This is a genomic window from Methylobacterium sp. GXF4 (genome assembly GCF_000272495.1).
Taxonomy (GTDB): domain Bacteria; phylum Pseudomonadota; class Alphaproteobacteria; order Rhizobiales; family Beijerinckiaceae; genus Methylobacterium; species Methylobacterium brachiatum.
The window spans coordinates 1-110,011 of record NZ_AKFK01000085.1; the positions used below are offsets into that span (position 1 = coordinate 1).

At 70.8% G+C, this 110,011-nt stretch carries 115 protein-coding genes and 1 pseudogene (1 of these 116 cut by a window edge); 66 read left to right on the forward strand and 50 right to left on the reverse strand.

What is annotated here, in order from left to right; all coding sequences use genetic code 11:
* The 5 genes and pseudogenes from WYO_RS23620 to glcF form a co-directional block, all read left to right on the forward strand.
* Positions 1-379: pseudogene (locus WYO_RS23620) on the forward strand (methyl-accepting chemotaxis protein); the annotation flags it as partial.
* A 372-nt stretch (positions 380-751) separates the two neighbouring features.
* Positions 752-2,848 carry a HAMP domain-containing methyl-accepting chemotaxis protein gene (locus tag WYO_RS23625; protein ID WP_007567322.1) on the forward strand — a complete coding sequence of 699 codons (2,097 nt, stop codon included), beginning with the start codon at positions 752-754 and terminating at the stop codon, positions 2,846-2,848.
* A gap of 133 nt (positions 2,849-2,981) precedes the next feature.
* Positions 2,982-4,427 carry a polysaccharide biosynthesis C-terminal domain-containing protein gene (locus WYO_RS23630; RefSeq protein WP_007567324.1) on the forward strand — a complete coding sequence of 482 codons (1,446 nt, stop codon included), beginning with the start codon at positions 2,982-2,984 and terminating at the stop codon, positions 4,425-4,427.
* Between the two features lie 121 nt (positions 4,428-4,548).
* On the forward strand, positions 4,549-5,736 hold the full coding sequence (locus tag WYO_RS23635) for an FAD-binding protein (protein WP_007567326.1): 1,188 nt from the start codon (positions 4,549-4,551) through the stop codon (positions 5,734-5,736).
* Between the two features lie 48 nt (positions 5,737-5,784).
* The gene (glcF, locus tag WYO_RS23640) at positions 5,785-7,113 is read left to right on the forward strand and encodes a glycolate oxidase subunit GlcF (protein ID WP_007567328.1); all 1,329 of its coding nucleotides are present in this window, start codon (positions 5,785-5,787) and stop codon (positions 7,111-7,113) included.
* 15 nt (positions 7,114-7,128) lie between these two features.
* On the opposite strand, the gene WYO_RS23645 is transcribed toward glcF, so the two are convergent.
* Positions 7,129-7,614 carry a DUF2380 domain-containing protein gene (locus tag WYO_RS23645; protein WP_244424283.1) on the reverse strand — a complete coding sequence of 162 codons (486 nt, stop codon included), beginning with the start codon at positions 7,612-7,614 and terminating at the stop codon, positions 7,129-7,131.
* Between the two features lie 194 nt (positions 7,615-7,808).
* Between WYO_RS23645 and WYO_RS23650 the strand changes: the two genes are divergently transcribed.
* The 3 genes from WYO_RS23650 to WYO_RS23660 all read left to right on the forward strand — a co-directional run bounded on the left by WYO_RS23650 (position 7,809) and on the right by WYO_RS23660 (position 13,835).
* A complete protein-coding gene (locus tag WYO_RS23650) occupies positions 7,809-8,771 on the forward strand; it encodes an AraC family transcriptional regulator (RefSeq protein WP_244424285.1) in 963 nt (320 codons plus the stop codon).
* 527 nt (positions 8,772-9,298) lie between these two features.
* Positions 9,299-12,442, forward strand: a complete 3,144-nt coding sequence (locus tag WYO_RS23655) for a ribonuclease E/G (RefSeq protein WP_007567335.1) — start codon at positions 9,299-9,301, stop codon at positions 12,440-12,442.
* Between the two features lie 154 nt (positions 12,443-12,596).
* Positions 12,597-13,835 carry a methyl-accepting chemotaxis protein gene (locus WYO_RS23660; RefSeq protein ID WP_007567336.1) on the forward strand — a complete coding sequence of 413 codons (1,239 nt, stop codon included), beginning with the start codon at positions 12,597-12,599 and terminating at the stop codon, positions 13,833-13,835.
* A gap of 3 nt (positions 13,836-13,838) precedes the next feature.
* On the opposite strand, the gene uraD is transcribed toward WYO_RS23660, so the two are convergent.
* The 7 genes from uraD to WYO_RS23690 form a co-directional block, all read right to left on the reverse strand.
* Entirely contained in the window at positions 13,839-14,348 is a 510-nt protein-coding gene (gene uraD / locus WYO_RS23665; RefSeq protein WP_007567338.1) for a 2-oxo-4-hydroxy-4-carboxy-5-ureidoimidazoline decarboxylase, read from the reverse strand.
* 4 nt (positions 14,349-14,352) lie between these two features.
* The gene (gene uraH / locus WYO_RS23670) at positions 14,353-14,706 is read right to left on the reverse strand and encodes a hydroxyisourate hydrolase (protein WP_007567340.1); all 354 of its coding nucleotides are present in this window, start codon (positions 14,704-14,706) and stop codon (positions 14,353-14,355) included.
* Positions 14,707-14,733: 27 nt separating this feature from the next.
* Positions 14,734-15,252 carry a hydroxyisourate hydrolase gene (gene uraH, locus WYO_RS23675; RefSeq protein WP_007567342.1) on the reverse strand — a complete coding sequence of 173 codons (519 nt, stop codon included), beginning with the start codon at positions 15,250-15,252 and terminating at the stop codon, positions 14,734-14,736.
* A gap of 169 nt (positions 15,253-15,421) precedes the next feature.
* Positions 15,422-15,718 carry a DUF2934 domain-containing protein gene (locus tag WYO_RS32480; RefSeq protein ID WP_007567345.1) on the reverse strand — a complete coding sequence of 99 codons (297 nt, stop codon included), beginning with the start codon at positions 15,716-15,718 and terminating at the stop codon, positions 15,422-15,424.
* The gene (locus WYO_RS30110; protein WP_007567347.1) at positions 15,718-15,888 is read right to left on the reverse strand and encodes a DUF3606 domain-containing protein; all 171 of its coding nucleotides are present in this window, start codon (positions 15,886-15,888) and stop codon (positions 15,718-15,720) included. The genes WYO_RS32480 and WYO_RS30110 overlap by 1 nt, the downstream gene beginning before the upstream one ends.
* A 230-nt stretch (positions 15,889-16,118) precedes the next feature.
* Positions 16,119-16,481: a membrane protein insertion efficiency factor YidD gene (gene yidD, locus WYO_RS23685; RefSeq protein ID WP_007567349.1), complete on the reverse strand. Its 363-nt coding sequence runs from the start codon at positions 16,479-16,481 to the stop codon at positions 16,119-16,121.
* 6 nt (positions 16,482-16,487) lie between these two features.
* On the reverse strand, positions 16,488-16,934 hold the full coding sequence (locus WYO_RS23690; protein ID WP_007567351.1) for an iron-sulfur cluster assembly scaffold protein: 447 nt from the start codon (positions 16,932-16,934) through the stop codon (positions 16,488-16,490).
* 250 nt (positions 16,935-17,184) lie between these two features.
* Between WYO_RS23690 and folE the strand changes: the two genes are divergently transcribed.
* The 4 genes from folE to WYO_RS23710 all read left to right on the forward strand — a co-directional run bounded on the left by folE (position 17,185) and on the right by WYO_RS23710 (position 21,245).
* Positions 17,185-18,021 carry a GTP cyclohydrolase I FolE gene (gene folE / locus WYO_RS23695; RefSeq protein ID WP_039903946.1) on the forward strand — a complete coding sequence of 279 codons (837 nt, stop codon included), beginning with the start codon at positions 17,185-17,187 and terminating at the stop codon, positions 18,019-18,021.
* A 106-nt stretch (positions 18,022-18,127) separates the two neighbouring features.
* Positions 18,128-18,550, forward strand: coding sequence for a phosphoribosyl-AMP cyclohydrolase (hisI, locus tag WYO_RS23700; protein ID WP_007567355.1), 423 nt, complete (start codon positions 18,128-18,130; stop codon positions 18,548-18,550).
* Complete coding sequence (locus WYO_RS23705) at positions 18,547-19,530, forward strand: patatin-like phospholipase family protein (RefSeq protein WP_007567357.1); 984 nt, start codon at positions 18,547-18,549, stop codon at positions 19,528-19,530. Before hisI ends, WYO_RS23705 begins: the two co-directional genes overlap by 4 nt.
* Positions 19,531-19,673: 143 nt before the next feature.
* Complete coding sequence (locus WYO_RS23710) at positions 19,674-21,245, forward strand: alkaline phosphatase D family protein (protein ID WP_007567359.1); 1,572 nt, start codon at positions 19,674-19,676, stop codon at positions 21,243-21,245.
* A 48-nt stretch (positions 21,246-21,293) separates the two neighbouring features.
* Here the strand turns inward: WYO_RS23710 and WYO_RS23715 are convergent, their stop codons facing one another.
* Complete coding sequence (locus tag WYO_RS23715; RefSeq protein WP_007567361.1) at positions 21,294-21,725, reverse strand: CBS domain-containing protein; 432 nt, start codon at positions 21,723-21,725, stop codon at positions 21,294-21,296.
* A gap of 129 nt (positions 21,726-21,854) precedes the next feature.
* Positions 21,855-22,676, reverse strand: coding sequence for a rhomboid family intramembrane serine protease (locus tag WYO_RS23720; RefSeq protein WP_007567363.1), 822 nt, complete (start codon positions 22,674-22,676; stop codon positions 21,855-21,857).
* A 302-nt stretch (positions 22,677-22,978) separates the two neighbouring features.
* Here WYO_RS23720 and WYO_RS23725 point away from each other — a divergent pair, with 302 nt between their 5' ends.
* Both WYO_RS23725 and WYO_RS23730 read left to right on the forward strand, forming a co-directional pair.
* Entirely contained in the window at positions 22,979-23,587 is a 609-nt protein-coding gene (locus tag WYO_RS23725; protein WP_007567364.1) for a PAS domain-containing protein, read from the forward strand.
* 230 nt (positions 23,588-23,817) lie between these two features.
* On the forward strand, positions 23,818-24,456 hold the full coding sequence (locus WYO_RS23730) for a PilZ domain-containing protein (RefSeq protein WP_007567366.1): 639 nt from the start codon (positions 23,818-23,820) through the stop codon (positions 24,454-24,456).
* A gap of 17 nt (positions 24,457-24,473) precedes the next feature.
* Here WYO_RS23730 and WYO_RS23735 read toward each other — a convergent pair whose 3' ends face one another.
* From WYO_RS23735 to WYO_RS23745, 3 genes are all read right to left on the reverse strand, one after another.
* Positions 24,474-25,055 carry an SCO family protein gene (locus WYO_RS23735; RefSeq protein ID WP_007567368.1) on the reverse strand — a complete coding sequence of 194 codons (582 nt, stop codon included), beginning with the start codon at positions 25,053-25,055 and terminating at the stop codon, positions 24,474-24,476.
* Positions 25,056-25,153: 98 nt separating this feature from the next.
* Positions 25,154-25,657 carry a PRC-barrel domain-containing protein gene (locus WYO_RS23740; RefSeq protein WP_007567370.1) on the reverse strand — a complete coding sequence of 168 codons (504 nt, stop codon included), beginning with the start codon at positions 25,655-25,657 and terminating at the stop codon, positions 25,154-25,156.
* 82 nt (positions 25,658-25,739) lie between these two features.
* A complete protein-coding gene (locus tag WYO_RS23745) occupies positions 25,740-26,717 on the reverse strand; it encodes a LysR family transcriptional regulator (RefSeq protein WP_007567372.1) in 978 nt (325 codons plus the stop codon).
* A gap of 184 nt (positions 26,718-26,901) precedes the next feature.
* On the opposite strand from WYO_RS23745, the gene WYO_RS23750 reads away from it, so the two are divergent.
* The 7 genes from WYO_RS23750 (at position 26,902) to WYO_RS23780 (ending at position 31,243) form a co-directional block, all read left to right on the forward strand.
* Positions 26,902-27,528, forward strand: coding sequence for a LysE family transporter (locus tag WYO_RS23750; protein ID WP_007567374.1), 627 nt, complete (start codon positions 26,902-26,904; stop codon positions 27,526-27,528).
* Positions 27,529-27,588: 60 nt separating this feature from the next.
* Complete coding sequence (locus tag WYO_RS23755; RefSeq protein ID WP_007567377.1) at positions 27,589-28,068, forward strand: tRNA (cytidine(34)-2'-O)-methyltransferase; 480 nt, start codon at positions 27,589-27,591, stop codon at positions 28,066-28,068.
* Positions 28,069-28,120: 52 nt separating this feature from the next.
* Positions 28,121-29,554 (forward strand): protein adenylyltransferase SelO, encoded by a 1,434-nt coding sequence (locus tag WYO_RS23760; protein ID WP_007567378.1) that lies wholly within the window; start codon positions 28,121-28,123, stop codon positions 29,552-29,554.
* Between the two features lie 317 nt (positions 29,555-29,871).
* Positions 29,872-30,099 (forward strand): hypothetical protein, encoded by a 228-nt coding sequence (locus WYO_RS23765; protein ID WP_007567380.1) that lies wholly within the window; start codon positions 29,872-29,874, stop codon positions 30,097-30,099.
* An 8-nt stretch (positions 30,100-30,107) separates the two neighbouring features.
* Positions 30,108-30,464 carry a hypothetical protein gene (locus tag WYO_RS23770; RefSeq protein ID WP_007567381.1) on the forward strand — a complete coding sequence of 119 codons (357 nt, stop codon included), beginning with the start codon at positions 30,108-30,110 and terminating at the stop codon, positions 30,462-30,464.
* Between the two features lie 147 nt (positions 30,465-30,611).
* Complete coding sequence (locus WYO_RS23775) at positions 30,612-30,893, forward strand: BrnT family toxin (protein WP_007567383.1); 282 nt, start codon at positions 30,612-30,614, stop codon at positions 30,891-30,893.
* Between the two features lie 8 nt (positions 30,894-30,901).
* Positions 30,902-31,243 carry a helix-turn-helix domain-containing protein gene (locus WYO_RS23780; RefSeq protein ID WP_007567385.1) on the forward strand — a complete coding sequence of 114 codons (342 nt, stop codon included), beginning with the start codon at positions 30,902-30,904 and terminating at the stop codon, positions 31,241-31,243.
* Positions 31,244-31,285: 42 nt separating this feature from the next.
* Here the strand turns inward: WYO_RS23780 and WYO_RS23785 are convergent, their stop codons facing one another.
* The 5 genes from WYO_RS23785 to WYO_RS23805 form a co-directional block, all read right to left on the reverse strand.
* Positions 31,286-31,711, reverse strand: coding sequence for a GNAT family N-acetyltransferase (locus tag WYO_RS23785; protein WP_007567388.1), 426 nt, complete (start codon positions 31,709-31,711; stop codon positions 31,286-31,288).
* A gap of 154 nt (positions 31,712-31,865) precedes the next feature.
* Positions 31,866-33,020, reverse strand: a complete 1,155-nt coding sequence (locus WYO_RS23790; protein WP_007567390.1) for a GNAT family N-acetyltransferase — start codon at positions 33,018-33,020, stop codon at positions 31,866-31,868.
* Between the two features lie 10 nt (positions 33,021-33,030).
* Positions 33,031-34,446 carry a polysaccharide biosynthesis C-terminal domain-containing protein gene (locus WYO_RS23795; protein WP_007567392.1) on the reverse strand — a complete coding sequence of 472 codons (1,416 nt, stop codon included), beginning with the start codon at positions 34,444-34,446 and terminating at the stop codon, positions 33,031-33,033.
* Between the two features lie 152 nt (positions 34,447-34,598).
* Complete coding sequence (gpmI, locus tag WYO_RS23800; protein ID WP_039903951.1) at positions 34,599-36,098, reverse strand: 2,3-bisphosphoglycerate-independent phosphoglycerate mutase; 1,500 nt, start codon at positions 36,096-36,098, stop codon at positions 34,599-34,601.
* A 217-nt stretch (positions 36,099-36,315) separates the two neighbouring features.
* Positions 36,316-37,395 carry a glycosyltransferase family 2 protein gene (locus WYO_RS23805; protein WP_007567396.1) on the reverse strand — a complete coding sequence of 360 codons (1,080 nt, stop codon included), beginning with the start codon at positions 37,393-37,395 and terminating at the stop codon, positions 36,316-36,318.
* A 354-nt stretch (positions 37,396-37,749) separates the two neighbouring features.
* Between WYO_RS23805 and WYO_RS23810 the strand changes: the two genes are divergently transcribed.
* The 3 genes from WYO_RS23810 to WYO_RS23820 are packed head-to-tail and all read left to right on the forward strand — an operon-like array spanning position 37,750 to position 41,561.
* The gene (locus WYO_RS23810; protein ID WP_007567397.1) at positions 37,750-38,646 is read left to right on the forward strand and encodes an ABC transporter permease; all 897 of its coding nucleotides are present in this window, start codon (positions 37,750-37,752) and stop codon (positions 38,644-38,646) included.
* The gene (locus WYO_RS23815) at positions 38,646-39,878 is read left to right on the forward strand and encodes an ABC transporter ATP-binding protein (protein WP_007567399.1); all 1,233 of its coding nucleotides are present in this window, start codon (positions 38,646-38,648) and stop codon (positions 39,876-39,878) included. Before WYO_RS23810 ends, WYO_RS23815 begins: the two co-directional genes overlap by 1 nt.
* 15 nt (positions 39,879-39,893) lie before the next feature.
* Entirely contained in the window at positions 39,894-41,561 is a 1,668-nt protein-coding gene (locus tag WYO_RS23820) for a glycosyltransferase (protein WP_007567401.1), read from the forward strand.
* 160 nt (positions 41,562-41,721) lie between these two features.
* On the opposite strand, the gene WYO_RS23825 is transcribed toward WYO_RS23820, so the two are convergent.
* From WYO_RS23825 to WYO_RS23855, 7 genes are read right to left on the reverse strand one after another with little or no spacing between them, the layout of a single operon-like run.
* Positions 41,722-42,693, reverse strand: coding sequence for a glycosyltransferase family A protein (locus tag WYO_RS23825; RefSeq protein WP_007567403.1), 972 nt, complete (start codon positions 42,691-42,693; stop codon positions 41,722-41,724).
* Positions 42,690-43,490 (reverse strand): polysaccharide deacetylase family protein, encoded by an 801-nt coding sequence (locus WYO_RS23830; protein WP_007567405.1) that lies wholly within the window; start codon positions 43,488-43,490, stop codon positions 42,690-42,692. The genes WYO_RS23825 and WYO_RS23830 overlap by 4 nt, the downstream gene beginning before the upstream one ends.
* Positions 43,487-44,623 (reverse strand): DegT/DnrJ/EryC1/StrS family aminotransferase, encoded by a 1,137-nt coding sequence (locus WYO_RS23835; protein WP_007567407.1) that lies wholly within the window; start codon positions 44,621-44,623, stop codon positions 43,487-43,489. The genes WYO_RS23830 and WYO_RS23835 overlap by 4 nt, the downstream gene beginning before the upstream one ends.
* Complete coding sequence (locus tag WYO_RS23840) at positions 44,620-45,651, reverse strand: SDR family NAD(P)-dependent oxidoreductase (RefSeq protein ID WP_007567409.1); 1,032 nt, start codon at positions 45,649-45,651, stop codon at positions 44,620-44,622. Before WYO_RS23840 ends, WYO_RS23835 begins: the two co-directional genes overlap by 4 nt.
* Complete coding sequence (locus tag WYO_RS23845) at positions 45,635-46,750, reverse strand: DegT/DnrJ/EryC1/StrS family aminotransferase (protein WP_007567410.1); 1,116 nt, start codon at positions 46,748-46,750, stop codon at positions 45,635-45,637. Before WYO_RS23845 ends, WYO_RS23840 begins: the two co-directional genes overlap by 17 nt.
* A complete protein-coding gene (locus WYO_RS23850; protein WP_007567413.1) occupies positions 46,747-47,775 on the reverse strand; it encodes a Gfo/Idh/MocA family oxidoreductase in 1,029 nt (342 codons plus the stop codon). Before WYO_RS23850 ends, WYO_RS23845 begins: the two co-directional genes overlap by 4 nt.
* Positions 47,776-47,789: 14 nt before the next feature.
* Complete coding sequence (locus WYO_RS23855; RefSeq protein WP_007567415.1) at positions 47,790-48,311, reverse strand: acyltransferase; 522 nt, start codon at positions 48,309-48,311, stop codon at positions 47,790-47,792.
* Positions 48,312-48,575: 264 nt separating this feature from the next.
* Between WYO_RS23855 and WYO_RS23860 the strand changes: the two genes are divergently transcribed.
* The 4 genes from WYO_RS23860 (at position 48,576) to WYO_RS23875 (ending at position 55,624) form a co-directional block, all read left to right on the forward strand.
* Positions 48,576-49,916, forward strand: a complete 1,341-nt coding sequence (locus tag WYO_RS23860; RefSeq protein WP_007567417.1) for a polysaccharide biosynthesis/export family protein — start codon at positions 48,576-48,578, stop codon at positions 49,914-49,916.
* A gap of 52 nt (positions 49,917-49,968) precedes the next feature.
* A complete protein-coding gene (locus tag WYO_RS23865; RefSeq protein WP_007567418.1) occupies positions 49,969-52,371 on the forward strand; it encodes a polysaccharide biosynthesis tyrosine autokinase in 2,403 nt (800 codons plus the stop codon).
* A gap of 283 nt (positions 52,372-52,654) precedes the next feature.
* A complete protein-coding gene (locus WYO_RS29115) occupies positions 52,655-53,818 on the forward strand; it encodes a hypothetical protein (protein WP_007567420.1) in 1,164 nt (387 codons plus the stop codon).
* 978 nt (positions 53,819-54,796) lie between these two features.
* Positions 54,797-55,624, forward strand: a complete 828-nt coding sequence (locus WYO_RS23875) for a response regulator transcription factor (protein ID WP_007567422.1) — start codon at positions 54,797-54,799, stop codon at positions 55,622-55,624.
* A gap of 109 nt (positions 55,625-55,733) precedes the next feature.
* Here WYO_RS23875 and WYO_RS23880 read toward each other — a convergent pair whose 3' ends face one another.
* Positions 55,734-57,098, reverse strand: coding sequence for a UDP-glucose/GDP-mannose dehydrogenase family protein (locus WYO_RS23880; protein WP_007567424.1), 1,365 nt, complete (start codon positions 57,096-57,098; stop codon positions 55,734-55,736).
* A gap of 345 nt (positions 57,099-57,443) precedes the next feature.
* Here WYO_RS23880 and WYO_RS23885 point away from each other — a divergent pair, with 345 nt between their 5' ends.
* Both WYO_RS23885 and WYO_RS23890 read left to right on the forward strand, forming a co-directional pair.
* Positions 57,444-57,665 (forward strand): hypothetical protein, encoded by a 222-nt coding sequence (locus WYO_RS23885; RefSeq protein ID WP_007567426.1) that lies wholly within the window; start codon positions 57,444-57,446, stop codon positions 57,663-57,665.
* 70 nt (positions 57,666-57,735) lie between these two features.
* Positions 57,736-57,960 carry a hypothetical protein gene (locus WYO_RS23890; RefSeq protein ID WP_007567428.1) on the forward strand — a complete coding sequence of 75 codons (225 nt, stop codon included), beginning with the start codon at positions 57,736-57,738 and terminating at the stop codon, positions 57,958-57,960.
* A 193-nt stretch (positions 57,961-58,153) separates the two neighbouring features.
* Here the strand turns inward: WYO_RS23890 and WYO_RS23895 are convergent, their stop codons facing one another.
* Positions 58,154-59,815 carry a HAMP domain-containing methyl-accepting chemotaxis protein gene (locus tag WYO_RS23895; RefSeq protein ID WP_244424287.1) on the reverse strand — a complete coding sequence of 554 codons (1,662 nt, stop codon included), beginning with the start codon at positions 59,813-59,815 and terminating at the stop codon, positions 58,154-58,156.
* A gap of 629 nt (positions 59,816-60,444) precedes the next feature.
* On the opposite strand from WYO_RS23895, the gene WYO_RS23900 reads away from it, so the two are divergent.
* Together WYO_RS23900 and WYO_RS23905 are read left to right on the forward strand one after the other, a co-directional pair.
* On the forward strand, positions 60,445-60,720 hold the full coding sequence (locus tag WYO_RS23900) for a hypothetical protein (protein WP_007567432.1): 276 nt from the start codon (positions 60,445-60,447) through the stop codon (positions 60,718-60,720).
* 161 nt (positions 60,721-60,881) lie between these two features.
* Complete coding sequence (locus WYO_RS23905) at positions 60,882-61,190, forward strand: hypothetical protein (RefSeq protein WP_007567434.1); 309 nt, start codon at positions 60,882-60,884, stop codon at positions 61,188-61,190.
* A 21-nt stretch (positions 61,191-61,211) separates the two neighbouring features.
* Here the strand turns inward: WYO_RS23905 and WYO_RS23910 are convergent, their stop codons facing one another.
* Positions 61,212-62,237: a glycosyltransferase family 2 protein gene (locus WYO_RS23910; RefSeq protein WP_007567437.1), complete on the reverse strand. Its 1,026-nt coding sequence runs from the start codon at positions 62,235-62,237 to the stop codon at positions 61,212-61,214.
* A 199-nt stretch (positions 62,238-62,436) separates the two neighbouring features.
* Between WYO_RS23910 and WYO_RS23915 the strand changes: the two genes are divergently transcribed.
* Positions 62,437-63,273 carry a family 16 glycosylhydrolase gene (locus WYO_RS23915; RefSeq protein ID WP_007567439.1) on the forward strand — a complete coding sequence of 279 codons (837 nt, stop codon included), beginning with the start codon at positions 62,437-62,439 and terminating at the stop codon, positions 63,271-63,273.
* A gap of 280 nt (positions 63,274-63,553) precedes the next feature.
* Here the strand turns inward: WYO_RS23915 and WYO_RS23920 are convergent, their stop codons facing one another.
* Positions 63,554-64,291, reverse strand: coding sequence for a sugar transferase (locus tag WYO_RS23920; RefSeq protein WP_007567441.1), 738 nt, complete (start codon positions 64,289-64,291; stop codon positions 63,554-63,556).
* Positions 64,292-64,493: 202 nt separating this feature from the next.
* Between WYO_RS23920 and WYO_RS31735 the strand changes: the two genes are divergently transcribed.
* Both WYO_RS31735 and WYO_RS23925 read left to right on the forward strand, forming a co-directional pair.
* Complete coding sequence (locus WYO_RS31735) at positions 64,494-64,646, forward strand: hypothetical protein (protein ID WP_007567443.1); 153 nt, start codon at positions 64,494-64,496, stop codon at positions 64,644-64,646.
* Positions 64,647-65,098: 452 nt separating this feature from the next.
* A complete protein-coding gene (locus tag WYO_RS23925; protein WP_039904037.1) occupies positions 65,099-66,157 on the forward strand; it encodes an acyltransferase in 1,059 nt (352 codons plus the stop codon).
* An 11-nt stretch (positions 66,158-66,168) separates the two neighbouring features.
* Here WYO_RS23925 and WYO_RS23930 read toward each other — a convergent pair whose 3' ends face one another.
* Positions 66,169-67,416 (reverse strand): acyltransferase, encoded by a 1,248-nt coding sequence (locus WYO_RS23930; RefSeq protein ID WP_007567448.1) that lies wholly within the window; start codon positions 67,414-67,416, stop codon positions 66,169-66,171.
* Between the two features lie 753 nt (positions 67,417-68,169).
* Here WYO_RS23930 and WYO_RS23935 point away from each other — a divergent pair.
* A complete protein-coding gene (locus WYO_RS23935) occupies positions 68,170-68,871 on the forward strand; it encodes a hypothetical protein (protein WP_007567449.1) in 702 nt (233 codons plus the stop codon).
* A gap of 32 nt (positions 68,872-68,903) precedes the next feature.
* On the opposite strand, the gene WYO_RS23940 is transcribed toward WYO_RS23935, so the two are convergent.
* Positions 68,904-69,125, reverse strand: a complete 222-nt coding sequence (locus WYO_RS23940; RefSeq protein ID WP_007567451.1) for a hypothetical protein — start codon at positions 69,123-69,125, stop codon at positions 68,904-68,906.
* Positions 69,126-69,512: 387 nt separating this feature from the next.
* Here WYO_RS23940 and WYO_RS23945 point away from each other — a divergent pair, with 387 nt between their 5' ends.
* Both WYO_RS23945 and WYO_RS23950 read left to right on the forward strand, forming a co-directional pair.
* Positions 69,513-70,544 carry a glycosyltransferase family 2 protein gene (locus tag WYO_RS23945; protein WP_007567452.1) on the forward strand — a complete coding sequence of 344 codons (1,032 nt, stop codon included), beginning with the start codon at positions 69,513-69,515 and terminating at the stop codon, positions 70,542-70,544.
* Positions 70,545-70,549: 5 nt separating this feature from the next.
* On the forward strand, positions 70,550-71,482 hold the full coding sequence (locus WYO_RS23950) for a glycosyltransferase (protein ID WP_007567453.1): 933 nt from the start codon (positions 70,550-70,552) through the stop codon (positions 71,480-71,482).
* Positions 71,483-71,552: 70 nt separating this feature from the next.
* Here WYO_RS23950 and WYO_RS23955 read toward each other — a convergent pair whose 3' ends face one another.
* From WYO_RS23955 to WYO_RS31745, 10 genes are all read right to left on the reverse strand, one after another.
* Positions 71,553-72,323, reverse strand: coding sequence for a potassium channel family protein (locus tag WYO_RS23955; protein ID WP_007567454.1), 771 nt, complete (start codon positions 72,321-72,323; stop codon positions 71,553-71,555).
* 47 nt (positions 72,324-72,370) lie between these two features.
* The gene (locus WYO_RS31740) at positions 72,371-72,526 is read right to left on the reverse strand and encodes a hypothetical protein (protein ID WP_007567456.1); all 156 of its coding nucleotides are present in this window, start codon (positions 72,524-72,526) and stop codon (positions 72,371-72,373) included.
* Between the two features lie 78 nt (positions 72,527-72,604).
* Entirely contained in the window at positions 72,605-73,783 is a 1,179-nt protein-coding gene (gene nhaA / locus WYO_RS23960) for a Na+/H+ antiporter NhaA (protein ID WP_007567458.1), read from the reverse strand.
* Positions 73,784-74,035: 252 nt separating this feature from the next.
* The gene (locus WYO_RS23965; protein WP_039903967.1) at positions 74,036-74,701 is read right to left on the reverse strand and encodes a class I SAM-dependent methyltransferase; all 666 of its coding nucleotides are present in this window, start codon (positions 74,699-74,701) and stop codon (positions 74,036-74,038) included.
* A 151-nt stretch (positions 74,702-74,852) separates the two neighbouring features.
* Entirely contained in the window at positions 74,853-77,000 is a 2,148-nt protein-coding gene (locus tag WYO_RS23970) for a TonB-dependent hemoglobin/transferrin/lactoferrin family receptor (protein ID WP_007567461.1), read from the reverse strand.
* A gap of 180 nt (positions 77,001-77,180) precedes the next feature.
* Positions 77,181-78,005, reverse strand: coding sequence for a heme ABC transporter ATP-binding protein (locus WYO_RS23975; RefSeq protein ID WP_007567462.1), 825 nt, complete (start codon positions 78,003-78,005; stop codon positions 77,181-77,183).
* Positions 77,998-78,996: an iron ABC transporter permease gene (locus WYO_RS23980; protein WP_230366524.1), complete on the reverse strand. Its 999-nt coding sequence runs from the start codon at positions 78,994-78,996 to the stop codon at positions 77,998-78,000. The genes WYO_RS23975 and WYO_RS23980 overlap by 8 nt, the downstream gene beginning before the upstream one ends.
* A 234-nt stretch (positions 78,997-79,230) precedes the next feature.
* The gene (locus WYO_RS23985; RefSeq protein WP_007567465.1) at positions 79,231-80,112 is read right to left on the reverse strand and encodes an ABC transporter substrate-binding protein; all 882 of its coding nucleotides are present in this window, start codon (positions 80,110-80,112) and stop codon (positions 79,231-79,233) included.
* Positions 80,109-80,321: a hemin uptake protein HemP gene (locus WYO_RS23990; protein ID WP_007567467.1), complete on the reverse strand. Its 213-nt coding sequence runs from the start codon at positions 80,319-80,321 to the stop codon at positions 80,109-80,111. Before WYO_RS23990 ends, WYO_RS23985 begins: the two co-directional genes overlap by 4 nt.
* Before the next feature lie 276 nt (positions 80,322-80,597).
* Entirely contained in the window at positions 80,598-80,756 is a 159-nt protein-coding gene (locus WYO_RS31745; protein ID WP_007567468.1) for a hypothetical protein, read from the reverse strand.
* 433 nt (positions 80,757-81,189) lie between these two features.
* Here WYO_RS31745 and WYO_RS24000 point away from each other — a divergent pair, with 433 nt between their 5' ends.
* Complete coding sequence (locus WYO_RS24000; RefSeq protein ID WP_007567469.1) at positions 81,190-83,373, forward strand: TonB-dependent siderophore receptor; 2,184 nt, start codon at positions 81,190-81,192, stop codon at positions 83,371-83,373.
* A 17-nt stretch (positions 83,374-83,390) separates the two neighbouring features.
* Here WYO_RS24000 and WYO_RS24005 read toward each other — a convergent pair whose 3' ends face one another.
* Complete coding sequence (locus tag WYO_RS24005) at positions 83,391-84,371, reverse strand: PAS domain-containing protein (protein WP_052311444.1); 981 nt, start codon at positions 84,369-84,371, stop codon at positions 83,391-83,393.
* A 685-nt stretch (positions 84,372-85,056) separates the two neighbouring features.
* On the opposite strand from WYO_RS24005, the gene WYO_RS24010 reads away from it, so the two are divergent.
* From WYO_RS24010 to WYO_RS24110, 21 genes are all read left to right on the forward strand, one after another.
* Positions 85,057-86,988: a methyl-accepting chemotaxis protein gene (locus tag WYO_RS24010; protein WP_007567472.1), complete on the forward strand. Its 1,932-nt coding sequence runs from the start codon at positions 85,057-85,059 to the stop codon at positions 86,986-86,988.
* A 31-nt stretch (positions 86,989-87,019) separates the two neighbouring features.
* Positions 87,020-88,618: a chemotaxis protein CheW gene (locus WYO_RS24015; protein WP_007567474.1), complete on the forward strand. Its 1,599-nt coding sequence runs from the start codon at positions 87,020-87,022 to the stop codon at positions 88,616-88,618.
* Positions 88,619-88,670: 52 nt separating this feature from the next.
* Positions 88,671-89,777, forward strand: coding sequence for a chemotaxis-specific protein-glutamate methyltransferase CheB (gene cheB, locus WYO_RS24020; protein ID WP_007567478.1), 1,107 nt, complete (start codon positions 88,671-88,673; stop codon positions 89,775-89,777).
* Entirely contained in the window at positions 89,767-90,384 is a 618-nt protein-coding gene (locus WYO_RS24025; RefSeq protein WP_007567480.1) for a HEAT repeat domain-containing protein, read from the forward strand. Before cheB ends, WYO_RS24025 begins: the two co-directional genes overlap by 11 nt.
* The gene (locus WYO_RS24030) at positions 90,384-91,253 is read left to right on the forward strand and encodes a protein-glutamate O-methyltransferase CheR (protein ID WP_007567481.1); all 870 of its coding nucleotides are present in this window, start codon (positions 90,384-90,386) and stop codon (positions 91,251-91,253) included. Before WYO_RS24025 ends, WYO_RS24030 begins: the two co-directional genes overlap by 1 nt.
* Before the next feature lie 13 nt (positions 91,254-91,266).
* Positions 91,267-91,644, forward strand: a complete 378-nt coding sequence (locus WYO_RS24035) for a response regulator (RefSeq protein WP_007567482.1) — start codon at positions 91,267-91,269, stop codon at positions 91,642-91,644.
* Entirely contained in the window at positions 91,641-94,274 is a 2,634-nt protein-coding gene (locus WYO_RS24040) for a chemotaxis protein CheA (protein ID WP_007567483.1), read from the forward strand. The genes WYO_RS24035 and WYO_RS24040 overlap by 4 nt, the downstream gene beginning before the upstream one ends.
* Entirely contained in the window at positions 94,274-94,564 is a 291-nt protein-coding gene (locus tag WYO_RS31970; RefSeq protein WP_007567485.1) for a hypothetical protein, read from the forward strand. The genes WYO_RS24040 and WYO_RS31970 overlap by 1 nt, the downstream gene beginning before the upstream one ends.
* A complete protein-coding gene (locus tag WYO_RS24050) occupies positions 94,561-95,355 on the forward strand; it encodes a ParA family protein (protein WP_007567487.1) in 795 nt (264 codons plus the stop codon). Before WYO_RS31970 ends, WYO_RS24050 begins: the two co-directional genes overlap by 4 nt.
* A 9-nt stretch (positions 95,356-95,364) precedes the next feature.
* Positions 95,365-95,739 carry a response regulator gene (locus WYO_RS24055; RefSeq protein ID WP_007567488.1) on the forward strand — a complete coding sequence of 125 codons (375 nt, stop codon included), beginning with the start codon at positions 95,365-95,367 and terminating at the stop codon, positions 95,737-95,739.
* Between the two features lie 2 nt (positions 95,740-95,741).
* A complete protein-coding gene (locus WYO_RS24060) occupies positions 95,742-97,013 on the forward strand; it encodes a methyl-accepting chemotaxis protein (RefSeq protein WP_007567489.1) in 1,272 nt (423 codons plus the stop codon).
* A gap of 95 nt (positions 97,014-97,108) precedes the next feature.
* Positions 97,109-97,492 carry a response regulator gene (locus tag WYO_RS24065; protein ID WP_007567491.1) on the forward strand — a complete coding sequence of 128 codons (384 nt, stop codon included), beginning with the start codon at positions 97,109-97,111 and terminating at the stop codon, positions 97,490-97,492.
* A gap of 8 nt (positions 97,493-97,500) precedes the next feature.
* The gene (locus WYO_RS24070; RefSeq protein ID WP_007567493.1) at positions 97,501-98,352 is read left to right on the forward strand and encodes an STAS domain-containing protein; all 852 of its coding nucleotides are present in this window, start codon (positions 97,501-97,503) and stop codon (positions 98,350-98,352) included.
* Complete coding sequence (locus WYO_RS24075; protein WP_007567495.1) at positions 98,352-98,741, forward strand: STAS domain-containing protein; 390 nt, start codon at positions 98,352-98,354, stop codon at positions 98,739-98,741. The genes WYO_RS24070 and WYO_RS24075 overlap by 1 nt, the downstream gene beginning before the upstream one ends.
* Complete coding sequence (locus WYO_RS24080) at positions 98,719-99,171, forward strand: ATP-binding protein (protein ID WP_007567497.1); 453 nt, start codon at positions 98,719-98,721, stop codon at positions 99,169-99,171. The genes WYO_RS24075 and WYO_RS24080 overlap by 23 nt, the downstream gene beginning before the upstream one ends.
* Positions 99,168-99,641: an anti-sigma regulatory factor gene (locus WYO_RS24085; RefSeq protein WP_007567499.1), complete on the forward strand. Its 474-nt coding sequence runs from the start codon at positions 99,168-99,170 to the stop codon at positions 99,639-99,641. The genes WYO_RS24080 and WYO_RS24085 overlap by 4 nt, the downstream gene beginning before the upstream one ends.
* Positions 99,638-100,231, forward strand: a complete 594-nt coding sequence (locus WYO_RS29120; protein ID WP_007567500.1) for a SpoIIE family protein phosphatase — start codon at positions 99,638-99,640, stop codon at positions 100,229-100,231. Before WYO_RS24085 ends, WYO_RS29120 begins: the two co-directional genes overlap by 4 nt.
* A 6-nt stretch (positions 100,232-100,237) precedes the next feature.
* Positions 100,238-101,245 carry an ATP-binding protein gene (locus WYO_RS24095; protein WP_007567502.1) on the forward strand — a complete coding sequence of 336 codons (1,008 nt, stop codon included), beginning with the start codon at positions 100,238-100,240 and terminating at the stop codon, positions 101,243-101,245.
* Positions 101,246-101,404: 159 nt separating this feature from the next.
* Positions 101,405-101,626, forward strand: a complete 222-nt coding sequence (locus WYO_RS24100) for a hypothetical protein (protein ID WP_039904054.1) — start codon at positions 101,405-101,407, stop codon at positions 101,624-101,626.
* Between the two features lie 103 nt (positions 101,627-101,729).
* Positions 101,730-101,951: a hypothetical protein gene (locus WYO_RS24105; protein WP_007567504.1), complete on the forward strand. Its 222-nt coding sequence runs from the start codon at positions 101,730-101,732 to the stop codon at positions 101,949-101,951.
* Between the two features lie 114 nt (positions 101,952-102,065).
* Positions 102,066-102,515 (forward strand): hypothetical protein, encoded by a 450-nt coding sequence (locus WYO_RS24110; protein WP_007567506.1) that lies wholly within the window; start codon positions 102,066-102,068, stop codon positions 102,513-102,515.
* 10 nt (positions 102,516-102,525) lie between these two features.
* Here the strand turns inward: WYO_RS24110 and WYO_RS24115 are convergent, their stop codons facing one another.
* The 6 genes from WYO_RS24115 to WYO_RS30115 form a co-directional block, all read right to left on the reverse strand.
* Positions 102,526-103,935: a TAXI family TRAP transporter solute-binding subunit gene (locus tag WYO_RS24115; RefSeq protein WP_007567507.1), complete on the reverse strand. Its 1,410-nt coding sequence runs from the start codon at positions 103,933-103,935 to the stop codon at positions 102,526-102,528.
* 134 nt (positions 103,936-104,069) lie between these two features.
* Positions 104,070-104,453 (reverse strand): CsbD family protein, encoded by a 384-nt coding sequence (locus WYO_RS24120; protein ID WP_007567510.1) that lies wholly within the window; start codon positions 104,451-104,453, stop codon positions 104,070-104,072.
* A 64-nt stretch (positions 104,454-104,517) separates the two neighbouring features.
* Positions 104,518-104,721, reverse strand: a complete 204-nt coding sequence (locus WYO_RS24125; protein ID WP_007567512.1) for a CsbD family protein — start codon at positions 104,719-104,721, stop codon at positions 104,518-104,520.
* 84 nt (positions 104,722-104,805) lie between these two features.
* Complete coding sequence (locus WYO_RS24130; protein WP_007567516.1) at positions 104,806-105,729, reverse strand: hypothetical protein; 924 nt, start codon at positions 105,727-105,729, stop codon at positions 104,806-104,808.
* A 46-nt stretch (positions 105,730-105,775) separates the two neighbouring features.
* Entirely contained in the window at positions 105,776-106,123 is a 348-nt protein-coding gene (locus WYO_RS24135) for a CsbD family protein (protein ID WP_007567528.1), read from the reverse strand.
* A 68-nt stretch (positions 106,124-106,191) separates the two neighbouring features.
* Positions 106,192-106,356 carry a CsbD family protein gene (locus WYO_RS30115; RefSeq protein WP_244424289.1) on the reverse strand — a complete coding sequence of 55 codons (165 nt, stop codon included), beginning with the start codon at positions 106,354-106,356 and terminating at the stop codon, positions 106,192-106,194.
* Between the two features lie 582 nt (positions 106,357-106,938).
* Here WYO_RS30115 and WYO_RS24140 point away from each other — a divergent pair.
* From WYO_RS24140 to WYO_RS24165, 6 genes are all read left to right on the forward strand, one after another.
* Entirely contained in the window at positions 106,939-107,121 is a 183-nt protein-coding gene (locus WYO_RS24140) for a hypothetical protein (RefSeq protein ID WP_007567537.1), read from the forward strand.
* A gap of 209 nt (positions 107,122-107,330) precedes the next feature.
* Positions 107,331-107,624 carry a lipase chaperone gene (locus WYO_RS24145; RefSeq protein WP_007567539.1) on the forward strand — a complete coding sequence of 98 codons (294 nt, stop codon included), beginning with the start codon at positions 107,331-107,333 and terminating at the stop codon, positions 107,622-107,624.
* The gene (locus WYO_RS24150) at positions 107,621-107,851 is read left to right on the forward strand and encodes a hypothetical protein (RefSeq protein WP_007567542.1); all 231 of its coding nucleotides are present in this window, start codon (positions 107,621-107,623) and stop codon (positions 107,849-107,851) included. The genes WYO_RS24145 and WYO_RS24150 overlap by 4 nt, the downstream gene beginning before the upstream one ends.
* Before the next feature lie 154 nt (positions 107,852-108,005).
* Positions 108,006-108,968 carry a transaldolase gene (gene tal, locus WYO_RS24155; protein ID WP_007567543.1) on the forward strand — a complete coding sequence of 321 codons (963 nt, stop codon included), beginning with the start codon at positions 108,006-108,008 and terminating at the stop codon, positions 108,966-108,968.
* Between the two features lie 121 nt (positions 108,969-109,089).
* Complete coding sequence (locus WYO_RS24160) at positions 109,090-109,338, forward strand: hypothetical protein (RefSeq protein ID WP_007567544.1); 249 nt, start codon at positions 109,090-109,092, stop codon at positions 109,336-109,338.
* Positions 109,339-109,477: 139 nt separating this feature from the next.
* Positions 109,478-109,714, forward strand: coding sequence for a hypothetical protein (locus tag WYO_RS24165; RefSeq protein WP_007567545.1), 237 nt, complete (start codon positions 109,478-109,480; stop codon positions 109,712-109,714).
* A gap of 125 nt (positions 109,715-109,839) precedes the next feature.
* Here WYO_RS24165 and WYO_RS31750 read toward each other — a convergent pair whose 3' ends face one another.
* Both WYO_RS31750 and WYO_RS24170 read right to left on the reverse strand, forming a co-directional pair.
* A complete protein-coding gene (locus tag WYO_RS31750; protein WP_007567546.1) occupies positions 109,840-109,980 on the reverse strand; it encodes a hypothetical protein in 141 nt (46 codons plus the stop codon).
* On the reverse strand, positions 109,980-110,011 hold the 3' portion of the coding sequence (locus WYO_RS24170; protein ID WP_007567547.1) for a hypothetical protein. Its footprint extends 202 nt past the window's final position; 32 of the gene's 234 nt are visible here — the last part of the coding sequence; its start codon lies beyond the right edge, outside the window — the gene reads right to left on this strand; the stop codon is at positions 109,980-109,982. The genes WYO_RS31750 and WYO_RS24170 overlap by 1 nt, the downstream gene beginning before the upstream one ends.

Sequence of the window (110,011 nt, forward strand, 5' to 3'; positions counted from 1 at the left end):
GGCGCTGGCCGAGCAGACCGCCAGGGCCACCGAGGAGATTTCCGGCCAGATCGCCGGGATCCAGGCCTCCACCGGCGGCGCCGTGACGGCGATCGGAGCGATCACGGCGCGCATCCGGGAGATCAGCACCGTGGCGACCTCGATCGCGGCGGCGGTGGAGGAGCAAGGCGCGGCGACCCAGGAGATCGTGCGCAATGTCGGCCAGGCGGCGGCGGGCACCGGCGAGGTGACCAGCAACATCGCGGGCGTCGCGGGCGCGGCGGACGAGACCGGCCGGGCGGCCGGTCAGGTGTTGAGTGCGGCCACCGAGCTGTCGCGCCAGTCCGAGCATCTCAATGCCGAGGTCGCCCGCTTCCTCGACACGGTCCGGGCCGCCTGAGCAGCGGTGACCGAGCGAACGCTGCGCCGGGTCGTCCGATGTCGGCGCAGCGGCAGCGACGGGCCGCCTCCTACACGCCGGTCGCGATTGGTCGAGGCGATCGCAGATGAACTGCGCGGATCAGGAAACCGCACGGCTCCCTCTTCGTCTTAAAGTTTTTTTATGCGCCGTCTCATCAATTCAGGCGCCAATCTCCAGTCGAATCCGACCGGACCTAGATTTAAATGATTCCATTCTGCGGACAATATCCTGATCTTCACAAATAAATCGGATTCATGACGAACTCTCATCGAAAGCTTGACCGATAAGATCTTCGCCATATCTGGTAAGGATCATCATTTCTTAAACAGACATTTCAACTGGAGATTGTCGATGCGGTGGTTGGGGCGATTTTCCATCCGAACACTGATGTGCCTCGTGATCGGTGTCATGGCGCTGATGACGTTGGGCTACGCTGTGCGCACGCTCATCGATGCGCGGGAGCAGGCCGCGCAATCGCGGGAAGCCGCGACGCTGGCGCATGCGAGCCGGGCCCTTCTCAAGACGATCCTGCCGCTGCGTCTCGAGCGCGGTTCGACGCTCGCGCTGGGCGGTCAGGAGCCTGCGGCTGCCGATACGCTGTCGACGATCGCGAACAGCCGGAAGGAGATGATCGCGAACTTTCAGCAGAGCCAGCGTCTCCTGAGCGGCCTGGATGTTCCGGCGGTCGCCGTGACGCTCGATCGGCTGAACGCCGCGCAGGACGCCATGAACGCCCTGCGCCCCGGCATCGACGCGGCCCTGCGCCTGCCGAAGGCGCAACGCGACCCGACGCTCCAACCCGCCGTGATGACCGCCTTCCAAACGCTGGCCGATGCGTTGACCGCCACGGCTGACGCGGTGGATGGAGCCATGCCCCATTCCGACGCGCTCCTGCAGCGGTATCTGATCCTCAAGCGCTCGGCGTGGGCGACGCGCGTGGCCAGCGGCAACGTCGCGCTGCGGGTGCAGGCATCCCTGGTTGCCGGGACAGCCTGGTCCCTCGCCGAGACGGTGTCCGCAGCGGAAGAGCGCGCCACGTTGCAGAACGCCTGGTCGCGCACGGCCGAGGCCGCGACCAAGGTCTCGGACAGGGTCCGGGCCGCCTTCCAGAAGGCCAACGCCGACAATTTCGAAGGCGAGTCCAAGGCCATCGCGATCGCGGTGTTCGACGCGCTCAGCCAGCACAAGCCGCTGCGCTACACGTTCGAGGACCTGCGGCAGCGCAATACCGTCAATCAATGGTCCATCGTCGGTCTCGTCGACGCCGCGCTCGACGAGATGGTCGCGCGCGCCGAGACCCTGGCCGATGAGGCCCGTAGCATCCTGATCCGCAACGCGGCCGCGCTGCTGGCCGCGATCCTGTTCGTCGCCCTCGGCCTCCTGGCCCTGTTCGGCGGCGTGCTGCGCCCGCTCCACACCATGACGGCGACGATGCGGGCCCTGGCGGATGGCGATGCGTCCGTGGAGATACCGGCACGCGGATACCGGAACGAGGTCGGCGCGATGGCGTCGGCCGTCCAGGTGTTCAAGGACAACCTGATCCGCTCCCGCGCGCTGGAGGCGGAGACCGCCCGGGTCCGTGCGGAGGCCGAGGAGCGGCGCAAGGCCGGCCTGCACCAGCTGGCGGAAAGCTTCCAGCAGGCGGTGGGCGGCATCATCAGCCTCGTATCGGCCTCGGCGACGCAGCTGCAGGCCGCCGCCCAGACCATGACGGCCACCGCGACCCAGACCGCCAGCCAGTCCACCACGGTGGCGGCCGCGGCCGAGCAGGCGACATCCAACGTCAACACCGTGGCGGCGGCGGCCGAAGAGCTGGGCTCGTCGGTCCAGGAGATCGGGCGGCAGGTCGACGGATCGGCCAAGCTCGCCCAGGTCGCCGTCGACGAGGCCGGCCAGACGGGCATGCTGGTTCAGGAGCTGAGCAGCGCCGTCGGCCGGATCGGCGATGTCGTCGGGCTGATCTCGAACATCGCCGGGCAGACCAACCTGCTGGCGCTCAACGCCACGATCGAGGCGGCCCGGGCCGGAGAGGCGGGGCGCGGCTTTGCCGTGGTCGCTTCCGAGGTGAAGGCGCTCGCCGAGCAGACCGCCAAGGCGACCGAGGAGATCGCCGGGCAGATCGCCCGGATCCAGACCTCGACCGGCGATGCCGTGACGGCCATCGGGTCGATCAGCACGCGCATCCGGGAGATCAACAACGTGGCGACCACGATCGCCGCGGCGGTGGAGGAGCAAGGCGCGGCGACCCAGGAGATCGTGCGCAATGTCGGGCAGGCGGCGACCGGGACCGGCGAGGTCACCCGCAACATCGCGGGCGTCGCGGGTGCCGCGGACGAGACCGGCAACGCGGCGAGCCAGGTGTTGAGCGCGGCGACCGAGCTGTCGCGCCAATCCGAACACCTCAATGCCGAGGTCGCCCGCTTCCTCGACACGGTCCGGGCCGCGTGACGGACCCGCGCCGGGTCACCGGATCGTGCGATCCGGGGCCCGCCCTGTTCCCGCCCTGTTAGGAGAGTCTTACAGCCCCGACCCTACATCGCTGAGGCCGCCCCGAGACCTCGCCGCGCATGAGACGCCGTCCATGGCCGTGATCGCCGCCTTCGTGATCAATGCGGGGCTCAACTTCGTCCTCGGACTGCTGATCGCCCAGCTCCTCGGGCCAGCCGATTTCGGCCGGTTCGCTTTGGCGACCACCGGGGCGGTCGTGCTGAACACGGTGCTGTTCGAGTGGCTGCGGCTCTCGGCGACGCGGTTCTATTCGGGGCGCGTGCGCGTGGACGAGCCCTGGATCCGGCACGGGCTCGACCGGGCCTATCTGCGCATTGGCCTGCTGCTGCTCGGCGCCGCCGCCCTGTGCGGGGCGTTCGGCTTCGGCGGCGACGGGGCGGGCGGGCGCGAGGCGGTCCTGTGCGGCACGGGGCTGGCCGCGCTCGGCATCGGGGTGTTCGACTACCACGCGGCTCTGGCCCGCGCCCGGTTCGACGGCAAGCTGTATCTCGGCCTCGTGGCGGTGAAGAACGTCCTGGCCTTCATCCTGATGGCCGCGGCCGCCTGGTGGCTGCCGCAGCCGGCCTGGGTGCTGGCGGCAGCCGGCCTCAGTCAGCTCGCCGCCGTGATCCTGCTGCGGCATCCGCTGCGCGACCCCGCCATGCCGTTCGAGCGGCCGCGGCTCACCGCGACCTGGGGCATCTTCGCCCGCTACGGCCTGCCGCTGATCGCCGCCAACACCGCCTATCAGTGCCTCGCCTTCGTGAACCGGGGCGCGATCGCCGGCCATGCGGGCTTCGCCGAGGCCGGCTATTTCGCGCTCGCCGCCGACGTCACCTCGCGCTCGCTGATGACGCTGGGCACCGCCCTCGACCTGCTGCTGTTCCAGTTCGCCGTCCAGGCCGAGGAGCAGCACGGCCGCGCGGCGGCCGAGGCGCAGGTCGCCGAGAATGCCGGCACGGTGTTCGCCCTGCTGGCGCCCTGCGCGGTCGGGTTCTGGGCGGTGCTGCCGGCGCTCCAGGGGCTGGTGGTGCCCGACGCCTATCGCGGCCCGTTCGAGCGCTACAGCGTCGCGCTGATGCCCGGCCTGTTCTGCCTGGCGATGATGTTCTACGCCCTCAACCCGGTCTTCCAGATCCGCCGCCGGACCTTGCCCGTGATCGCCGCCGCCCTGGTCGGGCTCGCGGTCAACGGCGCCGGCCTGCTGCTGCTGCCCGCGCTGATGGGCGGGATGGGCGTCGCCCTGGCCCAGACGCTGGGGCTCGCCGCCGCCGCGCTCTGGCTCGGCTGGCGGGCGCTCACCGGCTCCGAGCGGATCGTGCTGCCCTGGGGCCAGATCGGCGCGGCGGCCCTCGCCTGCGGAGCGATGGGGCTGGCGCTCGCGCCGTTCCGGCACCTGCCGCCCGCCGCCGCGCTCGCGGTTCTGGTCCCGGCCGGGGCGGCGCTCTACGGGGCGCTGGTCTGGATCTTCGACATTGCCGGCCTGCGCCGTCAGGTCGTCGCGCGCCTGCGCCCGAACCGGACGATCGCCGCGGGATAGGCCGGCGCGTCTTCATCTTCCACGCTTCGCCAAGCCCGCGACGCCACCTCCGCTTGAATCCGCCGCGCGTTCCGGCGAAACCGGGTCTGGAACAAGTCCAAAAAGAACCGGGGCGGAGACGATGGGCGGCTACGAGCCCGGCACCGAGGCGGAGGCGGAAGACATCGTGCGCGCGGCTGCCGGGCGCGGCGAGCGCCTGCGGCTGGCCGGCGGCGGCACCGCCGCGGGGCTCGGCCGGCCCGCGCAGGACAGCGCGACGCTCTCCGCGCAAAAGCTCACCGGCGTGACGCTCTACGAGCCGGCCGAGATGGTGGTGGCCGCCCGGGCCGGCACGCCGCTCGCCGAGGTCGAGGCGCTGCTCGCCTCCCGGGGCCAGATGCTGCCGTTCGAGCCGATGGACTGGCGCGGCCTCTACGGCACGACCGGCGAGCCGACGCTCGGCGCCGTGGCGGCGACCAACAATGCCGGCCCCCGCCGGATCAATGCCGGCGCGGCCCGGGACAGCCTGATCGGCGTGCGCTTCGTCAACGGGCGCGGCGAGGCGATCAAGTCGGGCGGCCGGGTGATGAAGAACGTCACCGGGCTCGACCTGGTGAAGCTCATGGCCGGGGCGCACGGCACCCTCGGCCTGCTCACCGAGGTCACCTTCAAGGTGCTGCCGGCCTGCGAGCGCGTCGCCACCCTGGTGTTTGCCGGCCTCGACGATGCCCGCGCGGTCGCGGCCCTGGCAGCGGCGTTGGGCTCGCCGTTCGAGCTCACCGGCGCGGCGCATCTGCCCGCCGGCATCGGCGCCCCCGAGGCCCGGACGCTGATGCGCCTCGAAGGGTTTTCCGAGTCGATCGATTACCGGACCGGGGAATTGCGCCGCCTGCTCAAGCGCTTCGGAACGCCCGAGCTGGTTGAGGGCGAGGCCGGCACCGCCCTGTGGCGGGCGGTGCGCGACGCCAGCCCCCTGGCCGAGCCCCGCGACGCGGCCCTGTGGCGGATCTCGACGGCCCCCACCCACGGGCCGGCCCTGGTGGCGGCGATCGCGGCCAGGCGCGAGGCCCGCTGGTTCTACGATTGGGGCGGCGGCCTGATCTGGCTCGCCACCGGATCGGCCGGCGATGCCGGCGCGGCCCTCGTGCGCGCCGCTCTGCGCGACCAGGGCGGCCACGCGACGCTGGTGCGCGCCCCCGATTCCGTGCGGGCTTCCGTGCCGGTGTTCCAGCCCCTGGCGGACCCGCTGATGCGGATCACCGCCGGGATCAAGACGGCGCACGATCCCGCCGGGGTGCTGAACCCCGGCCGGATGTACGCGGGCGTTTGAGACGGGTCCCCTCCCCGCCAGACCGGGGAGCGCAGGCAGGAAGGCATCGTGCAGACCAACTTCAACCTCGCCCAGCTCGCCGATCCCGCCATGGCGGCGTCGGAGAAGATCCTGCGGACCTGCGTGCATTGCGGCTTCTGCACCGCGACCTGCCCGACCTACCTCCTGCTGGGCGACGAGCTCGATTCCCCGCGCGGGCGGATCTACCTGATCAAGGACATGCTGGAGGGCGGCAAGCCGGCCTCGCAGGAGGTGGTCAAGCACATCGACCGCTGCCTCTCCTGCCTGTCCTGCATGACCACCTGCCCGTCGGGGGTGCATTACATGCACCTCGTCGATCACGCCCGGGCCCATATCGAGACGACCTTCGCGCGCCCTGCGGGCGACCGGTTCCTGCGCGCGCTGCTGGCGCAGGTCCTGCCCTATCCGAACCGGTTCCGGCTGGCCCTGATCGCCGCCAAGCTCGGCGCGCCGTTCCGCGGGATCGTGGCGCGGCTGCCCCGGGTGGGAAACCGGCTGGCCGCGATGCTCGACCTCGCCCCGGCCCGGCTGCCCGGCAGCGAGCCGACCAACCGGGCCGGCCGCTTCGCGCCGGAAGGCGGAGCGGCGACCAGGCGCGTCGCCCTGCTGCGCGGCTGCGCCCAGAGCGTCCTGCGGCCGGACTTCAACGCCGCGGCGATCCGGCTGCTCAACCGGCACGGGATCGAGGTGGTCCATGCCGAGGAGGGCTGCTGCGGGGCGCTGACCCACCACATGGGCAAGGAGGCCTCCTCCCACGCGCTGGCCAAGCAGGCCATCGACGCCTGGGACGCGGAGATCGCCAAAGGCCTCGACGCGATCCTGGTCACCGCCTCGGGCTGCGGCACGACCATCAAGGATTACGGCTTCATGTTCCGCGAGGACCCGGCCTATGCCGAGAAGGCGCAGCGGGTCTCGAGCCTCGCCAAGGACGTGACCGAGTACGTGGCGCAGCTCGAGCTGGCGGCGACCGTGGAGAGCGACCTTGTGGTGGCCTACCACTCGGCCTGCTCGATGCAGCACGGCCAGGGCATCCGCACCGAGCCGAAGACCCTGCTCAAGCGCGCCGGCTTCACCGTGAAGGACGTGCCGGAGGGCCATATCTGCTGCGGCTCGGCCGGGACCTACAACATCCTGCAGCCCGAGCTCGCGGCGAAGCTGCGCGCCCGCAAGGTCGCCAATATCGAGCGCATCCGCCCCGACGTGATCGCCACCGGCAATATTGGCTGCGCCACGCAGATCGGGAAGGGCACCGGCATCCCGATCGTGCACACGGTGGAGCTGCTGGACTGGGCCACCGGCGGCCCGAAGCCCGCCGCCCTCGATGGCGTCGCGCCGCGGCTGGAGGCGGCGGAGTGAGGATGGCTCGGCGTGTCACCGAGCCTGCGACGGGGGATCCGACCGGATCTGCGCGACGAGAAATTCCGTCGCCCGCCGCCAAGCCTCGTCGTTGTCGCCCCGGAAATTCAGTTCACGCGTGAACAGGACCCGCCCGGACCGAGCATCGACGATCCGCGCCCACATCTGCATGATCAGCGTGCTGCTCTTGTGCACGACGCCGACGAAGGCGAGGCTCGCCCCGGCAGCACGCACGAAGCCGAGAAGGCAATCCGGCGTCTCACTCGGGCAGGCCGCACGCAGATCGTCCGGCTTAACGCGAAGCGTCCGGTACAAGTCCGGCGTCCCGAGCGCCGAGGCGAGATCGGACCCCAAAGAGGCGAGGCGCTCCGTATGTGCAGCGCGTTGGTCGGTGGGCTCGGCGGAGGTGTCGAGGAGCTTGATGGGCAACACAGCCAACACCGGCTCGGCTGCCTGGGCGAGCCTCGCAGAGGTGAGGACGCTCCCAAGCAGGATCACCACGGATATCCGCCGCCCGATATATCTCCCGCCCGGCACGCGAAGGTCCATGACACTTACCTCGAATGGGTCGCCTCAGGCGTTCCCAGGATGATAAGCGCGGCGAACCGCACGTTCTTGCCATTTCGCGCCAGCGACGCGGGCGTCGCAACGCGATGAGCGGAGTCGGTTTCACGCGGGCGCGATCGATAGGGCCGGTGATCCAGGCTGTGGAGGCGAGTGGTGGTTCGGTTGCGCGGGTATTCCGCTGGGCGGCATTGCCCGCGAGTCTAATCGACGAGCCAGATCGGCCCGTGCTGTTGCGCGATCAGTTTCGGCTTCTCACCTGCGCCGCTCGGGAGATCGGCGACGATGCGCTTCCGGCGCGGCTCTCGGTCGATAGCGGCCTCCAGGGGCTCGGGCCGCTCGGCCTCCGCGTCGCAGCAGCCCCGACACTCCGCCATGCGATCGAACGCGCCCACGCGCTGACGCCGAAACTCCTTCAGACTGCGACTTGGACGGGGCTCACCGTGCGGGGCCGGTTGGCTCAATACGGCTACGCCGTGACCGAACTGATCGGGATCGGGCGGCAGGAGAATGAAATTCTCGCCCTCGGTTATCTTCTCGGTGTGGTGCGCCATTTCATGGGGCCAAGCTGGCAGCCAACCCGGGCGATCGTGACCGGCGGGGCATTACCCGGGCGGCTTGCGATCGAGGCTGTGCTCGGCTGCCCCATCACGTTGGGACCTCATGCCGGCCTGATCTTCCCAGTCGACCTTCTGGATGCGATCAATCCAGGTCCGCTCTCGGACCTCGAGCCGGACGAAGCCGCCCCGATTCCGAATCCCGTCGATTGGGCCGCCTGCCTGACCGAGTTGCTCCGCGCCGGTGAACCCTCCGGCCCGCCGAAGCTAGATCGGCTCTGCGACAGGCTCGGGCTGACGCGCCGAACGCTACAACGGCGCCTTGAAGCCCAGGGGACATCCTTCGCGAAGATCCGAGGACAGGTCCTGATCACCCGCGCCGAGGCGCTGCTCAGAACGCCCGGTCTGCCGATCGGCGAGATTGCATACCAACTGGGTTATTCGGACCCGGCGCATTTCGGCAGGCTTCAGGCCGGTCGCCCCGGGCAGCGGCGCGGACCTTGCCGTGACGATACCGTGACATCGTCCCGCGCTTGACCCTTGCCAAATCCCTGCGGCCGTCTGTAATGATACTGACCCTTCTCCGGTCCCGCCGGCCGTCGTAACGGTTTGCGGACGCGGCCGAATTCCTTTGCGGAGACGGACGCGGCGTCGCGGTGGGCCTTTTCGGCTCGCCTTGCGGCGGCGGGTGTCTTTCCCGATCGGACAGGTGTCGCACGACGCGGTGGAGATCCTCCGCCGCATCCAGGAATTCACGGCCGGTCTCACCCGGCCGAGATTGTTTCGCGAGGTCGGAACCAGGATGGACGGACGCACGGCTCAGCATGGCGCTGCGCGTGCCCCGGAGGCGCAGGACATGCGTCGTACCGGCCCGTTCCCCCTACCGGCCAAGTTCAACCCCAGGCGCCCAGGGCGCCGAACGGCGGTTGACGGCAATTTCCCCTCGAACCCAGCCGCCTCGGTGACGAGGCCGGCTCCATGCCAGGCCACAAGCAGGTCGGGCGAGGCGCCGCCGGGACCACGGGCACGGAGAACGACGTCGGCCGCCATGCCGAGAGTCCGACATGGCCAACAAAATGCTGATCGACGCGATGCACCCGGAGGAGACCCGGGTCGTCACGGTCCACGGGTCTAGGGTCGAAGAGTTCGACTTCGAAGCCGCCAACCGGCGCCAGCTGCGCGGCAACATCTATCTCGCCAAGGTCACCCGGGTGGAGCCGTCGCTGCAGGCGGCCTTCGTGGAGTATGGCGGCAACCGCCACGGCTTCCTCGCCTTCAACGAGATCCACCCCGACTATTACCAGATCCCGCTGGCCGACCGGCAGGCGCTGCTCGAGGACGAGGCCCGCGACGCCGAGGAGCACCGCGAGCGCGAGGAGCGCCGCCGCCGGTCGCCCCGCCGCTCCCGCGGTCGCCGCGCCGAGGCCCGCTCCCGCACCGACGAGACGGTGAGCGCCGAGGACGTGTCCGAGGGCTCGCTTGGTTCCGAGGCTGCCCAGGTCCTGGAATCCCAGCAGGATTCGGACTTCCCGCAGGCCGCCGAGGCCTCGGAGGCCCAGGCGCCTGACGCCGAGACCGCGCAGACCGAGGGTCACGCCGAAGGGCACGTGGCCCCGGATGCCCAGGCCGGGCAGCCCGACACCCTCGCCGAGAACCCGGAAGCCGTGCAGGAGGCCGTCGCCTCCGAGCAAGCCGCCGGGGACATTCCCGCGCAGGCCGTCGAGGCCGTGCCGGCGACCGAGGCCGAGACTGAGACCGAGGCCCGGCCCGAGCAGCCGGCGGCCGACCGCGACGAGGCGGTCGAGCCCGAGGCCGTGGTCGCCGTGGCCGAGGCCCTGACCGTCGCCGACGCGCCGGCCGAGACGATCGCCGAGGACGCCGCTGAGGCGTCCTCCGTGCGGAGCGGGTCCGTGACCGGAGAGGCCGACGACGAGGCCGATCTGGAAGACGAGGACGAGGACGAGTCCGACTCGGACGAAGAAGACTCGGACGAAGACGATTCGGACGACGAGGACGAGGACGAGTCCGACGAGGAATCGGATGAGGATTCCGACGACCCCGACGCCGAGCCCCGGATCGCCCAGGTCGGCGGCAACGGCGACGCGCTGGCCGAGATCCCCGAGCGGCCCCGCCATTATCGCCGCCACTACAAGATCCAGGAGGTGATCAAGCGCCGCCAGATCATCCTGGTGCAGGTGGTCAAGGAAGAGCGCGGCACGAAGGGCGCGGCGCTCACCACCTACCTGTCGCTCGCCGGCCGCTACTCGGTGCTGATGCCCAATACCGGCCGCGGCGGCGGCATCTCCCGGAAGATCACCTCGGCGGCCGACCGCAAGCGCCTCAAGGAGGTCGTGGCCGATCTGGAGGTGCCGGAGGGGATGGGCGTGATCCTGCGCACCGCCGGCGCCTCGCGCTCCAAGCCCGAGATCGCCCGTGACTTCGAGTACCTGATGCGGCTGTGGGAATCGGTCCGCGAGCTGACCCTGACCTCGATGGCCCCGGCCCTGGTCTACGAGGAGGGCTCGCTGATCAAGCGGGCGATCCGCGACCTGTACAACAAGGACCTGGACGAGGTTCTGGTCTCCGGCGAGGAGGCCTATGCCGAGGCCAAGGACTTCATGCGGATGCTGATGCCCGGCCAGTCCAAGGTCGTGAAGCCCTACCGCGACCCGACGCCGATCTTCGCCCGCTACGGCGTCGAGCAGCAGCTCGACGCGATGTTCTCGACCCACGTCTCGCTGAAATCCGGCGGCTACCTGGTGATCAACCCGACCGAGGCGCTGGTCTCGATCGACGTGAACTCCGGCCGCTCGACCCGGGAGCACGACATCGAGGATACCGCGCTGCGGACGAACCTGGAGGCGGCCGAGGAGGTCGCCCGCCAGCTGCGCCTGCGCGACCTCGCGGGCCTGATCGTCATCGACTTCATCGACATGGAGGAGAAGCGCAACAACCGCGCGGTCGAGAAGAAGCTCAACGAGTGCCTGAAGAACGACCGCGCCCGCATCCAGGTCGGCCGGATCTCGCCCTTCGGCCTGATGGAGATGAGCCGCCAGCGCATCCGCACCGGCGTGCTCGAATCCTCCTCGATCCCCTGCGTGCATTGCGGCGGCTCGGGCTACGTGCGGGCCACCGCCTCGGTGGCGCTGCACATCCTGCGCTCCATCGAGGAGGCGCTGCTCAAGTCGGCCTCCCACAACCTGATCCTGCGCACCCGCACCGAGGTGGCTTTGTACATCCTCAACCAGAAGCGCGGGCACCTGCGCGAGCTGGAGCTGCGCTTCGGCGTGACGATCACCATCGCGGCCGACGAGCGGCTGGCGGTGACCACCGCGTTCCAGCTCGACCGCGGCGAGCCGGCCCAGCGGGCCGAGGGCCCGGTGACGGGCGTGCGTGCGCAGGCGATCTCGCCCGCCATGGAATTCGATGACGAGGAAGAGGTCGAGGAGACCGACGAGGCCGAGGCGGATGCCGAGGGCGAGTCCGAGGAGGGCCGGTCCGAGGAGCGCGCCGACGGGTCGCGCGACGAGGGCGCCCGCGAGGACGGGACCCGCGATGAGGGCGACGGCCGTCGCCGCCGTCGTCGGCGCCGCCGGCGCGGTGGCCGCCAGGACGGCCGGTCCGAGGAGGGCCAGGCCGAGGGCGAGCGTCAGGACGAGGACGATCAGGACGAGGAGCGCGGCACCGAGGAAGCGCCCGAATCCGCCGAGGCCCCGATCGCGGCCGTGGCGTCCGAGGGCGCGGAGCCCGACGAGACCGTCGCCGGTCCGGACGAGAATGCCCGGACCGAGGAGGACGGCGCGCGCCGCCGTCGTCGCGGCCGCCGGGGCGGTCGCGGCCGCGCCGAGGGCCGGACCCGCGAGGGTGGCGACGCCGAGGGTTCGGCCGAGACGGAGTCCGATGCGGTTGCCCTGTCGGCCGAGGAGCCGGTGAGCGCCGAGGCCGTGGCCGAGGCGGTCGAGGCCGCCCCGTCCCCCGTCCACGATGAGGTCGCCGTCGACCTGCCGGTCGCGCCGACGCCGGCGCAGGAGGCCGCCGCGCAGCCGACGGAGCCGCAGGCCGCGGAAACGCAGCCCGAGCCGGCACCGACGGAGGCCGCCCCGCCGCGCGAGCCCGTCGCCGTGGTGCTGACGCAGCCCAGCGATCCGGACCGCCCCAAGCGTGCCGGCTGGTGGTCCCGGACCAAGGCCGCCCTCACCGGCGAATAAGGCCCCACGGCGCCCCCGGACATCACGGTCCGGGGGCGCCGACCGGCGAGCGGACGCCTGCGTCCAATTCCAATAAGGGATGGTTATCCTTCATCTTCGGTTGAAGGTTTCGTGCGAATATGGCTCCCGAATCGACCTTCGCAGGAGCCCTCGCATGTTGAGTTTGCGCCGCAAGCGCCCGGTCCAGGATCTGGCTGGGACCGCGGCGACGGCCGACGCCCAGGCGGCCTCGCCCGTCGCGCCCTCCGGGGATGCGCTCCTGCCGAAGGCCCCCGAGCCCGATCGCGAATTGATGTCGCTCCTGGCGCGCCTGTCGGCGGCGGCCTCCGATGCCGGCACCTCGATCGGCTGGATGACGCATGACGCCTCCGGCACCGCCGAGCAGGCCCGGCTGATCGCCGCCGCCAGCGAGGAGCTCGCCGCCAGCACCAGCGAGATCGCGGCCCGCTCCTCCTCGGCCGCCGAGACCGCCGAGACCGCCCGCGCCGGCATCGCCACCTGCGTCGACGACCTGCAGCGCGCCAGCGACGGCATGCGCGGGATCGAGCAGGGTACCGAGGAGATCGGCAGCCGGCTCGACAGTTTCTCGGCTGCCGCCCTGCGGATCGAGGAGATGGCCGGGACCATCGCGGCGATCTCGGCCCAGACCAATCTGCTGGCGCTCAACGCCACGATCGAGGCGGCCCGGGCCGGCGAAGCGGGCCGCGGCTTCGCCGTCGTTGCGGCAGAGGTGAAGATGCTCTCCGCACAGACCGCGAAGGCGACGGACGAGATCCGCGCCCGGCTCGGCGGATTGCGCGAAGAGATGGCGGCGATGCAGGCCGCGGTGACGCGCAGCCGCGGCGCCGTCGAGACCGGCGCCGCCGCGATGGTGCGGGCCAATGTCCGGGTCGAGGCGGAGAGCGGCGCCGTCGCCACCGTGGCGGCCCAGATGCGCGAGGCCTCCGAGATCATGGGCCAGCAGATCCAGGCGACCGGCGAGATCGCCCGGAGCGTCGGCCGGATCGCCGAGGGCACCGACAAGGGCCGCCGGGAGATCGGCGATGCGCTGGGCCAGCTCGACCGGATCGAGGATCTCGGCCGCACCCTGCTCGACCGGCAGGCCGGCGACGACGCGGCGATGCGGCTCGCGCGCATCCCGGCCGATTGCGCCGCCTGGCGCCGGGCCATGGCGGCGACCCTCGTGGGGATGCGCTCGGTCGATACGCCCCCGGTCGGCATCCCGGCCGATCCGAGCCGCCCGGCCGCCGTGGAATCGGCCCTGACCCGGGCCCGCGACCTCGCCGCGTCCCTGGCCCGGCACATCCGCGCCCAGGCCTGGGACGAGGCGACCACGGCCTTCACCAGCTTCGAGGCGGCCCTGGTCGAGGCCAAGGCGGCGGCCGGAGCCTGAGGCTCAGTCCGCGACCAGCCCGTCCAGGCGCATGCGGGTGATCAGGGCGACCTCCTCCAGGGCGGTCGCTTCCTCGTCGGCCGGGTCCCGGGCGAGCCGCACCTCGAAGGCGGCCAGGATCTCGGCCCGGCTGCGCCCGCGCACCGCGATGATGAACGGGACGCCGAACCGCGCCCGGTAGGCCGCATTCAGGCGGTCGAAGGCCGCAGCCTCCTCCGGCGTGATGCGGTCGAGGCCGGCGCTGCCCTGCTCGCGCGTCGATTCCGCCGTCAGGCTGCGGGCCCGGGCCTCCGGGCCGGCGAGCTCCGGGTGGTTGTTGAGGAAGGCGCGGCGCCGCTCCGCCGGGGCGGCGCGCACCGCCTGCATCATCGCGTCGTGCAGGGCGCCGACGCTGGCGAAGGGCCGGTGCGGCCAGGCGGCCTCCGCCACCCAGGGCGCGTGCTCGAACACGCCGCCGAGCAGCGCCACGAAAGCCTCCGCCTCCATCCGGTTGATCGCGGCGAGATCCGGCATGGCCTCAGCTGCCGCGATAGGTGGTGAAGCTCGCGGGCGCGCACAGCATCGGCACGTGGTAGTGCTGCCGGGCGTCGAAGATCGCGAAGCGCACCACCGGGTCGTCGATGAAGATGTCGGCCTCGGCTGTGCCCGGGCGCTGCCGGAAATAGTCGCCGACGTGGAAGACCAGCTCGTACTGGCCGGTCCGGGCCTCGTCGGCGGGCAGGATCGGCGCATCGGTGCGCCCGTCCGCGTTGGTCACCGCGCTGCGCACCAGCCGCCACCTCTCACCGTCCAGCACCGAGAGCTCGATGCGCACCCCGGCAGCCGGGCGGCCGCGATCGGTGTCGAGGACATGGGTCGAGATGCCGGCCATGGATGCGCAGTCCCGGTAGGGTTGGGCTCAGCTGCCGCGGTAGTAGGAATAGCCCCAGGGCGTGAACAGCACCGGCAGGTGGTAGCGCTGGCGCGGATCGCGGATCTGGAAGCGGATCGGCACGCGGTCGAGGAAGTTGGGGCTCGGGAGCGCCACGCCGAGGGCGGCGAAATATGCCCCGACATGCAGCAGAACTTCGTAGCGGCCGGGCTTCAGCGCGTCGTCGACCAGAAGCGGTTCGGCCGGGCGACCATTGGCCGTCGTGGTGACCGTCTTGATCGGCCGGTACAGGTCGCCCTCGCGGATCGACAGGTCGCAGACCAGGCCGGCCCCCGGGGTGCCGTGGGCGTTGTCGATCGCGTGCAGGGTCAGCCGGGGCCCGAGCCCGGCCTGCGAGGTCGGGGCCGCGGCGAGCGGCCCGGGATGGGTGCCCGACGCGGGAGCAGCTCCGCTGGGCTGCGCCTGGGACGGCGTCCCGGCCACAGCCACGGCGCCGCCGAGGCCGAGCCCGCCAAGGCTCCGGCGGGTCAGGGCGATACGGTCCACGCCGGTCCCCCGCTCGTCCGAACCGAACGCCCCTCGCCCCGGGATGCGGCGCGTTTCGGCCGCACAGGGTGACAGAACCGGTGTGAAACGGATCGCGACCGCATTCCGCCTGCCCCTCGCGCCATCGACACGCCCGGTCTCGCAAAGGCCGAGCCAGCCGTCGAGGGCCTCAGGGTGTCTCGGGGTCGGTCGGCGGGGGCGACGGTGCGGCATCGGCCTTCTTGCGGTCGCGCTCCTTGCGCAATTCCCGCTCGGCCAGAAGCCAGAACTCGATCTCGAACCCCTCCGGCCGGTGATTGCGCTCCCACAACTCGTAGGCGCGCTCCCGGATCTGCTCGAACGGGATCGCGTCCGGCGCGCCCCTGTCCTCGGACCGGTTCGGGGGCGGGCGCGGCCCGCTCTCCGGAGCGCTGGGCTCCGGAGCGGACCGTATGTCGGGACCGGTTTCCGGCGCCTCGTCTTTCATCAGGAGGCCGGCCTGTCGAGATAGGCGGCAACGCTGGTGATGCGGCTTCCCACCATGGTCACGGCCTTGCGCAGCCGCTCCTCGCTGACACCGAAGCGCTGCGCCCACTCCTCGCGCATCACCCGGTCGTAGATGTCGATATGCGTCTTGCCTCTGAACTCGGTGGACATGGTTCGCACGCTCTGGATTGCTGGTCAGCCGCGGCCGGGCCGGGCTGTCTCAAGGGACAACCGGAGAGGGCGGGATCGGTTGCCAGGCATCGTTCGATCGGACGGCGCCTTCGGATCGCGGAGGCGGCGGCGGGCAAGCCCTCGGTCGTCGGCCGCCTGAACCGGCCTCGATCCGGATGCAAGCGCCCGTCTGAGACGTCGTATTTTTGGACGATCGGTCTTCCGGTTCGTCACCCGGCGCTGCCCCCAACCGGGCGGCGCTCGGCCGGCGCTTCCTCCGCGCGGACCGACTCGCACAGGAAGGGCGATGGCGGGGCCTCGACGCCGCGCCAGCGGGCATAGGCCCAGGGGCGATACCAGGCGGCCCCATCCGGAAGGCGGTCGGGCACGAGATCGATGCCGTGCGTGCCGAACGGACCGCAGCGGCAGATCCGCGAGAAGCCCATCCAGGCCCCCGGCCAGACCCCGTGCCGGGCGATCGCCTGGTCGGTATATTCGGAGCAGCTCGGCCAGTGCCGGCACTGGCGGCCGATCAGGCCCGACAGGGTGAGCTGGTAGGTGCGAATCGCCCAATGCGCGGCGCGGCGGACCATCGGGCCCTACGCGGCCGCCTGACGCTTGATGGCGATCTGGTCGAGGGCGTCGACCACCGCGTCGAAGGTCAGCAGGGTCGAGGCGTGCCGCGCCTTGAAATCCCGCACCGGCTCCAGGACCGCGAGATCCGCCCAGGCGCCCCCGGGGGCCGGGCCGTTCTCCTTCAGCATCGCCCGCATGGATTCGCGGACATTGCGCAACTCCTCCGCGCTGGCGCCGACCACGTGGCGGCCCATCAGCGACGAGGAGGCCTGGCCCAGGGCGCAGGCCCGGACCTCCTGGGCGAAATCGGCCACGCGGCCGTCCTCGCCCAGGACGAGGTCGACCGTCACCGTCGAGCCGCACAGGCGGGAATGCGCGGTGGCGCTGGCGTCGGGCCGTTCCAGGCGTCCCAGCCGCGGGATATCGGCGGCCAGTTCGAGGATACGGCGGTTATAGATGTCGTCGAGCATCGGGGCCTCGGCCGGGTGCGTCATCCGATCGGGCTTTTGCCCATCGGGATTCTGCCGCGCGACGCGTGCATTGCGTGTTGCCGCGCGAACAATGATATAGGCCGCATGCGGTCGCTTCGCGAGGAGGCGGCTCGTCGACCAGGGTCGCGCCCACGGCCAAGGTAGTTCCCACGGCTCAAGTCCAACCGGGGCGCCGGCTCGAAGCTGTTTCGAGCCCGGGATCTCCCTCTCAGCCCGACGCGATCCGACGATGTATGCCAAGCCTGATAGCACCACGATGAAGTCCCGTGTGGCGCGGGCCGGAGATGCCATGGATGCCGCGCTTAAATCACTGTCCTACCGGGGTGAGGGAAACGGTCTGGACCGTGGCGGCCTCGATGGGCGAGATCTGGGACAGAGTCTGACGGGTATGCGCAACGACAACCGCCCGGTCGATGACGGCCGCCCCGCTCCGGTCGAGATCGCGCCCGAGCCCGCCTCCGCCACCCGCGTGCCCGAGGGCATCGAGACCGGCCGACCGAGCCGCGCCGAGGCCGAGGCCGCCGTGCGCACGCTCCTGCGCTGGGCCGGCGACGACCCGAACCGCGAGGGCCTGCGCGACACGCCGGCCCGGGTCGCCAAGGCTTTCGGGCAGCTGTTCGGCGGCTACGAGATGGACGCCGAGGCCCTGCTGGCCCGGGTCTTCGAGGAGGTCGAGGGCTATTCGGACATCGTGCTGGTGCGCGACATCCCGTTCTACTCTCATTGCGAGCACCACATGGTGCCGTTCATGGGGCTCGCCCATATCGCCTATTACCCGACCCGCGGCGTCGTCGGGCTCTCGAAGCTCGCCCGCGTGGTCGACACCTTCGCGCGCCGCCTCCAGACGCAGGAGACGATGACCGCCCAGATCGCCGACGTGATCGAGAGCATCCTCAAGCCCCGCGGCGTCGCCGTGATGGTCGAGGCCGAGCATCTCTGCATGGCGATGCGCGGCGTGCAGAAGGCCGGCGTCTCGACCATCACCAGCCAGTTCCGCGGCGTGTTCAAGGACGACGCCAGCGAGCAGGTGCGCTTTCTCACGCTGGTGCGCGGCGGGACCAAGTAACCGCGGGCCGGATCGCCCGATCGGGCGGCCACCGTCACGCGGTCTTCATCGATCAGCCTACACGCAATAGCCTCGACGCAGCTTTACCGGACTCGCTTCTGCCGCCATGACCGCAAGCGACATCGCTTTCGATCCCCCCGGCACCCGGGCCGAGGTCGAGGAAGGCACGACCTTCACCCCGCGCTTCGACCGGGACGGCCTGGTCACCTGCATCGCGGTCGACGCCCATGACGGGCGGGTGCTGATGCTCGCCTACATGAACGCCGAATCGCTGGCCCGGACCATCGCCACCGGCGAGGCCTGGTACTGGTCGCGGTCCCGGCAGGAGCTCTGGCACAAGGGCGCGACCAGCGGGCAGATCCAGCGCGTCGTCGAGATGCGGGTCGATTGCGACCAGGACGCGCTGCTGATCCGCGTCGAGGTCGGCGGCGATGGCGGCTGCTGCCATACCGGCCGCCGCGCCTGCTTCTATCGCCGGGTCGTCCGCGGGCCGGATGGCGCCGTCGCCCTGGAGGCGGCCGGGACATGAGCTCGTCCCTTGCCTTGCAGTGGCAAGAGTGTCCGGCCGTCCCCCATTTCCTTCCCGGCACCGTCGAGCCGATCCGCCCCCCGCCCAGCGCCGGCCCCCGCATCGGGCTGGCGCTGGGCGGCGGCTCGGCCCGGGGCTGGGCCCATATCGGGGTGATCCGCGCCCTCGAGGAAGGGGGCATCCATCCCACCGTGGTGGCGGGCTGCTCGATCGGCGCCGTGGTCGGCGCCTGCTACGCCGCCGGCCGCCTCGACCGCCTGGAATCCTTCGCCCGGGAGCTGACACGGCGCCGGGTGGTCCGGCTGATCGACCCGCGCTTTCCCGGTTCCGGGCTGATCGCCGGCAACCGCCTGCGTCAGCGGCTGTTCGCCGATCTCGGCACGCGCCGAATCGAGACCCTGCCGATCCGCTTCGGCTGCGTCGCCACCGAGTTCGGCAGCGGCCTGGAAGTGAGCCTGACCGAGGGCCCGACGGTCGAGGCGGTGCGCGCCTCCTACGCGATCCCCGGCCTGTTCCCGCCCGTGACCCATGAGGGGCGGGTGCTGATGGACGGGACGCTGGTCAACCCGGTGCCGGTGGCGCTCGCCCGCACGCTCGGGGCCGACCTCGTGATCTGCGTGAACCTCAACGGCGATACCGGCGGCCCGGTGGTGCACGAGGTGCCGACCCCGGCTCCGCGGCGCAGCTTCCTGCAGCTGATCCGCGCGCGCCTGCCCGGCTTCGAGCCCCAGGAGCCGGAGATCCCTGTGCCGGGCATCGCCCGGGTGGTGCTCGGCGCCTTCAACATCACCCAGGACCGGATCTCCCGGGCGCGGCTGGAGCGCGACCCGCCGGACGTGGCGATCGGGCCGGATGTCGCCGGTTTCGGCCTGTTCGACTTCCATAAGGCCGACGAGGGGATCGCGATCGGCTACCGGGCGGCCCGGGCGGCCCTGCCCCGGATCCGTGCCGTCGTGAACGGCGCGGCCGCGCGGGCCTAGCGACCCATCCGGCTAAGCAATTGCCGGCCCTCGGAAAAAGACGGTGCCCGATCCATCGCACGGTCGGCCGGTTTCGCGCCAGGATCGTCACGCGGTTGTCGCAGCCGGTTGCGATGGGCCCTCATCGACCTAGAGGGCTTCCAATGTATTCGAGCCGCCGCCAGATCCTTCTCTCCGGGGGGGCCAGCCTCGTCGGGATGGCGACCGGCCTGGCCCGTCCCGGCCTGAGCCGGGCCGCCGACCGGCCGCTCCTCAGCCACGGCCTCCAATCCGGCGATGTCGGCACCGATTCCGCCGTGGTCTGGGCCCGCTCCGACCGGCCGGCCCGGGCGATCATCGAGTGGGCGACCACCGAGAGCTTCTCCGAGATCCGCGGCGGGGTCTTCGCCGACGCGCTGCCCGAGAGCGACGGCACCGTGAAGGTGGCGCTGACCGGGCTGCCGCCGGGTCAGGACGTGTTCTACCGGGTCCGGCTCCAGGACGTCGCCGCGCCGACCATCGTCGGCCCCGCGCAGGTCGGCCGGTTCCGCACAGCGCCGGCGGACAAGCGCTCGGTCTCGTTCTGCTGGTCGGGCGACACGGTCGGCCAGGGCTGGGGCATCGACGAGGCCCGGGGCGGCATGACGATCTACTCGGCGATCCTGAAGAACCGGCCGGACTTCTTCATCCATTCCGGCGACACGATCTACGCCGACGGGCCGATCCAGTCCGAGGTGAAGCTCCCGGACGGTAGCCTCTGGCGCAACCGCGTCACCGAGGAGGTGTCGAAGCCCGCCGAGTCGCTCGCCGAGTTCCGCGGGCGCCACAAGTACAACCTCACCGACCGGAACGTGCTGGCGATGAACGCCGCGGTGCCGATCCTGGCCCAGTGGGACGACCACGAGGTCACCAACAACTGGTGGCCGGGCGAGCCGCTCACCCGGGCCGAGCACCTGAAGAAGAAATACGCCGACCCGAACGTGCTCGCGCTGCAGCTGCGCGCGGCCCGGGCGTTCCACGAATACATGCCGATGCGCTTCGAGCCGGCCGAGCCCGGTCGGGTCTACCGCAAGATCGCCTACGGCCCCCTGGTCGACGTGTTCATGCTCGACATGCGCTCCTACCGGGGCCCGAACGGCGAGAACCTGCAGAAGGAATACGGTCCCGACGCGTATTTCCTCGGGCCGCAGCAGATCGCCTGGCTGAAGCGGGCGCTCACCGAGTCGCGCGCCACCTGGAAGGTGATCGCCGCCGACATGCCGCTCGGCCTCGTGGTGACCTACGACGTCGACCGCGATTTCGGCTCGGAGGCGGTGGCGCAGGGCGACGGACCGCCGCTCGGGCGCGAGCTGGAGATCGCGGACCTGCTGCGCTTCATCAAGCAGTCCAAGATCCGCAACACGGTGTGGCTGACCGCGGACGTGCACTACACGGCCGCGCATTACTACGACCCCAACAAGGCGCAGTTCCAGGATTTCGACCCGTTCTGGGAGTTCGTCTCCGGGCCGCTCCATGCCGGCACCTTCGGGCCCAACGCGCTGGACAACACGTTCGGCCCGCAGCTGCGCTACGTGAAGGCCCCCGAGAAGGGCCAGGTGAACCTGTCGCCGGCCGCCGGCTATCAGTTCTTCGGCCATGTCGCGGTGGACGGCACCACCGAGCAGATGACCGTCACCCTCAAGGACGCGGCCGACACCGATCTCTGGCACGTCACCCTTGACCCCGCGAAGGCCTGAGGGACGCCGCGCGCCGGCCGGACCTCCGCCTCCAGCCGGCGAATCCCCCTAGGCCGTGGTGATGTAGTCGCGCAGGGCCTGGTGCTCCGCCTCGACGGTGGCGATGCGGCGCGCGACCACGTCGCCGATCGAGATCAGGCCGGCGAGACGGCCGTTCTCGCAGACCGGGACGTGGCGGAAGCGCCCCTCGGTCATGAGGCCCATCACCTCCTCGATCGTGGTGCTCTTGCCGCAGGTGGTGACGTCGGCGGTCATGTGGTCCGAGACCGGCGCGTCGAAGGTCGCGCCCCCGTGGCGCGCGAGCGCCCGCATGATGTCGCGCTCGGAGATGATGCCGGCCACCGACCCATCGGCATGCGCGACCACGAGGGCACCGATCCGCTTCTCGGCCAGGATCTGGATCACCTCCTCGAGGGTCTTGTCGGGGCTCACGGTGACGACGGAGCTGCCCTTCTCGGCGAGGATGCGTGCGACGGTCATGGCTCTCTCCCTGTGACGCGGTGCGTGCGCCGTCAGCCGCGGCGCCTTCGTTACGCTGTCGTCCGGGTTGGCCCCGGCTCGTTCACATTATGGCGAGTGTGTGACCGAACCGCCGCGTTGGCAAGGTGCTCAGATCCGGGCGGTTTCGCGCCGGTCCAGAAACGGGAACAGCAGAAAGCCCGCGATGAAGCCGCCGAGATGCGCGTCCCACGCGATGGCGGCGTTCTCGCCCACCAGCGGCACGCTCACGAGCCCGAACAGCAGGTTGGTCACGAGCCAGATCGCCAGGAAGGCCACCGCGGTCCGGTTGCGCAGGAGTTCGGGGATCGTCTCGGCCGGCCGGTGCGGCGGCAATTGCCAGGGCTGCCCGGTATAGCCCGACGCGGGGGGCTGGAACACGAAACGGGCGGCTGCCGCCATCAGGGCCGAGATCCCCGCCGAGGCGCCCACCAGCGGTCCCGCGCTCAAGGGATCGACCATCACGTGCAGCAGGCCGCCGGCCACCGTGCCGGCCAGCGCGATCAGGCCATAGCGCCAGGCGCCGCAGCGCCGGGCCACGGGCGACCCGAAGGCGGCGAGCCACACGCTGTTGAAGATCACATGCATCCAGGAGCCGTGCAGCAGGGCGTAGGTGCCCAGGGTCCAGGGCTGCAGCGCGTGCTCGGAGGTGATGTAGCGGGCGAACGCCTCGCGGGCGGCCTCCATGTCGGGGTCGCCGGCGCCGGCCGCCGCCTGGATCACGTCGGCGGCCTTCCCGGGATCGAACCATACCGTCCAGCGGGCGGGCACCAGGGCGAGGTCGAGGACGACCCGGATGTCGAGGGTGTCCGGCAGCACGAACTCGCGCAAGGCCTGGATCGCCATCAGCAATCCGATCGAGAGCGTCACCACCCCCGGCATGTTGAACACGGGCACGCGGCTCTGGCGCGGGAATTCGGGGGAGGCATCCATCCCGGCACCATGTCGGGGCTCTAGGGGGTCGGGCAAGTCCCGGCGACGTATTGAAGCCTTTTCAGGTGACGTTTAGCGGCCATGGCGCTGTCGAAGTGACCGGGCATCGCCGGGCCACGGCACCGGCTGAGCCATCCCGGGCACCGGGTCCCACACCGAGCGAGATCCCAAAAAAATCCCGCGTCGGCCGGCACGGCGTATGCGCCGGGAGCCTCAGATCGCCCCGGATCGCCGGCCCGTCCCACGCGGATGTGCCAGGTTGATCCGGGGACGGACACCAGGCGTATCGATTCGGGACTCCGATGAAACATCCCACGAGCCGCATGCTCCATGCCTATTGGGAGCGCCTGCGCGGCGAGCGCGCCGCGCCCGAGCGCTCCGAGATCGAGCCGGGCGAGATCCGGCATCTCTTGGCCGACAGCCTGATCCTGGAACTCGACATGGCCACGCGCTCGGCCACGGTCCGGCTCGCCGGCACGCGGGTCTGCGCCCTCTACGGCCGCGAGCTGAAGGGCGAGACCTTCGCCAGCCTGTGGGGGTCGGAGGCGCCCGATCCCTGGCGCATCGTCGACATCGTCGACATCGTCGCCAGCGACACACTGGGCGTGGTGGCGGGCCTGCGCGGCCTGAACACGGCCGGCGAGGCGGTGGATCTCGAGCTGCTGCTGCTGCCGCTGCGCCATCGCGGGCGCATGCAGGTCCGGGCGCTCGGGACCCTGAGCCTCGACAGCACGCCCCATTGGATCGGCCTGCGCCCCCTGGTGGAGGCGGAGACCACCTCCCTGCGCATCCTGCCCGGCCGCAGGATGGAGGCCGCTCCGCCGGCGCGATCGGCCCTTCGGGGGCCGGCCGGCTTTCCCGGTCCGGTGCGCCGGGGCCATCTTCTCGTGCATGCCGGCGGGCGGGCCTGACACCGCGAGCCGAAACCTGAATTCAGGACATCCGGCACGGGTTTTTACGAACGGATATCGCAGGCGATCGGCATAAAAATCGACGTTAACAGGTCAGCCCTGATCCAATGGTCGCGCACGACAGAAAAATCCGTCCCGCGGCGGATATTGCCGAAGCAGGAAAAAGGCTTTCGTAACAGTCCGGGTCTAGCCTGCGATGACGATTATCGCGGCGAGGAGCCCATCCCGGTATGATCGCGGTCGAGGCCACCGCTGGAACGGAAGCGGGCCGCGGGGTCAGCCGTGGGCGCGACGCCGCCGACCAACGCCGCCACCAGCGCGTGCGGGTCGCCGTGCTCGGCCGCTACATGCTGGCCGACCGCCGGGAATATCCGTGCCAGACCGAGGACATGTCGCCGGGCGGCGTCCGGCTGACCTGCGCGGTGGTGGGCGAGATCGGCGAGCGCGTGGTGCTCTACCTGGAGCATATCGGCCGGATCGAGGGCGTCATCGCGCGTCACAGCGCGGGCGGCTTCGCCGTCCAGCTCAACGCGACGCCGCGCAAGCGGGACAAGATCGCCTCGCAGCTGACCTGGCTCGCCAACCGGGAGATCCTGGGCCTGCCCGAGGGCCGCTCCCACGAGCGTCTCGTGCCGACCCATACGGCGGTGACCCTGCGGGTCGAGAGTGGGCGGGAGATCCAGGCCCGGCTGATCGACATCTCGATGTCGGGCGTGGCCATCGCCAGCTCGGCGACGCTGCCCCTCGGGGCGGCCGTGACGGTGGGCAGCACCCCCGGGCGGCTGGTCCGCTACTTCGAGGGCGGCTTCGGCGTGCAGTTCCTGCTGCCGCTCTCCCCCGACCGCTTCCATGCCGGGATGACGCTGTAGGGTCTCCCCCGGGCGTCTCAGATCTTCTTCGCGAGCTGAGCCGCGGTCTCCTCGGCCGGGCGCGAGAGGTCGAGCGCGCCGAGGAAGCGGTTCTGCGCGTCCATCACGTAGACGATCGCGGTGTGCTCCATCGTGTAATCGCCGTCCTTGCCGGGCACCTTGCGGGCATAGGCGCGATACGCCTTCTCGGTGGCGACCACCTGCTCGGGGCTGCCGGTGAGCCCGGTGATGCGCGGATCGAAGCTCGACAGGTAGGTCTTCAGGCTCGCCGGGTCGTCGCGCTCCGGGTCGACGGTGACGAAGGCGACGCGCATGCGCTCGGCCTTCGGCCCGAGGGCGGCGAGCACGTCCGAGACCTGCTGCAGCGTCGTCGGGCACACGTCCGGGCAATGGGTGAAGCCGAAGAACACGAGGTGCGGCGCGCCGGTGAAATCCCGCTCGGTGACGGTGCGGCCGTTCTGATCGACCAGCGTGAACGGGCCGCCGACACCGGGAACGCCCACCGGCGCCCGGTCCGGCATGAAGGCGAACACCGCCGCCCCGGTCAGGCCGACGAGGCCGAGGCAGAAGGCGAGGAGCGGGATCAGGGCGCGGCGCATCTCTTCGGACTCCGACCTCCGTGCTGCGGCTGGCACAGCACGGAACGGCGCGCGAAGGCAAGCCGGCTCGCCTGGGACCTGATGTCAGGGCTTGAACGTCAGGGCTTGGCGGCGGGCTCTCCGGCGGGCGGGGCGGCCGCGGCGCCCTTCGGCGGCTCCTTGCCGAGATAGATGTATTCCGGCGCGGCCTTCAGCTGATCCTTGGTCGTGTCGATGCGGGCCTGGAGCGTCTTGTCGTCGGTCCGGTCGAGCTTCATCACCGACGGGTCGACGGCCACGTACTTCGAGCCGATCCCCAGGAAGCCGCCGACGCCGATGATCCAGGCCTTCACGCTGCCCTTCTGGTCCAGGACGAAGTCGGCGATCTGCCCGATCGTGTCGTTGGCCGCGTTGGTGACGTTGGCCCCGATCAGCTTGCTGGCGACCATGTCGTCGGGGGTCTGGGCCACGAAGGTCGGGCGCAGGTTGTCGGCCATGGTGGCCGGCTGACCGGGGACCGGCGTCGCCGGCGCGCCGGCATTCGGGGTCGGGTTGGCATTCTGCGCCGCGGCGGTTGCGAGGCCGGCCAGCAGAAGGGCCGAGGCGAGGAACGGAGTGCGCATCGGGTCAGGACTTTCGGACAGGGATCGCAAACGAAGGTGGCGCCGCCTTAAGCCTTTGGCGCAGCGTAAGTTCCGCCGATTTTCATCCCGTCGCGCCGATTGCGTGCCCCTTTGCCGGCTGCGCGTCCGCGACCTGGGACTCGGCGTTCGGCGGCATCACCGTCGCGAGCGTCGCGTTCATGCGTGCCGAGAGCCACGCCACGAAGCGGCTCGCCCGCTCGTCCCGGTCGATCGGATGGGCCGAGAGGGCGACGTATTGCGTGCCGTCCGGCCGGAACCCGCAGGGGCCGCACAGGCGCCCGGCCGCCAGATCGCGCCCGACCATGTGGATCGAGGCCAGGGCGACGCCCTGCCCGGCCAGAGCCGCCTCGATCGCCAGGTAGAAATGCTCGTAGGTCATATCCGCGGTGCAGGCGATCGCCGGACGGTTCAGGCGCGTCCAGGCCGCCCAGGCATCGGGCCGGCTGCGGGTATGGAGGGCCGGCAGGTGGAACCGGCCCGGATCCGCCTCGAATCTCGACAGGGCCTCCGGGCTGCAGACCGGTCCCATCGCCTCGTCGCAGATCACCCGGGCATGCAGCGTGCCGTCGATCGCGAAGTCGTTCCGGCGGATGGCGAGATCGACATGGTCCCGCCGGAAATCGATGCGTCCCCCGGCCGCCAGCACCCGCACCTCGATCCCGGTATCCTGCAGAAACGCGCCGAGGCTCGGGATCAGGAATTTCAGGCACAGGGTCGGCTCGCAGGACACGATCAGCGGTTGCCGGGGCTCCCCGGCGCGGAAGTCGGCGAGCGCATCCTCCAGGTCGCCGAAGATGCCCCGCAGCCGGGCGGCCAGCGCGCGTCCCCGCTCCGTCAGGAACACGCCCCGGTTTCTGCGGACGAACAGCGCCGCGCCGAGATCCGCCTCGAGGTTCTTGATCTGCTTGCTGACGGCGCCGTGGGTGACGTGAAGCTCCTCCGCGGCCCGGGTCAGGCTCCCGTGGCGGGCGGCCGATTCGAACACCCGCAATGCGCCGAGTTGCGGCAGGCGCGAGCGCATGGGGTCCGGGGCATCCATGCGGTGAGTTTTCCTCACGCTTCCCGGTGAGAGCAACTCGATTTTTTCACTCCGGCGCCCGTGCTTCCATGAGCCGACCGCAGCGACCGCAAGACATGCGATCCCGGTCCGGCAACAGCGAGACCCCAGCCATCCGCGTCGGCGACGATGCGCGGCCGGGCCCGCGATCCTTGAGGAGTTCGCGATGGAGCAGGCCGCTCTGATCGTCCCCGTCGTCTGGCTGGCCGTGCTGAGCCCCGGCGCCGATTTCGCCATGGTGTCGCGCAACAGCTGCCTCTACGGCCGCCAGGCGGGCCTCGCGGTCAGCACCGGGATCGCGATCGCGTGCTGGTTTCACGTCGCCTACGCGATCCTCGGGATCGCGTTGATCGAGCGCACGCTCCCCAACGCCTTCGGCATCGTCAGGATCCTGGGCGCCGCCTATCTGATCTACATGGGCGTCTCGATGGTCCTGCGCCGCCGGGCGGCCGAGCCGGATGCCGCCGGGCCTCCCGCCACCTTCAGCGCGCGCGGCGTCGTCACCGGCCTGCTGACCAACGGGCTCAATCCGAAGACCTCCGTCTTCGTGATCAGCATCTACAGCCAGGCGCTGGGCCCGGACGCGCCGTTGCGGCAGCAGATCGCCTGGGGCCTGTTCATCTCGCTGTCCCACCTGGCGTGGTTCGCCCTGGTCTCGTCGTACCTCTCGAAGCCGGGCGTCCGCGCCTTCGTCCTGCGCCGCCAGATCCTGTTCAACCGGGCGATCGGCGTCGTCCTCACGCTGTTCGGGACGATGCTTCTGTACGTCAACCAGCCGGGCGGCATGCTGTAGCCCGGGCCGGGAGCGCGCCGCTTTGACGGCGGGGCGCCGGCCGATCACAAGCCTGGCCCCATGCTGCGCCTCGTCCTCTACCAACCCGACATCCCCCAGAACACCGGCACCATGCTGCGGATGGCCGCCTGCCTCGGGCTGGCGGTCGAGATCGTCGAGCCCGCGGGCTTCGACGTCTCGGACCGGCACCTGCGCCGCGCGGGCCTCGATTACCTCGACCACGTGGCGATCACCCGGCACCGCTCGTTCTCGGCCTTCGAGGCCTGGCGGGCCGAGGCCCGCCTGCGGCTGGTGCTCGCCACCACGGCGGGCGCCCGGCCCCACACGGATTTCACGTTCCGCCCGGACGATTGCGTCATGGTCGGGCGTGAATCGGCCGGCGTGCCCGACGCCGTCCACGCGGCCGCCGATGCGCGGGTGGTGGTGCCGATCCGGACGGGCCTGCGCTCGCTCAACGTCGCGGTCGCGGCCGCGATGATCGCCGGCGAAGCCCTGCGGCAGACCGGCGGGTTCGAACCGGATCGCGCCCCGTCGGCTTGATAGGGGCGGGCCGCCGGAAGCACCCGCGCCGCCAGCCCGGGAGACGCGCCGCATGACCGAACCCGCCCCCTACAGGCCCTCCCGGCGCCACGCCGATCTGGGCCCGGCCTTCTACGATCCCGTGACGGCCGCGCGCTTCCCCGCGACGATCCTGCGCTACCGCAACCAGGCCTGGGCCGCGCGCGTCGGCCTCGCCGGCCTCTCGGAGGCGGACTGGATCGGCCATTTCGGCCGGTTCGAGCCGCTGTCCGGCAGCTTGGAGACGCCGCTGGCGCTGCGCTACCACGGCCACCAGTTCCGCTCGTACAATCCCGAACTCGGCGACGGTCGCGGCTTCCTGTTCGCGCAGGTGCACGACCTCAAGGACGGGCGGCTGCTCGATCTCGGCACCAAGGGCAGCGGCACGACGCCGTGGTCGCGCGGCGCCGACGGACGGCTCACCCTCAAGGGCGGCGTGCGCGAGGTTCTGGCCTCGGCTCTGCTGGAAGCGCAGGGCGTCGACACGTCCAAGAGCTTCAGCCTGATCGAGACCGGCGAGGATCTCGTGCGCGGCGACGAGCCTTCGCCGGCCCGCTCCAGCGTGCTGGTGCGGCTCTCCCACGGGCATATCCGGATCGGCACCTTCCAGCGCTTCCGGGCGCTCGGCGAGCCCGACAACATCGCCCGGCTGCTCGACCACACGATCGCGACCCACCGGCCCGAGCTCTGGCGCGACAGCCTGGAGGATCGGGGTGTCGCCTTCCTGGAGGACGTGGTCGCCCGGGTCGCCCGGCTCGGCGCGCAATGGGCGGCGGCGGGCTTCGTCCACGGGGTGCTCAACACCGACAACATCAACGTCACCGGCGAGAGCTTCGATTACGGCCCCTGGCGGTTCCTGCCGCATTATGACCCGGACTTCACCGCCGCCTATTTCGACGAGACCGGCCTCTACAGCTTCGGCCGCCAGCCGGAGGCGCTGTTCTGGAACCTCGCCCGGCTGGCCGACTGCCTCCTGACGCTGGCCCCGCAGGCGCGGCTCGAGGGCGCCCTCTCAGGTTTCGGTCCCGCCCTGCAGGAGGCCTTCGCGAAGGCCCTGTTCGGCCGGCTGGGCTTGGCGGAGGCGTCGCGGCCCGAGACCGACCGGTTGGTCTCGGCGGTCTGGCGGTTCCTGGCCGAGACCCGCGCGCCGTTCGAGCGGTTCTTCTTCGACTGGTACGGCGGCCCGGCGAGCGCCGGGCGTGCGGAGGCCGGCCCGAGCGCCGGCCATTACCGGTCGGAGGCCTTCGCGCCGGTGCGGGCGGCGCTCGACGCGCTGGCCCCGGCCCCGGGCGCGCGGCTCGACCATCCCTATTTCGCGGGCGCGCCCTGCACGATGCTGATCGAGGAGGTCGAGGCGCTCTGGGCGCCGATCGTGGAGGCCGACGATTGGTCGCTGTTCGCCGCCAAGCTCGCCGCGGTGGCGCAGATGGCCGAGGCCTGCGGCACGTCGCCCGCGGCAGCGGCCTGAGCCTCCTCGTCCGCCAGCCGTCGGCGCTCCTCGGCGTAGCCCCCCGCGATGGCCATATCGACGAGGCGGCGGGTCAGCCGGAAGGCCAGCCAGAACAGGACGAGGCAGACGGCAGTCGCGGCGGCAGCCTTGAGCGGGTCCACGGGACTCCTCGAACAATCTCCCCTATGTCGGGGGCGCCCCTCTTAGAGCCGCCCTGGACCGCGTTGCAATTGGACTTGGCTCCAAGGTCGTCTCCGACAGGGGCCCCAGCCCCGCGCCAACGCCGAACCGGGGCCGGTCCGGCGGCGGGCGTTCTCGAATTCAGGCAGGTGCCGTTGCGCGAGACCTTCCACATCGAAGTCCTCGGTCCCGAGGCGGACGAGGTCCAGACGCGGATCTCCGTGCGCGTCGGCAGCCTGGAGACCGCCCAGGAGCGGGCCCTGCGCCTGTTCGCCCGGGCCCGGGTCCCCCAGCGCTCCGGCGAGCCGGCCCAGGCCGTGCGGGTGATCGACGGCGCCGGCCGCGAGGTGTTCTTTCGCAGCCGCTTCGACTCGGCCGATTGAACCGGCCGATGCGCGCCGCCCTGATCCTGCCCGGGCTCGTCCTGCTCACCGGCGTGCTGTTCCTGCGCAGCTACACCCTGGCGCCGGCCCCCGACCGGCGCGGCGGCACGACGCTGCAGCTGACCTGGCCGAACCGCCCGGTCTTCGGCAGCCCGCGGGCCGATTGCCTCGGAACGCCCGCGGACGAGCCGGTCGTCCCCTGCCTGATCGCCTCGGTCAATCGGGCTCGGGGCGAGGGCATAGGGCTGATCCAGCTGCCGTTCTGCGCGACCTGCTACGCCCTGTCCGAGCGGATCGCCCGCCTCGGTCGCGACGAGGCGGCAGTGCAGGCCCGACTCACGCAGATCGCGCGCTTCGGCTGGTGAGGCGGGCCCGGGCTGTCAGAAGCAGGCGACGCATCCGCCCCGACCACAGTCCGGACGCGCCGCGTTCAACGGCGGGCGCGGGGCTCGCCCCGAGAGACGGGTGCGTGATCGCATTGCAGCAGCTACGCCCAAGGCGTACATTGGCGCATGGATTTCGACTGGTCGGATGCGAAGGAAGCGGAGGTCCGCGCCGAGCGCGGCCACGGCTTCCGCGTTCCGAGCCGGATCTTCGCAGGCCGAACCGTCGAGTGGGAGGATGACCGCGACGATTACGGTGAGATCCGCATGGTCGCAGTCGGCCGGGTTGAACGCCGATACTGGACGGTCGTCTACACGGACCGGGAGGACGCAACGGGACCCTACCGCTGGATCATCACCGCTTGGCCGTCCGAGAAATGGGAACAGCAACGATGGCACGCAGGAGCCTAGAGGACCTCATGGCCGGCGAGGCGGATCTCGATGTCGAGAAGCTCGCGGCCACCACCGACGAAGATATTCGCGGCTACAAGGCCCAGGACGGATTCGCCGATATGCCGTCCGGGCCGGCGCGTCCCGTCCTCGCGCCGGCCGAGGTGCGCACGCGGCTGGGCCTGACGCAGGAGGCATTCGCCCGCGCCCTGCAGATCCCGGTAGCGACCCTGCGGAACTGGGAGCAGAACAGGAAGCTACCCGACCCCGCGGCCCGCTCGTTGCTGAACGCAGTAGCCCGGGAACCGGAAGCTGTTTTGCGCGCTCTCGGCTCGCCGGTCGCGGCACCGGCGAAGAGGCTGTCCCGATAGCATTGCGGCAGCGAGGCGAAGCAGGCCGCCGGGATCGCGCGTCTACGCGGGCAAGATTTTCGTCATCCAGATATAGGAATGGCCCGGCGGCAAATCGTCCATCCGACCAATCTCGACATACCCAAATCTCTTATAAAATTCCGGCGCCTGAAACGTCATCGTGCCGAGTCGGAACTTGATACATCCGCGTTTGCGGGCTTCCTGTTCGGCCTCGGTCAATAGCCGGGTTCCAATGCCTCGGCCGCGATGTTCTTCCCTCACCCACAGCATCGCGATCGCGAACCAATCCCACTGGATAAAGCCTTGGAGCCCGCCCAGCACAGTTCCTTGATCGTCGCGACAGATGAACCACAACGGTTTCGTCGGATCGGGACCGTTGTGCAACGCATTGAACGCATTCAGCCCATCTTCGACGATCTTGGCCGCCGCGTCGGCTTCTGTGCTGATCGTGATGGTGCTTGCAGTCATTGTAAGCGTCCGAGGTGAAAAATTCGAACACCGACGCGCGGAGCGTTGCTCTCACCGATAGGATCGGAAGGGTTTCGGGCCGAGATTTGCCGCTTCAGGCGAGCGAGAAGACAGCCCTTATTCCTCACACGATGACCCGGGGCTGCGAAACGACTCACGCAGATCGCGCGCTTCGGCTGGTGAGGCGGGCCCGGGCGACGCGCTCGCGGGCGCGCTCCAGGGTTCGGGCCAGGGGGAACAGCGGGTCGCGCCCGGCCTCGACCAGGAGGTGGGCGATCGGGCGCCGCTCCGTCCAGAAGGTCGAGCCGAGGGCGAAGTCCGGCGGGGCGCAGGAGTCGATCCGTTCGATGTCCTCCCCGGCCAGGACCGCCTCGGTCAGGCGGTGGACGAGCTGCACCCCGGGGGCGGCCTCCGGGTCGGCCTCATCGTGGGCGATCTTAAGCACCCAGGCCTCGGCGCCGGTGAGCGGCAGGATCGCGGAAGCGAGGATCCGGTCGTCCCGGCGCAGCCGGGCGACGCGCACGCGCCCCTCGGCCCCGAGATCGGCCAGGGCGGCGCGCAGGAACGCGACCTCGTCGGGCCGCTGCCCCAGGCCAGTGCCGGCCCGGCCCTTCCAGCCCGCCGCCTCCAGGGCGACGTGGTCGTCCAGGGCGCGGTCGAGCGCCGCGGGGGCATCCAGGATCTCGAGCGCGACGGGACCCGCGGCCTCCAGGCGCTGCCGGGCGAGGCGCAGCTTGCGCCGGCGCTTGCCGGAGAGGTGGTCGAGATACGTCGCCCGCGCCGGCATCGACCGGCCGGTCACGTCGAGCAGACCGCGTTCATGCGGCCAGTAGGCCGCCTGCCGCGTCCCGCGCGCAGCCAGCAGGTCGACGAGCGGACCATCCGCGGGCGCGTTCGGCAGGAACAACCGCGGCGGCAGGCCGAGCGTCCGCGGCGCGGCGAGCAATCCCGCGAGCGCGGCCTCCGGGTCGGCGCCGTCGAGGAGCGGGGCGCCGAAGGGGCCGTAGCCGTGGGTCCAGCCCATCAGCACCGGAAGCGGTACGCCCCAGCGGCGCCACGACACCCGGAACGGCCAGGCGGCCAGGAACCGCACGCCCGGCGCCTCGGGCGGACGGTCGGCGACGACCAGCAGACGGATACCGGCGCCGAAGGATTTTCGGGCCGCCAGCGCGTAGCCGGCCTCGTAGAACGGGTTGCGGATATGGGCCTCCGCGCCGAGCGCCCGCCAGGCCGGGATCCAGGCGGCGGCGGGATCGAGGGGCCGAACCGCGGCGACGAGGCCGCCGGGAAGCGTCGCGGTGTCCGGCATGGCGCGCCCGTCAGGCCGCGAGCCGGTGGCGGATCGCACCGGCAAAACCGAGCACGTCGAAGTGCCAGGCGGTCGCCCCCGCCCCGACGACCAGCAGGACCAGCCGCAGGGCCTGACCCGGCGGCATCAGCCCCCCCGGGACCAGGCCGATCCCGGCGATGACCGCGCCGCAGACCAGGGCGGCGCCCGCAATCCCCGCCATGTCGGCGAGCGGCAGCGGCATCGGGGTGCCGGCCCGGTAGGCGCCGAGCACCAGCACCAGGCAGGCCGCCGCCTGCCCGCCCGCGAAGGCGAGCGCCGCCCCGGAAGCGCCGAATCTCGGGATCAGCAGCAGGGACAGGATTGCCACCACCGCCAGGGTGGCGAAGGCCGCCGCCGCCTCGAGCCGGCTGGTGCGGGTAAAGTAGATCACCTGCCCGAAATAATAGGCCCGGAACATCATCAGGATGCTGGCCAGGATCAGGACCGGGGCGAGCGCCCGCGCCTCCGCCCGGTAATCCGGCCCGAGCAGCACCGCGACCACGAGGTCGTCGAAGCACAGGAAGAACACCGCCCCGAAGGCGGCGATCAGGGTCATGGCCCGGGCGGCGTCGCTCAGAACCCCGGAGGCGGCCGCGATGCCGCCCACCCGCGCCTCGCGCTTGGCGATGGAGATCAGCGACAGGGCGATCGCCTCACCGAACACGATGAAGCTCTGCTTCAGGAAGTCGGCCAGCGCCCCGTAGGCGCCGAGCCCCGCGGGCCCCACCGTCTTGGCGATGATCAGCCGGTCGAGGCTCTGGGCGAGGGCCGCCGTCCCGAACGAGAGGACCAGCGGCCAGCCATAGGCGAACAGGCGCAGCGCCTCGGCCCGGCTGCCGCGGCCGGGCATCATCGGGGCGATGGTGATCGCGGCCGGCAGCGCCGCCAGGGCGTTGGCGGCGGCCACGGCAAAAGCGAGGTGCAGCGGATCGGTGGACAGGTGAAGCGCCAGGCTGCCCAAGCCGAGGATCAGCACGGCCCGGCTCATCACCGAGGCCGCCACCGCCCCAGCCTTGAGGCGCGTGCGGGCGATCTCGGTGGAGCCCTCGAACAGGGTCGTGCCGAAGGCGAGCGCCAGGATCGCCGCCGCCATAGGGGCGGGGACGAGCCCGAGCCCGGCCGCGAACGCGCTGCCGAGGCCGGCGAGCAGCAGCGTGCCGCCCAGGATCCGCACCACGGTGCCGACCTGCGCCGGCTCGCGGGCCTCGTCGTAGAGGGCGAAGAACGCGAATTTCGGCCACTGGCAGGTCGCCCCGTAGAGCACCAGCGCCCAGGACAGGACGTACAGGTAGGTGCCGTAATTCTCCACCGGCGCGAGCCGGGTGAACACCGCCACGGAGGCCATGTTCAGGGCGGCGGCGAAGCCGCGCGAGCCGACATAGATCAGGCTGTGCCGGGCAATCATGTCCTACGCATCACGCGCCATAAGGGTCGCCGGTCCGGCGATACCCCTTATGGCGCGCAAGCGTTAGAGCATCGTTCCGGATACCTGAACGATACTTTAAGACGACGTTGCTTCGAACCCGCACGCCGGCAAGCGCTGCCTCGACGACTTACTCAGCGCCGGATCAGCGACCGCCCGGTCATCTCGGCGGGCTGGTCGAGGCCCATCAGGTCGAGGAGGGTCGGCGCGACATCGGCCAGGCGGCCGTCGGAGAGCGCCACGCCGTCGACGCCGACGAGCGTCACCGGCACCGGGTTGAGCGTGTGGGCGGTGTGCGGCTCGCCGGTCTCGGGATCGCGCATCATCTCGCAATTGCCGTGGTCGGCGGTGACGAGCAGGGCCCCACCGCTCGCCGTAATGGCGTCGACCACGCGGCCGAGGCAGGTATCGACCGTCTCCACCGCCTTCACGGCCGCGGCGAGGCTGCCGGTATGGCCGACCATGTCGGGATTGGCGAAGTTCAGGAGGATCATGTCGTAGCGGCCGGAGCCGATCGCCTCCACGGCCCGGTCGGTCAGCTCCGCGGCCGACATCTCCGGCTGCAGGTCGTAGGTCGCGACCTTCGGCGACGGAATCAGGATCGCGTCCTGGCCCTCGAACGGCGCCTCGCGGCCGCCGTTCATGAAGTAGGTGACGTGGGGGTATTTCTCGGTCTCGGCCATGCGCAGCTGGGTGCGCCCGGCCCGGGAGACGGTCTCGCCGAGGCCGTTCGGCAGGTCGAGGGGGCCGAACAGGGTGTCGGCGAAGGCGTCGATCTCGACGCTGTACTGGACGATCCCGAGGGCGGCGGCGAACCGGACCGTCCGCGTGCGCGCGAAACCCGTGAAGGCCGGATCGAGCAGGGCTTCGAGGATCTGCCGGGTCCGGTCGGCGCGGAAGTTGAAGCTCAGCACACCGTCGCCGTCGTTCATGCCGGCATAATCGCCGATGATGGCGGGCCGCAGGAACTCGTCCGACAGGTCGACAACGTAGGAAGCGGCGATCGCCTCCATGGCGCTCGCAAACCGGGCGCCGCGCGCCGCGGTCATCGCGTCGTAGGCGATCGAGACCCGCTCCCAGCGCCGGTCGCGGTCCATCGCGTAGTAGCGGCCGCACAGGGTGGCGATGCGCGCGCCCTCGGGGAGCGCGGCCTCCACGGTCTCGAAGCAGGCGGCGGCGGAACGGGGCGGCATGTCGCGCCCGTCCGTGAAGGCGTGGAGGCGGACCGGCACGCCGGCCTCGACCAGAACCCGGGCCAGCGCCACCGCGTGGTCCTGGTGGGCGTGGACGCCCCCGGGCGAGAGCAGGCCGACGAGATGGCAGGTGCCGCCGCTCGCCCGCAGCCGGTCGATGAACCGGACCAGCGCCGGGTTAGTGGCGAGCGAGCCGTCCGCGACGGCGGCGTCGATCCGCGGCAGGTCCTGCATGACCACCCGGCCGGCGCCGATATTCAGGTGCCCGACCTCGGAATTGCCCATCTGCCCCTCGGGCAAGCCGACATCGGCGCCGTAGGTCATCAGGCGCGCCCGGGGACGCTCGCGCATCAGGGCGTCGAAGACGGGGGTGCGCGCCTGGAGCACGGCGTTGTCGGCGACCGTATCCCGGAGTCCCCAGCCATCGAGGATCACGAGCATCACGGGGCGCGGGGTCCTGTCGGGCACGGTCACAACACTCCAAAGCCGTCACGGCACGATGCGGGGTCCGGGACTCACGGGGTCCGGAAACGTTGCGCGTGTCGATAATCGGCTTGACCGTGCGAGACTACAGCCCTGGATAGAAATCCGCGACGGATGCGGAACGGCGTCCGGCTTCTGACACCGGATTCGCGGGGTCTGCGCGCGGGAAACCCCGTCAATTGACGCTCGCCGGGTCCGATCCGGGCGGGACGCCGAGCAGGGGCGGCTTCCGGCGTAGCGCAGTCCGCAGCAGCGTCCGGCGATAGCCCCGATGCGACAGGAACCCGGCGGCCCAGGCCAGGTGCATCGCGATCGCCGCCGGGCCACTCATGACCAGCATCGGCTCCCGCGCCTTGAGCGCCAGCGCGAGGCCGCTCAGCCCGCAGCCGCCCGCGTAGACCGCGAGCAGGATCAGCAGCGCCGGCGCGACCGTGACGAGGGCCAGGGCGGCGACGCCGTAGAGCAGGACCAGTGGCGGCAGCATCTGGCGCAGCCGCGGCAGGCTGGCATGCTTCTCCAGGGTCCGGGCGCAGCCGCGACCGTACAGGAAGTATTGCCGCGTCAGGCTGAACAGGGTCGCGCGGGGGAAATAGGTCACGGCGAGATCGGCCGCGAGATAGATCCTGCCGCCGGCGGCGCATAACCGGCGGTCGAGCTCGGCATCCTCGTTGTGGGAGAAGCTCTCGTCGTAGCCGCCGACCCGCAGGAACTCGCGCCGGTCGAAGATGGCGTGGTGGCCGTGGGAGACGTAGCCCGAGATCCCGCCCAGGCGGTGCGCCGAGCCGCCATTGCCGAGCCGGCTGTTCTGCGCCGCCGCGATGGCCCGCTGCAGGGGCGTCACCCCGATCGTCCGCAGCGGCACGACCACCGAGACCGCCTCGCGCAGGCGGATCGTCCGCACCAGGTCCCGCACCCAGTGCTCGGGATAGGCGGCGTGGCAATCGGCGCGCACGAGGTAGGTGGAGCGGGAATCCGCGAGCCGCGCCGCCAGGTTGAGGCCCGAGGCCTGGATGCGCCGGGCGTTGTGGATCAGCTGGATCCGCGGGTCTGCGGCGCTCAGCGCCCGGACGATCGCGCAGGTCTCGTCGCTGCTGCCGCCATCCATCACCAGCAACTCGCAGGGGAGCGTGCCGGATTCCGGCATCACCGAGCGGATCGCCTCGGCGATGTGGCGGGCCTCGTTCAAGGCCGGCATGGCGATCGTCACGAGCGGGATGCCGGCGCCGTCCGAACCATCGTCCGAAGCATCGTTCATGGCGGTTCTCCTGAGACCAGGGCCCGATCTTTCGCCGGACCCGCGGTGGCCCCGTTCCGGAGGCAGCGCCCAACCTCGGCCAAGACGGCTCGCACGCCCGACGCGATGGCCCGGGCCGGCCGAGCCGGTCTCGACAGAGGCGACGTCCCACGCCCGGGGTCTTTTCTGTCGTCATAAGCAGCCAATACGGTGGTTAACCACAACCACCTCTTCAGTCGGCAGCCTCGATACGACGAAAGGTGTAATTCGTCCCGGCCGACCGCGATGATAGCTCGGCTCAGTGGGATCGCCGCCCCGGCAGCCGAGCGCCGCGCGGATCCCGCAAGCACCGATCGTCGTGCGGGATCGCCTGGAATGATGGACTCTTTGGACGCGCTCGCGCTCGATGCGCCGAAACACGGGCTTGCCGGGCCGACATCGGAACCGGCCGCGATGCCGGTCACCGAGATCCGTCCGGATCATAAGCTCGTCGCCTTCGATGCCGCGAGCGTCTGGCAGTATCGCGGGTTGCTCTGGGTCCTGATCCTGCGCGACCTGAAGGTGCTCTATCGCCAGACCGCCCTGGGCGCCTGCTGGGCCATCGCCCAGCCGCTGTTCACGGTGGCGATCTTCACCGTCATCTTCGGCCACTTCGCCAAGATCCCCACCGACGGGGCGCCCTACGCGCTGTTTGCCGGAAGCGCCATCATCCTGTGGACCTACTTCGCCGAGTCGGTGCGCCGGAGCGCCACCGGCCTCGTCACCGAGGCCGAGCTCATCCGCAAGATCTACTTCCCGCGCCTGGTGATCCCGCTCGCCACCGTGGTGTCGCCGATGGTCGATTTCGCCATCGCCCTGGTGGTGCTGCTGGCGCTGATGCTCTGGTACGGGGTGGTGCCGGGCTGGCACATCGTCTTCGCGATCCCGACGCTCGCGGTCACGGCGATGCTGGCCCTCGGGGTGAGCCTCTGGCTCGGGCCGGTCAATGTCCGCTTCCGGGACGTCAAGCACACGCTGCCGTTCCTCATCCAGATCTGGATGTACGCCTCGCCCATCGTCTACGCGGCGAGCATCGTCCCGGACTCGGTGCGCTGGGTCTACGCGCTGAACCCCATGGTCGGGCTGATCGAGGCGTTCCGGTTCGCGATCCTCGGCGGAACCGCCCCAGACCTGTTCGCGCTCGCCGTCTCGGTCACGGCCGCATCCGTGCTGCTCTTCACCGGACTGATCTTCTTTCAGCGCATGGAGCGCTCCTTCGCGGATATAATCTGATGTCGATGGCGATCAGCGTACAGGATATCGGCAAGCAATACTGGCGCGCCCCGCGGGCCACGCACGAGAACTCCCTGCGCGAGGCGCTCATCGCGGGCGCGCGGGGCTTGGTGACGCGCCGGTCCGCGGCGCGCCCGTCCAGGGAGGGCTTCTGGGCCCTCAAGGATGTCAGCTTCGGCATCAAGCACGGCGAGAATGTCGGCATCATCGGGATGAACGGGGCCGGCAAGAGCACCCTGCTCAAGCTGATCTCGCGGATCGCCGCGCCGACCACCGGCAGCATCAAGCTGGTCGGCCGGGTCGGGGCCCTGCTCGAAGTCGGCACCGGCTTCCACCGGGAGCTCACCGGCCGCGAGAACATCTTCCTCTACGGCTCGATCCTGGGGATGCACCGCCAGGAGATCGCCGAGAAGTTCGACGCGATCGTTGAGTTCTCGGAGATCGGCGACTTCATCGACATGCCGGTGAAGCGCTATTCCAGCGGCATGTATGTCCGGCTGGCCTTCTCGGTCGCCGCGCATCTCGAGCCCGACATCCTGCTCCTCGACGAGGTCCTGGCGGTCGGCGACTACACCTTCCAGAAGAAGTGCATCGACTTCGCCCGGCGCCTGCAGACCAAGGGCTCGACGATCCTGCTCGTCTCACACAACATGTTCAGCGTGAAGACCATGTGCGAGCGGGTCATCTACATCAAGAACGGCCGCGTCGCCTTCGACGGCCCCACCGACGAGGGCCTGCACCACTACGAGCGGGACAGCTACCTGGCCGACGCGCCGTGGTTCAAGCCGGAGGGGGGCCACCATCCGGTGGAGATCCGGGAGGTAACGGTCGCCGACGAATCCGGGGCGCCGAAGACGCTGTTCCGGCACGGCGAGCGGATGCGGATCACGGCGCGCTACACCGCCTCGGAGCCGATCGCCGACCCGCATGTCCTGTTCTCGGTCACCCGGTCGGACGAGTTGCTCTGCTGCAATTTCAGCACGATGACCGACCGCGCCAAGCTGCCGACCCTGTCTGGGGACGGCACGATCGAGCTGCTGACGCCGCCGCTGACCTTGAACGCCGACACCTATACGGTCTCGGTGGTGGTCCGGCAGCGGGGTTTCGAGCGCCTGCTCGCCGCGCGGATCGGGGCCCGCTTCCACATCGAGCACCCGGTCTTCGCCCCCGACGTGTTCGGCGTCTTCCACATGCCCGGCACCTGGACGGCGGATCCCGCCCCGCATCGCTGAAGCCCGGAGAGCACGATGGCCACGATTGCGTCAGGGCACCACCAGGACGGGGCACGCGGCGCCGACGACGAGACCGCCCGGCGGGCCGGGCGGATCCGGTCGAACTTCTCGGCCTTCGATGCGCGGGTGCGGGAAGCGGAGCGTCGCGCGGCGTCCGGCGACCTGGAAGGAGCCGCCGTCGAGGCCGCCATCGCGGCGACGCTGGCGGCCCATCGCCATTGCGGGGTGTTCGCGAGCCCGCGCCTGGAGCGCGTGACCGCGCAGATCGGCCGGCGGCTGGAGCCGCCGGCCGACCGCGGGCCGGCCCCGGAGCCGGCGCCGTTCCGCCGCGTCCTCCACGTCTGCACGCAGCTCGCCCCGGTGGGCGGCCTGACCAAGATGCTGGCCCTCTGGATCGGCGCCGATGCCAACCGGACCAACGGGCTCGCCCTGACCCAGCACCGCGGGCCGGTCGATGCCCGCATCACCGAGGCCGTGCAGGCGAGCGGCGGCACGATCCACCACCTGAACCACCGCCAGGGCGGCAAGCTCGCCTGGGCGCGGGAGCTGCGCCGGGTCGCGCGGGACTACGACGTCGTCGTCCTCCACATCCATTGCGAGGATGTGGTCCCGCTGATCGCGTTCGCGGATCCGGCGAAGCATCCGCCGGTGCTGCTGCTCAACCATGCCGATCACCTGTTCTGGATCGGGGCGCGGATCAGCCACGCGGTGATCAACCTGCGCGAGGCCGCCCGCCGGCTGGCGCATACGCGGCGCGGCGTCGACCCGGCCCGGAGCCTCCTGCTCCCGACCCTGATCACGCTGCCCGAACGTCAGCGCAGCCGCGCCGCCGCCAAGCGTGCCCTCGGCATCCCGGAGGAGGACATCCTCTTGGTCTCGGTGGCGCGCGGCGCGAAGTACCGCAACGTCGGGCCGGTCACCTACGCGGATCGCCATGTCGCCCTGCTGGCCGCGCACCCGAATGCCCGCCTGATCGTGGTCGGCGCCGGCGCGCGGGCCGACTGGGCTCCGGCGCAGGCGGCGACGGGCGGGCGCATCACCGCCTATGCGGAGCAGGCGGATCCGCGGGTGTTCTTCGAGGCGGCGGACATCTACGTCGATTCCTACCCGTTCGTCTCCTCGACCTCGATGCTCGAGGCCGCAGCCTACGGGCTGCCGCTGGTGACGCGCTTCGAGGCGCCCGAGGCGGCCGAGATCGTGGCGATCAACCATCCGGGGCTCGACGCCACGGCCCGGGTCGCCCGCGACCAAGCTGAGTACGAGGCCCACCTGACCGCGCTGATCACCGACGCGGAGGCCCGCCGGGCTGCGGGATCCGGGATCAGCGCCGCCATCGCGCGCCTCTACGCGCCGGCGAGCTGGCTCGCCGGGCTCGACGCGGTCTATGCCGAGGCCCAGGCGCTGCCACGGCTCGCGCCGGAGTCCGGGCCGGTAACGGCCGAGATGCCTCACCTCGGCGAGCCGGACCTGCGCCACCAGGACATGTTCGGCTCGGATTTCCCGGTCTCGGGCATGACCAAGAACTACATCGGCATGCTGCCCCTTCGGCAGCGCGTCGCCTCCTGGGCGGCCCTGCGCCGGGCCGGCGATCTGTCCGGGCCCTGGGAGCGGGTGCGCCTGCTGCTGCCGGAATGGCTGGTTCGCAACGTCAAGGACCGGCCGGGGCTGCTGCGGGCCGGTTGATCGGGCGGGACCATCGCATCCCGCAAGCCGAGACCCGAGAAGCCCTACGGTTTCTCGGGTCTCTGCGTCTGTTTGGTATTCAGGCTTCGGCATGCCCGCGGGTCTCGAGCCGCCTGCGACGGCTTCGCCCGCGAGGCGGAGCGCGACAGGCGAGCCCCCCTCAGCGCGTTCCCGGCTCGGCGGCCGCGGCGAGCGGCCGGCCGGCCTGAACGACGGCCAGCAGGGCTTCGCGCAGATGCGTCGGCCGGACCGCGTCCTTGATCGCCCGGTGCGGCATCAGCCGGAAGGCGGAGAAAAGCGCGCCCGCGGCGGCGCGCCGATCGCCGCGGGCCGCATGGGCCTGGGCGCCATCCAGGAAGGCATCGTAATAGCCCTGCACGGTCGCGAAGTAGAGGCGCAGGGCCGCGAGGCGCGAGACGCCGAGCGCCGGCGCGTGCCGGCGGAAGACCAGCCGGGTGAAGTGGATCCGGCGGGCGATCAGGCTGTCGAAGGTCCCGGGCGGCCGCTGCCGGAAATGCACGCAGGGCACGGCGACGAAGCCGGCCCGGTGCCGGCGGACCGCACGGATCTGCCAATCCCAATCCTGATCGCCGAGCAGCGCCTCGTCGAACAGGCCGACGCTGTCGACCAGGCTCCGGCGCACCACCGTCGCGCCCACCTGCGGGAAGTAGCCGCTCAGCATCCGGCGCAGCAGCGCCCCGCCGTCCGCCGGGAGGTCCGCCGGCCAGGGACCGTAGACCGGCTGCAGATCCTGGGAGGTGGTGACGACCTGCCCGAAGACGATCCCGAGATCCGGCTCCGCTTCGAGCCGGCGGAGATGGGGGCGGATATGGCCCGGCTGCCAGACGTCGTCGTCGTCGAGGAACGCCACGTAGGGCGCGCTGGCCCGCAGCAGGGCGGCGTTGCGGGCGGCCCCCGCGCCGGGCCGCGCGACGGCGACGTGGAGCGCGCCGAATTCCGCCGCGGCCTCGGCGCCCGGCCCCGGCCGGCCGTTGTCGCCCACGATGATCTCGAAGGCGAGATCGGGCCCCTCCAGGGCGCGGATGCTCGCCAGGGCCTCGCGCAGCAGGGAAGCCCGATTGCAGGTGGGCACCACCACGGAGACCGTGAGGCGGGGCGCGGGCCGGATCATGTCCACTCCTCCCAGGCATCGTAGGCCCCCTTCAGGAGGGCGCCGAAGACCAGATCGTTGTCGAAATGCGTGACGAAGCTGCGCCCGACGGTCCCGAGCGGCCGCGTCTCCACGGCCTGCGCGTAGACGATCCGGTAGCCGGCCTGCTGGGCGGCGCGGGCGGCGTCGGGCGTCCAGTTCGCCGATTGCCCCAGCGGGATCGCGAAGCTCTCCGGCCGGAGGCCCAGGCGGGCCGCGATCGCCCGGCGCGAGCCTTCCAGCTCCTCGGCCGCCCGCTCGGGGCTGATCCGCCCGAAATCCGGATGCGTGACGGAATGGCTGCCGATCTCGGCGCCCGCCGAGGCCAGCGCCTCGACCTCGCGCCAGCTCAGGACCCCGCCCGGTCCGGTCCCGGGCCGGTCGAGCCAGCCCGAGACGACGAACAGCGTCCAGGGGATCGCGTGGTCGCGCAGGATCGGCTCCGCCGCCTCGAGCACGCTGCGCCAGCCGTCGTCGAAGGTGATCGCGAGATCCCAGGCCTCACCGTTGCCCTCCGCGATGGTGACGGCCGGCACGAAGCGGTAGCCGAGGCGCAGGGCCAGCTCGATCTGGTGCCGGAAGCGCCCGGGGGTGACGTCGTTGACCCCGCATTCGGGCTGTCCGACCGAGTGGTAGCAGAGGATGCGCCCGCCCGGCCTCTCGCGGCGCGTCCCGGCGACCGCCAGGGTCGCGCGCTCGCAGGCCATCCGGGCGGCCGCGACCCGTGGACGGGTGAGCCCCACGGTGCGGGCGAGGCTCTTGACCGGCCCGGGGATCATCGCAGGGCGGCGCGCAGGCCGGAAACGACCTGATCCTGCAGCGCGTCGTCCATGCCGGCATAGAGCGGCAGGAGGATCGCGTGGTCGCGCGCCCGCTCCGATTCCGGCAGGGCGAAGCGCCGGAGCGCCTCGGCGTAGGGCGGCTCCAGATGGGCGCACATGATGCCCCGGCGGGTGGCGATGCCCTGGTCGAGCATGGCCTGCATCACGGCACCCTGGTCGGCCGCCTCCGGCAGGCGGACGCAGAAGCTCTGCCAGTTGCTGCGCGAGCCCATCGGCTCGGGGGGCGGCGTCACTTCGGGCAGGTCGGCGAGCCGCGCCCGGTAGCCGTCGGCGAGAGCGCGCCGCCGGGCGATCAGGCCGGGCAGCCGGGTCAGCTGCGCGCGGCCGATGGCGGCCTGCACGTCGGTCATCCGGTAATTGTAGCCGGCGACGGTGTACTCCTCGGCGACCACCCGGGCGCTGCCGTGGCGGGCCACGTCGGACACGCTCATCCCGTGCTGGCGCCACAGCCTGAACTTGCGGTCCCATTCGGGATTGGCCGTGGTGATCATGCCGCCGTCGCCGGTGGTCAGGACCTTGCGCGGGTGGAACGAGAAGCAGGCGACGTCGCCGGCGGGCCCGCCGACCGGCCGCCAGACATCGCCCTGAAGCCGCTCGGAGCCGATCGCGCAGGCCGCGTCCTCGATCACCGGGATCCCGGAGCGGCGCCCGATCGCCACGATGGCTTCGAGGTCGCAGGGCATGCCCATCTGGTGGACGCAGACGATCGCCTTCGTCCGCTCGGTGAGGGCCGCGGCGGCGGCCTCCGGGGCCATGTTGAAGGTCGCCGGGTCGATATCGACGAAGATCGGCGTCGCCCCGCACTGGGCGATGGCGTTGGCGGTGGCGATGAAGCTGTGGCTCACCGTCACCACCTCGTCGCCGGGCCCCACCCCGGCGGCCAGCAGCGCGAGATGCAGCGCCGTGGTGCAGTTCGAGACCGCGCAGGCATGGGGGGCGCCGACGATGGCGGCGAACTCCGCCTCGAAGGCCGCGACCTGCGGCCCCTGGGTCAGCCAGCCGGAGCGGACCACGGCGGCGGCGGCCTCCGCCTCCGGCTCGCCGACATCGGGTTTCGCGATCGGGATCATGCCAGCGCCCGCCTCAGGTGATCCGAGCCGGCCTCGTCGCTCCACCAGGCCACCAGGTCGGCGAGGCCATCGGCCGCCCCGATCTCGGCCTCGAAGCCGATCAGCTCCCGGGCGAGGCTGGTGTCGCACAGGCGCCGGGGCACCGGGTTCACGGCGCGCTCGGCCTCGTGGACGAGCGGGGTGCCGTCCCGGCCCATGATCCGGGTGAGATGGCCGGCGAGATCGACGAGCGAGGTCTCCACGCCGGTGCCGACATTGAGCACCACGTCGGTGGCCGGGGCGGTCGCCGACAGGATGTTGGCCCGGGCGATGTCGCGGACATGGACGAGGTCCATGGTCTGCAACCCGTCGCCGAACACGATCGGGGACTGGCCCTCGGCCAGGCGCTGCATCCAGCGCACCATCACCTCGGTGTAGCGGCCGGTCAGGTCCATGCGCGGCCCGTAGGCGTTGAAGTAGCGCAGGGCGACGTAGTCCAGCCCGTACATGTCGTTGAACGCGCGCAGCAGGCCCTCGCCGAACGACTTGGCGGCCCCGTACAGGGTGCGGTTGTCGTAAGGGTGGTGCTTCTCGGTGGTCGGGAAGCTCTCGGCCATGCCGTAGACCGAGGCCGAGGAGGCCATCACCACCTTGGCGACGCCGGCCTCGACGCAGCGCTCGAGCAGGTCGAAGGTCGCGGTCGCCATCACCTCGAAGGCCTGGCGCGGCTCGGCGGCGCATTGCGTGATCCGCAGGGCCGCCTGGTGGAACACCACGTCGGTGCCCTTGACCAGGGTGTCCATCAGGGCCCGGTCGCGGATGTCGCCCTGGACCAGCCGGACTCGGCCCGAGCCGAGGGCGTCCTTCAGGTTCTCGGGGCGCCCGCGGACCATGTTGTCGATGGCCACGATCTCGTCGCAGCCGGCCTCGACCAGCAGGTCGATGATGTGGGAGCCGATAAAGCCGGATCCGCCGGTGACGAGGATCCGGGTCCCGCGCAGGTCGCCGCCGAAGCGGCTTCCCTTGGTAACCTCACGCAGCTTGGGCATCGGCGACCTCGCAGTAGCTCGCGACGGCCCGGCAGACGGTGTCGATCTGGCTGGTCGTCAGTTCCGGGAACATCGGCAGGGACAGGGTCCGGGCGGCCAGCCGCTCGGTGACCGGGAGGCGGCCGGTCCCGTCGTCGAGATGGCGGTAGGCGGGCTGCCTGTGGACCGGGACGGGGTAGTGGATGCCGGTGGCGACCCCGGCCTCGGCCAGGTGCTGGCGCAGGCCCTCGCGGTCGGGGGTGCTGACCGCGTAGACGTGGAAGGCGTGGTCGCGTCCGGCCGGACCGGGCAGGTCGAGCCCGAGGCCCGCGAGCCGTTCGCCGTAGGCGGCCGCCACCGCCTGCCGGGCCCGGGTCCAGCCCTCCAGATAGGGGAGCTTGGTGCCGAGGACCGCCCCCTGGACGCCGTCCATGCGCAGGTTGAAGCCGTGCCGGACGTGGTTGTACTTGCCCTGCTGGCCCCAGTCGCGCAGGCACCGCGCGGCTTCCGCGAGGTCGTCCCGGTCGGTGACGATGGCACCGCCCTCGCCGTAGGCGCCGAGATTCTTGCCGGGATAGAAGCTGAAGCAGCCGATATCCCCGATGGAGCCGGCCTTCCTGCCGCCCCGCTCGGCGAGATGCGCCTGGGCGGCGTCCTCCACCAGGGCGAGGCCGTGGCGCCGGGCGATGGCGCCGAGCGCGTCGAGATCCGCCAGCCGCCCGTGCAGGTGCACCGGCAGGATCGCCTTGGTGCGGGGCGTGATCGCCGCCTCGACCAGGGCCGGATCCATGGTCCAGTTCACCGGGTCGATGTCGACGAGCACGGGGGTCGCGCCGGCGTAGAGCACGGCCGCGACGGTGGCCACGAAGGTCGCCGAGACCGTGATCACCTCGTCGCCCGGGCCGATATCGAGGGCGAGCAGCGCGAGATGGAGCGCCGCGGTGCCGCTGCTGACGGCCACGGCGTGCCTGGCGCCGCAGGCCTTGGCGAAGGCCGCCTCGAAGGCGGTGACCGCCGGTCCGAGGACGAAGTCGCCGCTGCGCAGGACGTCGAGCACGGCGGTCTCGACGGCACCGCCGACGGCCGCGTATTGCGCCTTGAGGTCGAGAAACGGGATCACGAGGCCCTCGCAAGTGGCATGAGGTCGATCGGGTGGCCGTTCTGGCGCAGGGAGCGCATCGCGGCCTCGAGCAGTTCGACCACGCGCAAGCCGCTATGGCCGTCGGTCTTCGGCGCCTTGCCGGTGGCGATGCAGTCGACGAAATGCTCGATCTCGACGACCAGCGCCTCGCGGAAGGACAGGTGCGGCGACCACATGTCCCCGGTGCGGTACGAGACCATCAGCTCGGTGATGTCCCCGGAGCCGTCGCCGACGGTGACGCCGCGATCGTAGACCTTGACCTTCTCGATCGGGTCCAAGTCGTTGTAGACGATCATCTTCTTGCTGCCGCCGATCAGCGTCTGACGGACCTTCACGGGGGCCAGCCAATTGACGTTGATCTGCGCGACGACGCCGCGCGGGTAGAAGATCGTCAGGTGGGCCATGTTCTCGGGGCGGCCGCTGAAATGGCCGGTGCCGCTCGCCGAGATCGCCACCGGGGCGAGGTCCAGCACGTGGTCGAGGATCGCGAGATCATGGACCGCGAGGTCCCAGATCACGTTCACGTCGCGCTGGAACAGGCCGAGATTCACCCGGGTCGAGTCGTAGTAGAACACTTCGCCCAGGGCGCCGTCGGTGATCAGCTCGTTGATCTTCTCGACCGCGCCCGTGTAGACGAAGGTGTGATCGACCATGAGGGTCAGGTTGCGCTTGGCCGCCTCCTCGATCAGCAGCCGCGCCTCGAAGGCCGAGGACGTGATCGGCTTCTCGATGAAGACGTGCTTGCCGGCCCGGAGCGCGTTGATGGCGATCTCGAAATGCGAGCTCACCGGGGTCGCCACCATGACGGCGTCGATCTGCGGATCCGCGATCAGGTCGCGCCAATCCTGGTGGAGCTGGGCGGCGGGATAGCGCTTGCCCGCCCGAGCCAAGGCCGCGGCCGACTGGTCGGCGATGGCGGCGAGCCGGCACTGCTCCGTCTCCGACGTGCAGCGGGCGAGATTCGGCCCCCAATAGCCGTAGCCGACGATTCCGATGGCGATCATGTGCGTGGGTCCCCTCAAGCGATCTGCAGAGACTTGGCCGCCGAGGGCCGGCGGGAGCGGGCGCGCTTCTGGCGCGTGTCGCCGATGACCCGGGCGGGGCATCCGGCCACGATGGCGTAGGGCGGGACGTCGCGGGTCACGACGGCACCGGCGCCGACCAGGGCGCCCTCCCCGATGGTGATGCCGGCCACGATGGTGGCGTTGGAGCCGATCGCGGCGCGGTCGCCGACCAGGGTCTCGACGAGCTCCCAGTCGCCGTCGCGCTTCAGGGTGCCGTCCGGGTTGGTCGCCTCGGGGTAGCGCTCGTTGGTGAAGACCACGCCGTGGCCGACGAACACCTCCGCGCCGATGGAGACGCCTTCGCAGATGAAGCTGTGCGAGGAGATCTTGCAGCGCGGGCCGATGGTGCTGCCCCGCTGGATCTCGACGAACGGGCCGATGCGCGACCCGGTCTTTATTTTGCACCCGTAAATATTAACGAGGTCCGGGTAGAAGATACCCACATCCTGCCCAATATCGGCATCGGTTATCGGCATCCAAGCGGCTCCTTCTGCCGAACTTCTGTGCGGCAAAACTGCGCGGAGCCGTGGACGATCCGGAACCCAGGCTTTCGATACTGGTCCTCCCCCGAAAGGTGCACCGTCTCGGCCCGGGGCGGCGGGGCCCCGGGAGGCCTACCTCGAAAGGCGCAGGCGCCGGCGCCGGGCGGCGCGGCCGGCCTCCTTTTGGACGAGTCCCGGGGAACGGGGCCGCCGCGCATCATGCCGGCCGAGCTGCGAGCGAGCAGGAAGGCACGACGCGTGAAGACCTGGTCCCCGTCCGATCTCTGCGAAGAAAAGGCCCCCCGGGGCGGTGCTTCGCTGCGCAGAGCCTTCGCGGCGAGCGCGGCGCTGCTGCTGGCCTTCGCCGGATCGCCGGCACGCGCCGAATACCGGATCTCGGCCGGCGACACCCTGGAGGTGACGGCGCTCAGCATTCCCGGATTCAAGCAGGAGGCGACGGTCGGGATCGACGGCACCGTGATGGTGCCGCTGCTCGGCGAGGTGCCGGCGGTCGGGCTGACCGTGTCCGAGCTGCGCAAGGCGTTGCAGAAGGCCCTGCCGGCCAAGGCGGTGCGGCAGCGCAATGCCGACGGGCGCGAATCGATCGCCGTGATCGAGCCCGACGAGATCGGGGTGCGGATCGCGAAGTATCAGCCGGTCTACCTGAGCGGCGACGTGACCAAGCAGGGCGAGCACCCGTTCCATCCGGGCATGACCGTCCGGCAGGCGGTGGCGCTGGCGGGGGGCTACAACCTCCTGCGCTTCCGGATGGAGAACCCGGTCGTCGAGAGCGCCAACCTGCGCGCCGAGTACGACGCGGTCTGGGCGAGCATCGCCCGGGAGAGCGCCAATGTCTGGCGGCTCAAGGCGATCATCGCGGGGGCGCGCCCCGACAAGGCGGCGGCCGGTGCGGAGGCGCCCCTCAACGTGCCGCCGTCGCGGGCGAGCGTCGCGCAGAAGCTCGCCGAGCAGCAGCTGCGCGTGCAGATGTCCGACGTCTCCAAGGAGAAGGAGCACCTGCAGCGCGCGCTGACCCGCTCCCAGAACCAGCTGACCAGCCTGACCGAGCAGCAGGCCAAGGAGAAGGAGGGCGTCACCGCCGACGCCGACGAGTACGACGCGGTGCGCGCCCTGTTCCAGCGCGGCGCCGTGGTCACGACCCGCCTGACCGACGCCCGCCGGGCGGTGCTGCTGTCCTCGACCCGGGCCCTGCAGACCACGGTCCAGGTGGCGCAGCTGGAGCGGGACAAGGGCGAGCTGACCCGCAGGCTCGAGCGGGTCGACGACCAGCAAGCCATGGAGGCCATGGAGAAGCTGCAGGTCTCGGAAGACAACCTGGCGGCGCTGCGCTCGCGCCTCAACAGCATCAACGACAAGCTGGTCTATACCGGCGCCCTGCGGACCCAGCTCCTGTCCGGCAGCCGGGCGCGGGCTTCGATCGCCGTGTTCCATCCCGGCAAGGCCGGCTCCGGCAGGAGCGGCCCGAACCTGACCGACGCGGCCGAGGACACCGAGCTGCAGCCGGGCGACGTCGTGGAGGTCGTGCTCAAGCCGGATCCCGCCCTGCGCGGGATCGGCGACGGCACCGGCCAGAACTGACCCCCGAACCGACCTCGCCAGAACCGTGCGCCCGCCGCGTGAGGGAAGAGCCATGAACAAGCACTCGACCGCCGCGTCCTTCCTGCAGGCCGAGTCCCTCGGCCCGGCGCGGCCGTGGCGGGAGGCGCCGCGGGGGTCCGATCCCGAGGGCCAAGTCGCGATCCTGACGATCGTGCGGCGGAACTGGCGGTCGATCCTGACGCTGAGCGGCATCGGGCTGATCGCGGCGATCGTCTACGTCGCCACCGCCCCGTCGATCTACACCGCCAAGGCGCGGGTCTACATCGAGAGCCGGTCGAGCCCGGTCACGGCCCGCGACACGCCCGGCGCCGCGACCCCCCTGGAGATCCCCGAGGTCGAGAGCCAGGTCGAGTATATCCGCTCGGAGAAGATCGCCCTGGCCGCCGTGCGCCGACTCGGCCTGCCGCCGTCTCAGGACCTGGCGGTGCCGCCGCATCCGCTCGTGGCGAAGCTCCGCGAGGGGCTGGGCGCGGTCAAGCTGTTCGTCGGCCACCTCATCGGCCTCCATCCCGCCGCCAAGCCGGTCAGCCCGGCGAGCCCCGAGGAGCGCCAGGCCGGCACCGTCCGCGAGAACCTGGAAGCCTCGCGCATCGGCGCGGCCTACGTCATTGAGGTCGGCTACAGCCTCGACAATCCCGCCGACGCCGCCGCCGTGGCGAACGCGGTGGCGGACGCCTACGTGGCCACGCAGCTCGAGAACCGGTCGCAGATCTGGAAGGTGGCCGGCGAGTGGATCCTGCCCCGGCTGAAGGAGCTGCAGCAGCGCGCCAGCCAGGCCTCCCGGGAGGCCCAGACCTACAAGGCCGAGCACGCGATCATCGATCTCGGCAAGCGCGGCCTCGTGGGCGAGCAGCAGCTCGAGGAGCTGAACACCGCGGTCGCCTCCGCGCGGTCCAAGACCGTGGACGCCCGCGCCACCCGCGACCAGATCCACATGCTGCTGGCCTCCGACATCGCCGATCCCGGCATCACGGAGGCCTTCAAGGACACGGTGATCATCCAGCTGCGCAAGCAGTATGTCGACTTGGTGCAGCGCGCCGACGACCTGAAGCGCCGCCTCGGTCCCGACCACGACGCGGTGACGGCGATCCAGAAGGACGTGCTGGCGGCCAAGCAATCCCTGCGGGCCGAGCTGGAGCGCCTCGCCGCCTCCCTGGACCGGGATTACGAGGTCGCCAAAGCTCGCGAGGACAGCATGTCGGCGTCCTTCGACGCGCTGATCTCGAAGACGCTGGTGACCAGCGAGGCCCGGGTGAAGGCCAAGGAGCTCGACCGGGCGGCCGAGACCTACGACCAGATCTACACGAACATGCTCAGCCGCTACATCGACGCGGTCAACCAGCAATCCTACCCGCAGCCCTCCGCGCACGTGATCACCCCGGCGAGCGTGCCGGAGCGCCCGAGCGCGCCGCGCGGCGGCCTGATCGTGATGCTCGGCCTGCTGGTCGGGGCCGGGCTCGGCGTCAGCGGCGCCTTCGCGCGGCACTGGTTCGACCGGACGATCCGGTCGCCCGGGCAGCTCACCGGCCAGGGCCTGCCCTGCCTCGCCGCCCTCCCCGAGCTGCGCCGCGAGCCCGGCTACCGGGCCGCCCTGGCGCTGGCGCAGGCCCATGCCAGCGAGGCCCTGCGGCCGGCGAGCGTCGAGGCGTTCAAGGCGAGCGCCGTGCGGTTCATGCCGCAATCGGTCTTCGTCGAGCGCCTCCACAGCCTGAAGTCGCACCTGCTCGGCAACGACCGCCGCGGGCCGGTCTTCGCCATCGGGGTGACCTCGGTGGAGGCCGGAACCGGCAAGACCGCCTTCGCGAGCAATTTCGCCCAGCTGCTGGCGCGGTCGCGCTCGGCCGCCGCCAGCCGGATCCTGCTGATCGACGCCGACGTGCGGCAGGCGACCCTGTCGCGGCTCAACCAGGCGGCCGACCAGCGCGGGCTGCTCGACGTGCTCGCCGGCCGGTGCGGCACCGAGGAGGCGGTCCGCCTCCAGCTCGGCGATGTCCGCCTGCTCGCCTGCGGCAGCCTCCTGCCGGGCGACCCGCATTTCAGCGACCTGATGACCCCGGAGGCCATCGCCGGCCTGGTCCGGGACGAGCGCACCCATCTCGACCGCATCATCGTGGACCTGCCGCCGGCGGACGAGCTCCCGACCTTGCGGCCGCTCCTCGACATGCTCGACGGGGTGATCCTGGTGGCCGAGGCCGGCAAGACCGACATCGACGACGTGGTCGCCGCCGTCCACGACCTCGAATCCGCCGGCTGCACGGTGCTGGGCGTGGTGCTCAACAAGACCAACGCCACCCCGGCGGTCCGGCGCGGCACGATCGTGAACAGCCTGGTCCGCCGGACCGCCGCGCTCAAGCCCGCCGCCCCGAGCCGGCTCGCCCGCTCCTGGCGCCGCCGCCCGGCCGCCGACGTCACCGACTCGGGAGCCTCCGCGTGACGGCGCATGTCGGGTCGGATCACCCGGGCGGACGGAAGACCCCGGCCGCCCGCACGCGATCCCCTCATCCCGACCGGTCTCACATATCGGGCCGGGCAATACGCGCGCCGGACGAGGCACGGGTCCCCTCTCCCGTGCGGGAGAGGGTTGGGGTGAGGGACCAGGTTTCTCCGGAGAGGGCGCACCCGCCGCATCGCCGTTCGAAGGGCAGCGGGCCGACACTCTCATACCCTCTCACGGCCAGGGGCCTTGTCGGGATGGCCGGTGTTGGGTGCGCCACGCCATGACACGGACCCATCCTGAAGCGGCGGCGCCCGGCCGGGTCGCGTTCTTCGGCCATGACCGGATCGAGCCGACCATCCGGAAACGGGTCGGGGCCATCCGGGATACCGGCTGGTCGGTGGTCGAATACATGTTCGTGCGCGCCCGGGCCGGCCTCCCCGATCCCGCGGCCTCCGCCGACGTGGTCCCCCTCGGGCAGACCGTGGACCGGCATTACGGCAAGCGGCTGCCGCTGCTCGCCCTGGGGATCGCCCGGGCGCTCACGCGCTGGCGCGACCTGCGCGCGGCCGACGTGGTCTATGTCCGCAACCTCGACATGGCGCTGGTGGCCTGGGCCTCGGCGCGGCTCGCGGGCAGCCGCGCGCCGCTGGTCTACGAGGTGCTCGACATCCAGCGGCTGATGGTGCGCCCGGACCGGGTCGGGCGGATCGCCCGGGCGGTCGAGCGCTGGATCCTGGGCCGCAGCGCGCTGCTCGTCGTCAGTTCGCCGGACTTCGTGACCCGCTACTTCGCGCCGGTCCAGGGCTTTGCCGGTCCCTGGCACCTGCTCGAGAACAAGGTGATGGCCCATCGCCTCGCCGCGGTGGCGCACCGGCTGGAGCGCCGCCGGGTCGCGGGGCCGCCCTGGGTGATCGGCTGGTTCGGGACGCTACGCTGCCGCCGGAGCCTGACCATCCTGGCGGCGGTGGCGCGGGCGCTGGGCAATTCGGTGCGGATCGTCATCGCGGGCCGGCTCTCGGAGGAGGATATCGACCCGCAGGATTTCGCCGCGACGCTGGCCCGGCATCCGAACATGACGTTCCGCGGCCCCTACGCCAATCCGGGCGAGCTGCCCGACATCTACGGCGGCGTCCATTTCAGCTGGGCGGTCGATTACCTGGATGACGGCCTGAATTCCGACTGGCTGCTGCCGAACCGGCTCTACGAGGGCGGGTTGTGCGGGGCGCTGACGCTCGCCCGCGCCGACACCGCCACCGGCCGCTACGCCGAGACCGAGGCGCTCGGCTGGGCGTTCCCGGAGCCCCTGGAAGCGTCGGTGATCGCGTTCCTGCGCAACCTCGACGCGGAGACCTACGCGCGCATGCAGGCCGGCCTCCTCGCCTGCGAGACCACCCGGTTCGTCGACACCCACGGCATGCGGGATCTGCTGGCGCGGGTCGCCTGACCGGCCGTCGCGACGCGGGGGAGCCCAGCCTCTTCCTGGGCTCGGAAAGTCCCATGTCGCGTCGGGCAGATCGCGAACGGCCCCCTTCCTGTGCGGGTGGGCGGATTCACCCATCGTCGACGGCGTAAGGCGCGGGTCCCCTCTCCCGTGCGGGAGAGGGACAGGGTGAGGGAAGTGCGCATTCCGGAAAGACCTGGCCCCTCACCCCAACCCTCTCCCGCACGGGAGAGGGGGCCTGCCGCGTCTTTCACAGAGCGACATGTAAACTGCATAGCCCACACGGCGACCTGCACCTCCCGCGGCCCTGCGCGGTTCCCGGAGGCCGGACAGGCGAGGTGCGCGCTGGACTCCGGCCCCGATTCGCCGCCGATTCGCAACCGAGGGCCCGGGAAGGCTCCGACGCGTGGATTTCCACCCTCGTGCAGTACCCGGACTACCGATACGCCACGAAATCTGATCTTTAGGTGGCAATGCGCCGATACCGTCCTGTATCGGAATATTCCGACACGGATATGCAAAACAGCTCCGCTAAAACCGATTCCGGCGACTGAATTCGCGCCACGAAACGGCACGGCACTCCAGCGAAAACACCGGGGCCGCCGCAGCGACAATATCGGCTTAAAAAGCCTTCGCTCGATTACAGAGATACGAGTCGTCGGCGCCAGTGGACAGTGAGGTGCGCCGAAAGACTTGAGAAATGGACAGCAAGATCTGGCGGCGGCGCCGCGTCCGATTGGACGATCCCCTACGTACGTAGTTTGTGACTGTTTTGAGTTGCGTAGAAATTTAATCAAACGAGCGCAGATAGGGTATTTACAGCCGATTTTACGAAAGTTAGCATTATATCCGCGGTCATCGAGAGCCACTTATAGGGCACCCAATAGACCGCTATCCGCCAGTGTCACGCCGATGGCGATTTCATTGGGTTCCCACGCCCTCGTCTGACAATGGGCTTCCTGCGAAAGGAGGTAACTTCTTATGGCCAGTCTTGGTACTCGAGACGAGCGCGTCATCGTCGAGCGAAACACTCTCCAGAGCCGTGGCGGCTTCCCGGGGGTGCAGGGCGGTGACGGTCCGGCCGTCATCGAGCAGCGGGAGCCGATCCTGGTCCGCGCGAACCGCATCGTGATCATCGATCGGCGGCAGCTCGTCGGTCGATGCCTGGCCGCCTCCCTGCGGGAGGCCGACAAGGACACCGTGTTCGAGGTCTTCCCGGACATCGAATCCTGGAAGCGCCAGACGCCGTTCGCGGCCGCCCACGTGGTCGTGCTGTGCCGGCCGGATGGCAACCTCTCGGAGACCGAGTGGGCCGAGATCAGCCGGGAGCTGGCGCTGTTCCAGGGCGAGGCGGGCGCGCCGCCGGTGGCGGTCATCTCGGACGGGGAGAACCTCGACCAGATCGTGCGGACGATCAAGCTCGGGGTGAAGGGCTACATCCCGACCACGACCTCGGTCGACATCGCCCTGCAGGCGCTCCAGCTCGTCCAGGCCGGCGGCGTCTACATCCCGGCGGAATGCCTGTTCCCGCTGCTCGCCAGCATCAAGGTCGAGGCGCCGGTCGAGACCGGCGAGGACGAGATCTTCTCCCCGCGCCAGCTCTGCGTCGCCCGGGCGTTGCGCAAGGGCACGCCGAACAAGATCATCGCCTACGAGCTGAACATGTGCGAGAGCACGGTGAAGGTCCACGTCCGCAACATCATGAAGAAGTTGAAGGCGAAGAACCGCACCGAGGTCGCCTACCTGACCAACAAGTACTTCCTGCGCGAGGATTCGAGCCTCGCCACCGTGAAGGCCCCGGCGGCCTGATCCGCCCCGACCCGGACCCGACACCACAGAGCCGTGCCCGATCCCCGCGATCGGGCACGGCTCTGTGGCGTTGGCGGACCGCCCCGATCCGGCGACCGGGGCGGCCGGCTCAGCCGGCGGCGACGAGGGGCCAGCCCTGCGCGGCGGGGGCGGTCCGGGGCTCGGCGGGCTCCGCGGGGCGGCCGACGCTGGTATAGGCGAAGCCGTGCAGCCGGGCGTCCTCGGGCCGGTAGACGTTGCGCAGATCCACCAGGATCGGCGCCCGCATCGTGGCGCGCAGCCGCGCCAGGTCGAGCGCCCGGAACGCGTTCCACTCGGTGACGATCACCAGCGCGTCCGCCCCCTCCGCGCAGGCATAGGGATTCGGCGCGAAATCGACCCCCGGCAGGAGCGGCCGGGCCTGGTCCATCCCCTCGGGATCGTAGGCGCGGACCGTGGCGCCGGCATCCTGCAGGCCGGCGACGATCGCGAGGGCGGGCGCGTCGCGCATGTCGTCGGTGTTCGGCTTGAAGGTCAGCCCCAGCACCGCCACCGTCTTGCCCCGCACCCCGCCGCAGGCCCGGATCACCTTGCGGGCCATGCCGCGCTTCCTCTGGTCGTTGACCGCCACGACGGTCTCGACCAGCCGCAGCGGCACCCCGGCATCCTGGGCGGTCTTGACCAGAGCCAGCGTGTCTTTGGGAAAGCACGAGCCGCCGTAGCCGGGACCCGCGTGCAGGAACTTGCCGCCGATCCGGTTGTCGAGCCCCATGCCGCGGGCGACCTGCTGGACGTCGGCGCCGACCTGCTCGCACAGATCCGCCATCTCGTTGATGAAGGTGATCTTGGCGGCGAGGAACGCGTTGGCGGCGTATTTCGTCAGCTCGGCGGTGCGTCGCGAGGTGACCAGGATCGGCGCCTGGTTGAGGTAGAGCGGCCGGTAGACCTCGCGCATTACCGCCTCGGCCCGGGGATCCTCGGTGCCGACCACGATGCGGTCGGGGCGCTTGAAGTCGGAGATCGCCGCGCCCTCGCGCAGGAATTCGGGGTTCGACACCACGGCAAATTCGGCGTCCGGCCGGATCTCGCGGATGATCCGCTCGACCTCGTCGCCGGTGCCCACCGGCACCGTCGATTTGGTCACGATCACGGTGAAGCGGGTCAGCGCCCGGGCGATGCTGCGGGCCGCCTGATAGACGAAGGACAGGTCGGCGAAGCCGTCGCCGCGCCGCGAGGGGGTGCCCACCGCGATGAACACCGCATCCGCATCGGCAACCGCCGCCTCCAGGTCGGCGACGAAGGACAGGCGGCCCTGTCGGACGTTCTTGGCTACCAGGGCGTCGAGTTCGGGCTCGTAGATCGGGATCGCCCCGGCCTTCAGCGCCTCGATCCGGTCGCGGTTGCTGTCGACGCACACGACCCTGTGGCCGAAATCGGCCAGGCACGCCCCGGAGACCAGCCCGACATAGCCCGACCCGACCATCGTGATGTTCATGCTTGCCTCGCCCCATCGCGAATGCCCGGAGATGGCTCGGTCTACGGCGAGGCCGCGGCGGCGGCACCTCAGGCGTTAGGCGTAGGGGCGGTCGGCGGGACGGGGTAGGCCGCCGGCGCGGTCCGGCCGGGCGGCCCGGGCGCGCCGAGGACCGCTGGCGGCCCGGCGGGATACCTCGCTTGGCTTAGGGCGGGCGGATCCCGCCCGGTCCGAGACGCTCGCGCGCGACCGGCCAGCCTAAAAGCTAAGTCTTTTTCGCCCCTTTTAGGGCTGGATACGGGAGGGTTTAGGCGACCAGGATCGTCGGGCCGAACTCTCTCGGGACTTTGGCCAGGGAGAGTCCATTTGGCCGCACGCTTCTACTTCGAGCTAGCCAACGCCGAGATCACGTTCCACGACACGACCGGCGTCGAGGCCGCCGACCTCGCCGAAGCCCTGCTCGAGGCGCGCAGCGTGATCGCCGAGATGGCCGACGAGATCGCCGAGGCGCCCGCGGGTCTTCCCTGGACGCTGCTCGTGCGCGACGAGGCCGGATGGCTCGTCGGCCGCCTGCCGGTCCGGAAATGACCGGCCGGGCGTTTACAGGTTGTTAACCCTTCGTCCGGAGGATCGGGAAAGCCTTCGATCACGGGCAGCCATGGCCAGACCGATTTCCTCGCCCTCCCGGGATCTGCGCGCCGCCGCGCTGGCGGATGCAACCGCCACCGACATGGCCGGCGCCGCCCAGGCCCTGGCCGCCGGCGATCCCGAGACCGCCGAGGCCTTGCGCGCGATGGCCCGGCACAACCGGATCCTGGCGCTCAAGCTCCGGGCGCTGCAGGGCACGACGCCGGACCGGATCGGCCTGGCACGGATCGCCTGAATCCGCGCCGTCGCGAGGCTCGGGCGAGCCTCGCGACGGCGCGCCGCCACGCGCAGCGGATTTCCGCCGCGGGCTGCGGCGGGCGGACCGTGATTCCCTCGCCTCGCAGGGAAGGCACGGACTCACAGCGTGCCGGGAGCGGTGCGGGCGTCCTCACACGAGCGGACCGGCGGATCCGCCCATCCCACCCCGGTCACGCCGCCCGCATGGTCGCCAGGAAGCGATCGACCTCGGCCGAGAGGCGCTCGGACTGATGGGACAGGCCGGTGGCCGCCGAGAGGACGTTGCCGGCCGCCGCGCCGGTCTGCTCGGACACGTCCGCGACCCCGACGATGTTGCCGGTCACCTCCTTCGTCCCGGCGGTCGCCTGGGCGATGTTGCGCACGATCTCCTGCGTCGCCGCGCCCTGCTGCTCCACGGCGGCCGCGATCGAGCTCGCCACGCCGTCGATCTCGCGGATCCGCTGGGTGATCGTGCCGATCGCGCCGACCGCCTCGCCGGTCACCCCCTGGATCCGGCCGATCTGCTGGCTGATCTCCTCGGTGGCCTTGGCGGTCTGGCCGGCCAGTTCCTTGACCTCGGCGGCCACCACGGCGAAGCCGCGGCCGGCCTCGCCGGCGCGGGCGGCCTCGATCGTCGCGTTGAGCGCCAGCAGGTTGGTCTGGGCCGCGATGGCCGAGATCATCTGCATGACGTCGCCGATCCGGCTGGCCGCGGCGCTCAGCTCGGCCACCAGGGCGGCGGTCTGGTCCGCCTCGCTCACCGCCTTCTGGGCCAGGTCGGTCGAGCCCTGCACCTGGCGGCCGATCTCCTGGATGGAGCTGCCGAGCTGCTCGGTGGCGGCCGCCACCGTGGTGACGTTGACCGCGGCCTCCTCGGCCGCCGTCGCCACCGCGCCGGACCGGCTGCCGGCCTCCTGGGCGATGTCCTTCATCACCCGGGCGGTGGCCTGCAGCTCGGTCGCCGAGGACGCGACCTGCTCGACGATGCCGGCGACCGCCTGCTCGAAGCTCTGGGCCAGGTCCAGCCGGGCGCGTCGGCGCCCGGCGGAGGCGGCGATGTCGGCGGCCCGCTTGCGCTCGGCCTCCTCGGCGGCGCTGCGGGCGACGCTCACCTTGATGCCCTCGACCGCGCGCCCGACCGCGCCGATCTCGTCGCCGCGCTGCGCCTCCGCGATGGTGGCGTCGATCTCGCCCTTCGCCATCCGCTGCAGGACGGCGACGAGGCTGTCCAGCGGACGGGTCACCCCGAACACGATGATGAAGGCCGAGAGGCCCAGGGCGATGAGCAGGCCCGCCGCGGCCGAACCGATCAGCACCACCCGGGCCTGCCGGGCCCCGGCCTCGGTGGCGTTCTTGCCGTCGGCGAGCCGGGCGTCGACTCGCCCCTCGTAGACCCGGGCCGTGTCGTCAAACCGCTTCGCGATCGGCTTGCTGGCGACCATGGTCAGCTGGGTCGCCGCGGCCCGATCGTCCTTCAGCGCGAGGGCGTTGGATTTGTCGAGGACGTCGTAATACTCGCGCGCGATCGTCCCGATCTCCACCAGCAGATCCCGGACTTCCTTCTTCAGGGACCCCGCGGCGAGCGTCTGGATGTTGTCGGCAGTGCGTTTCACCGCGTCCCGATAGGTCTTCTCGAACTCCGGAAGCTCGCTGGCCGGCTGACCGATGATGAGGTTGCGGTTCATCAGGCCCGCCGTCTGAAAGTCCTGGCGCACCTCGGCGAACGCCTCCAGCCGCGCGACATAATAATCCACCAGAACGTGATTACGCTCTGTAATGTCGCCCAGCATACTGAGGGTATAATAAATCGTTCCGACGCTGACGAGGGCCATGATCAGGAGAGGGACGGACATCTTGTACGCAATTTTGCATCGATCCAAGATCCGCATCTGGATAAAAGCTCCAACTTTATGGTCAGCCCGCTATAAAATCCCCTGACGAACTTAATCAAGTGGCTTGACACAAAGATTTGTTCCGAATCAATATGTCGTTGACGCTGGAAACTGAATCGGATCCCGGGATTTTATTTGTCTCCGCCATGCCACTTGCGGATGAATTACTCGGCGAAAACCGGGATTTATAGACGAATCGCAGCAACCATGACGACCGTCCGGAACGACAATGCCTGCCCTGCCGACCGGCCGATCGCTGGGGGTAACGCGCGCACCGACGCGGCGCCGCGTGCATCGCGTTCGGCGGCGGGCAGGTCGGCGACGGGGCGTCGACGCGGCGTATCGCCCGAATGTCCCGATCCGTCGGGCCGCAGCGCCGCGACGCGTCGCGGCGCGCCCATGCGCAGCCATCGCAACCGAAGCAATATCCACCCCGGCGATGGGCGCCAAACTCCCGGAAACTCAATAAAAAACGCATCAACTTGTGCTTTTTATTGATTGTTCGCGACCGGACAGACTGGTAGATTTACAACATAAAGCTTGACAGGGAATTCCCCGCCGTGCCCCCTACAGAAAGCGACGCCAGCGACATGAGTGCCAGCCTGGCACTCGATATGGTCGGCCGCGCCTATCTCGCTTTGGCGCTCCTCTACGAGACGGCGCATCCGGGCGAGTTCGACGGAGTCCAGCAAAAGATCCGGGCGTTCGTCGAGGACAATTTCCGCATCATCCAAGAGACCAGCGGCCGCGGAACGCTGGCTGCCGGCACGGTCGAGGGCGCGGCTCATCTTGTGAACAACGTCCTCTCCGAGGTCGAGAACAAGATCGCCACCATGATCCGGCCGAGCCGATACATGCAGGGCTAGAGCGCGCACCGCCGAACACCCGGGTGTTGCAGTTGAGCCATGAGCCCGAGATAAATCTCTCGCCGCGCTTCGGCCCCGACAATTGTCTGGATAACGCGTGTCGACAGTGTTGATAAGGCATGTTAGGCCCCGATAAGGGCGGAAACTAGCTTATCGACACGATGAAGAGCAGCGATGATTGCGACCGGGGCGCACGCAGTGCGGATGTTGCACTCGAGGTTTTGGCGCGCGCCTATCATGCTCTGGCAGTCGTCTATGAACTCTCGAGCCCCGGGGCCTACTTGGCTCTTCATGGGCAGATGATGCCGTATCTGCTGGACAGCTTCCGGGATGCGCAGGCCCCGCAGGCCGACGATCCCCAGATCGCCGAATTGTTCAGCGCCGCGCTGGAGCGGGTGCGCTGCGCGCTCGACGACGTCCGATGCGACGTCTCCGCGGTCCGGATGCGGGACGGCGAGCGCGATCACTGACGAATCCGGCCGGCGGCGCGCTCAGCGGGCCGGCCGCAGGAGCACCCCCGGCCCGAGCAGCAGGCGCGGCGCCCCCTCCCCGTCCGGCACGCGACTCGGGACGAGCCGGGCGAGCTTGGCGTTCAGGGTCTCGGACAGGATGTGCCGCCAGGCCCGGGGGGCGTGGAGCAATTCGCGCAACGCCGCCGCGTAGCCGTGCGAGCGCCGGCGGTCGAGGACGCGCCGGTGCTGCCATTTCCGCAGCGTGGCGTCGCGATGGGCCCGCAGCGCCCTGCGGGACGCCGGGACCAGGCCCGCCCGGGACAGCATCGCCTCGTCGAACGCGACGATCGCCGCGAGGTCGTCGGTCCGATGCTGGGCGCTCAGGGAATCCGCGCGCTCGATCGCCACGTAGCCGCAGGGCGCCGTCACGGCGAACACCGCACCCGCCGCCAGGGCCTCGACGTAGAGGGCGTAATCCTCGCCGAGCCGCAGCCGCTCGTCGTAGCGTAGGCCGTGGCGCTGCAGGAACGAGCGGCGCATGATCGGCTTCAGGAAGCCGAGCTCCCGCCGGTGCTCCCGGGGGCGCCCGATATTGCCGGCCACGAAGGTCTCGAGCGACAGGCGCTGTGGCTGGCCGGGCCCGGTGACGAGGCCCGCGACCGCGCTGGCGGCGTTCCCCCGGACCAGGACGATGTCGTCGGCGATCAGGTCCCAGCTGCGGGGGGCGGACAGCAGCCGGCCGAGGCGCCCGTCCAGGAAGTAATCGTCGGCGTCGAGGATGCAGACCAGGCGCGCCGTCGCGACCGCCAGCGCCGCGTTGCGGGCGGCCGCCGGGCCGGCATTGCGGGTCAGCCGCAGCAGCTTCAGCCGGCCCGAGCCGTCGCCGGCGGCCTCGGCGGCCGCGCTGGTCCGATCCGCGGAGGCGTCGTCGACGACGATGACCTCGGCGACCTCGGGCTGGCGCAAGGCCGAGGCGACCGCGTGCGCGATCGTGGCCTCGGCGTTGCGCGCCGCGATGATGACGCAGACATCCGCTCCGTCGCTCTGGGCCTGGACGCTTCGCACCGCACGACTCCGAACCTCTCCCGGCCGGCGGGGCCGGACGGCGATCCCGCAGGCTAGGCGGCGCGCCGGGGGGACGCGAGATCGTCCAAAAGGAGGGTTCCGGAGCCGCCGCCGCTCGTCCGAAAGATCGCGGCCGCCGCGGCCGGTTGCCCCGATACTCCCGCCGGATGTCCCGAACGCCCCCGGCGAGGATACGCGCATGACGAGACCGCCCCGCCCGATCCGCCGCGCCTGCCTGGCGACGGCCCTGCTGCTGCCGACGCTCCCGGTCTTAGCCGGAGACGAGCCTGCCCAGCCCGCCGGCTCTGCGCCGGCCTTCCGGGGCGGAAACTCCTTCGTCGAGACCTTCACCAGCCTCGGCGACCGGCGCTGGTACGTGTCCGACGGCTGGGTCAACGGCGACCACCAGCGCTGCACCTGGTCGCGACAGCGCGTCCAGATCCCGGCCACCGGCGCGCTGACGCTGACCCTGTCCGACAGCCCCTACAAGGACCGCGCCTTCAGCTGCGCCGAGATCCAGACCAAGGAGCGCTACGGCTACGGCACCTACGAGGTCCGGATGCGGGCGGGCGCGGCCTCGGGCCTGGTCTCGGCGTTCTTCACCTATAACGGCGCGGAGGACGGCGACCGCCGGACCAACGACGAGATCGACTTCGAATTCCTGGGCAAGGACACCACGGGCGTCCAGCTCAACTACTTCACCGGCGGCACCGGCCAGCACGAGACCATCGAGGCCCTCGGCTTCGACGCGTCGACCACCATGGCCGACTACGCCCTGGAATGGCTGCCCGACCGCCTCCGCTGGTCGGTCAACGGGCGGCTGCTGCGCGAGGTCCGGGCCGCGCCCGACCGGCCGATCCCGTCGCATCCCGGCAAGATCATGCTCAGCATCTGGATGGGCCAGGGCGACGACTTCGTCTCCTGGCTCGGGCCGGCGAGCTATCCGGGCCGGCCGATCACCGCCACCTTCGAGCGCGTCGCCTTCACGAAGCTCGGCGATCCCTGCGGCTTCAAGGGCTCGATCGTCTGCCGGTAGGGCGGCCGGGAGGCTGGATCCGCGGGCGGGCGCTCACCGGGGCGCCCGCCCGTCGCGCGTCGGGACCCACGGGGCGTGGTGCCGCAGGCCGCCCGATCGGGGAACGCTAACGAAGTCTTAACCATATCCCCGGCAGGCTGAGGCCCGCGGTCACTACGGGGCCCTGTCGATGTCCGGATACAGCCTTCTCGTCGCGCTCTATGCCGTCGGTTTCGTGGAGTTCTGGCGCCTGTGCGTCCTGGCGCCCGCGGCCCACGACGAAGCCTGACGGGCCCGGCGTTCAGCGGCTGCCGCGCTGGCGCAGGACCGCCGGCACGGTGCGCAGCATGATTGCGAGATCCCGGCGCAGGCTCCAGCGGCCGGCATAATCCAGGTCCAGCGCCACGCGCTCGGCATAGGTCGTGTCCGAGCGCCCCGAGACCTGCCACAGGCCGGTCAGCCCCGGCGGGACCGAGAAGCAGGTCGCGAACGCCGTTCCGTAGCGGGCAACCTCAGCCTGCACGATCGGGCGCGGCCCGACCAGGCTCATTTCCCCGCGCAGGACGTTCCAGAGCTGGGGCAGCTCGTCGAGCGAGCTCTTGCGCAGGACCTGGCCGAGGGCCGTCACCCGGGGATCCCGGGTCAGCTTGTGCGTCGCCGCCCACTCGGCCCTTGCGTCCGGATGCGCCGCGAGATGCGCGGCCAGGACCGCGTCGCCGTCCGGAACCATCGACCGGAACTTCAGGCAGCCGAACGGACGCCCGTGCCGGCCGAGCCGGACGTGCCGGAAGATCGGCGCGTGGCCGTCGCTCGCCCAGATCAGCAGGGCGATGAACAGCAGGAGCGGCAGCAGCAGACACAGGGCTGTCAGCGCGACCGCGGTATCGAGCCCCCGCTTCGTCGCCCAGCCGAGCCGCGGCCCGATTCGCGCCGGGGAGGTGGCCGGCAATGTCTTGACCAACGCTTCGTTGATCGTCTCGACCATATGGTGCGGCGACGATGGGGGGATGGAGGTGGGGGTCCCAACCGGACGCAGCATGGCGGCGGCTCCTCACTCGGTGCGAAAGGTGGATGAGGCAGTGCTAGACAGGATCGACGCCCGGGTGCCCGTGCAGCCGGACAGGATACCGTCGGGACGGGGGAAATATTTGGCGCGCGAATGTCGTGATACGTTGGCACAGTTGCAAACATGCGGGATAAAGCGCCGCCGAGACCGCCGAATCACCAGTGGGGATAAGTAATTGCTGGTCCTACTGGTCTTCGCCGCTCTGATCGGGGGCGCGATCGGCTTCGCGGTGGGCCTGCTCCAGGGCTGGCTCGTCGCAGCGCTGGCGGCCCAGGCCGGGGCCGCGATCGCCGTGGGCCTGGTCGTCCTGCTCGGAATGCGCCGGTGAGTGCCGCGGGCGGGCCGGGCCCGGCATCCGAGGATCGGGCAGCGACGCTCCGCGGCGGCCTGCGGCCGGGAGCGCCGCAAGATATCGCGTCGTCTGCCGACCGGCGTATGTGAGCGATGACCGATCACATCAGTGTTCCACCCGGAATCGGACGGGTCATCGCGATCATACCCCAGTTCGATATTGTTAAACAACCCTAAACACGACGGACCCAACTCCGAATACAGCAATGCGGCAGATGTTCGGGCCGCCGCGCCTACGCCGATCGAGGTAGGCCGCCCGCGCGCCCGACCGGCCTACACAGCGGGACCGCATCGCACGAGGCGTGCATGGTCCCGTTCGAGCAGCGTCGCGACAGGTGGTCACCGGCTTTCGGGAGACGACGGGGCGGTGTCCGAGATCGCCCGCATCGCCCCAGGTCCGGCGCCCGGGCCGATGCGGGAGAGCCCCGCATCCTCGGGTTCGACGGCCTGCGGGCTTTGGCCTTCCTGATGGTCTTCGTCAGCCACAAGGCGCCGAGCCCGCGAACCGAGGCGCTGGGCAGCGCCGGGGTCTGGCTGTTCTTCGTGCTGAGCGGATTCCTGATCGTCCGCATCCTCGCGGCGGCCCGCGCGCGCATCGAGGCCGGCACGGCGACGCCGCTCGACAGCCTGCGGGTGTTCTACCGGAACCGCTTCGCCCGCATCGTGCCGGTCTATTACGCGTTCCTGTTCGTGCTCTACGCGACCCCGTTGGGCGGCCCGCTGGATCTCGGCGATGCGGGGTTCAAGCGCGCAACCTGGCTGTATCTGACGAATCTCTACATCGAGCGGCATGGCTGGGGGACGGAACTGGGGCACCTCTGGAGCCTGGCGGTCGAGCAGCAATTCTACCTGCTGTTCGCCCCCGCCGCCCTGTTCCTGCCGCGGCGCCATCTCGGGGCGCTGTGCGGCGCGCTGATCGGCGCCAGCGTGCTGATGCATGTCGTCCTGTGGTCGGCCGGGGCCTGGCTCGTGAGCTTCGACGTCGACACCCTGGCCAATCTCGGGCTGATCGCGCTCGGGGGGCTGGCCGGGCTGCGGAGGGGGCCCCTGCCGGGCTGGCTCCGGCGCGACGCCGCGCTGATCGCCGTGCTGGCCCCGTTCCTGGCCCTGCCGCTCCTGGCCGGGGAGACCGGGCTTTGGCTGGTCGTCGGGCGTCTGAGCGGGGGGCTCGCGGCGCTGCTGCTGCTGCAGATCGTCCAGTGCCCGGAGAGCCGTACCGTCGCCATCCTCGACAGCCCCTGGCTGCGCCGCATCGGCGTGATCAGCTACGCCGCCTACCTGTTCCACGTGCCCCTGCATGCGGAGCCGGTGCTGGCGGCGCTCGGGCTGCCCTTCGCCGGGCCGCACGCGGTCACCCTGGCCCTCGACCTGGCGCTGACCCTGCTCCTGGCGGAAGCCTCGTGGCGGCTCCTCGAATCTCCAGCCCGCCGGCTCCTGCGGGCACCGCGGCGGGCGGCGCGGGAGCCGGCGCTGGTCAATCCGCTGTAGCCGTCAGGGATTCACAAGGTCTTCGACCTTTTGCGGGTGCCGAGCAGAGCCTCCGGTCGGGCAAAGCCCGGATCCATCGGGGCTCCGCCCCGATACCCCACCAAGGGGCGCGCCCTTTGGAAACCCAGTCCCTTCCCTGAGATGACGGCGTGGAGGGCTGCGACGGTCCGGCCGAGCCGCCTCCGCGCACCCAGGATCGGGCGTTCGAGCCCGTGCCACGAGGCGGCGGCGGCGAGGAGCGTCGGGCCGAGGGCCAGCAGGACCAGGATAGTCACCGATTCGATCCGCGGGGCCAGGGAATACACCGCGTTGAGGATCGGGCAGTGATACAGATACAGGCCGTATGAGTAATCGACCTTGTAGGGTCCGATCCGTCCGCCGAAATCCGTGACGCCGATCGCGACGGCGATATAGGCCAGGCAGAGCCCCGACAGGGCGGTCTCGACGAGCGGCCACCGGTCCGGGCCGAGCCCGTGGACGAGGGCGATCCCCGCCAGCGCCGCCGCGAACAGCCGCCCGTCCAGGGGCACGGCATCGCGCCAGACATAGAGCAGGGCTCCGCCCAGAAAGGCGGCAAACAGGATCGCGCCCCGGCCGAGGAAGACGAGGCGGAACAGCCCGTTCTGCGCGAACAGGGGCAGCAGCCCGAGCCCCTCCAGCAGGGCGGGCGTGACCGCGACGGCGACGGCCAGCGCCAGGAGCAGCCGGGGCCGCTGCAGGAGCCCGAGGATGATCAGGCCCGCCATGAGGCCATAGCAGGCGATCTCGTAGGCGAGGGTCCAGAGGGCGGCATTGACGATGCCGGGCTGCCCGTTCTGGGTGAAGACCCCGGGGAGCTGCGCGCGGAACAGGCCGATGCTGTTGGCGCCGTACTGCCACACTGCCGGCTGCGCGAAATAGGCCGCCGGGCCGTAGCTGGAGAACAGCGGCCCGATGACGAGGGCGGTGACCAGGGTGACGGCGGTCAGCGCGGGCAGGATCCGCAGGGCCCGGTTGACCAGGAACGGCCCGACAGGGAGCCGGGACGCGCTTCCGGCCACCAGGAAGCCGCTGACGCCGAAGAACAGCGGCACGAGGCTGCCGGTCAAGGGCGTGAGCGTATCGGTCCAGAGCCGGCTGCCCAGTGTAGCGCCGGCGTGGAACACCATGACCAGCAGCGCGAGCACGAGGCGCAGCGTGTCGAAGCCGCCGCCATAGCCGCCGCCGGCCGCGAGCGCGCCGCCGATCGTCCGCCCACGGCGGGCCACCTGATGACGCATGATCGGGCCTCGCACGGACACGCACCGGAACGGGGCGCCTGCGAGCCATGCCACCGCTTCGCCCGCGGCGAGAGACGATTGCGGCCGCGCAAAAGGAGGGATGCGGCAGGCGATCCTGCGCCCCGGGGGCCGGCGCTATCCCCCTTGGCGGGAGCGGGGCTCCTCCGAACGGCGTAGCGAGCCGGAGGATCGGCCGCGCTTAGGCTCCGATCGGGGCAACCACCGATAGCGCGAGACGCCGGACCGCGCGCCTGAATAGAAAATACATTCCGGACGTGTTCGCATGACGTATGGCGACGCCCAGCAACACCCAAGATCCTGCGGACACAGCGACAGACAAATCAAAGTCTCATCTCAAGAGACATCTTTTCCTTGACTTGCCGAAGCTTCTCGGCCTCCATAGGCGACAGCGAGGCACGGAGCCGCAAGCCGACCCGTCCTGGATCATGATGGTCCTGAACGCGACTGTGACGCGGGATCCCCCTCCCCGACGGCATCCCGACGTGTCGCGCCCCGTCGCAGCTGCGATGCCGGCAGCGCTGCGTTCGACCGCCGGCGGGATCGTGAGATCCGTCGATCTCGGACCTCGTCGGTCGAGATCGCAAGATCGCGCGGACTTCGAGACTTGCACGTCCCCGGCTGCGCTGCGCGCGGCGATGGACCTGGGAAGTCTTCCAACGGCCGCCGGCATGTCTTTCACGACGCGATAGGCGCGGCTGGCGTGCCGAAGCGCACTGATTCGGAGGCGGAGCGATGAACCCCGTAGGGTCTGTGACGTCCAATCCATCCACCGCGCTGACGCTGATGCAGGTCGACACGTCCCTGAAGCCCCGTTCCGGCCAGGAGGATGCGGAGACCGATCCGACCACGCTGGCAGCCACGACAGCCCTTCAGGTGCTCGATCCGCGCTCCGCTCTGACCCTGTCGACTCAGGCCAGCGATGCGATCCTGTCGGTGCTGCACAAGATTCCGCATCATAAGAGCGTCGGTGGGCCCGCAGGGATCGATGAGAGCCCGATGCTGTCGGACGAAGTTTTCGCACAGACGCTGCAGAACACGCCCACCGCCGACGTCGAGAAGATGTTGGGCTTGGGAGCGTCTCGCTGGGTCTGGCGTCCGGAAGCTCATTTCATGGGCGAGGCTTTTGCCAAGGCTTTGGCAGCGGCCCTTCCGAACGATTACGACAAAATGGATTCCATGAGGCGAGCCATTTTCGATGACCGGTCGGCGCAAATCACGCTCGCTTCCGACGTTCCGGAGGCCAAGCTCGTCGCCGGATACTACGATATGTACGACAGCAAAAACAAATTTATTGGCACAACGAGAAAAACGTCTTGCGATCAAAACTATTTGGACAAGTATAGGACAGACAACCCCGGGATGCTGATCGCCCCGGTCTATTTCGGCAACGACGCCGTCCTCGTCATGTGGCCGAGCTCGTCCAGTCGCACCTGACCTCCTGGTGAAGCTGCGGCGATGACCATCACCTAACGCCTGATCGGCAACCGCGCCACCACGGCGCCGGTCGCGTCCCGCACCACGAGCGTCCAGGCGGTGCCGGGATCGTCGGCGCAGACCGCGTCGGCCATCTCCCGGATGACGCTGCGCGCCTCGGCCAGCGCCTCGGCCAGGTCGGCGGCCTCCACGCCGTCGCGGTCGCGGATCGTCTCCCGGCCGCTCTCGACATCGAAATAGAACCGGATGGGCACCGAGATCCCCCGTGATTGATGCCCTCGGAGGGCCGTCCGTTCCTGGCTGCGCGGCCCGGCTGCGCCCGACTGCAATCATCTGGAGACATAAAGTTTAACAAATATCAAAGCTGATTTCTCTGCATGCGTGGCAATAATGTCTGATTTTTGCTGGAATAGCACAATATAGGTATCGATCATTGCCCATTTGAACGGGGCAGCGCGGTGAAAGGCGGTAATGTACAGGTCCGGGTGACGGCGCGAGACCCGGGGCCGGCCATCCTCCGCAGTGAGAGGATACGGCCGCCGCCCTACGCCCTTTGAGCGTCGTGCGCCGGGCCCGCTTCGCGGCATGCTCGGCCCGAACCGCCCGGGACGGGCTTTCCGGGGGCCGCGGGCAGGACAGCGATGGCAAATCAGATCGTGGCCGATGCGCGGATGGCCCCCGTGGACGTCTCGTTCCTCATGGCCGCCCACAACGCCGCCCCCTGGATCGAGGCGGCGATCCGCGCGGCCCTCGACCAGACCGGCGTCACGATCGAGATCCTGGTGGTGGACGACGGCTCGGTGGACGGGACCGCCTCCGTGCTGGCGCGGCTGGCGGCGGACGAGCCGCGCATCCGTCGGATCCCCCTCGACGGGGTGCGGGCCGGCGCGCCGCTCGGGCCGTCCGCCGCCCGGAACGCCGCCCTCGGGGCCGCCCGGGGCCGCTGGCTGGCGATCCTCGACGCGGACGACCTGATCGTCCCGGACCGGACCCGGACCCTGCTGGATCTCGCCGCCGCCACCGATGCCGACGTGATCGCCGATAACCCGATCCCGTTCGCCGGCGGCTTCGACCCGGGCGGCGCCGGCATGCTGGAGCGCGGCCGGGAGCCCTACCTGTTCACGGTCGCGCTCGCGCAATACCTGTCCTGCAACCGGATGCTCACCCCCGGGGTGAAGCTCGGCTATCTCAAGCCGATGCTGCGGGCCGACCTCGTGCGCCGGCACGGCCTGCGCTACGCGGATGAGGTCCGGATCGGCGAGGATTTCCTGTTCTGCGTGGCGGCCCTCGCGGCGGGCGCCCGCTTCGTCGTCAGTTCCTATGCCGGCTACGGCTATCGGCGGGGGCCGGCCTCGCTGTCCCACCGGCTGCGGCTCGCCGACATCCAGCGCCTCGACGCCGCCTTCGCGGCCTGGACCGTGCAGGGCGCGCGCTCCGCCGCGATCCGGCAGGCCGCCCGCGCCTATCGCGACAGCCTGGCCACCGCGCAGATCATCGCCCGGGTGATCGAGGCCGCGCAAGGCGGCCGGTGGCTCCGCGGCGCCGGGCTGGCACTCGCCCGCCCCCGGGCCTGGCGGTTCCTCACCGGTTCGCTGATGGCGGCGGCCGGCAAGCGCCTCGGCAGACGCCTGCGTCCGACGTTGGCGGGCGCGCTTCCGGTCGGACAAGGGTGAGCCCCATGCGCCTGTGCCTCTGCATCTGCACCTGCGAGCGCCCGGCGGGCCTCGCGCAGCTCCTCACGGCGATCGACCGGCAGCGGCTCGGCGGCCGCGCCGATGCCGCGCTGCGGATCCTCGTGGTCGATAACGGCCGCAGCGACGCCGCCATCCCGGTGGTGGAGGCCTACCGGGCCGAGGGCCGCTTCCCGATCACCTATGCGCGGGAGCCGGTCCGGGGCCTGGCGGCGGTGCGCAACCGCAGCCTCGATGCGGCGGCCACGCTCGGCGCCGACTGGATCGCCCTGATCGACGACGACGAGGTCCCGGATCCGGACTGGCTGCGCAGCCTGCTCGACACCGCCCGGCGGACCGGGGTCGCGGCCTGTGTCGGCCCGGTGGTGCCGCTGTTCGAGCGGGTCCCCCCGGCCTGGGCGGTGGCCGGCGGCTTCTTCGCCAAGACCCTGCCGGTCCGCGACGGGCTGGTAACGGATGGCTACACGGCCAACGCCCTCCTCGACCTGCGAGTGGTGCGGGCGCTCGGCCTGTCCTTCGACATGCGCTTCAACACGATGGGCGGCGAGGACACGTTCTTCTTCCGCACCCTGCTGCTGGCCGGGCACCGGATCGCCTGGGCGCCCGACGCGATCGTGTACGACAGCATCCCGGCGCACCGGATGCGGGTCCGCTGGCTGCTGGCGCGCTGGTACCGCAGCGGCAGCGTCGAGGCCTATCTCGGCCGCCTCCGGCCGGAGACGGTGAGCGGACGGCTCACCAACGCCGCCCGGGGCCTGGCCCGCCTCGGCGGCGGCCTGGCGCGCCTCGCGATCGCCGGGCTGTCGCTCCGGCCCGCCACCCTGATCGGCGGCTTCTACACCCTGTGCCGGGGCGCCGGGCTGCTCGCCGCGGTGCTCGGCCTGAGCTACCGAGAATACCACCCGTCCCGGCATCGGTAGGCGCGGGTCTCCGAAGAGCCCGGCCCTTGGCGGAGCCCGAAGTGCGCCGGGGCGCGCGCCTCCTCCGTCGTCAGTCGCCGCCCTCGTCGGGAATGTTCAGGAGGTTGCCGCAGGCCTTGCAGTGCACGGCGTCCGGCTCGTGGCGCATCAGCCCGCAGGCGTCGCAGGGAAACCGCACCTTGTAGGGGCGGAACACCACCTGGGCGAGGCGGAAGAACAGCGTCACGCCGCAGATCATCACGAAGACCGAGAGCAGGCGGCCCATCGGGCCCGGCAGGGTGATGTCGCCGTAGCCCGTCGTCGTCAGCGATGTCACCGTGAAGTACAGGGCGTCGACCGGCGTCTGGATCGCCGGATTGCTGCCGTGCTGCGTGGCGTAGACGATGCCCGTCATCGTGAACACGAACACCACGAGGTTGGTGGCGGCCAGGATCGCGTCCTCGTTGCGACGAAACACGGCGCTGTCCTGGCGCAGCCGCTCGAGCAGGTGGTAGGTGCGCAGCAGGCGCAGCGTCCGCAGGATGCGCAGGAAGCCGACGCCCTCGACGATCACCGGCGCCAGGAACGAGGCGACGGCCACGACATCCGCCCAGGTGCTCAGGTGCCGGAACTCCCGCAGCGGGGCACGGCTGATGCCGAGGCGGGCGGCGAAATCGAGCAGGACGCAGACGCCCAGCGCCACGTCGCAGGCGATGATCCAAGCGGTCAGCGGCAGGAACGAGGTGACGATCACGAACGCGACCGTCGCCACGTCGAAGACGAGCAGCCCGTAGCGGAAGCGATGGGCCCGCCGCGTGTCCCCTTCGTACAATTCGCGAAGCGTCGTGGCCGCTCTCGTCATCGCTCGTCGGCTTGGGAGAAGGAAGGTCAGGCGTTCCGCATCGGCCCTTACCAGGCAACGGGACCTTCGGCATCGCCCATCAGCCAGGCCAGCAGCAGGAGGATCAGCATGCCGAGGAGCAGCACGCCCGAGAGGGCCATCACGAGATCGGACAGGCGGCCCTCGATGGTGCCGGGACGACGCCTCGGGAATTGACGGCGCATCGTGTTTCACCTGGTTCAGGGGACGGAGACGGATCGGGCCTTCGGCGGCCCGGTCACGCCGCGGCAGCCGGTCTCGGCTCAGCGCTCGGCGCGGAGAGGCGGCGCGAGGCGGAGCACCAGCGCTCCGGCGGCCATGCAGGCGAGCGACCCGAGCAGCACGCCGATCTTGGTCTCGGCCTCCAGCTCCGGCTGCTGCGCGAAGGCGAGCAGGCCGATGAACAGGCTCATCGTGAAGCCGACCCCGCAGAGCAGGGCGATCCCGTAGACCTGCGTCCAGCTCGCATGGCCCGGGCGCTGCGCCCAGCCGAGCCGGACGGTCGCGAGCACGAAGCCGAACACGCCGAGCTGCTTGCCGACGAACAGGCCCAGCGCCACGCCCAGCGTCACCGGGTCGAGCAGCATCGCCGGCCTGACATTGGCGAAGGAGACCCCGGCATTGGCGAACCCGAATACCGGCAGGATCAGGAACGCCGTCCACGGGCTGATGGCGTGTTCGAGGCGGTGCAGCGGCGAGGTCGGATCATCCGGCTTGCCGGCGCTCAGCCGAAGCGGCACCGTCAGGGCGAGCAGGACGCCCGCGATGGTCGCGTGGATCCCCGACAGGAGCACGAACACCCAAAGCACCGCGCCGAGGGTGAGGTACGGCCACAGGCGGCCGATGCCGGCCTTGTTCAGCCCGTAGAGCGCAGCCAGGGTCAGGGCCGCGCCGCCGAGCATCGGCAGCGACAGGTCGGCGGTGTAGAACAGAGCGATGATGAGCACCGCGCCGAGGTCGTCGATGATCGCCAGCGCGGTGAGGAAGACCTTGAGCGACACCGGCACGCGCGAGCCGAGCAGGGCCAGCACGCCGAGCGCAAAGGCGATGTCGGTGGCCGCCGGGATGGCCCAGCCCCGCAGGGTCTCGGGCGAATGCCAGTTGACGGCGGCATAGACGAGCGCCGGGACGACCATGCCGCCGAGCGCGGCCACACCCGGCAGGATGCGATCCGGCCAGGTCCGCAGGCGCCCATCCAGCAGCTCGCGCTTGATCTCCAGGCCGACGAGCAGGAAGAACACGGCCATCAGGCCGTCGTTGACCCAGTGCAGGACCGAGAGCGGGCCGATATGGGCCTTGAGCACGGCGAAGTAGGTGTCGGCCAGAGGCGCGTTGGCAACGACGAGCGCCAGCGCGGCGCTCGCCATGAGCACGAGCCCGCCCCCCGCTCCGCTCGTGAGCAGGTTGCGCAGAGACGACAGCGGACGAAGGCGTGACGGCATGCGCACAGGTCTTCCACCGCTGGCGGCCCGACCAACGCAGAAACCTGCCGATCCGACCTCCGGATCGTACACCCGAGGCGGCCTATCGCATCGATGCGTGATTCCGGCAAGCGATGGCGGCGCGTCCCGCACCGGAGCGCGAAGGCCCGTGAACGACCCAACTCAGCCGCCGGAAGCGCTGTCGCGCGTTCCCCGGAAGCAGACGTTCGTCAATCGTCCGACAAGTTCAGTTCCGGGGGGCGGACGTAAGCGTTAGGCTGAGCAGACCCAGCCTCGGAACGTAAACCCCGCATAGAATAGGTTGACCCCGGTAAAACCGGCCTCACGTAGCAAGGCTTCGTCCTCCTCGGGCGAAAGGATCGGCAAGTGGTCCGCAATCCCGGTCTTGGCACTCTCGGCCTGCACGCGGTCGATACCGGAGGCGGTTGCGAAGGCTGCGTAGCGCGAGAGCCAGAGATCGCGCTCATCCTGCGGGATGCTAAAGTGTGCGACGATGAAGGGCGCACCGGGCCTTAAACGACGCCGGACCTCCTGGAGGGTGCGGGCGCGCTCAGCACGCTCGATGAAGTGGAGTGTCAAAATACAGACCGCTCCATCGAACGGTCCTTCTGGGGCGTTGTCGATCAGCCCTTCGTGCAAGCGAGTTCGATCCGCGAGGTTGCCGAGGGTCCGGCGCGCGAGTTCGAGCATCGCGGCGGACGGATCGACACCATCGAACGACCATTCGGGTTGGCTCTCCGTGAACACTTTGAGTTCGAGGCCACCGCCTGCGCCGAGGACGAGAACTTTGGCGTTAGCAGGCACACGCTCTGCTAAAAGCAGCATCGCCATGCGCTGCATGTCGGCGTAACCGGGCACCATGCGCGGAGGGTTATCGGCGTAGCGCGCTACGGCATCAGGGTCCGAGAATGCGTCCATACCCGATGGTATCACATCGAGATCGGGCGAGCCTCCGATAAGGTCGTGATCGGGCACGGAGGCGATGTCTGCTTCCGTCGATCACTGCCCGAAAGCAGACCGGCAGCCCCCCCAAGCGGACGGCACCGGGCCTCCGATGCCCCCTCCCCCGCTACCGCGTCGCGAACTTGAGGCTGAGCGCCGCCTTGGCGACGAGGCCGGGGCTGGCGAGCGCGTCGAGATACTGCCGGTAGCGCTTGTCGAAGACGTTCTGGACGACGAACTCCGCCTTGACCCGGTCGTCGAGGTCGTAGGACGCGAAGAGATCCACCAGCCCGTAGGCCTTCGTGGCCCGGTCCTTCGCGCCCTTGGGCAGGTCGGTGCGCGCATCCACGAGGTTCAGCCGCGTGCCGAGTTCCAGGCGGTCGCCGAGAAGGCGGAAGCCCAGGGTCGTGCTGATCCGGTCCGGCGGCACCGAGAGCAGACTCTCGCGGGTGGTCCGGTCGCGCCCGTCGGTGTGGGTGGCGGCGAGGGTCACGAAGCCGCCGCCCCAATCGTAGGTGCCTTCCAGCTCGACGCCGGACAGGTCGGCCCGGGCCAGATTGCGGTACTGGTACGAGCGGACCGGGATCACGCAGGGGAAGCGCCCGGGCCGGGCCGCGCAGATCGCGGCCGGGATGCCGGGGATCGCCGGCGCGTAATAGGTCGGCCCGACGCCCCGCATGTCGATGAAGTTGTCGACCGCGTTGTCGAACACCGCGAGCTTGCCCCGCACCGCGTCCCCGGGGACCAGCACGGCATCGGTGCGCAGGTTGATGCCGCCCTCGACGGTGTGGGCCACCTCGGGCCGCAGCGCCGGGTTCGGCAGGATGCTGAAGGCCGGGAACGGGTGGATGCCCTGCACCAGGGTCTCGGTGATCGAGGGCGCCCGGTAGCCCTCGGCATAGGTGCCGTAGACCTCGAAGCCGGCGACCGGCGAGATCCCGAGGGTGATCTTCGGCGAGATCCGGTCGCCGCCGGCATGGTAGGCGCCGCCATCCAGGGCATAGGTGTCGTAGCGCAGCGCGCCGATCACCCGCAGCCAGGGGGCGTAGCGCATCTCGTCCTGCACGAAGGCCCCGGCCAGCTCGCGCCGCCCCGAGGGCGTGAGGGCCGCGCCGAACCCGCCGGCCCGGTCGCTGGTCCGGACGCGGTTCTCGACGAGGTCGCCGCCGAAGGTCACGGCGTGGAACAGCGGACCGGTCTCGAAGCGGGCGGTGTCGTGGGCGTCGAAGCCGGCGGTGTCGATCGTGTAGGTCAGCCGGTCGCCCGCCTTCGTGCCGAGGCGGCCGTAGGTGCCCCGGGGCGAATCCGCCAGGAAGACCAGGGCGTTGCGCGTCGTCGTGGTGTAGCCGTTGAGGCTGAGGTCCACGAGCGGCACGTCCGGCCGGGCGAAGCGGTAGCCGAGGCTGTAGGTGTCGGCCTGCACCGCGTTCGCGAAGCGCGCCCCCGTGCCGCTGCTGCCGGCATTGGCGAAATCGAAGCGCTGGAGCAGAGCCGTGCCGCGGATCTCGTGGCCGTCCGCCGGCCGCACCGAGAGCTTGGCCAGCCCGGAGGTCAGCTCGTTGCCGGTGTCGCGCACCAGGGTGCCGAGGCCGTCGCGATAGGGATCGGTGGTCCGGTAGGTGAACTGGCCGAACAGGTCGGCGGCGCTGCCGATCCGGGCGCCCAGTGCCGAGGTGTTCAGGAATTTCTGGCCGTTGGTCCCGAAACCCTGCTTCTGCACGAAGCCGGCCGTCTTGTCGGGGGCGAGGATGTCGTCGATCGCGCGGGTCCGAAAGGCGACGACGCCGCCGATCGCGCCCGAGCCGTAGATCGTCGCGGTCGGGCCCCGGGTGATGTCGACGCCCCCGACCAGCTCGGGATCGAGGTAGAACACGCCGTTGGCGGAATGGCCCGAGGTCTGGAAATCCTGGCGGGCGCCGTCGATCAGCACGTTGACCCGGCCGAAATCCTGCAGGCCGCGGATGTTGATCGCCTGGGCCGGGTTGGTCTGGCTCTCCTGTGTGGTCACGCCGGGCACGTCGCGCAGGATGGTGGAGAGCCGGCTCGGCTGCAGCCGCTGGATCTGCGCCTGGGTGACCACGCTGGTCCCGGACAGCGCGTCGATTGCGGCGCCGGCGGTCCTGGTGGCGGTCACCGACACGGTGTCGAGGGCGATCTCGGATTCGGGCTGCGGGCGCCCGGCCGGCGGCGCGGCGGCCTGCTGCGCCTGGGCGGCGGTGAGGCTGAGAAATGAGACGCCGAGCGCGAAGAGCGCACGGCGGGAAGCATAGGACATGACGCGATCCGCGAAAGCACAGTCGAACGGGAGCGCTGGCTGGCGGATGGCTGGCTTGCGGCCTGCCTCTTGTGCGGATGCGACCGATCAACGCAACCATCTTAACGACGGCTTGCTTTTCAATGCTTCGAAGCTGCCCCTGCGTCAGCTCACAACACTTCCAGACCGCGCGATCGCAGCTCAGCTTTGTTGCGCGCTGGCAACAGTCCGGTGCGGCAGGATGAACGGCTGATCCGGGCCGGGGATGTGTCCGACCGGCCAGCGCACCCCGAACACCCGGGCGATCAGGTCGTCCCGCAGCACGTCCGCGGGCCGCCCGCTGGCGACCAGCCGGCCACCTTCGAGGACCAGCAGCGTGTCGGCATAGGCGGCCGCGAGGTTGAGATCGTGCAGGATCGCCACCACGGCGACGCCGGAGGCCGCCAGCGCCGCGGCGGCGTCGAGGAGTGCACCCTGGTGGCGCAGGTCCAGGCTCGCGGTCGGCTCGTCGAGGAACAGCACCTGCCGGTCGGACACCGTGCGGCCGGCCTCCATCTGGCAGAGCACCCGGGCGAACTGCACCCGGGCCTGCTCGCCGCCCGACAGGGTCGGGTAGGCCCGGGCCGCGAGATGGGCGATGTCGGCCCGGTCGAGGGCGCGGACCAGGATCGCGTCGCGGTCGTGGGGCTTGAGACCCCGGCCGATTCCGTCGAGCCCGATCCGGGCCACGTCGGCGGCGGCGAACGGGAAGGCGAGGCGCGCGGCCTGCGGCAGCACCGCCCGCATCGCGGCGAGCCGCCAGGCCGGGATCGCACCCACCGCTTCGCCCCCGTAGGCGACCTGCCCGCGGGTGGGGCGCAGCTCGCCGCAGAGCAGGCGCAGCAGGGTCGACTTGCCGGCGCCGTTCGGGCCGACGATCACCTGCAGGGAGCCAGCGGCCACGTCGAGGGACACGTCGCGCACGAGGTCGCGCCCGGCCACATTGACGGTGAGGTCGCGGGCGGAGAGCAGGGCCGGCTCAGGCATCGGCGGCGACCCGCGCCCGGCCGAGCAGCAACCACAGGAAGACCGGCGCGCCGACCAGCGCGGTGACGATCCCGATCGGCAGCTCGGCCGGCGCCGCGACCAGTCGGGCGACGACGTCGGCGAGCACCAGGAACGCGCCGCCGAGCAGCGCCGAGGCCGGCAGCAGCAGGCGATGCTCCGGGCCGATCGCCAAGCGCAGGGCGTGGGGCACCACCAGGCCAACGAAGCCGATCACCCCGGCACCGGCCACGCTCGCCCCCACGGCGACGGCGACCAGGAAGATGCAGGCGCGCTTCAGCCGCTCCACCGGGATCCCGAGATGGAACGCCTCCGCCTCTCCGAGCACCAGGGCGTTGAGGCCGCGCCCGAGGAACGGCACCGCGACCAGAACCGGGAGGATCAATGGCGCCGAGGCCGCGACCTTGCCCCAGGTGGCGCCGCTGAGGCTGCCCAGCGACCAGAAGGTGAGATCGCGCAATTGCCGGTCGTCGCTCGCATAGGTCAGCAGGCCGGTGAGCGCGCCGCTCAGCGCCCCCAGGGCGATGCCGGCGAGCAGCATCGTCGCCACCGCGGTCCGGCCGGAGCGCGTCGCCAGAGCGTAGAGGATCAGGGTCGCGCTCAAGCCCCCCAGGAAGGCGCCGGCCGGCAGGGCGAGATAGGGCAGCGGCCCGGGCAGGCCGGCATAGGCGAGCAGCCGGTCGCCCAGCACGATGATGCAGGCGGCGGCAAAGCCCGCCCCCGACGAGACCCCGACGAGCGCCGGGTCGGCGAGCGGATTGCGGAACAGCCCCTGCATCAGCGCCCCCGAGACCGCGAGCCCGGCGCCGATCATCAGCCCCAGCAGGGTGCGGGGCAGCCGGATGTTGAGCACCACCAGGGCGTCGCGCGCCAGCGCCGGATCGGCGCCGCCACCGGTCAGAACCGCCAGGACCCGCTCCGGCGGGATGCGGATCGCCCCGAGGCTGACCGAGAGCAGCGCGACGGCAAGCATCAGCAGGGTGAGCCCCGCCAGCACCCACGGGAGCGCGGCGCGGGGGTTCCGCAGACCCCGGGAATCTCCCGATCGCCCCCTCATCCTGAGGTGCTTTCGCGCAGCGGAAGCCTCGAAGGAGCCCTCCAGATGTCACCGCGATCGCTGGAGGGCTCCTCCGAGGCCCAACGATCTTGGATCGCCGGGCACCTCAGGACAGAATCGAGATGGGGACAACCGTCGTCAAAGAAAAGCTCACTCACCCGGCAGGCCCGGATAGACCGCACGCATCAGCTCGATCGCGGCCTGCGGGGTGCGCGGCCCGAAGCCCAGGAGGTAGAGGCCGTCCATGGCGATCAGGCGACTTTGCGCGCCGGCCGGGGTCCGGCCCAGGGCGGTGTCGGGGGCGAAGATCGTGTCGGGCCTGGGCGGCTCCGGGCCGTTCTGCATCATCACCACCGCGTCGGGAGCGGCGGCCACGATGGCCTCGTCGGTCATCGGCTTGAACCCGGAAACGCCGGCGGCCGCGTTGGTGATGCCGGCGAGCGCCAGCATGCCGTCCGCGGTGGAGCCGGCGCCGCCCACCACCGTGCGCCCGCCCTGCAGGGACAGGACCACGATCGCCCGGGCCGGCCTCTCGATCCGGGCGCGGCGGGCCGCGACCTCGGCGAAGCGGGCGCGCACCTCGGCGGCGAGGGAATCGGCCTCCGTCTCGAGGCCGGCGAGGCGCCCGATCACGGCGATCTTGTCGAGGACGCCCTCCGGGCTCGGCGGCTCGGCGACGGTCTCGACCCGCAGGCCGGCCTCGCGCAGTTGCGCCAGCACGGCGGGTGGGCCGGCGCCGTCGGCGGCGATCACCAGATCGGGCCCGCAGGCGAGCAGGCCCTCGGCCGAGAGCGCCCGCAGGTAGCCGACATTCGGCTTCTCGCGCAGGGCCTCGGGCGGATAGAGGCTGGTGGTGTCCACCGCCACGATCCGCGGGCCGGCGCCGATCCGGTACAGGATCTCGGTGACGGCGCCCCCAAGGGCGGCGATCCGGGCGGCCTTCGCCGCGGCGGCGGCTCCGCGGGGGGCGAGCGCCACGGCGGCGGCGGCGGCCAGGAGGGAACGGCGCGACCAGGCGGGGGCGATCGTCATTTGGTCAGGATCAGCTTGTCGTTGGCGGTGATGCGGAGCCGGTACCGCTGGCCGGCATGCCGGATGACGATCTCGCGGCGCCCCCGCAGGAGGCTCGCCGACACGATCTCCTCGTCCCGCTCCGAAGCCAAGGCGCGGAGCGCCAGATGCGGATCCCCGCGACCGTCGGCGCGCGCAACCCGGTTCTCATCCCCGTCCAGACCGGACATCTTCAGGAAGCCTCAGATTCGTTCTTTGTAACACTTCGAAATACAAAGACACGTGGCAGAGGCCGAACCATAGGGGCGATCTGCGGCAAATACCAGAGCCGACCCCGTCGGGATAACCTTGCGCAGATCCAGTCTAGTCAGATTGATCTTCGCTGCGCTCCGTCGTCGCCGGGGCGGGGGAAGACTGCACCGCAGGGCATGACGGGCGACGCTGGTCGGTCGATCCGCCGGTCCCGGCCGCGAAAACCGGTCCGGTGTGCCGGGTCCGCGGCGGCCTCAGCCGAACAGGGGCAGGCCCGCGCCGATGATGACGAGCCCGAGCACGATCAGGCTGCCGCCCGCGCTCTCCAGGGTCGCCTGCTGCACCGACCGCTTCGGGGCGATGCCCGCCAGGGTCGCGCCGGTGACGAGGCAGAGGACGCTCAGGATGGTCATGACAGGCGCCTCCAGCGGCCGGACTTCGGACACGCGCAACGGTTTCGGTCCGGATAAGGATGCAGCGCCGGCCTTAACGAACGGTCCACGCGGATTTTGCGGTGCGGGACCGATGGCCCGGTCGTGCCGGCCTCGGGGCATCGGCTTTCGAGCGTAGGCGAAGATACCCGCCCGCGCGCTGCGCGTTTACACGCCATCGGCGCCGCCGATCTCGGCCGCCACCAAGCACAAGTCGGATTTTTTTCAACAAACCGATACTACAGATTGATGTTCTGGATTGGATTAATTCCAAACTTTTGGGAATCATTTGCAAAAGTTGTTTTCAATTCCTAGGATGACGGGACCGTTCTTCCAAACAATCGGACCCATGACTTTGACCGCTCGGACCATCCGCTGCCCGCCCCGCCGGGACCGGGCATCTTGGATGCACCCGATGCGCGGCCTGCTCATCCCGGCGCTGGCGGCCGGATTGTCCGCCGTCGCGATCGGCCGGGCGTTGGCGCAGGACCCGGCCCGCGTGGCACCGCAGGCCGTGACGCTCGACGAGCTCTCGGTGGAATCCCGCGACGGGGCCGCGCGGGATCCCGGCCTGCCGCCGCCGACCGGCACGATCGGCCGGGCGCCGGCCCCGTTCGCCGGCGGCCAGGTCGCGAGCGGCGGGCGCGTCGGGTTCCTGGGCAACCGCAGCGTGTTCGATACGCCGTTCACCCAGTCGAACTACACCGAGGAACTGATCCGCAACCAGCAGGCCCAGACGCTGGCCGACGTCTTCGCGAACAACCCGTCCGTGCGCGACCAGCAGCCACCCTTCGGCTCGCAGCCGAGCACGTTCATCCGCGGCTTCTACGTGAACTCCCGGGACTACGCCTTCGACGGGCTCTACGGCATCACGAACACCTACCGGCCCGCGGTCGAGGGGATCGAGCGGGTCGAGATCCTGAGTGGGCCTGGGGCCTTCCTGTACGGCTTCCCGCCCTCCGGCAGCGCCGTGGGCGTGATCAACCTCGTCCCGAAGCGCGCCGCAGCGACACCGCTGACGCGGGTGACCGCCCAGTATCTCTCCACCGGCCATGCCGGCGGGACCTTCGATGTCGGGCGGCGCTTCGGGGACGGCGACGCGGTCGGCGTCCGGGTCAACGGCGCCTACCGGAACGGGGCGACGCCGATCGATCGCCAGAACCTGGGCCTCGGCTTCCTGTCGCTGGGCCTCGACGTCCGCGGCGAGGCCCTCAGGCTCAGCCTCGATGCCGGCTACCAGCACCTCGATCTCGACGCCGAGAGCAACGGCCTCACCGTTCTCCCGGGCGTCCGGATCCCCCGGGCCCCCAGGCTGACCCTGAACGTGCAGCAGCCTTGGGAGCGATCCGACATCGAGCACGGATTCGGGGTGCTGCGCGCGGAATACGACCTCGCCCCGGACGCGACGCTGTTCGGCGCCGTCGGCGGCTCGCTGGCGACCCGCGACTTCTTCCGGACGCAATCGACGATCACGGACGCCGCCGGCAGGCTGCAGCAACAGATCCGGACCGTATCGGCCGACAACCGGCAATGGACGGGCGAGGTCGGCCTGCGGGCCCGGATCGACACCGGGCCGATCCGGCATTCGGTCGCCGTGGTGGCGACGCATTACGCGATGGACGAGCCGTTCGCCACCGCCCTCGGGCCGCAGCAGATCCGCTCCGCCCTGTATGCGCCCGTCCTCGTCGCCCGGCCGGACCGGCCCGTGCCGCGCCCGAACGTGACGACCCTGTCGGAGCTGGACGGCCTTGCCGTCACCGACACCGCCTCGATCCTCGACGGGCGCGTCGAGCTGATGGCCGGCGGCCGCTTCCAGGCCGTGAGGCGCGACCTCGCCCTGCCGGGCGGCGGCTTCTCGTCCCGCTACGACAAGTCGGCTGCGACCCCGATGACGGCGCTGATCGTCAAGCCGTGGGACAGGCTGTCCCTCTATGCCAGCTACGCGGAGGGGTTCGGATTCGGGCCGAACCCGCCCGGCAGCGCGGTCAATGCCGGCGCGACCTTCCCGCCGGTCCGAACCAGCCAGATCGAGACGGGCGCCAAGCTCGATCTCGACCCCGTCGGGGTGACCCTGGCGTTCTTCGAGATCGCGCAGCCGTCCGGAATCCTCGATCCCCGAACCTTTGTCTTCAGCCTGAACGGCGAGCAGCACAACCAGGGCATCGACCTGGCCGTGTTCGGCGCGCCCGCGGAGGGCGTCCGGGTGCTGGCGGGCCTGACCCTCATCGACGGGCGGCTGAGCAAGACCGCGGGACGGGCCTACGACGGCCATGTCGCCCCCGGCGTGCCCGGCCTGCAGGCCAATCTCGGCGGTGAAGTGGACCTTCCGGCCTGGATGCTGCCGGGTGTGACCCTGACGGGCCGGGTGATCTACACGGCGTCCCAGTATTACGATCAGGCCAACACCCAGACGATCCCGGACTGGACCCGCCTCGACCTCGGCATCCGCCACAGCTTCACGGTGAACGGCACGCCGCTGACGGCCCGGTTCAACGTCGAGAACGCGGCCGGGGTCCGCTATTGGGCGTCCACGGGCTACAATGCGCTGAGCTACGGCACGCCGCGGACCTTCCTGGCCTCCCTGACGGCGGATTTCTGAAACCCAGCGCGCCCGGCCTAGCTCCGCGGGAAGCGCCGGAGGTCGATCTCGATGGCGATCCGGTCGGCGCCGATCGCGGAGAACCGGATCCCGGCGCTCTCGAAGGTCTGCCGCACCGCCTGCCGGATCCGCGGACGCGGGCTCTCGCCGAACTCCTCCATCCGGCGGACGCTGGAGCCCGAGACCCCCGAGGCCGCCGCGAGGTTCTGGATCGACCAGCCGATGACCGCCCGGGCGCCGCGGATCAGCGGCCCGAGCGCGGCATCCGGCACCGCGTCGCGCGCGTCCTCCGGGACCGCGAGCACGAGGCCGAACCATTCGCGCACGGATCCGTCGGGCTCGGTCTGCGCCGCGCCCCGGCTGCTGAACCGGCGATACGTCCCGTCCGCGCCGCGGATGCGATACTCCGCACGGTAGGGCGTGCCGGTGGTCCGGGCCGCCTGCCAGGCGGCCAGGGCGGACCGGCGGTCGTCGGGATGAAGCGCGTCGAGCCAGCCGAGCCCCGCCATCTCGGCGGCGCTCTGCCCGGTCAGCTGCTCCCAGCCGGCCGCCACCTCGATCTCCCCGGCGGGATGGGCCGACCAGGTCGCGCCGGTGACCGCCCGCAGGACGCCGGTCTGGCGGCCCTGCATCCAGGCCGTGATCTCCCGGGCCTCGTGCGGCGCCGTGGTGTCGAGCAGGACGCCGTCCGTGCGCGCGGGCCGCGCATCGGGTCCGAGCACGACGTCGGTCTTCAGGGCGACCCAGCGGACCGTGTGGTCGGGCCGGATGATCCGGAATTCCCGGTCGACCGCATGGCCGAGCTGGATCAGGTCCCAGAGGTCCGCTTGCCCGGCCTGGTCGTCGGGATGGATCAGCCGGCGGAACAGGCTGCGCAGATCGTCCGCGAGCGGAAGCCCGGTCACCCGGTGGAAGCCCTGGGACCCCCAGAGGCGGCGGGTCGCGATATCGAACGACCAGAAGCCGACCCCGCCCCGCTCCTCGACCAGCTTCAGCATCTGATAAGACGAGAGAGGAATTCCCTCTACGATATTATCATTATCGAACGCTGAAATTTGATCATGTTTCATCTAAACGAACTCAAACTGAGCACATGACGATCGGAGCCGGCGCTATAAAGATCTATATCCAATCCGCAGTGTTTTCCGTCGGACAGTATTCCATCCCCGGATCTTGTAACGCAGCGGCGGCCGCCTTCGCTAGGTCAAGCTGAGCAGTGCTTCGCTGCGGTGCCGACATGGCGCCGGGCGCCCCATCCGCCGCAGGCCGGGCACGCGGCTTGGCCGACGCCGCCCGGGCTCGCATGGCGCGCCGTCTACTTAAAGTTTTGGATCCCGTCCAGGCCGTCGCCAAGATCCCGAACCGGTCGTCCGGCAAAGTGAACCGATTCTGATCAAGTTCGCTCGCTCCGGAAAATTTTACGCTTATGCTGAGCAGATTTCTTTCAGAAAAAAACTTGTGACGCGGCCGCGTTTGTATAAAGATTATGATCTCATTAGTCTATGTCTGTCATAGTATATTCATATGACGTGGTGATCCGCGGTTTTCTATAGCACATCATCTAAGCACATCCCTGACAGGATCGAAAACAAGCTTCTCGATCAACGGTTCATCTGAATACCAACACACCCGCCTCTTCCGAGCGGCGGGACATCCTCTGCACCCGACTGAAGGCGTCGACACATGGCTCTTGCGAAGAAATCCGCCATCCACACCATGCCGGCGGCGACCGCCCCGCGGGAGAGTGTTTCGGCCCCCATGGGCCGGTCGCACCTCGTCGCCGAGGCGGAGAAGCGCAAGGCCCGGACCTTCGCGCGCCAGCAGAAGGCCGCCGAGCGGATCGCCTCGGCCACCGCCGAGCTGTCCAGCGGGATCGCCGAGGCGGCGGCCGCGGCCGAGGAGCTGCGCAAGGCCTCCGAGCAGATCGGCGTCGGCGCCGAGGAGGCGGCGGGCGCCGCGCAGGAGACCATGAAGGCGGTGAACCAGGGGGCGGTCCTGATCCAGGCCGCCAAGGAGAACGCCACCACGTCCCTGCGCAAGACCGAGGCCCTGTCCGATCTCGTCGTCCAGACCGCGGCGCAGATCGACACGTCTGTTGCGGCGATCACCAAGGCGTCCGAGCGCCAGGAGGCGTCGGTGAAGCTGGTCGAGGAGCTCGACCGGCAGGCCAGCGCCATCGGCGAGATCGTGAAGGCGGTCGCCCGCATCGCCGACCAGACCAACCTGCTGGCGCTCAACGCCGCCATCGAGGCGGCCCGGGCCGGCCAGCACGGCAAGGGCTTCGCGGTGGTCGCCGACGAGGTCCGCACCCTGGCCGAGACCAGCGAGAAATCCGCCCGCGACATCCAGGCGCTCGTGGCGCAGATCCAGGCCGACGTGAAGGTCGCGGCCGACGGGATCAGCCAGTCGGCGATCTCGGCCCGCTCCCAGGTCGAGACCGGCCGGGCGGTCACCACCCAGCTCGACCGGGTGCGCACCGACATGGCCGAGATCATCGCGGGCTGCGGCGACCTGGCCCGGGCCGCCGACGAATCGGCCACCGCCGCCACCGAGGCGCAGAAGGGCGCCGAGATCATCGCGGCCGCGGCCGAGGAGCAGAGCGCGGCCTGCCAGGAGGCCGGCAAGATGGTCGAGCAGCAGACCACGGCGCTGTCGCAGAGCGAGGACGCCGCCCAGGAGCTGTCCGGCCTCGCCGAGGAGCTGAAGAACAGCACCAATATCGGCAAGAGCGCCGAGGAGGTCGCCTCCGCGGCGGAGGAGCTGTCCAGCGCCGTCGAGGAGATCAACCGCGCCGCCGGCCAGGTCACGATCGCCCTCGACCAGATCACCAAGGGCGCGCAGCAGCAATCGGCCGCGACCCAGCAATCCTCGGCCGCGATCGCGCAGATCGAGCGGCGCGCCCAGGTGACCCAGGATCTGGCGGGCGCCGCCGTGGAGAAGGCGCAGGCGATCGCGGAGATGCTGAACGAGAACAAGGGCCTGGTCGATGCGATGATCAACGGCCTGGAGAAATCCGTCGAGGCGGGCCGCGTGAGCCGCGATCAGGTCGCCGCGCTCGAGCAGGTCAGCCGGCGCATCGACAAGATCGTCGACGCGATCACCACGGTCTCGATCCAGACCAACATGCTGGCGGTCAACGGCTCGGTCGAGGCGGCCCGCGCCGGCGAGTTCGGCAAGGGGTTCGCGGTGGTCTCGACCGATATCCGCAACCTCGCCCGGGATTCCGCCGAGAACGCCGAGCGGATCAAGGACACGGTCAAGACCATCCAGGACACGATCGTGTTCGTGCGCGGCGATATCCAGGAGATCGCCGACGGCGCCGCCAACGAGGTCGAGAAGAGCCTCGCCATCTCCCGGAACTTCGACGCCGTGATCAAGGACATGGACGAGGTGCTGGGCGGCAACCGGGAGATCCTGACCGGCGCCGGCGGCATCGTCCGCATGGTCCAGGAGGTCCAGACGGCGATCGAGCAGGTCGCCGCCGCGGCCCAGCAGGCGGCACGGACCTCCGCGGAGGCCGGGACCGCCGCCGCCGAGCAGGGCAAGGGCGCCGAGCAGCTCGCCGCCGCGATCGAGGAGATCGCCTCGCTCGCCGACGAGCTCCAGGCCGCCTGAGCCGAACCGCCCGGAGAGCGAAAGACCGACCATGGCAGACGCAGCAGCTCAGGCGGTGCAGGCGCCGGATCCCGGGTTCACGCCCGATCCGGCGGAGGCCGCCGCACGGCCGGACCACGCGGACGACCGCAGCGAGGCCCGTCAGTTCGTGATCTTCCACGTCGAGACGGAGATGTTCGCCGTCGCGCTGGCCGACGTGCAGGAGATCATCCGGATCCCCAAGGTGGTGCGGGTGCCGTTCAGCCCCGCCTCGCTGCTGGGGCTCGCCAACCTGCGGGGCACGGTCCTGCCGGTGCTGAACCTGCGGGACGTGTTCGCCTTCCCGCCGGTGCTGAACGACGACGCCACCCGGGTCGTCGTGCTCGACCAGGGCAATCCGATCGGCCTCGTGGTCGACCGGATGGCCAATGTCGTCACCGTCGATCCCGACCGGATCGAGCCGACCTCGGCGATCGAGGGCAGCGTCGACACCGCGCTCCTGACCGGGATGATCAAGGGCGATGACGGCCGCTCGATGGTGATGATCCTGGACGCGGCCCAGCTGGTGAGCCGCGAGTTCAGCCAGATCGCCGCGAAGGTCCGCCGGGCCGCCGGGCAGGTCCAGGCCGCCGACGCGGATTCCGCCGCCCGGGCCGAGGTCGAGGCCGACGAGGACCAGCTCGTGAGCTTCGAGGTGGCGGGGCAGGAATACGCCTTCCCGATCGAGCGGGTGCAGGAGATCGTGCAGCTGCCCGAGCGCCTGACCCACGTCCCGAACGCGCCGCCCCACGTGCTCGGGGTCATCACCCTGCGCAACCGCCTGCTGCCGCTCGTGTCGCTGCGCGAGATGTTCGGCCTCGAGGCCAAGGCATTCACCGAGACCAACAAGGTCGTGGTGGTGTCCCTCGGCGAGGGCGGGACCCTGTCGGTCGGCGTCGTGATGGACAGCGTCAAGGAGGTGCTGCGGGTCAGCCGCAGCCTCGTCGAGCCGATGCCGGCGCTGCTGTCGCAGGACGGCGGCATGGACGAGATCCAGGCGATCTGCCGGCTGCAGGAGGGGCGGCGCCTCGTCTCCGTCCTGTCGGTCGAGAAGATGTTCGACACCAGCGCGCTGCGCAAGCTGGCCGCCACGGAGGACGAGGGCATGCGGGCCGAGGGACGACAGGACGGGGACGAGCGCCAGGACGCCGCCGACGAGGAGCAGTTCGTCGTGTTCCGGCTGATGGGCGAGGAATACGGCGTGCCGATCGAGGCGGTGCAGGAGATCGTCCGCGTCCCGGACGAGCTGACCCGCATCCCCAAGGCGCCGTCCTTCGTGGAGGGGGTGATCAACCTGCGCGGCGTCGTCCTGCCGGTGGTCGACCAGCGCCGCCGCTTCAACCTCGCCGAGGCGGAGCGCAACGACCGCCAGCGGATCATGGTCTTCACCGTCCGCGGCGTCCGGACCGGCTTCATCGTCGACTCGGTCTCCGAGGTGATGCGGATCTCGGCCAAGGCGATCGGCGACGCGCCCAACCTCTCGGACGCGCAGCAGCGCCTGATCCGCCGGGTCGCCAACCTGGAGAGCCAGAAGCGCATGGTGCTGCTGCTCGACACGATGCAGCTCCTCGACACGCAGGAAGCCGCCGCCGTCCGGCTCACCACCCACTGAGCGCGGGGCCGCCGCCCCGTCATCCCGACCCGTCCCCCCGGAAAGACCCCGCATGATCCGCGCCCTCGTGGCCGACGATTCCGCCCTGATGCGCAGGCACCTCACGCAGCTCCTCGAAGCGGCGGGCGGCTTCACGGTCCAGACGGCCCGCAACGGCGTCGAGGTGCTGGAGGCGCTCAAAAGCTTCGATCCGCACGTGATCACCCTCGACGTCAACATGCCGGAGATGGACGGGATCACCTGCCTGTCGCGGATCATGAGCGAGGATCCGCGGCCGGTGGTGATGGTCTCGTCGCTGACCGAGGAGGGCGCCGAGACGACCCTGCAGGCGCTGAGCCTCGGGGCGGTCGATTTCGTCCAGAAGCCCGGCGGCACGATCTCCCTGTCGATCGACCAGATCCACCGCGAGCTTCTGCTGAAGGTCCGCAGCGCCGCGACCACCCGGGTCCGCCGCAGCACCGGCCTGCGCGGGCGCCTGGCCGCCCAGCGCCGCCGTCCCGCCCCGCCGCCGCCGTCGGCCCAGGTCTCCTTCGCGGGCGGTCGCCCCGGGCTGGTGCTGGTCGGCGTGTCCACGGGCGGCCCCGGGGTGCTGGAGGACATCCTGCCGCGCCTGCCGGCGGACTTCCCCTGGCCGATCCTGGTCGCCCAGCACATGCCGAGCAGCTTCACCGGGGTCTTCGCCCGGCGGCTGAACGAGCTCTGCGCGGTCTCGGTGGTGGAGGTCGCCCGGCAGATGCCGGTCGAGCCCGGCACGGTCTACATCGCCAAGGGGGATGCCGACCTCGTCGTGACCCGCCGCGGCATCGGCTATTCCGCGACGCCGCTGCCGCAGAGCGACACGCATATCTGGCATCCGAGCGTCGCCCGCATGGTCGAGAGCGCGCTCGCCCTGCTCCCGGCCAACCGGCTGATCGCCGTGCAGCTCACCGGCATGGGCGATGACGGCGCCGAGGCCATGGCCCGGCTGCGCGCCGGCGGCGGCCTGACCATCGCGCAGGACGAGGAGACGAGCGTCGTCTTCGGGATGCCGCAGGAACTGATCAAGCGCGGCGGGGCCAGCGTGGTCCTGCCGAGCGACGCGATCGCAGAGCAGCTTATCGGGTGGCTCGGTGCCCCGGAGGCCGGGGCTCTGGCCGGGGGACGCCGCCGTGGGACTTAAGAAGCCGACCGCTCCGCCGAAGACCGAGGCCGAGGCGCCGCACGCGGATCTCGCCGGGCTCAAGGCCGCCCTCGCCGCCCCGGAGGCCGGCGAGCGCCGCCGGGCCGCCCGGGAACTCGGCGCGTTCCCGGAGGCCGGGCCGCTGCTCTGCGCGCATCTCGCGCGCGAGCCGGCCGCCAGCGTCCGGGCCGTCATCCTGACGACCCTGATCCGCCTCAAGTCGCCTGCCGTGGTGGAGGGCCTGCTGCCGCTGCTGCGCAGCGAGGACAGCGCCCTGCGCAACGCCGCGATCGAGGCGCTCCAGGAGATGCCCATGGAGGTCGAGCCGCATGTCGCCGACCTGCTGGCCGATCCCGACAGCGATGTCCGCATCCTGGCGGTGAACATGCTGAGCCTGCTGCCGCACCCGAAGGCGCCGGACTGGCTGGCCGAGGTCGTGGCGCGCGAGGCGCATATCAACGTCTGCGCCGCGGCGGTCGACGGCCTGGCCGAGATCGGCAACGAGCGCGCGATCGCGCCGCTCCAGGCCCTGGCCGCGCGCTTCCCCGACGTGCCGTTCATCCGCTTCGCGGCCGCCGCGGCGATCCGCCGGATCGGAGGGTCGTGATGCAGCCGCCCCGTTCCCTCGGCCAGACCGCCCCGGCGATCCAGGTCACCGAGGAGGAGTACCAGAAGTTCTACGAATATTTCTACCGCCGCACGGGCATCTCGTTCAGCGGCAAGAAGGAGTATTTCGTCGAGAAGCGGCTCCTGGAGCGGATCGCCAAGACCGGGAGCGACAGCTTCAAGTCGTATTTCACCCTGCTGCGCTTCCAGGCCTCGGGCGAGGAGCTGCAGCATCTCGTCAACCTGATGACGGTCAACGAGACCTACTTCTTCCGCGAGGATTACCAGTTCGACGCCCTGGTGCGGGGCATCCTGCCGGAGATCACCCGGACGCGCCGGCCCGGCGGGACGCTGCGGATCTGGTCAATGCCGTGCTCGACCGGCGAGGAGCCGTACTCGATCGCGATCCAGATCCTCGAAAACTGGTCCCGGGCGGACGAGTTCGACATCGAGATCACCGGGTCGGACATCGATTCCCGGGTGCTCGCCGATGCCCGCAAGGGGATCTACGGCAACCGCTCCCTGCAGCGGCTGTCGCCGGAGCTGCGCAAGAAGTATTTCCGGTCGGTCGGCGAGGACCAGTTCGAGATCCACGAGGAGCTGCGCAGCTCCATCGATTTCTCGATCGCCAACCTGTCGGACCCGATCCACATGCATCGCTACCGCGCGATGGACGTGATCTTCTGCCGTAACCTACTGATCTATTTCGATGATACGTCCCGACGCGCCGCGGTCGAAGCGCTCTACGAATGCCTGACCCCGGGCGGCTTCATCTGCCTGGGCCATTCGGAGAGCATGAGCCGCATGTCGTCGATGTTCCTGCCGCGCAAGTTCGGCGACACGATCGTCTATCAAAGACCGATCGAATAAGGTTGAGGCGGGCATGTCCGGCAAACGAATACTTGTCGTCGAAGACGGCATCACGATGCGGATGTTCTATCAGGACGTGCTCGGCCGGGCCGGGTTCGTCGTCGAGGAGGCCGCCAACGGGGTCGAGGGCCTGGAGAAGGCGCTGCTCGGCGGCTTCGACCTGATGATCGTCGACATCAACATGCCCAAGATGGACGGCTACGAGCTGGTGACGCGCATCCGCCGCGAGCCGTCGCTCCAGGCGATCCCCGTGGTCACGATCAGCACCGAGGCCAAGGACGCGGATGCGAGCCGGGCCTACGCGGTCGGGGCCAACTTCTACATCGTCAAGCCGGCCGACCCCGTGCTGCTGGTCGAGACCGCGCGCCTGCTGACGGGTGCGCAGGCATGACCAACCCCCTGCTGGCCCGGTTCATCCCGGAGGCGCGCGAGTTGCTGCAGGTCTCCGCGAGCGGCCTGCTGAAGCTGGAGCGCAACCCGACGGACGAGACCGCGATCAACGAGGTGTTCCGGGCGGTCCACACGATCAAGGGCTCGTCCGGCCTGTTCGACGCGCTGGCCCTGACCCGGCTGGTCCACGCCGCCGAGGATCTCCTCGGGGAGGTCCGGTCCGACGCGCTCCAGATCGATTCCGCCCTGGTCGACATGCTGCTCGACAGCCTCGACCAGGTCGGCCAGTGGATCGACGAGCTGGAGCGGCGCGCGGTCCTGCCGACGGATGCGGACGCGGTCGCGCACCGGATGTCCACGCTCCTGCGCCAGCGGCTGGGCACGCCGGACGACGCCCCCGGCGGGGAGCCGGCCGACCCGCTGCCCGGCACGGATCCGGCGCCGGGTGACGCCGCCGCGACGCTCCCGCCGGCGCTTCTGGCCCGGCTGCCCGCCCCCGCCTGCCTGGACGCGTTCCGGCGCGCCTGCGGGGGCGAGACGGTCCACTTGGTGCTCTACGCGCCGGAGCCGGGCTGCTTCTTCAACGGCACCGATCCCCTGCAGGCGATCCAGCAGGTCCCCGGTGCGCTCGCCCTCGACATCGCGGCGGACCAGCCCTGGGGGCCTTTGGAGGATCTCGACCCCTACCAGTGCAACCTGCACTTCGCCCTGCTGAGCACCGCGCCCCGGCCCGAGATCGAGCAGGCGATGCGCTACGAGCTCGACCGGGTCACCATCGCCCCCGTGCGGGCCCGGGACCTCGTGCGCATCGAAGGCGTGGCCAGCGACGGGCCGATCTGGGACGATTTCCGTGCGGTGGCCTCGGCGTTCCTCGACGCCGGGCGCCACGACGATCTGCGCAAGGCCGTGGCGGCCCTGCGCAGCGTCGCCGGGCCGACCCTCTGGCGCCGCCAGGCTCTGGACTGGCTGGAGGTCGCCCTCTCGGCGGGCGAGCCCGATCGGGATCTCGTGGCGGCTCTGGTGGCCGCCGCCGGGACCGGCCGGTTCGATCCGGCCCCGGCCGACCCGTGTCCCGCCGGCGAGGCCCCGGCGCAGCAGCCGGCTTCGCAGGCCGCCGACCCGCGGGAGGACCTCGCCCGCACCGTCCTCACCAGCCAGCAGCGGGCGCTGGAGCGCACGGGCTACGACGCGGAGCGCCTCGCCTCGGTCGGCACCGTGGTGGGCAACGTGCTCCTCAGCCTCGGCCGCGATGCCGAGCGGGGGGCGATCCGGGCGGCGCTCGACGAGGCCCGGGAGACCCGCTCGGTCGCGCCGGTGCTGAGCGCCCTGTCCGCCGTGCTGGACGGCGCCCCGCTCCAGCGGGTGGAGGCCGCGCCGGCGCCGGCCGAGGCGCTGCCGCAGGGCTTTGCCGAGGACGCCGCGTCGGTTCCGGTCGCCGGCAAGGAGCCGGAGGGGCGCCTGGCCGCCAAGTCCCTGAAGGTCGATCAGGCGAAGATCGACCTGCTGATGAACCTGATCGGCGAGCTGGTCGTCTCCAAGAACGCCCTGCCGTTCCTCGCCAAGCGCGCGGAGGAGACCTACGCCTCGCGCGAGATGTCCCGCGAGATCAAGGAGCAATACGCGGTCATCGACCGGCTCGCGCAGGAGATGCAGGGCGCGATCATGCAGGTCCGCATGCTGCCGGTGGCCGAGATCTTCGACCGGTTCCCCAGGCTGGTGCGCGACCTCGCGCGCAAGCTCGGCAAGCGGATCGACCTCGTCCTCGAGGGCGAGGACACGGCCGCGGACAAGACCATCATCGAGGCCCTGGGCGACCCGCTGCTGCACATCGTCCGCAACTCCCTGGATCACGGGATCGAGGCGCCGGAGGAGCGCCAGGCGGCCGGCAAGCCCGCCACCGCGCGCCTCCTCCTGAAGGCCCGCCAGGAGGCCGACAGCGTCGTCATCGAGGTCCAGGACAACGGCCGCGGCATCGATCCGGCCCGGATCCGCGCGGCCGCGGTCGCCAAGGGCGTGGTCGGCCAGGAGGAGGCGGACCGCCTCTCCGACCAGGAGGCGATCAACCTGATCTACCGCCCGGGCTTCTCGACGGCGCTGGAGGTCTCGGACCTGTCCGGCCGCGGGGTCGGGATGGATGTGGTGCTGACCACCGTGGAGAAGCTCGGCGGCCAGGTCTCGGTGAGCTCCCGCCTCGGCGAGGGGACGACGACGCGCCTGGCCCTGCCGCTCAGCATGGCGGTCACCCGGATCATGATCGTGGAGACCGCCGGCAGCCTCTACGGCGTGCCGATGGACATGATCGTCGAGACCGTGCGGGTGCCGCGCGAGCGCATCCGCATGATCAAGAAGGCCGAGACCTTCGTGCTGCGCGAGACGATCATCCCACTGCTGCGGCTGTCGCGGCTGCTGCACCTGCCCGAGCAGCCCCGGGGCGAGGCCGACGCCGCCGTGCTGGTCTGCCACGTCAACGGCCGGCGGGTCGGGCTGATCATCGACAACTTCCGGGAGGGGATGGACGTGATCCTCAAGCCCCTGGAGGGCGTGCTCGCGGGCATCGGCGGCTATGCCGGCACGACCCTCCTGGGGGACGGCCGGGTCCTCCTCGTGCTCGATCTCAGGGAGCTGCTGTGATGGCCATCCGGATCGCCCGAAAGACCATCCACCTCGAAGGGCATTGCACCGTCGAGGAGGCCCTGCCGCTTCTGGAGGCCCTGCGCAGGCCGGGCGCCCACAAGGTCGTGCTGACCAAGTGCCAGGGGCTGCACACCGCCATCCTGCAGGTCCTGGCCGCCGCGCGGCCGGCCACCCTCGCGCCGCCCGCCGACCCGGCGCTGGCCGGGCTCGTCATGCCGTTCCTGGAGGCGTCCCGGCAGGCCGCCCCGCAGCGTTCCGCCCCGCCGGCCTCCGGAGCGACCGCTTGACCACGATCCTCGCCATCTCGAACCGGAAGGGCGGCAGCGGCAAGTCCACGACCTCGGTCAACCTGGCGGCCGAGTGCGGCGCCCGCGGCCGGCGCACGCTGCTGGTCGACCTGGACACCCAGGGGCATGCCGGCCTCGGCTTCGGCATCGTGCCGGAGCGCGACGCGCCGACCGCCCACCACATCTTCACGAGCCCGGATTTCGACCTGCAGGCGGCGATCCGGCCCACCGCCTTCGCGGGGGTCTCGGTCGCCCCCGCCGACCAGCTGTTCGACGGGATGACGGTCGTGGATCGCAGCGTCTCGGCCCTGCAGCGCTGCCTGCGCGGCCCGGAGATCGCGGCGCGGTTCGACCTCGTGATCGTCGACACGCCGCCCTCCCTGGACATGATCCTGGTCAATGCGCTGGCCGCCGCCGATGGTGTCCTGGTCCCGATGATCCCGCACGCCCTGTCGGCCGAGGGCGTGCGCCAGTTGGCCCGGCTGTTCTTCCGCATCGCCACCACGGTCAACAGCGACCTGACGGTGGTCGGCCTGCTACCGGTGATGCTGAACGTGCATACCAACCACCACCGCGAGACGATGCAGGACATCGCCCGGGAATTCGGGATCGAGCGCGTGCTCACCGGCATCCGGACCGACATCCGCCTCGCGGAGGCCTTCGCCGCTCGTAAACCCATCCGGGACTACGCGCCCTCCAGCCGCGGCGCCGCCGATTACGCCCTGCTGACCGACGAGCTCACCGCCGTCTGGCAGGCCGACACGGCCCCCGCATCCCACGCACCGTCCTAGGAGACCCTCTTGGCCACGACGATCATGATTGTCGACGATTCCCCGACCATGCTGATGAGCATCGAGGGCATCCTGAGCAAGGCCGGCCTCGGCGTCGTCAAGGCGGCGAGCGGCGAGGAAGCCGTCACGACGCTGCAGGGCGGCACCAAGCCCAACCTGCTGATCACCGACCTCAACATGGGGGCGATGAACGGCATCGAGCTGATCCGCCGGGTGCGCAAGCTCCCGGGCCTGCAGTTCATCCCGATCCTGATGCTGACCACCGAGTCCCAGCAGGACAAGCGCAACGAGGCGAAATCGGCGGGTGCCACGGGCTGGATCGTCAAGCCGGTGGACCCGGATGCCCTGCTCAAGGTGATCCGCCAGCTGGTCCCCGGAGCCTGATCGTGGCCTGGGCCCCTCCCCCCCTCGCGCTCCGATGGTCCGGACCGCTCTGCGCCGGGCTGTCGGCCCTGGTGCTCGCCGCCGCCGGCACGGTGGCGTTCGGGCCCGTGCCGGGCGTCGCCGCCCTGGCGGCCCTCGGCTTCGCGGCGAGCTGGGGGGCGAGCTGGGTCTCGGCGGTGCTGAGCCGCCCGTCGCCGAGCCTGGAGCCACCGGCGCACCGGGCGCCCGCGGAGGCGCCGCAAGCGGAATCGCGGCAGGACGATCCCGGCGCGCAAGAGGCGACGGGACCGGCGAGACGGGCGGCGGGAGGCGCAGCGGTCCCGGCCGAGATTCCAGCCGAGATCCAGGCCACCCTGGCCGACCATCTCGCGGTCTATGACCGCCTGTTCGAGCGCGCCGCCACCGACACGGCCTCGGTCACCACCGAGACCGAGGCCGCCGCCTACGACATCATGACCAGCCTGCGGGAGGTCGACGGCGCCATGAGCGAGCTGCTCGCCTTCCTGGACCTGTCCGGCTCCAACACCCGGGTGGTCGAGATCGTCGACCAGACCGACCAGCAGCTCACCGAGAATCGCCAGCTGATCGGCGACTTCCTGGTCCGCCGCGACGAGGACGTGGTGACCTGCCGGCAGCGCCTCGACGAGCTCGACGTCGCCACCGCCCAGCTCACCCGGGCGACCGACGGCGTGCAGGCCATCGCCCGCCAGACCAACCTGCTCGCCCTGAACGCGACGATCGAGGCGGCCCGGGCCGAGAAGGCCGGCGCGGGCTTCGCCGTGGTGGCGAGGGAGGTCAAGGAGCTCTCGAGCGCCTCCGCGGGGACCGCGACCCGCATCGCCCAGGATCTCGCCAGCCTGCGCGTCTCCATCCGCGAGAATTTCGCCAGCCTGGTGACCGACCGGGTCGAGAGCGAGCGCGGGGAGCTGATGAAGATCGCCTCGGCGATCGCCAGCCTGACGGAGAACATGGAGCGCCTGGTCGCCCACCAGCGGGACACGCTGGTGAAGGTCCAGGAAGAGAGCGCCCGCATCGCCCAGCCGATCGTCCGGCTCATCGGGTCGATCCAGTTTCAGGACGTCACGCGCCAGCGCTTGCAGCATCTGGAAGGTATTTTTGCCGCCGCCCGCACGCATCTTCACGCACTGGATCTGTCGAATCCCTTGACGAAATCTTGGCCCGACGCTAGATCATTTGCAGAAATTGCACTTTCCGAGGGACCGTCACCCCCGAGAAACGCGGCAAAACAAAATAATGATATCGAGTTGTTTTAGAGAATTTTGAAACATCGCATTCTACCAGATGCATCTGCCCTGAACGTCAGGCTTGTGATGCACACTTTCAGCATTCATGACAGGAGGATTGATCTATGGCATCGGTCCTCCTGACGGATGACGTGGCCGTCGTGCGGATGACGGTCCGGCGGTTTCTGGAGCGGGGCCGGCACAGGGTCGAGGAATGCGGGTCCGCCGCCGAGGCGGAGGCCCTGTTGGGCAGCCGCCCGTTCGATATCCTCGTCACCGACCTCTGGATGCCCGGGCGGGACGGGCTGACGCTGATCGGCTGGGTCAAGGCGCACAAGCCCGGCCTGCCGATCATCGCGATCACCGGGGGCGCCCCGCGGGCACCGCAGCTCTTCTCGATGGAGGAGGCCGCGCGCGTCGGGGCCGACCGCGTGCTGATGAAACCGGTCGGCATGCAGGAACTCCTGGCCGCCATCTCCGCCCTCGCCCCATCGGACGCCAAGGAGTGATCGAACATATGCACGGCGTCGGACAGATCCTCCAACAGAACCGGGCGGGCGTCCTCGACGCGTGGCTCGCCAAGCTGCGCGACACCGCGCCGGGGGCGCAGCCGGGCTCGCTCCAGCTGCTCAAGCTCGAGCTGGGCACCCTGGTCGAGAAGCTCACGGCCTATTTCCTCCTGGACGACGGCGACGGCGCCGGGCCCGCCTTCAAGGCCGTGGAGGAGCAGGCCGCCACGATCAGCGCCGCCTGCGTCCGCGACGGGCTGACGCCGATGGAGACCGCCACGCTGATCCTGTCGCTGAAGACGATCGCGGGCGAGATGCTGGATCGCGAGACCAGCGCCAAGGCCACCGAGCTCTACAGGATGCGCACCGCCCTCGACGCGGTGGTGGACCGGCTCGCCCTCATCACCTTCGCGGCCTTCGTCGAGACCCGCGAGGAGATCATCAAGCGCCAGGGCCGGGCGCTGCTGGACCTGGCGACCCCGGCCCTGCCGATCTGGCGCAACATCATCCTGATGCCGCTCGTCGGGATCATCGACACGCAGCGCGCCCGTCAGGTGATGGAATGGCTGCTGGAGGCGCTCTCCCGGGAGGAGGCGCGGATCGCGATCCTCGACGTGACCGGCGTGCCGCTGATCGACAGCCGCGTCGCCCTGCACCTGACCAAGACCGTCGAGGCCGCGCGCCTGCTCGGCTCCCAGGTGATCGTGACCGGCATCAGCCCGGACGCGGCCCAGACCCTCGTGAAGCTCGACGTGGATCTGTCCAACATGATCACCCGGGGGACGCTGCGGGCGGGCCTGGCCGAGGCCTTCCGGCTTCTCGGCCCGCATGCCAAGGGCGCGCACGAGACGATGCTCTGATGCGCGTTCCCATCCTCCGGCTCGGCCGCGTCCTCCTCACCTCCCTGCCGGCCGACCTCACGGACCAGCAGGTGATGGACCTCCAGATCGACGCCCTGGCGCTGATCCAGGCCGGCAAGGCCGACGGTCTCGTGATCGACATCACGGCGGCCGACGTCGTGGATTCGTACATGGCCCGGATCCTCTCGGAGACGGCCAAGATGGTGAAGATCATGGGGGGCGTCGCGGTCCTGGCCGGCATGCAGCCGGCCGTGGCCCTGACGCTCGTGGAGATGGGCCGGGACATGATCGACATGGAGACCGCCTTCGATCTCGAAGGCGGGGTGGCCAAGGTCGGTCGGATGGTGGCTTCCCGCGGAGGTCGCCATGACGAAGTTCCGACCGCCTGATCGCCCCGAACCGGAGCCGCCCCCGGGCGACGAGACCCGGGCCGTCGTGGACATCCGGGCTCAGGACGACATCCTGCGGGCACGCCAGGCGAGCCGCGGCGCCGCCGCGGCGATCGGCTTCGGCACCGTCGATCAGACCCGCCTGGCCACCGTGGTCTCCGAACTCACCCGCAACGCCCTGATCTATGCCGGCGGCGGCGCGTGCCGGGTGCTGACCCGGCTGACGGCCCTGGAGCGGAGCATCGTGATCGAGGTCGAGGATAGCGGGCCGGGGATCGCCAACGTCGCCGGCGCGCTGACGCGGGGATACTCGACCGGGGGCGGCCTCGGCCTCGGCCTCGCCGCCGTGCACAAGCTGATGGACGACCTGACGATCGAGACCTGTCCGGGCCACACCCTGGTCCGGGCCGGCATGACGAGGCGGCGATGAGCCGGTCGCCGGGCTTCCCGGACCCGGCCGTCCTCGGGCCGGCCATCCCGGGGCCGGACGTCGTAGGGCCGGACGTCGTGGCGCTGCGGGTCACGAGCGAGATCGACGCCGCCGAGGTGCGCCAGGAGGCGCGCCGGCTCGCCCTGCGCCACGGCTTCAGCACCGTGCGGGCGCACGGCCTGGCCACGGCGGTCTCCGAACTCGCCATGAACCTCGTCCTTCACACCACGCGCGGCGGGCTGATCCGCCTGACCGCGCAGGATACGCCCGACGCGTCCGTGATCGAGCTCGTGGCCGAGGATGATGGCCCGGGGATCCCCGATCTCGCCCTCGCCATGGAGGACGGCTTCTCGACCCGCGGCGGCCTGGGCTGCGGCCTCCCGGGGACGCGCCGCCTGGTCGATAGCTTCACGATCACCACCCGGGTCGGGGAAGGGACCCGCATCGTCTGCCTGGTGCGGCGGCCATGAGCCCGGATCCGGTGATCCCGATCCCCCGGATCGCCGCGGCCACACGGGTCTATCCCGGCGAGACCGCCTGCGGCGACCTGGTGGCCTGGTGGCAGGAGGGGGACGCGACCTTCGCCTGCATCGTCGACGGCCTCGGGCACGGGCCGGACGCCCATCACGCCGCCCGGAGCCTGCTCGCTTTGGTCGAGGGCCAGGTGGGCCTCGAGCCGGCCCAGCGGCTCGCCACCGCCGACCGGGCCATGCGCCACACCCGCGGCGCCGCGGCGGCCCTGGTGCGCATCGATCCCGCCGCCAGGACCATCACCACGGCCGCCGTCGGCAACATCCAGGGCGCGCTGTTCGCCGCCCGGACCCTGCGGTTCGACGGCATGCCGGGGATCGTCGGGGCGGGCCTGCGCCCGCTCAAGCCCCTGGTCGTCCCGTTCACCGCCGCCGACATCCTGGTCCTGTGGACCGACGGGCTCCGGCCGGTGGACCTGGAGCCGGATGCGGCGCGCGCCGATCCCGAGCGGCTCGCCGCGGACCTGATGGCCAGCCACGGACGCCAGAGCGACGATTGCGGCGTCCTGTGCGTCGCCTTCCGGGCGTGAGGCCGCATGCGAAACCTCCTGCTGCGCTACACCGACGGCATGGCGCGCTACGTCGCCACCGCGGACGAGGCGCCGCTCCTCGACATCGAGGAACTCGGCCGCCTGGCGATCACCGACGACATCTCCCTCGACGAGATCGCCGGGCTGCATGAGGGCGCGGCGCTGGCCCTGTCGGACCAGGGCGTGCCGATCAACCGGCCGGAGATCATCCGGCGCATGTCGGCCTGCCTGAGCGCCCTGATGGTCTCGGCGGCGGTGGCCTACCGGACCAAGATCGACCTGCTCGAGCAGCATCGGCAGCAGGAGCGCGACCGGACCGAGCGGGACCGCCAGCGCCTGGAGACGCTGGGCCAGTTCGTCGGCTCGGTGGCGCACGAGCTCAACAACCTGCTCCAGCCCGTGCGCGGCATGACCGAGATCATGCTGGCCGATCTCGCCGAGGGGCGGCCGCCCGAGCGGGCCGACCTCGAAACCGTGGAGGCCTGCGCGATCCAGGCGGTCGGCGTCATCCAGGGCATCCTGGGCTATGTCCGGCGCGAGACGATCGCGCCCCAGCGCCTGGCCTTCGGGGCCGCGGTCGCGACCGCCTGCACCTTCATCCGGCCGATGCTGCGCGAGCCGTTCGCGGAGGCGATCCGGGACCGCGACACCGAGGTCCTGGCCCTGCAGGGCGAGCTGACCCAGATCCTGCTGAACCTGCTCCAGAACGCCGTGCAGGCCGGGGCGACGCGGATGCGGGTCGAGGTCGACCGGATCGACGGCGATCGGCCGGCCGGCGGGGCACGGCCGCGGATGCGGCTCCAGGTGATCGATGACGGCCAGGGGATGTCCGCCGCCGTCGCGGCCCGCGCCCTCGACCCGTATTTCACCACCAAGGCGACCGGCCAAGGCACCGGCCTGGGGCTCGCCATCGTCCGCAGCATCGTGGTCGGCTGGTCGGGCGACCTGCAGCTGGACTCGGAGCCCGGGCGCGGAACCACCGTCACCCTGCTGCTGCCGGTCCATGCCGGCTGACGCGATCCGGGCGGGCGCGATAAGCCCGCGCCGGGATTGCGCTTTCGGAAATCGATCAACAGCCCTCCACCGGAATCCGGACCGGCGGCACCGGATGGGTTGAACCGGGGCGGCTTCCGCGCTTTGTTCGCCATATGTTCTCACTGGAACGGAATGGCCATGCTCGCACATCCGCACGAACCGCCCCCGGAGATTCGGCTCACCGAGGCGGAGGCGATCGCGCTGGCCTATCACCGCGCCGCGCGGGGCGATGCCTGGAACGCCCTGGTGGCGGCGATCACCGATGCGCTGACCGATCTCGACGCGGTGGAGCGGCGCGTGGCGCAGCAGAGTCGGCTCATCTCCCGCGGCTATGCCCGCTGCCGGACCGGGGCGACCTGACGGCGGCGGGCTCGGCTCAGGCCCTTGCGGCGGGTCACAACTTCTGGTAATAATTCCTTTCCTATGACAATAAACCAGACCTCGCCCGCGACGGGAGCCGGCCATGGGCGACATCAACGATGAACGGCGCCGCCTCTCCGCGACGTGGCTCAACACCATCGCGTCCGGCGTCGTCTCGGCCGGGTCCTGCGGCTCGCTGCTGGCCTACAGCTTCGGCCCGCGGCCCGGCATCAGCGGGCTCCAGGTCCTGGTGGTCACGACCTGCGCGCTCGGCCTCGGCGCGACCCTCCACCTCCTCGCCCGGTCGCTCCTGAACAACCGGTGAGGGGCGGACAAGGACCGCGGCCGGCCCGAATTGCGCCGCTGCGACGGCCGGGGGCGGGACAGAGCCGCCGGGAGGCTCTAAGACCGCGCCGAATCTGCCGATCCGGAACCCGCCATGACGCCGGCCGAGCGCGACCGCTTCGAGAAGTGTCTCGCCCTGGCGAATCGGGGTGCCACCGCGGGCGAGCGGGAAGCGGCGCGGGCCGCCGCCGAGCGCATCGCGGCCGGCGCCGGCCTGACGCTGACGGAAGCCGCCGCGTCCCTGCGCAATCCGCGGTTCTCTGCGGCGGAACCGGAGCCGCCGCGCCGGCCGCCGCCCTCCTCCCCGCGGCGGCCCTTCGCCTGGGCGCAGCCGAAAGAGCCGGTGAAGCCGATCACCGTCGAGGAGCTGCGGCGCCAGAAGGCCGAGACGGAGGCCTGGAAGAAGCGGGCCGCCGCCTCGGCCGAGCTCAAGCGGAAGCGGGAGCGGGCCGAGCAGGAGGCCTACGCCGCCGAGCAGCGCGCCGCCCAGGCCGAGCGCGACCGGGAATGGGCCGCCGCCCAGGCCCGCCGGAAGGCGCCCTGAGGGGCGCCGGTCAGGAGAGCTCGGGCCCGGCCGTGACGGTCTGGCCGGCCAGAGCCGGGGCGTCGTCGCCGTGCCGGCCGACCGCGATCGCGCGCTTGATCGTGGAGCGGGCGGCGTCGATAGCGATGGCCGCCGCCGACAGGGTCCGGCCCTCGGTCGGGCGCTCCAGGGCGTGCCGGGCGATGTCGCCGGCGAGGTCGTCGATCTCGCGGGCGAGCGTCACCAGGCGTGTGGGATCGGGGGAATCCTGCGCCTCCTGCCGGATTGCCAGAAGCCGGTCGGTCGCCTCCTCGATCCGCTCGCGCCGCAGGCGGGACAGGCGCTGCCCGACCCAGGCGAAGGCCGAGCCGATGCCGCCGCCCAGGAAGGCGACGAGGTAGATCCAGGTCTCGTAGCGCTCGACGAAGCTCTGCTGCTCGCGCTCGAAATAATCGACCGCGCCGGGATGGATCGGCAGCCGGGCGCTGGTGGCGCCGGACGTGCTCTCGTAGGCCGGGGCCTGGACGTAGTCGGCGGCGGCGGTGACGTTCGCCAGGCCGCTGCGCAGCTCGAACAGGTGCTGGGTCACGTCCGCCGCCACCGAGCGGGACAGGCTGGCGCGCGCCATCAGCCGGTAGGAGGCGCCCACCGTGTGCACGTCCTCCTCCGGCACCTTGGGGCTGCCCCCGAAGGTCTCGGCCGGCATGCTCACCATCTGGAGGCGCGGCATCCGGGCCACGATGGCGTCGGCATTCTCAACGTCGACGAAGGCGACCTTCCGGCTGCGGCTCGCCGCCTGGACGCTCTCGACGATGCGCTGCGCCGTCGGGGCGGTGGGCGCGATCACCGAGACCACGGCATCGACCTCCTTGCGGGTCAGCGCGGCGGTGAGGTCGGCCTCGGCGACCTCCACGAGGGCGACCTGCCGGGGCGGCAGCGGGCCGCCCTTGTCCTGGCTCGCGAGCGTCAGGCCGTAATGGGCCAGCATCGACCGGATCAGCGTCTCGTCGGCGTCCCGGTGGGCCAGGATGGCGAGGCGCTTGCGGTCGAGATCGGGGAAGCGGGTGATCTCCGAGGCCTCGGGCGAGGCGATGATCATGGCCTGGTCGCGCAGGATGGCGAGGGTCAGGCCGTTATCCGGCAGCGCCACGTCGGGGCGGACCACGGCCAGGTCGGCCCGGCCGTCGCGGAGCGCCTCGGCGCTGTCGCGCACGTCGTCGAAGGGCAGGATCTTGAGCCGGATCTCCTTGTGCCGCTTCGCCAGGGCGTCGGCATAGGCCTGGATCACGGCCGGCTCGGTGCCGTCGCGTGGGGCGACCGCCACCGTCAGAACCGTGGCGCGCGAGGCCCAGTAGGCCCCGGCGGCGGCGAGCCCGAGCCCGATGGCGAGGATCAGGAAGACGATCTCCGGACGCAGGAGAAGCTTGCCGAATCGCCTCATCGGCCCTCTCCCCCACCCGCGCCGGAACCCGCCCGGCCCCTCGCGGAGGCCGGGCGATCGTCGGGCGCCGGTACTAGCTTACCGCCGGATGGTTTCGGAAAACCGATATCCACGTCCCCGCGTCACGCGCGTGATCAGTGGCTGCGGCGGGTGAGCCAGCCGGCCGCGAAGGCCAGGGCGGCGATGCCGAGCAGGGTGCTAGTGCGGTTGGTGTCGGCGTAGCGGACCGCCTGACGGCCGTAGGTCTCGCCCCGGCGGCGGGCCTCGCGGGCGTAGCGGCGGCCGTCGTCGATCAGGTGGTCGGCGCGCTCGGAAGCGGCGTGAGCCAGGTGGCGGCCGTCCTCGGCGAGATCCTCTGCGCGGTCCCGGGCGCGCCCGTAGACGTATTGCGCGCCGCCGGCCACCTGGTTCACGGCGCCGCGGACCTGCCGGCCCGGATCGCCGGTGAGGCCGCCGAGGGTGGTCTGGGCCCGGCCCTTCACGTGGCGGGACGCGCCCCGGATCTGGTCGCGGTTCATGCTGCTCTCCTGGGTATGGGGTTGGTCGGGGCGGGACCGGTCCTGCCGGCCCCGCCGAACGGAATCAGTTCCGGCCGGTGACCTTGTCGGCCAGGTTCTTGGCGCCGTCCTTGACGTCGCCCACGGTCTTCTGCGCCTCGCCCTTGAGCTCCTGCGCCTTGCCCTCGGCCACGAGCTTGTCGTTGCCGGTCACGTTGCCGGCGGCCTGCTTGACGTTGCCCACGGCCTCGTTGGCCAGGCCCTTAATTTTGTCGGTGGTGCTGCTCATCGAAACATCTCCTTCGGGGTGGCGGAATGGCCGGCTTGTGCCGGTCGAGAGGGGTCCCCGCCGGCGGGCGGGGACCGATCGGGTTCAGGCGCGGCGGGTCTCGTAGGCGCCGAGCAGGGTGACGGGCTTGGGGGCGCCGAAGCGGCCGCCCAGGAAGGCGGCGAGCGCGCCGAGGACCAGCGCCAGGGCGGCGTAGAAGGCGCCCTGGGTGGCGGCCGACTTGGTGGCGACGGCGGCGGCCTCGGCCTTCTGCTTGGCGGTGGCGACGGCCTGGTCGTACTGCTTCTCGTAGTCCTGGACCTGCTGGCGGGCCTGCTCGACCGGGATGTTCTGCGCCTTGGCCAGCGCGTCCGCGGCGCGGCTCTCGGCCTGCTGCTTCTGGGCCGGGTCACCGGTGAACAGGGCCTTCACGGCCGCCACGGCGGCGTCGCGGGCGGCCTGCGGGTCCTGGCCGGCGGCCTGCTGGCGGACCGTGCTCTCGATCCCGTCGAGCGGGTTCGTGATCTTGGCGAGCGACGGCGCGGCGGCCTGGGCGGCCGTCTGCACGGTGCCGCCGACGAGCGATCCGGCCCCGCCCAGGGTGGCGGTCACGCCGCTGAAGGCGCCGCCGATGAGGCCGCCGACCGCGGAGGTCAGCAGGTAGAGCACCACCAGGGTGGTCACCGCCCAGGACACCAGGCCGTGCAGGCCGGCCGTCCCCGGCAGCGGCTTGCCGGACAGGCGCCCGGCGATGGCGCCGCCCACCAGCGAGGCGACGATGCCGGAGGCCACGAACCAGATCCCGGCGCCCATGGAGGCGGTCGAGGCGGCCGGGTTGTCGGCCGCATTGGGCCCGAAGGAGGCCAGGCCCACACCGGCGCCGACCAGGTTCAGGATCACCTGGGTGACCAGGGCGGTGGCGGCACCGGCGAAGATCGCCCCCCAGGAAACCTGGTTGAGCAGGATCGCCCGCGTGTCGGCGGACGCGCCTGTGGCCAGGGGGGACGCGGTGGTTTGGATGGTGGTCACGCTCTTGCTCCGGGTCGTCGGTCGTCTGTGGAAGTGGAAGCCGGGATCAGTCGCGGTTCGCGCTGACCAGGAGGCCGAGGCCGAAGCCGACGAGGCCGGCGACGAGCAGGGAGGCGAGCGGGTACTCGGCGACCTGATGGCTCACCTCGCGGGTGCCCCGGCGCAGGTAATGGCCGCCGCGCTCATAGGCGTCCTCGGCGTAGTCGGCAGCCTCGTCGGCCGCGTGCCGGACCGTGTCCTTGGCCTGGCCGTAGAGGTTCTCGGCCTGCCCGCTGGCCTCGCGGAAGCGGCCCTCGACCGAGTCGCTCCGCGAGCCGGTGAGGTCGCCGACGGCGCCCTGCACCTTGCCGCCGAGGTCCTTGGCGGCGCCCGTGATCCTGTCGATGTCGACCATGTCGTTCTCCGTGGGGTGTGTGTTCGATGGGGATGGTGCCCGGACGGGCCGCCGGCTTGAGACCGGGGTCAGTCGGTGCGGGGTTTGGCCGGCTTGGGGGGCCGGGCCGCCTGTTTCTGCCGCCGGCCCTCGGCCTCGACCCGGGCGTCCCCGGTGAGCTTGCCGATGGCCTCCTTGACCGACGCCTTGAGGCGCTCGGCGGACGGTCCTTTCACGCGCTCGATCACGGGCACCTCGCCGTTCCTGAGAAGACCCTGGATCGGGCATCAGATGTGCGCCGCGCTCGCGCAATCAATGGTACGAAAGGACTATAATTGCCGGATGATTTATCCGATCACGACTGTGTGAACTGCGGCGGATCGGCCAGCAAGCCTCTCCGATATTTGTACGGTTCGGCACTGGACGCTGGCGCCGGACGGCCTGGTCTTTCGCGTTCGCCCCCTGGCGCTTGCACCTGCCGTGTCGGCAGCGGGGCAAAAACGGGTTGCGCACAAGCTGGTTCCCTGACCTACGTTATTTTTACTGGTATGCCTGCACCATCGGGGCGGTTGTTATCGACCAGAAGTAGTCTTCGCGGTTTTGAAGCGGTGGTATCGGCGCCCGGGATCCGGCCCCGCCCGCGCGGGCGCCGTCGTGGCGGCGGCCGATGGCGGGCGGAAATCGCGGGGCCGGGCGGCCCACGGCCGATGCGCGCGCTCGACAGCCGGTGACACGCAACAGTTTTGCGCCGGGCGGATATTTGAGCGGGCTGACCCGTTGCACGTATCCGCGGAGGGTCGGTCAGTCCCGCCACTGACGGGCAAGGATCAAACCTCATGACAATTCTGATGTCGGTCGCGCTGGCACTCGCGGTGCTCGGCGCGCTGGTGACGCATTCCGCCTACCGGTTCGCGCCGGTCACGAACAAGTTCGCCGGCTGGGACGTCGCCTTCGTGAGCGGCATCAGCGTCACCGCGCTCGGCAGCCTCGGCGCCCTGCTGCTGGTCTTCACCGCCTGAGCTTCGCCCCTCCGCACCGCCGAGCCGATGCATAAGGCCACAGGGGCGGACCTATCCGTCCGGCGGCCTGTTCCTCCCCCGAACCGGTCGCGTTGCGACCGGACCCGGCTCCAAGCCTTCGATTCCCCGCGCCTGCCGGTGCCGAACCGGCATCCACGTCGGCGGCGAGCGTTCCAGACCCCGCAACGGCGGGGCAACGAGGTTCCAAGATGGCAGAACAACTCTCCGGTCAGGACGGCCGGCAGGGCAAGCGTGGCCGGCCGGCGCTCTACGTGCTGGTCGCCAGCGTCGGGCTCATGGTCGCCGCGCTCGCCGGGCTGATGATGTGGCAGGGCGCGAGCTCGCCCCCGGATTACGCCAGCCAGAGCCAGGCGGCCTCGCGCAAGCAGGTCACCGGCAGCGAGAGCGGCACGGGCGGCGCGACCTCGCCGTCCAACAGCAGCGCGGTCCCGGGGGGCAACCCGGCCTATCCGCAGCCGGCCGCCCGCAGCGCCAATCCGTGACCCGGCACGATCACCGCTGCGCGGCGGAGATCTGCCGCGAGCAGGGCTGGCAGGTCGGAACCTGCCTGGTCGGCGATGCCGGCTACGGCCCGACGGTGATCCAGATCACTGCGCTGGGCGACCGGGTCATGCTCGCCAAGATCCTCAGTCACGGCCGGGTGGCCGTGGCCTATAACGAGGCCCAGGCCTGGTCCCTCTCCCTCCGGGACTGGCGCTCGGTCGGCTGATCCGGTCCCACCGTGGTACGGATCGGCCCGGGCGCGCTCGCCGGGCGATTCGGCTGGACCACCGGGCGTCGAAGCGCTCCGGGGCGCGTCTTATATCTCCGGGCGCACGGGTGCGGCGGCCTTGTCGGCCGGGCGCCAATCCACGAGGTACGCTATGACATCGCTGCTCGATCAACTCCGCACCATGACCGTGGTGGTTGCCGATACCGGTGACATCGGCGCCATCGAGAAGCTCAAGCCGGTCGATTGCACCACCAACCCCTCGCTGCTGCTCAAGGCGGCCGGCATGGAGGGGCTCGCCCCGATCGTCGACGAGGCCGTGGCCTGGGGCAAGAAGCAGGGCGGCGAGACCGAGGACATCGTCCAGGCGGTGGCCGACCGGCTCGCCGTATCGGTGGGCGCCGAGCTGACCAAGCTCGTGCCCGGCCGGGTCTCCACCGAGGTCGACGCCAACCTGTCGTTCAACACCGACCGGACGGTGGAGAAGGCCCGGGCGATCATCCGCGCCTACGACGAGCGCGGCATTTCGCGCGACCGGGTGCTGATCAAGATCGCCTCCACCTGGGAGGGCATCCAGGCGGCCCGCGTGCTGCAGCGCGAGGGCGTCGACTGCAACCTGACGCTGCTGTTCTCCCTGGTCCAGGCCATGGCCTGCGCGGATGCCGGCGTGTTCCTGATCTCGCCCTTCGTCGGGCGGATCACCGATTGGTACGCCAAGGCCGAGGGCAAGACCTACACGGGCGCCGAGGATCCGGGCGTCCAGTCGGTGCGGGCGATCTACGCCGCCTACAAGGCGCGCGGGATCAAGACCGTCGTGATGGGCGCCTCGTTCCGCAACATCGGCCAGATCCAGGCGCTGGCCGGCTGCGACCGCCTGACCATCTCGCCCAAGCTCCTGGAGGAGCTCGCCGCGACGGAGGGCCACCTCCCCCGCGCCCTGTCGCCCGACTCCTACGGCGAGGCGCCCGAGGTGCCGGCCACCGACGAGTTCTCGTTCCGGTGGGAGATGAACGAGAGCGCGATGGCCACGGAGAAGCTCGCCGAGGGCATCCGGCAGTTCGGCAGCGACCTGCGCGCGCTCCACGCGCTCATCCGCGACCGCCTCGCCCGCGGGTGAGGCGCCCCCCGCACGCGGGTCCGGCCCGAAACGCGGGCCGGACCCGCGTGCGGCCGGTGGATCATTCCGGGCGAGCGCCGCGTTTCATCCCCGCCGCATCTGCCGCGGTTCGGAGTGAGCCGTGTACAATCCCTTCTTCTCGTCGATGATGCTGGCGATCGAGGCCCAGCGGGTGATCGAACTGCGCCTGGTCCGGCTCGCCTGGGGCGGCAGCGAGGGGCTGGCCGAGGCGCAATCCATGGTGACCGAGAAGATGCACGCCGCCGGCGAGGCCATGACCACGCTCATGCTGGGCGGCTCGCCCGAGACGGTGATCGCCCGCTACCGCGAGCACGTGGCGTTCAACACCAAGCGCCTGACCGCGGCCTGACGGTCCCGTGCCGTCCGGCGCCGGGTCGACCGGCCGGGGCGGCAAATCCTTGTCGGGATCCATTTTCTCTCGCCGACGCGGTATCGCGGTCGGCGGCGGCCGCCCTCAGCGCGGCCTAGGACGGAACTGAACGCCTACCATGATCGAGCCGAACCAAACCGCCTTCATCGTGAAGGTCGCGCGCCGGGACGAGGACGCCCCGGAGAACCTGCTGACGGTGTTCTACGCGGTCATCGCGGACGATCCCGACAGCGGGGTCCAGATCGTCAAGGAGGCCGTGAAGGACGGGGCCGAGGTCACGCTGACCGAGGTGCGGCTCTCTCAGGCCACCGCCCAGGCGATCGACCTGCGCCCCGGCTACGCGCGCGCGCTCTGACCGGAATTCGGCTTCCACGCCCATCCGTGTTGAGGGGCGAGATCGGATGGGCGTGGAAGGCCAGCGATCGGCTGGTCCGACCAGGCTAGGCCGGCAGGGTTAACGGTTCCTTACCGGCGCCCCGCTCAGGAATGCGGCGCGATCCAGCCCAGGATCGACGCGCAGCGCTCGGCCTGGTCGCGGGTCAGCCCGGAGGCGACCGCCGCGCCGTTGCGATAGACCACGAAGGTGCCGTCATCGGTCGCGCGGATCTTGATCGAGGCCATCAGGCGGCTCCCCCAACGAGCGCCTGAAGCT

Bases quoted from the DNA above. Each gene is read 5' to 3' on its own strand.
- WYO_RS23625 (WP_007567322.1), top strand. From the start codon at position 752: ATGCGGTGGTTGGGGCGATTTTCCATCCGAACACTGATGTGCCTCGTG.
- WYO_RS23630 (WP_007567324.1), top strand. From the start codon at position 2,982: ATGGCCGTGATCGCCGCCTTCGTGATCAATGCGGGGCTCAACTTCGTC.
- WYO_RS23635 (WP_007567326.1), top strand. From the start codon at position 4,549: ATGGGCGGCTACGAGCCCGGCACCGAGGCGGAGGCGGAAGACATCGTG.
- WYO_RS23655 (WP_007567335.1), top strand. From the start codon at position 9,299: ATGGCCAACAAAATGCTGATCGACGCGATGCACCCGGAGGAGACCCGG.
- WYO_RS23660 (WP_007567336.1), top strand. From the start codon at position 12,597: ATGTTGAGTTTGCGCCGCAAGCGCCCGGTCCAGGATCTGGCTGGGACC.
- uraD (WP_007567338.1), bottom strand. From the start codon at position 14,348: ATGCCGGATCTCGCCGCGATCAACCGGATGGAGGCGGAGGCTTTCGTG.
- uraH (WP_007567340.1), bottom strand. From the start codon at position 14,706: ATGGCCGGCATCTCGACCCATGTCCTCGACACCGATCGCGGCCGCCCG.
- WYO_RS32480 (WP_007567345.1), bottom strand. From the start codon at position 15,718: ATGAAAGACGAGGCGCCGGAAACCGGTCCCGACATACGGTCCGCTCCG.
- WYO_RS30110 (WP_007567347.1), bottom strand. From the start codon at position 15,888: ATGTCCACCGAGTTCAGAGGCAAGACGCATATCGACATCTACGACCGG.
- yidD (WP_007567349.1), bottom strand. From the start codon at position 16,481: ATGGTCCGCCGCGCCGCGCATTGGGCGATTCGCACCTACCAGCTCACC.
- WYO_RS23690 (WP_007567351.1), bottom strand. From the start codon at position 16,934: ATGCTCGACGACATCTATAACCGCCGTATCCTCGAACTGGCCGCCGAT.
- folE (WP_039903946.1), top strand. From the start codon at position 17,185: ATGTATGCCAAGCCTGATAGCACCACGATGAAGTCCCGTGTGGCGCGG.
- hisI (WP_007567355.1), top strand. From the start codon at position 18,128: ATGACCGCAAGCGACATCGCTTTCGATCCCCCCGGCACCCGGGCCGAG.
- WYO_RS23705 (WP_007567357.1), top strand. From the start codon at position 18,547: ATGAGCTCGTCCCTTGCCTTGCAGTGGCAAGAGTGTCCGGCCGTCCCC.
- WYO_RS23710 (WP_007567359.1), top strand. From the start codon at position 19,674: ATGTATTCGAGCCGCCGCCAGATCCTTCTCTCCGGGGGGGCCAGCCTC.
- WYO_RS23715 (WP_007567361.1), bottom strand. From the start codon at position 21,725: ATGACCGTCGCACGCATCCTCGCCGAGAAGGGCAGCTCCGTCGTCACC.
- WYO_RS23720 (WP_007567363.1), bottom strand. From the start codon at position 22,676: ATGGATGCCTCCCCCGAATTCCCGCGCCAGAGCCGCGTGCCCGTGTTC.
- WYO_RS23725 (WP_007567364.1), top strand. From the start codon at position 22,979: ATGAAACATCCCACGAGCCGCATGCTCCATGCCTATTGGGAGCGCCTG.
- WYO_RS23730 (WP_007567366.1), top strand. From the start codon at position 23,818: ATGATCGCGGTCGAGGCCACCGCTGGAACGGAAGCGGGCCGCGGGGTC.
- WYO_RS23735 (WP_007567368.1), bottom strand. From the start codon at position 25,055: ATGCGCCGCGCCCTGATCCCGCTCCTCGCCTTCTGCCTCGGCCTCGTC.
- WYO_RS23740 (WP_007567370.1), bottom strand. From the start codon at position 25,657: ATGCGCACTCCGTTCCTCGCCTCGGCCCTTCTGCTGGCCGGCCTCGCA.
- WYO_RS23745 (WP_007567372.1), bottom strand. From the start codon at position 26,717: ATGGATGCCCCGGACCCCATGCGCTCGCGCCTGCCGCAACTCGGCGCA.
- WYO_RS23750 (WP_007567374.1), top strand. From the start codon at position 26,902: ATGGAGCAGGCCGCTCTGATCGTCCCCGTCGTCTGGCTGGCCGTGCTG.
- WYO_RS23755 (WP_007567377.1), top strand. From the start codon at position 27,589: ATGCTGCGCCTCGTCCTCTACCAACCCGACATCCCCCAGAACACCGGC.
- WYO_RS23760 (WP_007567378.1), top strand. From the start codon at position 28,121: ATGACCGAACCCGCCCCCTACAGGCCCTCCCGGCGCCACGCCGATCTG.
- WYO_RS23770 (WP_007567381.1), top strand. From the start codon at position 30,108: ATGCGCGCCGCCCTGATCCTGCCCGGGCTCGTCCTGCTCACCGGCGTG.
- WYO_RS23775 (WP_007567383.1), top strand. From the start codon at position 30,612: ATGGATTTCGACTGGTCGGATGCGAAGGAAGCGGAGGTCCGCGCCGAG.
- WYO_RS23780 (WP_007567385.1), top strand. From the start codon at position 30,902: ATGGCCGGCGAGGCGGATCTCGATGTCGAGAAGCTCGCGGCCACCACC.
- WYO_RS23785 (WP_007567388.1), bottom strand. From the start codon at position 31,711: ATGACTGCAAGCACCATCACGATCAGCACAGAAGCCGACGCGGCGGCC.
- WYO_RS23790 (WP_007567390.1), bottom strand. From the start codon at position 33,020: ATGCCGGACACCGCGACGCTTCCCGGCGGCCTCGTCGCCGCGGTTCGG.
- WYO_RS23795 (WP_007567392.1), bottom strand. From the start codon at position 34,446: ATGATTGCCCGGCACAGCCTGATCTATGTCGGCTCGCGCGGCTTCGCC.
- gpmI (WP_039903951.1), bottom strand. From the start codon at position 36,098: ATGCTCGTGATCCTCGATGGCTGGGGACTCCGGGATACGGTCGCCGAC.
- WYO_RS23805 (WP_007567396.1), bottom strand. From the start codon at position 37,395: ATGAACGATGCTTCGGACGATGGTTCGGACGGCGCCGGCATCCCGCTC.
- WYO_RS23810 (WP_007567397.1), top strand. From the start codon at position 37,750: ATGATGGACTCTTTGGACGCGCTCGCGCTCGATGCGCCGAAACACGGG.
- WYO_RS23815 (WP_007567399.1), top strand. From the start codon at position 38,646: ATGTCGATGGCGATCAGCGTACAGGATATCGGCAAGCAATACTGGCGC.
- WYO_RS23820 (WP_007567401.1), top strand. From the start codon at position 39,894: ATGGCCACGATTGCGTCAGGGCACCACCAGGACGGGGCACGCGGCGCC.
- WYO_RS23825 (WP_007567403.1), bottom strand. From the start codon at position 42,693: ATGATCCGGCCCGCGCCCCGCCTCACGGTCTCCGTGGTGGTGCCCACC.
- WYO_RS23830 (WP_007567405.1), bottom strand. From the start codon at position 43,490: ATGATCCCCGGGCCGGTCAAGAGCCTCGCCCGCACCGTGGGGCTCACC.
- WYO_RS23835 (WP_007567407.1), bottom strand. From the start codon at position 44,623: ATGATCCCGATCGCGAAACCCGATGTCGGCGAGCCGGAGGCGGAGGCC.
- WYO_RS23840 (WP_007567409.1), bottom strand. From the start codon at position 45,651: ATGCCCAAGCTGCGTGAGGTTACCAAGGGAAGCCGCTTCGGCGGCGAC.
- WYO_RS23850 (WP_007567413.1), bottom strand. From the start codon at position 47,775: ATGATCGCCATCGGAATCGTCGGCTACGGCTATTGGGGGCCGAATCTC.
- WYO_RS23855 (WP_007567415.1), bottom strand. From the start codon at position 48,311: ATGCCGATAACCGATGCCGATATTGGGCAGGATGTGGGTATCTTCTAC.
- WYO_RS23865 (WP_007567418.1), top strand. From the start codon at position 49,969: ATGAACAAGCACTCGACCGCCGCGTCCTTCCTGCAGGCCGAGTCCCTC.
- WYO_RS29115 (WP_007567420.1), top strand. From the start codon at position 52,655: ATGACACGGACCCATCCTGAAGCGGCGGCGCCCGGCCGGGTCGCGTTC.
- WYO_RS23875 (WP_007567422.1), top strand. From the start codon at position 54,797: ATGGCCAGTCTTGGTACTCGAGACGAGCGCGTCATCGTCGAGCGAAAC.
- WYO_RS23880 (WP_007567424.1), bottom strand. From the start codon at position 57,098: ATGAACATCACGATGGTCGGGTCGGGCTATGTCGGGCTGGTCTCCGGG.
- WYO_RS23890 (WP_007567428.1), top strand. From the start codon at position 57,736: ATGGCCAGACCGATTTCCTCGCCCTCCCGGGATCTGCGCGCCGCCGCG.
- WYO_RS23895 (WP_244424287.1), bottom strand. From the start codon at position 59,815: ATGTCCGTCCCTCTCCTGATCATGGCCCTCGTCAGCGTCGGAACGATT.
- WYO_RS23900 (WP_007567432.1), top strand. From the start codon at position 60,445: ATGAGTGCCAGCCTGGCACTCGATATGGTCGGCCGCGCCTATCTCGCT.
- WYO_RS23905 (WP_007567434.1), top strand. From the start codon at position 60,882: ATGAAGAGCAGCGATGATTGCGACCGGGGCGCACGCAGTGCGGATGTT.
- WYO_RS23915 (WP_007567439.1), top strand. From the start codon at position 62,437: ATGACGAGACCGCCCCGCCCGATCCGCCGCGCCTGCCTGGCGACGGCC.
- WYO_RS23920 (WP_007567441.1), bottom strand. From the start codon at position 64,291: ATGCTGCGTCCGGTTGGGACCCCCACCTCCATCCCCCCATCGTCGCCG.
- WYO_RS23930 (WP_007567448.1), bottom strand. From the start codon at position 67,416: ATGCGTCATCAGGTGGCCCGCCGTGGGCGGACGATCGGCGGCGCGCTC.
- WYO_RS23935 (WP_007567449.1), top strand. From the start codon at position 68,170: ATGAACCCCGTAGGGTCTGTGACGTCCAATCCATCCACCGCGCTGACG.
- WYO_RS23945 (WP_007567452.1), top strand. From the start codon at position 69,513: ATGGCAAATCAGATCGTGGCCGATGCGCGGATGGCCCCCGTGGACGTC.
- WYO_RS23950 (WP_007567453.1), top strand. From the start codon at position 70,550: ATGCGCCTGTGCCTCTGCATCTGCACCTGCGAGCGCCCGGCGGGCCTC.
- WYO_RS23955 (WP_007567454.1), bottom strand. From the start codon at position 72,323: ATGACGAGAGCGGCCACGACGCTTCGCGAATTGTACGAAGGGGACACG.
- WYO_RS31740 (WP_007567456.1), bottom strand. From the start codon at position 72,526: ATGCGCCGTCAATTCCCGAGGCGTCGTCCCGGCACCATCGAGGGCCGC.
- nhaA (WP_007567458.1), bottom strand. From the start codon at position 73,783: ATGCCGTCACGCCTTCGTCCGCTGTCGTCTCTGCGCAACCTGCTCACG.
- WYO_RS23965 (WP_039903967.1), bottom strand. From the start codon at position 74,701: ATGGACGCATTCTCGGACCCTGATGCCGTAGCGCGCTACGCCGATAAC.
- WYO_RS23970 (WP_007567461.1), bottom strand. From the start codon at position 77,000: ATGTCCTATGCTTCCCGCCGTGCGCTCTTCGCGCTCGGCGTCTCATTT.
- WYO_RS23975 (WP_007567462.1), bottom strand. From the start codon at position 78,005: ATGCCTGAGCCGGCCCTGCTCTCCGCCCGCGACCTCACCGTCAATGTG.
- WYO_RS23980 (WP_230366524.1), bottom strand. From the start codon at position 78,996: ATGCTTGCCGTCGCGCTGCTCTCGGTCAGCCTCGGGGCGATCCGCATC.
- WYO_RS23985 (WP_007567465.1), bottom strand. From the start codon at position 80,112: ATGACGATCGCCCCCGCCTGGTCGCGCCGTTCCCTCCTGGCCGCCGCC.
- WYO_RS23990 (WP_007567467.1), bottom strand. From the start codon at position 80,321: ATGTCCGGTCTGGACGGGGATGAGAACCGGGTTGCGCGCGCCGACGGT.
- WYO_RS31745 (WP_007567468.1), bottom strand. From the start codon at position 80,756: ATGACCATCCTGAGCGTCCTCTGCCTCGTCACCGGCGCGACCCTGGCG.
- WYO_RS24000 (WP_007567469.1), top strand. From the start codon at position 81,190: ATGCGCGGCCTGCTCATCCCGGCGCTGGCGGCCGGATTGTCCGCCGTC.
- WYO_RS24005 (WP_052311444.1), bottom strand. From the start codon at position 84,371: ATGCTGAAGCTGGTCGAGGAGCGGGGCGGGGTCGGCTTCTGGTCGTTC.
- WYO_RS24010 (WP_007567472.1), top strand. From the start codon at position 85,057: ATGGCTCTTGCGAAGAAATCCGCCATCCACACCATGCCGGCGGCGACC.
- WYO_RS24015 (WP_007567474.1), top strand. From the start codon at position 87,020: ATGGCAGACGCAGCAGCTCAGGCGGTGCAGGCGCCGGATCCCGGGTTC.
- cheB (WP_007567478.1), top strand. From the start codon at position 88,671: ATGATCCGCGCCCTCGTGGCCGACGATTCCGCCCTGATGCGCAGGCAC.
- WYO_RS24030 (WP_007567481.1), top strand. From the start codon at position 90,384: ATGCAGCCGCCCCGTTCCCTCGGCCAGACCGCCCCGGCGATCCAGGTC.
- WYO_RS24035 (WP_007567482.1), top strand. From the start codon at position 91,267: ATGTCCGGCAAACGAATACTTGTCGTCGAAGACGGCATCACGATGCGG.
- WYO_RS24040 (WP_007567483.1), top strand. From the start codon at position 91,641: ATGACCAACCCCCTGCTGGCCCGGTTCATCCCGGAGGCGCGCGAGTTG.
- WYO_RS31970 (WP_007567485.1), top strand. From the start codon at position 94,274: ATGGCCATCCGGATCGCCCGAAAGACCATCCACCTCGAAGGGCATTGC.
- WYO_RS24065 (WP_007567491.1), top strand. From the start codon at position 97,109: ATGGCATCGGTCCTCCTGACGGATGACGTGGCCGTCGTGCGGATGACG.
- WYO_RS24070 (WP_007567493.1), top strand. From the start codon at position 97,501: ATGCACGGCGTCGGACAGATCCTCCAACAGAACCGGGCGGGCGTCCTC.
- WYO_RS24075 (WP_007567495.1), top strand. From the start codon at position 98,352: ATGCGCGTTCCCATCCTCCGGCTCGGCCGCGTCCTCCTCACCTCCCTG.
- WYO_RS24080 (WP_007567497.1), top strand. From the start codon at position 98,719: ATGACGAAGTTCCGACCGCCTGATCGCCCCGAACCGGAGCCGCCCCCG.
- WYO_RS24085 (WP_007567499.1), top strand. From the start codon at position 99,168: ATGAGCCGGTCGCCGGGCTTCCCGGACCCGGCCGTCCTCGGGCCGGCC.
- WYO_RS29120 (WP_007567500.1), top strand. From the start codon at position 99,638: ATGAGCCCGGATCCGGTGATCCCGATCCCCCGGATCGCCGCGGCCACA.
- WYO_RS24095 (WP_007567502.1), top strand. From the start codon at position 100,238: ATGCGAAACCTCCTGCTGCGCTACACCGACGGCATGGCGCGCTACGTC.
- WYO_RS24100 (WP_039904054.1), top strand. From the start codon at position 101,405: ATGCTCGCACATCCGCACGAACCGCCCCCGGAGATTCGGCTCACCGAG.
- WYO_RS24105 (WP_007567504.1), top strand. From the start codon at position 101,730: ATGGGCGACATCAACGATGAACGGCGCCGCCTCTCCGCGACGTGGCTC.
- WYO_RS24110 (WP_007567506.1), top strand. From the start codon at position 102,066: ATGACGCCGGCCGAGCGCGACCGCTTCGAGAAGTGTCTCGCCCTGGCG.
- WYO_RS24115 (WP_007567507.1), bottom strand. From the start codon at position 103,935: ATGAGGCGATTCGGCAAGCTTCTCCTGCGTCCGGAGATCGTCTTCCTG.
- WYO_RS24120 (WP_007567510.1), bottom strand. From the start codon at position 104,453: ATGAACCGCGACCAGATCCGGGGCGCGTCCCGCCACGTGAAGGGCCGG.
- WYO_RS24125 (WP_007567512.1), bottom strand. From the start codon at position 104,721: ATGAGCAGCACCACCGACAAAATTAAGGGCCTGGCCAACGAGGCCGTG.
- WYO_RS24135 (WP_007567528.1), bottom strand. From the start codon at position 106,123: ATGGTCGACATCGACAGGATCACGGGCGCCGCCAAGGACCTCGGCGGC.
- WYO_RS24140 (WP_007567537.1), top strand. From the start codon at position 106,939: ATGACAATTCTGATGTCGGTCGCGCTGGCACTCGCGGTGCTCGGCGCG.
- WYO_RS24145 (WP_007567539.1), top strand. From the start codon at position 107,331: ATGGCAGAACAACTCTCCGGTCAGGACGGCCGGCAGGGCAAGCGTGGC.
- tal (WP_007567543.1), top strand. From the start codon at position 108,006: ATGACATCGCTGCTCGATCAACTCCGCACCATGACCGTGGTGGTTGCC.
- WYO_RS24165 (WP_007567545.1), top strand. From the start codon at position 109,478: ATGATCGAGCCGAACCAAACCGCCTTCATCGTGAAGGTCGCGCGCCGG.
- WYO_RS31750 (WP_007567546.1), bottom strand. From the start codon at position 109,980: ATGGCCTCGATCAAGATCCGCGCGACCGATGACGGCACCTTCGTGGTC.